A 114,165-nucleotide genomic window follows, 5' to 3' on the forward strand; every position below is an offset into this window, starting at 1 on the left:
CCGCCCCAACCCCCCGCCGCCCCCGCCACGCATCCCGGGAACGCCCCCTCGCCCGGCGGCACACCGTCCCCCGACGCCCTGCTGATCCGTCGCACGCTCGCCGAGATCGAGCCCATCGCCGACAAGGTCACCTCGTACTTCTACGCCCTGCTCTTCGTCCGCCGGCCGGAGCTGCGCGCCCTCTTCCCCGCCGCCATGGACACCCAGCGCGACCGGCTGTTCAAAGCGCTGCTCACCGCCGCGCGCCACGCCGACGACACCGCGATCCTCACCACATACCTGTCCCAACTCGGCCGGGGGCACCGGAAGTACGGCACCGCCCCCACCCACTACCCCGCCGTGGGGGAGTGCCTGATCGACGCGCTCGCCCGCCATGCCTCCCGGACCTGGAACGACGCCGCGCAGGCCGCGTGGGTGCGGGTCTACACCGCCATCTCCCAGATCATGATCGACGCGGCCGCCGAGGACGAGCGGAGCTCCCCGCCCTGGTGGCAGGCCGAGATCGTCGGCCATGAGCCGCGCACCTCGGACGTCGCCATCGTGACCGTACGGCCCGACCAGCCCTATCCCTTTCTCGCCGGCCAGTACGCGAGCGTGGAGACGCCCTGGTGGCCGCGCGTGTGGCGGCACTACTCCTTCTCCTGTGCCCCGCGCGAGGACGGCCTGCTCTCCTTCCACATCAAGGCCGTACCGGCCGGCTGGGTCTCCGGTGCCCTGGTCCACCGCGCCCGTCCGGGCGACGTCATCCGGCTCGGCCCTCCGGCCGGCTCGATGACCGTCGACCACGGCAGCGACAACGGACTGCTGTGTCTCGGCGGCGGTACCGGAATCGCTCCGATCAAGGCATTGGTCGAGGATGTCGCCAGGCATGGGCGAAGTCGTCCCGTCGAGGTCTTCTACGGTGCCCGTCATGATGATGACCTCTACGACATAGACACCATGCTGCGACTACAGAAGTCGCACCGCTGGCTCTCCGTGCGTCCAGTGATCTCCGACGGCCCCACACTCGGCCTGAGCGGGCAACTCCCCCAGGTCGTCCGTAAGTACGGCCCCTGGAACGCCTACGACGCCTACCTCTCCGGGCCGCCCGGAATGGTCCGCAGTGGGGTGGACACCCTGGTCGGCATAGGGGTCCCGGCGCACCGGATCCGCCATGACTCGCTAGACGAGCTGATGGCCTCGGCGGCGGGCTGAGGAAGCGCCGACCGGGGCCGTATCAGGGGGAGTATCAGGCCAGGTCGTGCGCGAGCAGGGCCTGTACGCCCTCGATGTTCGCGCGCAGGAACACCCGGAGGGAGGGCGGCACGACCTCCACCGAGTCGATGCCCGCCCGGGTGAAGGGGACGCGTACCACCTCGTACGTCCCGCACGGTTCGTCGACCTCGGGGCCGTGCCGTCGGGACAGGTCCATCGAGGCCAGCCGGCAGACGAAGAAGTGCTGCACCTTCACACCGTGGGCGGCGTGGTGGAGGGAGTGGGAGACGGTGTCGACGAAGGCGGGGACCACATCGACGACCTTGGCGCCGAGCTCCTCGTCCACCTCGCGGTGGAGGGCTGCGACGACAGTGCTGTCCTCGGGCTCGACCCCGCCGCCGGGGGTGATCCAGTACGGCGCCTGGCCGGGCTTGGTGCGTTTGATCAGGACGAGCCGGAGCGCCTCGGAGCCGGGTTCGCCGTCGAGCAGGATGGCGCGGGCGGTGCGCTTGACCACGGGCCGTTCGGTCATAGGGGACATCTGCCGCGCGAGCCCCCTGGTGAAACCCCTTCTCACCAGGAAACGGCAGCGCGCAGCAGCCACTCGTGCGCCCGCGCGAGATGGGGATGCGCCAGCGTGCCGGCCCTGACGACCAGGAAATAGGTGCGCAGCGGTGGTATCGGCGGATCCAGGAGCGCCACGATCTCGCCGGTGTCCAGGGCCTCTCCGCACAGATAGCGCGGCAATACGCCGATGCCGGCCCCCGCGGCGACGCAGGAGAGCACCGCGCGCAGGTCGGGGACGATGACGGTGCCGGTGGCCAGCGGTTTGGAGTCGAAGACGGCCGACCAGTAGCGGGAGACGAAGGGCAGGCTCTCGTGGACCTCGACCACGGGCAGGTGTTCCAGGGCCTGGAGGCCCTTGTCGCGGACGACGGCCGGGCCGCCGAGCCGGGCCGCCCAGCGCGGGGCGGCGACGAGGACGTGTTCCTCGTCGCAGAGCGGTGTGGTGGTCAGCAGTCGGCCGCGTGGCCGGGAGGTGGCGATGGCGAGGTCGTGGTGCCCATCGGCCAGGCCCTCGAAGAGCTCCTCGGCCATGCCGTGGGTGGCACGTACGGTCAGGCCCCGGCCGATCAGGGGGACGAGCGCGGGCAGGGCGCGCAGGGAGGTGAACTCGGGAGGGCCGGCGAGGTGGAGGGTGCGGCTGGCCCACTGGTCGTCGAGGTCGGCCTCGGCTATCTCCAGCAGTGCGTCGACATGCGGGGCGATCTTGTGGGCGAGTTCGTCGCCGATGGCGGTGGGACGGACCCCACGCGCCTGGCGGAGGAAGAGCGGCCGGCCCAGTTGTCGCTCCAGCGTCCGGATCTGGCTGGTGACGGCGGGCTGGGAGAGGCCGAGGAGCGCGGCGGCCCGGGTGAAGGAGCCGGCCCTGTGCACCATGACGAATGTGCGCAAAAGGGCCAGATCCATGTCGTCTCCCTGAGATGCCGCCACCGATCGTGAAGGAACTATAAATAAGTCGATAGGGCTGTGCCGCTAGGGTGATTGGACACTGACGCAGAGTCAACTAGCCTGGGTCGCGCGGTTCTTCGCGCGTGGAGCCGTGGCGGCTCGAGCCAAGAGGGGGGAGACTCGAGCCGTGGACCCTACCCGTACCGTCTGACCTGCGGGTTTGTGGTGCGGGTAGGGCTTCCAGATGTGCTCTGGGGAGAATCTGGGGAGTTTCAGCGCCGGGGGAGCAGTGGGCGGCACGGGCGGGACGTAGCCCATCATGCGGTCGACGGCGTCAGCCCCCTTCTTACCGGACTGCGGCATGAAGTGCGCGTAGTGCTCGAACGTGATCGTGGGCGTCTCGTGGCCGAGCCAGTGAGACAGCGTGACGATGTCCTCGCCGCCCTGGAGCACGGTGGAGGCGTACGTGTGGCGGGTGACGTGGAAGCCGTACTTGCGCGGCATCTTGAACGTCCCGCGCCGCGCTCCCGGGAGCGGAGCGGGGATCACGCCGGCTTTGACGAGGGCGGGTTTCCAGGTCCGGATGTTCCAGGTGTTGAAGTTGTTCGCCGCACCGTGGACCGTGGTCATCACCAACGCGTGGGCCTGCGTCTCCTCCGCCGTCGACTCGCCCCACGGAAGCTCCACCACGACGGGCGGAAACTTCGCCATGTGGTCAAGCACCTCCGCTTCGACCGAGGGAGCCATGGGTACAACGCGGGTCTTGTTCCCCTTGGGGAGCTTGTAGAAGATCCGGTTGTTGATCATCTGCACCTGTCGGCGCACATGGATCACATGCCGTTCGAAGTCGAAGTCACCTTCCGCGAGCCCGAACACCTCACCCTGCCGCAGGCCGCACCCGGTGCCGAGCACGACTGACAGGCGGTGGCGGGGGGAGATGGCTGCTAGGACACGCCGGACGACCGCTGCCGCCCACGCTTCCCGCTGCTCCTTGATCTTCTTCGACGGGAAGACGACTGACTTGGACCGGGTGGGGTTCTTCGCGAGCCGCTTGTCGTCCACCGCAACGTCGAGAATGTTGCGGAGGGTAGAACAGATGCTGTGCGCATAGGTGTTGGCGAGCTTGGCCTTCTTCTCCAACTGGACGATGAACTTGCGCACGGCCGCGGCATCGATGTTAATCAGCGGCAGGTGCCCGAGGAAGTTGTGTATGTGGTTGAGCTGGTGGCGGATGTTCCGCTCGCTCTTCTCCGTGCCGCCCTTCCCCTCCAACCACACGGTGGTGATGTATTCGGAGAGGGTGATCAGGCCGTCGCGCGGGTCGGCGAAGGTGCCGCGGCTTACGTCCGTCTGAGAGCTGGAGAGCCACGTCTTAGCGTCGCTCTCCAGCGCGAACGAACAGTCCGCGACACCGGGTATGCCGGCGACCCGGTAGCGCTTGCCTTTGCCGTAGCGGCTGGTCCGCCGACGCTTGCCGGTGACCGGGTCTTTCTTCTTGGTCAGCCAGCGATCCTCAATGTATCCGGGCATTCAAGGTCGTTTCTGTAAAGGCGGAGCCGCACACGGAGCATGTGTTCCGTGACTTGCAACTCCTGCGCCGCTTCTTCGTGGGAATGCGCCCAGCGCATCGCGGCCTCAAGGGCGGCGGTGGAGATCAGCCGGCGGGCCGCGGCCTCGTCGGCGCGGCTCTCCTGTCGACGTCCCCATGTGCGGGCGGTCGGGTGCTCAATCACGCGGCAGTCGACGTCTCCGCGCTGGGCGTGCTCCAGCTCGTGGGCGAGCGCGCAACGCTCCTGGACTGCCGTAAGGCCATTGGAGAGGATGATTAGGCGTCGGGACGGGACCCACCATGCCCATGAGTCGGCAAGCGTCGCGTACCGAACATGCAAGCCGAGTTCCTGCGCCCGCTCCAGTGGAGCGTAGGGCTTACCGGAAGCCTCCGGCACTCGGGCGCACACAGGGTCGATCAGCGAGAGCCGCGTGGTGCGGTCTTTCCGATCGAAGGCATGGTTCATCGCTTCGTCCCCCCAATTCAAGCTGAGTAGCAGTCACCAGATGATGAAACGTACACACAAGTATGTGCAAGTGGCATTCATAGTGGTATTCGCTTGAAACGGGGTATCCCGGCGGGGACGAAGTCGTTACAGGTTTTCCTGATCAAACCGGCGGATGGTCTCGTCCACCACGCGACGGTCGCTCTCGGGCCCCCCGTCACCTGCGGGTGAGTGGGCGACTGCTTCGAAGTGATCCTGGGTCAGCCTCGGTCGTCCCGACCGGGCTTGAACGGTGGATGCAAACAGCCTTTGCGTGGCTGCCTCGAAATCAGCCAGGGCGTGCGCCGGGGCCCCGTTCTGCTGACAGGCCATTTGGAACTTGAGAGCGCCGTACATGGCCGTGGTCAACTCGTCCAGCTTCGGCTCCACTTCCACGACCGTGACCGCTGGGGCTGAAGCCGGGGCGGCCTGGCCGGAAAGGATGTCGTCGATGCAGCTGGGTGCCCAGTTCAGGGCGACCGCGATATTCGTCAGCGTGTACGGGCGGCGGCCTTTCGGGGCCACGCCCTTCTCGGCGTTCTTCACGCTGCCCACGGACACGCCGGCCCGGTGGGCGAGCTGCAGCTGACTCAGGCCCTTGCGTTCCCGTTCCTGCCGCAGGGCGGTGCCGAGCCGCTGCCAGCGCTCTTCTGACACGTTCACGATCCTTGCCCCGTCGTTGGCTGCTGGGTTGCCTGCTCATAGTCAAGGTACGTCCCCCCTTTCTTGATCTGCAACGCGCTGGAACGCGGTGCAACGCCATGGAACGACATGAGACCAACGATGTCAATCGAATGGCATTTACGCTTGTTTCGTTGTCCCTCGTTGTCTAAGTTGATGGCACGGGGGCAACAAGATGCCCCGCTGAACCCAGGGGGGTTTTGTGATCACTGGTGCCGTCATCGGCTCATCCGCGGCCCAGAGGGACGTCATCCGGCCTGCCGTCCTGCGCACCGCGCAGGCCGCCGCTTACCTTGGCGTTGCTGTCCCCACGCTGCGCACCTGGCGCCACCGCCGCCGCGGACCCAAGTCCTTCCGCATGGAAGGCCACGTGGTCTACCGGCTTGCCGAGCTGGACGCCTACCTGAACGCCTGCGAGGCCGCCGACTCCCGGTCGAACCCGGAGCTGGACCCCATCAACCAGGCGCGGCCGAAGCGTGACCGGTCCGGCCGCCGCGTGGGTGAGCGGTGGGCGGCATGAGTGCCTGGATCATCATCGGAGCCCTGATCGTCGGCGGGGCGACCGTGACGTGGCTCATGCACACGGAGGGCCTGCACGGCCGTCGACGCGGCCGACACCGCGGGGGTGACGCCCGATGACCACACCTCGCATCCCCGCCGCCCGTTTCCTCGGCGCCCTCGTACCCGGAACGGCTGAGTGGGACCGCGCCCGGTCGGGCCTCGTCATCACGGCTACCGAAGTCGCCGCCGTCATGGGGCTATCGCCCTGGCAGACACCTTCTTCCCTGTGGCACCGGAAGGCCGGAACCGCACCGCGAAGGAAGACCGCACCCACGGCCGCCATGAAGTGGGGCATCCGCCTGGAGCCAGTGATCGCGGAGGTCTTCGCGGAAGCCCACCCGGACCTCGCCGTCCACACCACGGGCACGTGGGCCTCCAGGACAAGGGGATGGCAGCGCGCCACCCCAGACCGCATCATCACTCCTGCCGATGGTGGGCCGGCGGCCCTGCTGGAGATCAAGACCAGCCGCGATGCCGAGGACTGGGGGGCGGGGGTGCCCTCCTATTACCGCTGTCAGGTCTTGTGGCAGCTCGACACCCTCGGCCTCGACCGGGGTCACGTGGCGGTCCTGGTAGGAGGTCAGGACTACCGGGAGTACACCGTCACCTACGACGCCACCGAGGCGGAGGAGATGCGGGAGACGGCAGCCGAATTCCTGCGCAGCATCGCCGCGGGCGAGCCGCCGTCGGACGAGTCCCTGGCCGTGTCCCCCAGTGACCGGCACCTGCCGGACCCGGTGGGCAATGTCGACATCGAACCGGACCTCGCCGAGGCGTACCGCTCGGCGGTCCTTGCCTCCCACCGCGCCGCCGCCCGGAAGACGGACATCGCCGCCACCGTCCTAGCGGCGATGGGCGATGCCCGCCACTGCCGCTCGGCTGGACAGACCGTCGCCACCCGGTCGGTGCGTCCCGACGGCACCACCCGTTCTCTCATCCCCAACCGCACCTACATGAAGGCATCATGACCAGCTCGACGCAGGCCGCCGCCGTTCACACCGTTCGGGACGACGCCGCGATTACGGCCGGGAAAGCCGCCGGCGCAGTGCAGCTTGACCAGTTCCGTGCCGAGCGACGCGCCAACCGCATGCTCGCCCGCATCCGCGCGGCGGCCGGACGCGATCAACTCTCCCTGGTGCAGGCGCTCATCTGCGACCACGGCCTGACGGTCGGGGAGTTCTCCGCGAACGACTTCCGCCTTCAGCTTCCGGACCTGCCCCACGGACTTCTCGGCGCCGCGGTGCGCGGACTGGCCGCGTCCGGCGCGATCACCGCCACCGGCCGGACGGTGCCGAGCACGTCGCCAGCCACGCACGGCCACCGCATCAGCGTCTACCGCGTCACCGCAGCGCCAGGGGAGACAGCGCCCGCGGCGTGAACACGCCCGTCCAGCGACTGGGCTGGGCCGCGTGCAGTCAGTCAGTACCAGGGGAGGGAAAAGAATCATGTGGGCGCGGCTGGACGATGGCTTCCACTCACACCCCAAGATCATCCGGGCGGGCAACGCTGCTGCCGGTCTGCTCGTGCGAGTGATCTCGTATGCCGGGCAGCACCTGACGGACGGCGTGGTCCCGGGGGCGGTCGTGCGTGAGTACGGCACCGCGGTTCAGGTCCGGAAGCTGTCCGCCGTCGGGCTGCTGCATGCCGCAGGGCACGACTGCACACGCTGCCCACAGCCGGACGCCGGCGACTACCTCGTCCACGACTTCCTCGACTCCAACCCCTCCCGGTCCCGCGTCAATGCCGATCGTGAGCGGGCCGCGGAGCGCCAGCGACAAGTGCGGGCGGCGAAGACCGCCGTGGCTCCGGACGCGAACAGTCCGCGATCTGCAACCGGATCCCGCCCGAAGCGCCCGCGAAACGACCCTGATTCGGCCCCCCATTTTCCCGCGGAACCGCAGGTCAAAGCGGTACGTCACGCCGGACGCCTCGCGGGCGCGCACGTAGACCCGACCCGTCCCGACCCGAGTTCTATCCCTGACGGGATAGAACAGTCCCCCCTTCACCCCCCGCAGCGGACAGGGACCGGACCGGAAGCCGCCGGCGTCCCCGCCTTCGCGCAGGCCCTTGCCGACCAGCTCACCGCGGCCGGATGTCACGTCGGGTGGCGGACCGACGGCGCCGACCGCGAGGCACTCCACCGGCACCTCGACCGCATCCCCACCGATCGGCTCGTGGACGCCGCACGCCGCGCGTGGAACCCGCACAACCCGCCGAGGACCATCCGCTACCTGCTGAAGGTCTGGGATGCCCTCCCCGACACCCCCGCGGACGCACCCGCCGCACCTTTGCCAGGCCCCTTCGTGGAACGGCACCAAGCAGCTAGCGACGACCAGTTCGCCCGCGCCATGGAACGCGCCCGCGCCCGCATGGCTGCCGAAGGCGCCACCGAGACCAACGCACAGAAAGCCCTGCTGTGACACCTGAAGAAACGGTTGCCCTGACCCGGTACGTCCGCGCCATCTGCCCCGGCCAGCGATTTGACGAGTACACCCCCGACGCCTGGCACGACGTCCTCGCCCCCTACAGCCTCGCCGATGCCCGCGGCGCCGTCATCGCCCTCGTGGACAGCGGCAAAGCCTTCGTGGCCGTCGGGGAGATCACGGCCAAGGTGCGCGAGCTGCGCGCCGGCCGGTCCCGCCACATCCACGGCCCCGGGCAGCCCCCGGAGGTTCCTGACGCGGACCCCGACGACGTCGCCGCCTACCTACTTGCCGTCCGTGCCCAGCGCATCCGAGCCGCCGACCCCACCGCCCGCCGCCGCCCCCTGGCCGAACTCCTCGCCGCCACCGGCCGACACGTCACCAAGGAACTCCGCCCCTGACCGCCGCAACACCATCCGCTTTCGCCCCCCACCTCTCCAACCCCGACCGCCCCAGTGCCTTCACCAAGGCCACCAACAGCCACAACAGCCCCTCTCGCCGCACGACACGACGTGCCCGCCCTCTTCCCGCCGGGCATCCGCGAACGTCTCCCACGGGCCCGTCCGGCCGTTCGAAGCGTCTCGCCCGCCCCTACCTGCCGACCGACCCGAAAGCGCCCACGTGTCCCTGATCCAGATCACCCCACCGCCCTACGTCCCCCGCAGCGACGAATACCGCGTCCCCTGCACAGACGCACCCGAACACTTCTTCCCCCCGGACCGACAGGAGCAGCCGGACGAAACGACGGCGCGCGTGGCCGCCGCCCAGGCCATTTGCTTCCGCTGCGCCATCCGCATCACCTGTGCCACCTGGGCCCGAGATCACCGAGAGTGGGGAATCTGGGGCGGGCGCACCGAGGCGGAGCAGAACTACCGACCCACCACCCGCCGACTCACCACCCGCACGAGAGCCGCCGCATGAACCGGGACACCGCGACCACCATCACTGACGAACGCCTGGACGACCTTTACGAGCGGCTCGCCACCGCCGCCCACATCGCCGACACCCTCCTGACCGCCACCCGCCGACACGGGGACATCGTGATGGCGCTCCGCGCCCTCTGCGTCGGCGACATCACCCCCGAAGACGCCATAGCCCAGTCCGCCGGCTGACCCCGTCCGCAGCGAGGAGAAGCGCCAATGACGCACACCGACCGCCCCACCTGCACCGTCTGCACCCGCCCCTTGTGGGACGCCGAGCGGCACCGGTACGCCTGCCGTCCCTGCGAACGACGGATCGCAGATCACCTTGACCAGCTCCCGGACCTGATACACGACCTGCATGGTCTGCTCGCCCCCGGTTCCGGCCGCGCACTCGACGGCCCCCGCACCCGCGCCAGCAGCGAACCCCAGGCGCCGATCCGCCTCCACATCCTCGACCGCATCGCCGCCGCCACGGCCACACTCGACAGCTGGCTCGCCGACTGGCACGACCACCTCGAATGGACACCCCCGACGTACCGTGCAGACCCGTTCACCGAGGCCGCCACCGCACTGCGCGCCAACCTCCCCTGGGCCGTCGAACAGCACGCTGCCGTGGACGATTTCGCCCGGGAGATCGCCGAGTTGCACAGCGACGCAACGGGCCTCCTCGACCCAGCCCGGCGCGCCCGCCGTATCGGCCACTGCCCCGCCCCCGCGGCCGACGACCCCACGCAGGCGTGCGGCGCCGTCCTGCGCTACGTCCCCGGAGCCACCACAGTCACGTGCCGGTGGTGCCGAACGGTCTGGGACGCCATCGACCTGGGCGTCGCCCTGGCCCTAGCTGTCTGACCAGCACGGGTGTTTGGGGTTTCCCTCCGGCCGTGTCACACTCAATCGCAGCACCCCCCGTATGTCCGCATACCGGTGCGAAAGCCAGAAAGCCCCTTCGGCCCCTCCCCCCCGGGCCGGAGGGGCTTTCGCGTATCGAGGCGGTGGCAGACGCACGTGTCCCCAACTACCCCCGTCATCTGCGACACCGTCGCCGCCGCCACCTACGTCAAGGTCACACCCGCAACAGTCCGGCAGTGGATACGCCGCGGCCACATCCAGCGAACTGGATACGACACCGCCGGCCGGGCCCTGGTCGACCTTCGCGACGTCCGCGCCTACCTCACCCAGCGGAGCACCACGGCAGCGTGAGCGCCCGCACGAAAGGTCGCGCTGTGTCCCAACTGGCCCTGATAGACGCCGCACCGGTGACCACCGGGCGCGGCCTGCCGGGCATACAGCCCTTCTCCGTCCTCCGGACAGACCTAGGCCCATGGCGTGACCGCCGTCGCGCCTGGGAAGACCTCGGTCTCCACAGCCGACGGGGGCGCGAGCACGTCACCACCTACAAGACGGCGGACGCCTTCGGCCGGAAGATGGCAGCGGTCAACGCTGGGCTCTCCACCTTCGACCCGGTCCTCGCCGAAGCCTCCTACTCCTGGTACTGCCCGGAAGGCGGGCGGGTCCTTGACCCCTTCGCCGGCGGCTCCGTGCGCGGCCTCGTCGCTGCCAACGGCGGTTACCAGTACACCGGTGTCGACCTGTCCCCCTTCCAGGTCGACGCCAACGAGGAAGCCGCCGCCGACTGGCGCGCCCGTGACCTACTCGCCGCCGAACCCCGTTGGATTCACGGCGACGCACTCGAAGAACTCCCCGCCCTCCCGGCGGGACACGCGGACTACGTCTTCACCTGCCCGCCGTATCACGACCTGGAGCGGTACAGCGATCACCCGGCGGACCTGTCCGCCATGAGGTGGCGCGAGTTCGCCGCGGCGTACAGCGCGATCATCGCGGAGACCGTCCGATGCCTGGCGCCGGACCGATTCGCCACCTGGGTCGTGGGGGAGGTCCGCGGCAGCACCGGATACCTGCGCGGCCTGGTCCCGCTCACCATCGCCGCCCACGACGCCGCAGGCGCCCGCCTGTATAACGACGCCATCCTCGTCAACACGCTCGGCACCGTCCCCATGCGGCTTGGCGCCCAGTGGCGCGCGTCCCGCAAGCACGGCCGCCACCACCAATACGTTCTGACCTTCGTCAAGGGCGACCCCCGGAAGGCCACGGCCGCACTCGCGTCCCTGTAACCCCGCCGCCGCCCCCACGTGGGGATGGCCAGGTCCCGCCATGGAAGTCCCCTGCCCGGGGGCGAGTCGGTTCGACTCCGGCCGGGATCACCAGGAGTCCGCACCGCCCACTAGTAACCGGTCCTCGGCCCGCCGTCGAGGACGAGCCGAACGGGGTCGCAAGCCCGTGCGGACTCCCCACACGCCCGCCTGACCCAAGGGAGAGGTGCGCGGCCACTGCGCGGCCACTGCGCTGCGGTTATGCCGCAGAGATCCCGGTTCGAACCCGGGGGCGGGCACCACCTTCACCGTCACTGACCTGCCCGGAGGTGACGGCCCCTGCCCTGGAACACCAGCAACCGGGCCGCCCGCCTGCCGGGGAACTGGTCGGTGATCCGCACCCGCGTTCTCACCCGCGACCCGGTGTGCCGCATCTGCGGCGTCCGTCCCTCGACGCAGGTCGACCACATCAAGGCCATGACCGACGACCACCGTGACCGGGCTCTACAGGGCGTTTGTGGCCCCTGCCACGCCCAGAAGAGCGCGGCAGAGGGTGCCGCCGGCCGCGCACGTCGGCCCGGCCGGCGCCGCCCCGACGACCCCCACCCCGGCCGACTGGGGTAACTCTGTGTGACTACCCCTGGGGGGTGGCCCCCCTCCCCGGTTCCGACCCAGGGCGATGGGCAATGCACTTGTCTGTCTGTACGGGTTTCCGAGCCCGTGAACCGGGGTCCTTCGACTCGTTGCCCGTGCATCACGCACCCCGCCGTTACTCGGAGTGGTCTGCCGAGGTCGTGAGGCAACGCGCGGGAACCGCCCGCCCGAGACGAGTAACCCGCCACCACAGCGGCCGACAGGGGCGTCCGGCGGGCGGTCTCCCGCTCCCTTTCACCAGCACACAGCAGTACCCGGAGGTGATCGTGTGGGTGCCCGCGGACCTGTACCGAAGCGTTCCGCAGAGCGGCGCCGGCGCAATAAGGACGGCGCTGAACTGGTACACGCCACGTCCGCTCCCGGTCTGGTCGAGTGGCCCGACCCTGACGCGAGTTGGCACGCCATCGCCTGTGACTGGTACCGCAGCCTGGCCGCCTCGGGGCAGGCCCAGTTCTACGAGCCGTCCGACGTGGCCACCGCCCGTTACGTCGCCGAGGCCATGAGCCGCAACCTTGCGGCCGGACAGCGGTTCTCCGCGCAGCTCTTCGCCGCTGTCTCCTCCGCCATGACGGAACTCCTCACCACAGAGGGCGCCCGCCGTCGGGTTCGGATCGAGCTGGAGCGGGCCCCGGCCGAACAGGAGACTCCGGCCGGCGTAACCGCCATCGCGGCCTATCGGGCCGCCCTCGGCGCCTGACGAAGGGGGTGGTCCCCGTGACCGCCCCTGCTCCCGAGGACGATCTTCCGCCGGACGTCATCGAGCCCGTGACCATCGGGCCGACGTGGCGCCGGGATGGCGAAGGCCGGTTCGTCCTCCCCGAATCGTCGCTGGGGTGGCACGTCCTGTCGTGGACCGCTGAGTATCTCCAGCACTCCGCCGGTACGCCTTGGACGTACACCCCGGAGCAGGCTCGTTTCACGCTCTGGTATTACGCGATCGACCCTGTGACGGATCGATTCCTCTACCGGGACGCCGTCTTCCAGCGGCTGAAGGGCCACGGGAAAGACCCGCTCGCAGCGACCTACGCCGCCGTGGAGTTCGTGGGCCCGTGTCGGCCGTCAGGTCGGGTCGCAGGCCCCAATGACCCCTCGGGTGTTCCGGAGGGGCAGCCACTTGGGCAACCGCATCCGGAGCCCTGGGTGATGCTCGCTGCGGTCACACAGGCGCAGACCCGCAACACCATGATGATCTTCCCTGGGCTCTTCACTCAGAGGGCCATTGAGGAGTACTCCATCGACCTCGGCAAAGAGGTCATTTACGCCCACAGGGGCCGGGCCCGGATCGAGGCCGTCACCAGCTCACCGCGTGCTTTGGAGGGCTCCAGGGCATCTTGGAGCTTGATCAACGAGCCGCATCACTGGCTGTCGACCAACGGGGGCCATGAGATGGCGGCTGTCCTGGAAAGGAACGCCACCAAGAGCGCCGACGGGTCCGCGCGCAGTCTGGCGATCACGAATGCGTTCGAGCCGGGGGAGGACAGCGTCGCGGAGCGGACCCGTGAGGCTTGGGAGGACGCGCAGGCCGGCCGTGCCGTGGACACCGGTCTTCTCTACGACTCCTTGGAGGCCCCGCCCGGCGCGAAGCTGAATGCGGCGTGGGCACCGAAGGTCATCGAAGCGGTCCGCGGGGATGCCACCTGGCTGGACATCGACCGCATCGTGGCGTCCATCCTCGACGTCCGGAACCCCGCTTCCCGGTCACGGCGCTTTTGGTACAACCAAGTCACGGCCGCCGAGGACGCGTGGTGCGCGCCCTACGAGTGGGATGCCTGCGCCCGCCCCGACCTGGTCCTGTCTGACGGCGACGAGGTCGTGTTGTTCCTCGACTGCTCCAAGAGCGACGACGCCACCGGCTTGGTGGCCTGCCGCATGTCCGACGGCCACGTCACCACCCTTGGGGTGTGGCAGCGCCCGCCGCAGGTCGACGTGTGGAACGTCCCGCGTGAGGACGTCGACGGAGTGGTGGACAACGCGTTCGCCCGGTTTCGGGTGCTCGCGTTCTTCGCCGACCCGGGCACCGGTGAGGACCAGTCCGACGGCGGTCGTTACTGGGACCGGTTCATCGACATGTGGGCGGACCGCTACGGCGCCCGGCTCCTGGTCCACGCCGCGACCACCGGCAGCCGTCGGCATGCCGTGGAGTGGGACATGGGCGGCGACCGGCGCCGCCAGGAGGAGTTCACCCACGCTGTGGAACGCGCCCACATCGACATCTTCGAACGGCAGTTGACGCACGACGGACACAAGATCATGCGCACCCACGTCCGCAACGCGCGGCGGCGTACCAACGCTTTCGGGATCACGATCGGCAAGGAACACCGAGCGTCCTCGCGCAAGATTGATCTTGCCGTGTGCATGGTCGGCGCGCGCATGCTGCGCCGCCTAGTGATCACCAGCAGCAAATACGGCAAGCGCCCCCGGGCGCGCGGTAAAGGACGCGTGATCGTCCTCGGCTAGGTGCGAGGGGGGGAATCCCCTTGCTCATCCCTGCCCTGCCCTCCCTGTCCCTGTCCGATGCCGAGCGCGACGCCGTCGCCTTGCTGTCCGCGACGGCCACTGAGGACACGTGGCGTTTGCGGACCCTGGACTCGTACTACGAGGGCCAGTCGCGGGTGGCAAATCTGGGCATCGCCGTCCCGCCGGCGCTTCAGGCCGTCCGCACGGTCACGGGCTGGCCCCGCCTTGTCGTGGACGCCCTGGACGAGCGCCTTGACGTCGACGCCCTCCGTTGCCCGGACGACGACGGGACGGAAGGCGACCTATCGGCGATCTGGGCCGCTAACGACCTGGACAATGAATCCCAGTTGGCCCACGTGGACGCCCTGATCTACGGCAGGTCCTACCTGGCGGTGGGCGTGGGCGATGACGGGGCCCCGCTGCTGTCGGTGGAATCGCCGCAGCACATGAGCGTGGACTACGACGTCCGTACCCGCACCCTGCGCGCAGCCTTGCGCTTGGTGTCCGCTGGTTCCCAGCGATCGGCGACGCTCTACCTGCCCGACCAGACCGTCTACCTGGAAGGCTCCGGGACCGGCTGGTCGGTGACCGACCGCCGACCGCATCAGCTCGGCGTCGTCCCGGTCGTCCGCCTCGCCAACCGCCAGAGGACTGCCGACCGCGCAGGCTCCTCCGAGATCACCGAGGAGGTGCGCGCCCTCACCGACGCCGCGTGCCGAACTCTCCTCGGCCAAGAGGTCGCTAGAGAATTCTTTGCCGCCCCGCAACGCTACGTACTGGGCGCGTCGGAAGGCTCGTTCCAGGGGCCGGACGGCACCCAGCGGAGCGCGTGGGAGACCTACATAGGCCGCTACCTCGCGCTGGAGCGCGACGAGGACGGCGCGGTCCCCGAGGTCGGGCAGTTCCCCGCCTACGACCCGGCCGTCTACGGCCGCATCATCGACACGTACGCCCGCCTCATGGCTGGGGCGACCGCGCTACCCGCGCACATGCTCGGCTATACCACCGACAACCCCGCGTCGGCGGAGGCCATCCGCTCCTCGGAGGCCCGGTTGATCAAGAAGGCCGAGCGTCGGCAGCGGGCTTTCTCCGCCCCCTGGTCGCAGGCTATGCGCCTGGCCCTACGGCTGACCGGCGCCGAGCAGGTGCCGGTGGTCGAGGTGCAGTGGCGCGACGCCGCTACCCCCACGGTGGCCGCGCAGGCGGACGCCACGACGAAGCTGGTGTCCGCGGGCATCCTGCCGGCGGAGTCCGAGGTCACCCTTGAACGTGCCGGGATCGACCGTGCCCAGCGCCTGCGGATCGTCCACGACCGCCGCCGCGCCGCCGGGAACGCCGTACTTGAGGACCTGGCCCGCACCTTCACCACCGATGGCCCCCGGCCGGACCAGGCGGAGGCAGCGTGACGAAGGTCCGCGCCCTGGCCCTGATCCACCGGCGCCAGCAAACCGCGCTCCTACGGCTGATGCGGACCGAGTTCGACGCCGCGCGGCGACGCTACGACGCCGCACCGGCCGGCGCCCGGACCGAGCAGGCGTGGACAGCCACCCTCGCCCACCTGGTCCACCGGTTCGGCACTGCCTCCGCCTCGCTGGCCGCCGAGTCCTATGAACAGATGCGCCGCGCCGCAGGCCACCGGACCCCGTTCACCGTGCCGGTTGCCGACCCCCCGCCGCTGGCCCAGATCGCCGCCGCCCGCCGGTGGGCAGCGAACGAGGCCCGGAGGGCCGCCGACCGGGCAGAGGCGGCAGAGCGGAAGGCCGGGGCCGACGAAGCCACGGCCGCCGCCGCCCGCACCGCTCCCGACCTGCTCCGCAAAGCCCACGACCGCGAGGCCGCCGCGATGCAACGCCTAGCCGCACTGCCCGGCCGCCGCACCATCGAAAAGGCCACCCGCATGGACCCGGCCGCCCTCGGCTGGGCCCGGATCACCGAGGGCCCGTGCTGCTCGTTCTGCGCCGTCCTGATCCTGCGCGGCCCGGTCTACGCCAACCGGCAAAGCGCGGAGACCACGGTCGGCGGCGACCCGTACCACGACCGGTGCGACTGCACGGCCGAACCGGTCTTCAAAGGCCAGAGGTGGACGCCCACGCCCGAGGCCGGCGAGTGGGAAGCCCTCTACAACTCCGCCACGCGCGGCGTCTACGGCGCCGACATCCTCCGCGCCTTCCGCCGTGCCTTCGACGCCGAACACCGCCAGCGCGAGCCGGCGGACGTCACCGCCGCGCCCACGTCCACCTAACGCCGGCCGCTCCTTCTTCCCCCTGCCCGCCAGCCCCGTCACCGCTGTGGCGGGTCTCTCGCATGCCCAGAGGTACCCCCGCGATGACTCACCCCGACCCGCCCGCCGCGGCAGAGATCACCGACCCGCAGGAACGTTCCGCCCAGCCGTGGGAGGACCCGGCCGCCGCCCGCACGGAGATCGAACGGCTTACCGCCGAACTCGCCGCCCGCGCCGCCAAGGTCGCCGAGCTGGAACCGGCCGCCGCCGAACTGCACCAGATGCGCGAGGCGGGCAAGTCCGACTCCCAGCGACTGACCGAACGGGCCGAGGCCGCCGAACGGCTCGCCGACCAGGCCCGCGCGGAACTGGTCCGCGCGCAGGTCGCCCACGCCAAGGGCCTGACCCCCGGGCAGGCCGCACGGCTGATCGGCACGACCCGCGAAGAGCTGGAGGCGGACGCCGACGCCTTCCTGTCCGACCTAACGCCCGCCGCCGATGCGAACCCCGGCCGGCCCCTGATGCAGCCGGACCCCACTCAGGGTTCCTCCGGCCAGCGGGCAGCAGCCGACCCGGCACAGATGTTCGCCGGAATCCTCCACAACTCCCTGCACCACTAAGGACGTCCGCTCATCTCTACCGCCGTCGCCCCCATCCAGACCGGAAGCATCCCCGCCCAGCTCCTCCCCCCGGAGATCACCGGGCCGATCTTCACCAAGGCGGTGGAGAACTCGGCCGTCATGCAGCTCGCCCGTAAGGTCCCTCTGCCCCTCAATTCCTCGACCGCCATCCCCGTTCCTGGCGACGTCCCCATGGCCGACTGGGTGGACGAAGGCGGCGCGAAGCCGCTGGGTACCAGCGGTATCGGCATGCGCAAGATGCGGGGCAAGAAGGTCGCCGTCCTCGTTGCCGTGTCGCATGAGGTCGCCATGACCAACGCGGCCGGCTTGTACGAACAGCTCCAGCACGATCTACCCACCGCGCTGGGCCGCGCCTTCGACCGCGCGGCCATCCACGGCAAGACCATGAGCGGCGCACGGGGCCCGTTCGAGGACTACCTGACCGCCACCCCGAACACCATGGCCCTGGGGACAACTGCCCAGGCCAAGGGCGGCATTTACGCCGACGTGGTCACCGGCACCAAGCTTGTCGCCGCCGCCGGCCATGACACCACCGGTTTCATCGCAGACCCGCTGCTGAAGCCCGAAATGCAGCTCGCCACCGACACCACCGGCAGGCCCATCTTCGTACAGGACCCGGCCGGCCCGGGAACCGTCTCACGCGGCACCCTTATCGGCTACCCCATCGCCTACAACCGGGGCGTGGGCGGCAAGCTGGCCCGGCAGTCCACGACCACTGATACCGGCCTCCGCGCGATCGCTGGTGACTGGGACCAGGCCATTTACGGCTCGGGTATGGACATCACGATCAAGACCACCGACGTGGGCACCTACGTCGACGCGGACGGGCACGTCCATTCGGCCTTCCAGGAGAACTTGATCCTTCTGCTGGCCGAGGCACATTTCGGTTTCGCGATCGGCGATACGAGCGCTTTCGTGACCTACACCGCCCCCGGCAGCACCCCCACGCCGCCCAAGAGCTAGCGCGCGGAGCAGGCGAAAGGCGGTGATCCGTCATCGCCACCGTCACACCGCAAGACCTCGCCGACATCCTCGGCCAAGACGTGCAGGACGACCGCGCCCGGCTGATCATCGCCCAGGCCGATGCCCTGTGCCGGGCGGTCGTCACTCCGCTGCCGGAAGGCGCCGGAGCCGTCGTTCTCTCCGTCGCCGCCCGCACCTACGCAAATCCCATGGGGCTCAGCGCGGAGACGATCGGCCCGTACCAGGTGCAGCGACCTGCCAGTCAGGCCGGCCTCTTCCTGACACGCGACGAACGCCGTTCCCTGCGGCTCATGGCGGGGCGGGGTGGCGCGTTCACCGTGAACCCCACTCCGGCCGACGCCGGCCCCCCACCGGGCTACCCCGGCTCCTGGGGCATGCCGTGGTGGTACGAGTGATCGCCCTACCGCCACCAGCGTTCGGCGAGGTCGTCACCGTGCTGCGGCCCGGCCCTGCCGTGCTCGACATCTACGGCAACGACACCCCCGGCAGCGACCACGAGCACCCCCTTCACGGGTGCGTCGTCGCCCCCGCGCCCGGGACCGAAACGCTCGGCGGACAGAACACGGTCACCGACCGCGTCGTGATCTACGCCCCCGCTGGCTCCGACGTCCGCCCCACCGACCGACTCCGTGTCCGCGGCGTCGTGTTCACCGTCCACGGACCAGCGGAGGTCTTCCGGTCCCCACTGACCGGCACCCACGCAGGCGTGCAGATCGCCGCCCAGTGCGTCACTGGCTGAACCCCACCCGGGCGGCCCGACGAAAGTAGAGGTGACGTGGCTGCACCGAAGGTGAAGATCAACCGGTCAGGTATCCGCCAGCTCCTCAACTCCTCAATGATCACGGCCGCATTGGTGTCGCACGCGGAGGAGATCAAGGCGGTGGCCGAAGCTACCGCCCCGGTGGATTCCGGCACCTACAAGGCGTCGTTCGAGGTGTGGGCCCGGCGCCGGATGGGCGTGCGCAAAGACCGCACGGGCGCCGTGGTGCTGAACACCGCGCGCCACGCCCGGTTCGTGGAGTATGGAGGTGACGGCGCCCCGGCACATCACATCCTTCTACGGGCCGCAACCAGCCGCCGGGACATGTGATGTGGCCGGATGCCGAAGCCGCGTTGATCGCCTGGCTCACACCACGCCTGGGCGTCCGGGTGTGCACCGACGCCCCCGCCGACCTGGACCACGCCGTCCCCCTCCTGCGCCTCCAGCGGATCGGGGGCGGCGACGACGGGTTCCGCGTCGACCTGGCCGTGGTCGATATCGACGCCTTCGCCGCAACCAGGGCCCAGGCCGTCGACTTGGCCGCCCGTACCCGTGACGCGCTCCTGGGCAACCTGCCCGGGGCTATCGCGCCGATGGCCGCCGCGGTGTTCACCGCCGCCTCTACCGTCTCCGCCCCGGCTTGGCGCGCGTGGGAGAACCCGGCCGTGACGCGGATCGGCGCCACCTACGCGATCCGCCTGCACCGGCACCCCTGAACTACCGCTGCGCCCCGCCTCCCCACCTTGGCGGCGGCCTGCCCTTTCGAAGGAAGACCCCTCTTGATTCAGATCACCCGTGCGGCCGACCTGGCCATGGTCGGCGCGAACGGCGGCGGTTGGGTCGCGCCGGAAGGCACCGCCGGCCCGATCGCCCTCGGCGTCCCCGCCGCCCCCTGGGCGGGCCTGGGCGCCATCTCCGACGACGGACTCAAGTACGGCATCGACGAGGACTCGAAGGAGTTCACCCCATGGGGCGTGACCTCCGCTTTCCGTACCCAGGTCACCAAGTCGGTGCGGACTTTCGGAGTGACGATGTGGGAAACGAAGAGCCCTGTCGTCAAGAGTTTGATGTTCCGCATCCCCGCCGCTGACCTCGCCCCCGGCCCTGACGGTGTGGCCAAGTTCGCGGAGACCGCATCCCCGTCGCCCGACCGTCGGTCGTTCTACTTCATCGTGGCCGACGGCGACTCGCTCGAAGGTTTCTACGTGCCGTCGGGCGAGGTCACCGACCGGTCGGATGTCCAGTACAAAGGCGAGGACATGGTGGGCTACGAGGTGAAGATCACCGCTTACCCGGACGCGGCGAACAACACCGTGTACCACCAGTTCACGGCGAAGGCCCCGGTCGTGCCGAAGGATCTGCCGACCACCAAGAGCTGACCCGCCCCGGCGGTCCGCGCCCGCTTCTCCTTCTCACACCACTCTGGCTCAGCCGGCTGAACCTCTAAGGACCCATGACCGTGACCACGACCGCCCCGTCCACGACCAACCGCGCCACGACGGGGCAGGAGACCGACGCCACCACCGACTACGTGCCGGTGGAGCTGGCCGGCTACCCCGTGCGCGCCCTGCCCTCGCAGCGCTGGCGCGCCTCCCACCTGCGCGCCCTGAATTCCGGTGACCTCGACCGCTTCGCCGAAGGCGTGCTTCACCCTGACGACGTCGACGCCTGGTACGAGGGCGACCCGACGCAGGACGAGATCGGCGAGTGGGTCGCGCAGGTCGCCGAGACCAGCGGCGAGGCGCTGGGAAAGTCCAGTGGACGCACCAGGTCCTCGAAGAGCACGCGGAAGCGGTAGAAGCGGATCTTCGCCGCTACTACCCCGGTACGGACCTGTTGGACCTGCACAGGGGCCGTCTCACCTGGCGGCAGGTACGCGTGATGATCGAGCACCTGCCACCCGAGGCAGCGACCATGACCGCCCTGCGCAACAACGCGGCGCTGGCCGACCTCGACGCGCAGACCGAGGGCGCCGATCCGTCGCGGGGCCGCTGGTCACAGACTGATCTGCTCCTCGCGCAGACCATCGACGCGGTCAATCGCCTCACGCACTACTACGCCCTGGTCAACACCAGCGGCGGCAAGCGGCCAGACCCGCCCTCACCGGTCCCGCGTCCCGGCGTTCCCCGCACCCGAGAACACCGCCCGCGCATGAGTGATGCGGCGGCGCAGACGCTGTTGCAGATCATCAACGGCACCCCCGACCCCGCGTAACGCCCGCCTGATCGGCGGCCACTCCCGAACGTAAGGAGGGCCGCCGTGGCGATCGTCGTCGGCTCCGTCGAGGTCCAGGTCATCCCCAACACTCGGGGAATCGGCCAGCGTCTGCGGACCGCACTTGCCGAACCGGCCACGAGTGCCGGGCAGGAAGCCGGACGCCTAGCTGGCCGCGCCTTCACGCAGGCCATGACCGCCGGGGTCGGCGGCGGCGCACAGATCGGCACCACCCTCGGCCGCGACATCGCCGCCGCGCTCGTTCCCGCGATCCGCAACGCCATCCCCGACGCCGTCCGGCAGGGCGGCACCCGGGCCCGCCGCGACGCCACCCGCGAAGGCAGCGAGACCGGCGGGGCGTTCGCCCGGTCGCTGAAGACCCGGCTCGAAGCCGCGTTCCGGACGCTGCCGAAGATCACCATCGGCGCGGACACCGACGAGGCCGATGCCGATCTCCAGGCCCTGCGGGTGCGCATGGAGGCCCTGGCCGGCAAGACGGTCGGAGTCGATATCGACGCGACGGCGGCCCGTGCAGAGGCGGAGGCCCTGGAAGCCGAGCTTCTGCGCCTGGGCGCCGCACACCCGGACGTCACGGTCCGCGCGGACACCGCCGCTGCCCGTGCCCACCTTGCCGCGGTCCGCGAGGAGATCGACCGCATCACCGCCCGGCCTGGCGTCATCCGCCTGGAGACCGACGGCGGTTTCGGCGGGCGTCTGCGGGCCCAGGTCCAGGCCGCGCAGGCCGCGTTGCCCGAGATCAACATCAGCGCGGACACCGCCCCTGCCCGCGCCGAGCTGGCCGCACTGCGCGCCCAGCTCACCACGCTTGCCACGGCCCGGATCGGCATCGATGTCGACGCCGGCGCGGCCATGGCGCAGATCGACACGGTCCAGGCCCGGCTGGCCGCCCTGTCCGCGTCGGATGCGGACATCGACGTCAGGGTCGACGCCGCGCAGGCATCCGCCGCCCTCGCCGCCGTCCGCGCGCAGGCCGACGCCCTCGACGGCAAGCGCATCGACTTCGATTTCTCCCCGGCCCTCCTGGGGACGCTGGGCCTGACCCTCGCCCTGGCCGGTCTCGCCGCCGTCCCGGGCGCGGAGATCCTCGCCGGGCAGGTCGCCGGCCTCGCCGCCGCAACCGTCGTCGCCGCCTCCGGCTTCGCTGTCCTTGGTGCCGTCGCGGCTCCGGCGATCATCGGCATTGCCCAGGCCCTCCAGGCCAAGAAAGCGGCGGAGGACGCGGCTACGCAGGCCAGCGACAACGGCGCTCGAGCCGCCACCGCGGCCACCCAGCGCGCCGCCCAGCAGGAGAGTGCCGTTCGCGCGCTGGCCGCGGCCCAGCGCAACGCCGCCGACCAGATCGCCGCCGCACACCGGCAGGTCGCCCAGGCCGAAGACGGCGTCCGCCGCGCCGAACAGCAGCTCACCCGCGCCCAGGACGACGAGCGCCGCGCACAGCAGGCCCTGACCAGCGCCCGCGCGGACGCCGTCCGGCAGCTGGAGGACCTGACCGACCAGCTCGCCGACTCCGCCCTGAACGAGCGGGCGGCCACCCTGCGCTTGACGCAGGCCAAGCAGGACCTCGCCAAGGTCCGCGCCGACCCGGCTGCCTCGCAACTGGAGCGGGATCAGGCCCAACTCACCTACGACCAGGCCGTGCAGGGCCTGAAGGAACAGTCCCTCGCGCACAAGCGCCTGGAGGCCGACACCCGCAAGGCGAACGCCGCCGGCGTCGACGGCGCGGACGGGGTCCGGCGCGCACAGGACGCCGCAGCCCAGGCCCACGAACGGGTTGCCGATCAGGCCCGCGCCGTTGCTGACGCACAGGCCGGGGTCGGCGACGCCGTCCGGAATGTGGCCAAGGCCCAGGCCGCAGCGGCGGACGCCATTGCGAACGCCGAGCGGCAGGTGGCCGCCGCGCAGATGCAGACCGCCGACGCCACGTCGGCAGCCGACACTGCCGCACAGAAGTACCGCCGTGCGCTCGATGCCCTGTCGCCCTCGGCCCGCGACACCTTCGATGCCTTCGTTGCGCTGAAGAGCGCGTTCAAGGACTGGTCCGCCGCCCTTCAGCCGGAGGTGATGCCGCTTTTCACCCGCGGCCTCAACGGCGCGCGCGCATCCCTGCCCGCGTTCACGCCGCTGGTGCGGGAAGCGGCAGCCGGTACCCGGGAGCTGATGGACGCCACTGCGGCGGACTTCAAAACCCCTTTCTGGAACCGCTTTCGCGATGACCTGACGCACGCCATCCGGCCTGCCATCCGCAACACCGGGATCGCCCTCGGGTACTTCTTCAAGGGCTTTGCCGGCGCCCTGGACGCGGCCCTTCCCCACACGGAAAGCTTCACTCAGCGCCTGGTCGATCAGGCGAAACGGTTCTCTGAATGGGGAGACCGCCTCCGCGACTCACCCGGCTTCGCCGCCTTCCTCGCGCGAATTCGCGAGAACGGGCCGATAGTTGGCGGAATCCTCCGGGATATCGGCACGACGCTGGGCAACGTCTGGACGGCGATGGCGCCGATGTCCGGCGTCACGCTGCTGTTCGTCGGTGACCTTGCCCGCCTCGTCTCCCTGGTCCCGCCGGGAGTCCTGGAGGCCATCGGGGTTGCGTTGATCACTGTCAGCCTCGGCCTGCGAGCCGTCGCGCTGGCGGAATGGCTGGTCAACGGGGCTACGGCCGCGCTGGCGCTCCTCGTGCAGGCCACGCCCATCGGCTGGACGATGGACGTGATCCTGCTGGTGATCGGCGCCCTCGTCGCCTTGGGTCTGGCCGTCGTCTACCTCTGGCAGCGGTTCGGCTGGTTCCGCGACGGGGTGATGGCGGTCTGGGACGCCATCAAGGCGGCCTGCCTGGTCGCCTGGGCGACGGTCATTCAGCCGGTGTTCGGCTGGATCGCCGGCATCGTGATGGGGCAGGTGGTCCCGGCCTTCATGTGGCTGTGGAACTCCACGCTGTCCCCTTTTTTTGCCTGGATATCGGTCCAGTTTTCAACTATCTGGGCGACGGTCATTCAGCCGGCGTTCTCCTGGCTCGCCGACGTCATCATGGTCCGCGTCGCGCCGGCCGTCCTGTGGCTTTGGCAAAACGCGTTCCTTCCTGCGTTTCAGATGATCGGGCAGGTTGTGTCCGCCGTCTGGTTCGGGGTGCTTCAGCCGGTCCTTCTGGCTTTGTGGTCGGTGATCGCGAACACCTTGTTCCCGATCGTTCGCGACTTCGCCATGGTCGTTGTCTGGCCGATGTTCCAGTTGATCGGCCAGGTCATAAAAACCGTCTGGCTGGACGTGATTTGGCCGACGCTTCAGTTGTTCTGGTCCTTCATTAAGAACATCCTGTGGCCGGTCATCGTGCTTCTCTACGACGCCGTAGTGAAGCCCACCTTCGACCTGATCGGCGCCGCGATCGTCGTCGCCTGGTCCTACGTCATCAGGCCCGCGGTGGATGCCTTCGCCTGGTTCCTGAAGAACGTGCTCGGGCCCACGATTTCGTGGCTTTACAACAGCATTGTGAAACCGGTTTGGCGGTGGATTTCTGACGCCATCGTGTGGGGCTGGGAAAACGCCATCCAGCCTGCTTTCAGTGCACTGAAGGACGGAATCAGCAGCATTTCCAGCGCCTTTGCTCATGCCAAGGACGGAATTGCTGTTGCTTGGAAGAAGATCGAAGGCGCCACGAAAGATCCGATCAATTTCGTGATCGGGACCGTCTGGAACTCCGGCGTCCTCGACATCTGGAACACGCTGACCGGCTGGATTCCCGGCATCGGTGACAAGCTGAAAATGGAGAAACTCCCTCTCCTTGCTGCCGGCGGTCCGCTCCCTGTCCGCCCCGGCGTTTTCAATCAGCCGACGGCGATCGTCGGCGAGGGCAACCCTCGCTATCCGGAATACGTCATCCCGACCGATCCGCGATACCGGGCGCGCGCCCTGGGCCTCCTCCAAGCCGCAGGCACGCAGATGCTCGCCAAGGGTGGCGTTCTCGGGTCCGCCCTCGACTGGGGCAAGGAAAGCGCCGGTAAGGCGTGGGACTGGACGAGCGACAAGGCCACCAAGGCGTGGCGCGGGGTCAAGGGCGCCGCGGACATGCTGGCCAACCCCGGCCAAGCCATGGATGCCCTGCTGAAGCCGGTGCTCGGAGACCTGGACAGCCTGGACGCGGCGAAGTGGTCGCAGATGATCGGCGAGGTGTTCCGGACGCCGGTCACGGGCTTGAAGGACACCGTCACCGACTTCGTGAAGGGCTTCTTCTCCGCAGGCGGAAGCCCGCAGATGGGAGGTGACACCGGCGGTAGCGGGGTCACCCGCTGGACGCCTCAAGTGCTCCAGGCCCTGAGCATGCTCGGGCAGCCGGCCTCTTGGCTCGACACCGTCCTCCGCCGCATGAATGATGAATCGGGCGGAAATCCAGATATTGTCAATACCTGGGATATCAATTGGCAGGACGGTACCCCGTCGGTCGGATTGATGCAGGTAATTGGGCCGACCTTCGATGCGTATGCGGGGCCCTTCCGGGATGTTGGTCCGTTCTTGTATGGAACCTCCGTTAATCCCCTTGCCAATATCTATTCTGGCTTGAATTACGCGCTGCATAGATACGGGTCGCTATCCGCCCTGGATAGGCCAGGCGGCTACGACTCCGGCGGCTATCTGCCCCCGGGTCTGTCCCTCGTTTACAACGGGCTCGGCCGCCCCGAGCCCGTTTTCACCCCCGCCCAGTGGGACCTGATCGCCGACTCCAAGGGGCTCGCCCCCTCGACTGAGACCGGCCCAACCACCGGGGCGGCGCCGGTCATTCACCTGCACGCCGTCCCCGGCATCCCCACCGAGCAGCAGATCGTGTCCGCCCTGAAATTCGCGGACGCCCTGTACGCCTGACCAGTACGGCCCACGCGCCAACTACCCATGACTGAAAGGGGGTTGGTGCGTGAGCTTACTGGCCGCGCTGAATTCCCCGTCCGCGGTCGTCTCCACCGGCGTCCTCCCCGGACCGGAGCACGCCGCAGCCGACGCCCCACCCCGCGTCACTCTGACCACCGGCAACGGCCAAGAGTTCCTTCTGACTGCGGACCTGTCCCACCAAGGGGCCTGCATCGCGATCCTCCCCGGCCCCACCGGCATGGACGCCCCGCCGGTCCAGGCCACCGTCACGGAGTACGCGGGGATGGACGGCGGCCGTGTGGTGAAGACCCGCGCCGCCTCCCGCCGCCTCCAACTGCCGCTCCTGCTGTGGGCGCCCACCCGCCCGGAGCTGCTGGCGCTGAAGCGGCGATTCGTCGCCGCCCTCGTCGCCGAGCGGGGCCCGTGCGTGCTGCGGGTGGCGGAGGCCGACGGCACGGCGCGCAGCATCCGCGTCCACTACACCGGCGGCATGGAAGGAGATGAGGGCAGCGACGGCGCCGGCCTGACCTACGTCCGGTACGGGCTCCAGCTCACCGCCCCCGACCCCTATTGGCACGGAGACGAGCGGGCCGAGACCTTCCGTGTGCACGGCGCGCCTGCGTTCCTCTCCCACCCCGCCGGGTCCTGGACAGTGCTGCTGTCCGACACCATGAACAACCCCTCCGCCTGGACCGGCGGGGCCGGAACGGTCCTCAAAGACCCCCGGGTTACGGACGGCCAGTACACCCGCCTTGCCGCCGGTATCCGGGCGGAGGCGACGACCGCGGTCCCCTATGACGGGACGAGCCTGTACCGGCTGACCGCTCGGGTCCGTCGCAGCAGTGCGGCTGCCGCCGACGCACAGACATCCGTGTCGGTCGGCCTGGTCGGCCTCACCACCGCCGGAGCGCCGGTGCCCGGCGGGGCCCGCTTCATCAGCGCCGCCGACCGTCCACTCGTGGACGCCGACGGGTGGGTGGACGTCATCGGCTACGCCCGGGGACGAGGCCACGGCAACGCCTCCCCGGTGGGCAGCGGGGCCCACCCAATGGAGTTTGACCCCGGGACGGTGCCCGGCGGCACGGCCACCGTGCGAGCGGTCATCCAGGCCGACGGCGCCCCGCTGGATGTCGACCACCTCACCCTGTCCCGCCTCGACCTCGCCACCACCGGTGAGCCGCACATCAGTCCGTTCTTTCCGATGCGGATCGCGCCGAGCGTCATCGGTGACGAGGGTCTGCCGGTTCAAGCCACCACCGACGTGGACGCGTGGCCGGTATGGCGGATCACTGGTCCCCTCGGCCAGCAGGACGCAGGCCAGCCCGTCATCCCCCTACGGCTGGCCAACCGCAGCACCGGCACGGAACTGACCTTGGCCTACGGCATCCCCGCCGGCCGAACGGTCGTGATCGACACCCGCCCCGGCATCAAGGCCGTCTACCTGGAGAACCCCGACGGCACCCGAGGCGAAAACCTCTGGCCCCACCTCGTCGGCCCGGCCTCCCTGTGGCAGCTCGTCCCCGGGGAGAACGTCATCTCCCTCACCGCCACCGGCGCGTCGGAAGAGTCCGCGGTCACCCTGACCTATCAGCCACGACACCTCGGAGCCTGACCCTGCGGCGCTACCGCGTCGACGTCCGCGACGCGGCCCTCCGCCGTGTCGGACAGATCGACTCCTACACCTCCCTGGACGTGATCGTCCGCCACCTCGACGTCGGCGCCTGGACCCTCGTCCTCCCCGCCGACCACCCCCACGCCCACCTGTTCGCCACCGGCGGCCACGGGGTGATGATCTGGTCCGACGACGCTACCGAACCCCTGCTGACCGGACCCCTCACCAGCATCCGCGACAACTGGTCGGCCACCGGCGGAACGCTGACCTTCTCCGGCGTCTGCGACAACGCCGCACTTGCCACCCGCCTCGCCTTCCCCGACCCCACCCGCGCCCCCGACACCGGCAACGGCCGCTACGCCGTCGACTACTGGTCGTCCGCGGGCCCGGCCGGCGACATCATCACCCGCCTCGTCGCCGCCAACGCCGGGCCGACTGCATTGCCGGGCCGACGCGTCCCGGGCCTGGACCCCGGCCCCACCACCGGCCTCGGCGCCCCCACGAAGATCTCTCTGCGCTTCGACACCCTGTTGTCCGCGATACAGACACTCGCCTCCACCGCCGGCCTGACCGTGCGGGTCACCCAGCCCGACCCCACCACTCCCCGGCTCGCCCTCCAGATCGGCACCACCCGCGACCTGCGCGGCATGATCCGCTTCTCACCCGGGCTGGGGAACCTGTCCTCTTACTCGTACCAGCTCACCGCGCCCCGCACGACGCGCGCCATCATCGCCGCCCAAGGGCAGGGCAAGGACCGCTTCTTCTGGCAATGGGACACCCCCGACGCCGAAGCCGAGTGGGCCCGGGTGGGGGAGACGTTCGTGGACCAGCGCGACACCGCCATCCCGGCGCGACTGGACGCCAGCGACGACCAGTTCCGGTCTCTGCGTACCTCGGCCGCCAACGCCCTCCAGCAGGGCGGAGCGCAAGCCGACCTGTCCCTCGCGCCGATCGACACCGAGCAGTGCCAGTACGGCCGCGACTACCGGACGGGCGACACGGTCACCGTCACCACCACCGCCGGCACTGACCTCGTGTACCCCGTGCGCGAGGTGCACCTGACGGACGCCGCGGACGCCAGCTCCGTACAGGCCACCGTCGGCACCGAGGCCGCCACCCAAACGCCGGCCCTCTACGCCCAGGTGCGGCGACTGTGGCAAGCCGTGCACCAGCTCAACACCCGCTACTGATCATGGAGTCCGCTTGGCCGAGTACTACTTTCCCTTCGACAGCGGCGCCGGCACCACCGTGACGAGCGAGCAGTGGTCGCAGATGACGTCCATGTGGCAGACCGACGGCATCCGCGCCCCGCGTACCAGCGACCCCGCCGACCCCCTCGCCACCACGGCCACCGGTCAGGACATGACCGTCAACATCGCCCCCGGTCACGCCACGGTCCAGGGCTTCCACTACTACTCCGACGCCGAACGCCACGTGGTGATCGCCGCCAACACCGGCACTCAGCCGCGCGTCGACCGGATCACCATCCGCCTGACCCGCACCGGACAGCGCATCTCCGTCGCCTACCTCCAGGGCACCCCGGCAGCCCAGCCTCAGCCCCCCGCCCTCAGCCAAGGACAGGACGGCGTCTTCGACGTCCCCCTGTGCCGGGTAACCGTGGCCCCGCAGGCCGGCGCCATCGCCCCCCGGGACATCGTTGACGAACGGATGTACGCCCTGACGCAGACGGTGTACGCCACCGCCGCCGCCCGCGCGGCGTCACCGGAACGACCGGTGCCCGGAAAGCTCGCCTACCTCCAGGCCGAAGACCGCATGGAGATCTACACCAACGGCACCTGGACGCCCTTGTCACCCGGCCCCTGGCAGCCCCTGCCCCTGCCCTCCGACGTCGCCGCGCACGGCGGCAACCCCCGATGGCGTCTGGTGAACGGCACGCTTGAGTTGAGCGGGTCCGTGGAGCGCAAGGACGGCAAGGACTTCAACGTCGCGGACAGCTGGCTGTTGGCCGTCCTGCCACCCGAGGCGCGGCCGAAGTACATGCGGTCCTTCATCTGTGCCACCAGCTTCAACGCGGTCAAGAACTCCAGCATCCGCATCGACGTCACGTCCGGCACCGACCCCTACCCGGGCCAGCTACAGGCCCAGGTGCAGTCACCGGTGAAGTGGATCTATTTGGACAGCATCAGGTTCGCCATCGACGCCTGAATCACCGCCCGGCCGTCGTGAATGGCCGCCACCACCTTTATTCCTCCACGCCCCGCGCCATCCCGGCCGGGGCCTCTTCATGCCCCAACAGGAGCCATTTGTATGACCGTTGCACTTGATGTGATCAATACAGCCCGCGAGGAAGTCGGGTACCACGAAGGCCGCGAAGACGGCGACTGGAACAACATCCAGAAGTACGCGCCGGCCGTGCCCGGACTTGAGTGGGCCCAGGGCGAAGCCTGGTGCCACACGTTCGTGAGCTGGTGCTTCCAGGAGGCCGGAGCCGTCGACCTCGCCCCTGTCACGGCCTCCTGCTGGGAGGGGGTCCAGTGGTTCCAGGACCGCGACCGCTACACCGACTACCCCGTCATCGGCGGCATCGTCTACTTCGGCGCAGGCGGCGGCTCCCACACAGGCATCGTCGTCGCGTACACGGACGACGAAATCACCACCGTGGAAGGCAACACGAACTCGAACGGGTCTGCTGAGGGCGACGGCGTTTACCTGAAGACCCGCCCCCGCCACAGCTCTTACATCCACGGGTACGGCATCCCGGACTACCCCGAAGGCGTCGTCCTGGCCGACCCGGAATGGCGGGGTCGGTCCGGCATTACGTTCTTCGGCCACGAGGCCAGTACGGACGACATCCCGGCCGGCGACGAAGGGGCCGATCACGGGCGGGACCGCGGGAACAGTGGGTTCGAGCCGTTCCCCGGCGAGGCTTGGTTCCGGGATGCGCCCAACTCGCCGATCATCACGGCCATGGGCCGACGCCTGGTCGAGGAGGGCTGCTCCGCCTACCGCGAGGGCCCCGGGCCGCAGTGGACGTCCGCCGACCGTGAGAGCTTCCGGAAGTGGCAGCGCAAGATCGGCGACGCGCCGCACGAGTGCGACGGCTGGCCCGGCCCCCTCCAGTGGGCCGCGCTGAAGGTCCCGCGCACTACCGCGTGACCACCGGCGTTCTGACCCAGCCCCTTCCCGGCTCCCCGCGCCGAAACTGGGGCCCCGCGGAGACGGAGGCTGACGGGCAGGCGTTGCGGATCGGCTCCCTGTGCTCCGGATACGGCGGCCTCGACATGGCCGTGCAGGCCGTATTCGGCGGCACCGTCACGTGGGTTGCAGACCCCGACCCGGGCCCCACCCGCATCCTCGCTCACCACTACCCCGACGTTCCCAACCTCGGCGACATCACGGCTACTGACTGGACCGGTGCCGAACCGGTCGACGTGCTCACAGGCGGCTACCCCTGCCAGCCCTTCAGCACTGCCGGCCAGCGGAAAGGAGTGAATGATCCCCGGCACATCTGGCCCCACATCGCCGCCGCCCTTGGCGTTCTACGACCCCGACTCGGGGTCTTTGAAAACGTCGCAGCTCACGTTGGCATGGGCTTCGGCGACGTCCTCGCCGATCTTGCCCGCATCGGGTTCGATGCGGAGTGGACTTGTCTACGTGCGTCCGACGTGGGCGCCCCCCACCAGAGAAACCGCCTCTTCCTCCTCACCTGGCCGACCGACCCAGGCCACCCGCCACGGCACGGCCACAGGTCAGACCACACCCGGCCGTCTGCCCTCCGCCGGCGGCACGCTGACCGTTCCGGCTGCTCCGATCCGGCCGGGCGGACGTCAGCCACGCTGTCCGACCGCTGCCGCCCTTCTCCTGCCCACCCCATCAGCCTCCGAAGCGGCCGGGGCGGGACACCAGGGACGGGCCGGTGGCATGAACCTGCGCACCGCCGTCGACCTGCTCCCCACCCCCAGAGCGTCACCGAACGAGGACCGGCAGACGCGCCGCACCCCGTCACAGGAAGCCGGCACACACGGCCGGTCCCTGGCCGCGGAGGTCTGCACCGTGGCCGGCCCTGCCACACCGCCCCACACCAGGAACCCCACCACCACCTCGTCGGGCACACGGATCGGCAGGCGGCACGCGGCACAGATGCGCCAGACCCCGCCTCCGTGCTCGCGCCGGAAGAAATCTGGGGACCGTATGCCGGGGCCGTGGCCCGATGGGCCCCTGTCATCGGCCGTACCGCTCCCCGCCCAACCGACGCTATGGGACGACTGAACCCCGGCCTAGTGGAATGGATGATGGGCCTACCTCCAGGCCACGTCACCGCCGTTCCCGGCCTCTCCCGGGCCGCCCAGCTCAAAGCCCTGGGCAACGGCATCGTGCCGCTTCAGGCCGCGACGGCCGTCGAACACCTTGCCCAACGCGCCCGCGCCCGCGGCGCACCCATTCCCGCGCTGATCGACATCGACCCCTGACCCCAGAGAAGGAACCACGACGCGTGACCGACGCTACCCGTCGCACTATCCGCACGACCGTTCAGACCGCGATCACCCTTGCTGCGCTTCTCCCGGTGATCGTTGACGCCGCAGGTATCCCTGCGACCCTGCCGTGGGCGGCCGGCGCCCTTGCTGTCGCCGCCGGCCTTACCCGCATCATGGCCATCCCCGGGGTGCAGGCACTCCTGCCCCGATGGCTGCGCACCGAATCGGCCGTTCTGTCGGCCCCCGTGGACAAGGGGACCGTGTGACCGACCCGACCCCGTCGGATGTCGCCCTGGAACTGGAGCGGCTCCGGGGAGTCATGGAGGTGGGATTCGCGCGCGCCGATGGCGCCCTCGCCCTTCTGGTTCAGAGGGGCGACCAGACCGACCAGCGCCTGACCGACCTCGACACCCGCCTCGACGCCGTCGAACGCGGCCGATGGCCCCTGCCATCCCTCGCCGCCTTGGTCAGCATCGCCGCGGTGATCGTGTCCATCTGGCAGGCGACCACCACCCACTGAACAGCGCCCCCGGTACCGGCTTCCTGCCGGTACCGGGGGCCTTTTGCCGTTGACGCTCGGGCCATGAACTCACAGGCGTGGGCCTACCATCGGAATTGACGCCGCAGAGTTCTAGCTGACTCCCCGAGGTGACCGTGAGCAACTGGGCTGACCTGACAAACGGTAAGCGAATCAAGCACCTTCGGGGCTCTGATCTGACTCAACAGGGCCTAGCTGAGGCAGCAGGCGTATCTCTTGCCCTCGTGCAGAAGGCGGAACAGGATCGCGGCGAGCTGTCCGTCGGCTCGCTCCTCAAGCTTGCCAGCGCACTGAACACCGATGTTGGCGTGATCCTCGGGCAACAAGCCCCCCGCCGCGGCATGAACGGCAGCGATCGCGCGGCACTGCGCCAATTGTCCGATGCGGTGCATGACAGTGCCCTCGGTGAGTGGGACGGCATCGATGACCCGAGCTCGGTCGAAGAACTGGGCAGGGCTCGTGACCTCGCCTGGTCCGCCTTTTGGAAGAGCGACACCGCAGCACTTAGCAACCTTGCCTCGAAGGTGCTTATGGAGGGGCACGTCAGGTACGACAGCGCAACGGGCAGGGAACGCGAGCAGGTCGGCCTCATCCTGGCCAGCACGTACCGCGTAGCCGCATCCTGCGCTAACGGATTCGGGCAGAGGGACCTCGCGTTGAGCGCACTTACGTCGGCGAAGCTGCGCGCCCGGGAGGTAGACGACCCCATCATGATGGCGCTCCTTGAATCCACGCTGTCTTGGATCTACTTGCGCGGGGCCAAAACGCCCCGAGCGGTCGCCGTGGCGGAACGCGCCGCGCTGGCGATCGAGCCGTCCTTCAGGAAGGCGTCCCGCCCCCAACTACTTGCCTATGGGCGCCTGATGATCTCGGCGGCCGTGGCGGCATCGCGTCGGGAGGACGAGGCGGCAGCCGACGACTACATTTCGCAGGCTCACGCGGCAGCCGCCCGACTCGGCCGTGACGAGAAGCTGTACGGAACCGCATTCGGGCCGACCGCGGCGAAGACAGAGGCCGTTGGAATTCACGTGGCCCTCAAGAACTACGGGCGCGCCCTCAAGCTGGCGAACGAGAAGGACATGGCCGACATCCCCCGGCAGATGTCCACGGTTGCACGGAACAGGTACAAGCTCGACGTTGCCCTCGCCCAGTGCGCTGCTGGCCTCCACGACCAGGCGGCCAGCACCTTGATCGAGGTGGGTCTCGACGCCCCCGAGTGGGTTCGGCACCAGGCTTTGCCTGGCGTCATCGGCCAGCGCATCGCGAAGGTCTCCACGGCCAAGGTTCGCCACATCAGCGAGGTTATTGGGGTTCCCTTGATCACGTGAGTCATACGGAGCGTACGAGTCGTCACCCACGATCTAGCAGGGTCGTACGCTCCGTCACTTCAGCTCGGCCCCGCGAGCTAGCACCATGCCTGCATGGTCAGTAACCAGAGGGCCGAACGTCAGCAGCACCCGCCGTCCGCGCGCCGGACGGAAGGCGACCGCCAACGACGGCGCACACTGGCAGACACGGCAGCCGGCCTTACGGCGAAGGTCAAACGCTTCCGGTGCGTCATCTACCTCTCGGGTGTCGAGGGTGTCGACGTCGACCTACATCGTCAGGGGTGCCAGGAAACCGCCGAGGTCCTCGGATGGGACGTTGCCGCGGTGATCGTGGAGAACGATCGTCGCGCCGTCCCGCCGTGGGAGCGCGAAGGGTTGACCTCCGCCCTTGGCCTCCTCCGCCGCGGTGAAGCCGGCGCGATCCTGACCGCCTGGCGTTCGATGATCTCGCCGTCGATTGACGAGTACAAGCGGACCCTCCGTGAGATCGACGAGGACGGCGGGTTCGTGTACGCGAAGCGGCTCACCGGCCCCGGGGAAACGAACGGGGCGACACCGTGACCCCTGGACCGAGCAGGGCACGGGCCGCCCTCGTCCGCGTCGCTACCCGCGGTGCTGACGGCGTCCTTGTGGTGCGTAGAGACATGGGGGAGCCGACGGACGGCCCGAAGGTGATCTCTCTGCCGCACTCGTCAGGCCCGCCCGTGACCACTGTTGGCAAGGAAGTGGATGAGTGCACGGAGTGCGCCCGCTTGATCGCTGATCGAGAGGCGGCGCATCGTGGCCAGAGGTAGACCACGCGCCATCAGGGACACGGCCGCCGGGTGCCACACCTGCGGTGAGATCCGCGCTGTTCAGCACGAGGCCGCCCTTCAAGGGGACGTGGCCAAGATCCAGATGGCCACTGCCGTTCGCACCTACCACGAGAGGCAGGTGCACCATGGGTGAGGAGCGTCCCACGTTTGTGGTGTCCCGGAGCGGGACCGTGAAGTGGTCCCCGAAGATCGGCGACTTGGTGACCGACACGTCGCGCGACCGCGTAGGTAAGGTCGTCGGCTCGGACGGCGACACCGTCAGCATTGCTCCGCTGGACGGCGGGGAGACGTGGCGCACCACCACCTACCGCCCCGCTAACGGGAACGACCGACTCAGAGCCCGCGTCGCACTGATCAATCGAGAGCGCCGGGGGCACCTGTGGTAACCCGCGCCAGAATCCGGCATGTCCAGTACAAGATCACTACGCGCCCCACCACCGTGACGTATGGCGCTGACTGCCTCGGCTGCGCATGGAAGATCAAGGGGCAAGGGTCGGCTGAGCCCATGCACGAGGCGTGCGTGGAGCATGGCGGCGGCAAGTCCGGGCACGTGCAGTTCCGCATCCGTGCCCAGGGCATTTCCTACGTGCTTCGCCAGCCCCCGGGCGCCCGCGAGTGGCCGAAGCCGCTGAAGGTTGAGGTTCCCTCGGACGCCAGTGACCGGAACGACCTCGGCGTCGGTCGCCACGATCCCGTGGTGACGGACAGCAACGCGCACCAAGCCGCCCACACGATCACCGTGCATCCGGAGACGGTGACGTACAGCGCGGACTGCCTGGGCTGCGCGTGGAAGGTCAGGGGCGAGGAGGCGCCTGAACCCGTGCAGGATGCCTGCATGGCGCACGCCGCCCGGGACTGGCACATGGAGTTCCGCACGGTCGGGGAGGGCTTCGCCTATGTGCTCTCGAACGGCAGCGATGTCCCCAAGGAAGCCGCCCAGGACAGGGCCAGGAACACCTAGAGCCGCCTGCCCCTCCACCGGATGCCGGGCGACGCCGATGCGTCCGCCTGGTGAAGGGGCGGGCTCCAAGACGCCCGTCCGGCCGATCCTGGGGAGTTTCGGCCGGGCGGGTGCACCACCCGCACCACCGCACGACGGTATGGGGACGTTCCCCGTACCGCATCGCGTAGGAGGAGCACAGTGGACGAATTCCTGCCCCCGCCGAAGCGGGTGCGACACGCCGAAAAGCTCTTCACGACCAAGGTGCAGCGGCGGGTCCAGTCACCGGCCGAGACCCACGAGTACAAGAAGGAATCCGGCTCGTCCGACGGCGCCATGACCTACGACACCACCAAGGTGTGACCACCACACCCTGATCACCCCGGGGCACGGCCCGCGCGGTCGTGCCCCGGACCATCTGGAGGCATCGTGATCAAGCTGCGTCTTACCCCCTACGCCGCCGACACCGGCTGGTCCTGGAACGGGAGCAGGTACACCACCGCCGACCTTTCCAGCGAGGTCACCCCCTACGCCCACCCCATGGTGGAACAGCTCGCTGTCAGCGACGGCCACCGCACCCTGCTCGTCGTCCGGGAGAGGGTGGCGGGCCGTCCCCCCTGCACCCCCGCGCCCCGCGCTGTCAGCCCCAGCGAGTACGACACGTTACGGTGCCTGACCGAGCAGTGGCCGACGGACTACGTGCTGGTGGAGACCACGCCGCAGGAGCCGGTACGGGTCACGGCCGGCGCGTGCCGGACGACACCGCTCTACCTGGCTCACGACGACACCAGCCTTCACGGGTCCTGGGACATGGCCGACCTGCGAGCCCACATCACCGGACTGAACTCCCGCGAGGTGGCGCGGCTGCTGATCTACCGGCCGCGCTACAGCAGCGACACCCCGTTCCGCGGAATCCACCGGCTCACCGAACGGGCCACCGCCCACTACGGCGGCCACCTCGTTCTGCGCTACCCCGCGCCCGCCCTGCACAGCGGACCACGCGAACTTGCCCCGGACGCCGACGTCCTGGCCGCCTTCGTCGCGACCATGGACGACGCCATGGACTTGCGCCCGCTGGACCCCGCCAAGACCGTCTTCCACCTGACGGGGGGATTCGACTCCGGCACGCTGGCGACCCGAGCCGCCGAACGCTTCCCCGGACAACTGAACACGTCAGCGCTCCTGATCGGCGGCCCCGGTCGCGCCCAGCAGATTCGCCGGCGCAAGGAGATGCGCGCCGCTGTTCCCTTCGCCGCCCGGGACGACCTGATCGACGCCATGAGGGACACCCCCCTCCATCCCGACTGTGATCGGGTCCGCGGTGCCCTCATCAGTCCCTACGAGGAGCCGCTTCACTACCCGTTCACCCGCATGACCAAGATCCTGGCCGCGGCCGGCGCCCACACCGTGGTCACCGGACTCTGCGGGGACGAAATGGTGGCCCTGTCGCAGGAGGAGTACCCGCACAAGGCCATGGGCGACCTTAAGGACGTCCACCTTCTCCCGTGGATCGGCGAGCACGCGGCGGCGGCCCTGGAGTTCTCGGATGATGGAATCGCCCCGCCGGCCGTCGTCAACTCCATGAGCCTTCTATCTCTGGAGACCACTGCCCCGGTTCTCCTGCGCGAAGGAATCTGGCCCGTACACCCGTTCGCCGACCCCGACATGGTCCAGCTCGGCGAGTGGCTACCGATGGACTGGCGCGAACTCAAACAGCTCCAACGGCGCCGACTCACCGCACTGGGACTCAGCGAAGACGTCACCCATCCCGCGGAGCGCGAGTCCTTCGCGGAAGTCGTCCAGCACGCCCTGAAGACCCACGGCCGGCCCCTCTTCGCCCGCATGCTGCACGAGGGATCGCCGCTCTTCGACCACGGACTCGTCAAGCCCGACGGCCTCCGAAAGGCCGTGCGCCGTCTCAGCGAGGGGACGTATCGAGAGGACGGTGACGCGCAGCTTCTCCAGGTCATCGACCTCCACCTCGCCACCCGCGCGTACCTGTAATCCCCACGGGGGTTCCGCTGTCCTCCCGGACCGGAACCCCCCGCACGCAGCCCCTGACCGTGGGAGGCTGCCACAGCCCCTCGACGATGCGGAGGTCACAGATGTTCGCCATGCGCCCGGCCACGGCCGCCGACATTCCCGGAGTCGCGGCCATGATCCGGTCCCGCTCCACGTGGCTGGAAGGCCGCGATATGCCCTCCTGGCGTGAGAGCGCCGACAACTTGGCCGCCCAGGCCGAGAACTCCCACGGCGGCATGTGGGTGCTGGAGGAGGACGCCTCCCGGATCGTCGGCTGCACCACCGTGCAGGACCAGACCCCGCCCTGGGGATGGACGCCCGAAGAGCTCGCTGAGCCCGCCCACTACCTCTTCACCACGGTGACCGATCCGGCCTACCGTGATCAAAAGCCCGGAACCCTGATCGCCCTGTGGGCAGTGGACCACGCTGCCCGCGAGGGCAAGGAGTGGGTCCGGCGCGGCTGCATGTTCCCGGGGCTGGTCCGCTACTACGAGACCCAAGGGTTCACCCTGCTGCACGAGGTGCAGCGCACCCGCAACCGCGTCTACCTCATGGCACGCCGCGCCGAACGACTGCCCGATCTGAGCGCCCTGTTCAGCGGCCATGAGGCCAGCACGCCCACCGGCCGCCCCTGACCCAGCGGACCCGGCCACTAAGCCGCGCCCGTTGCATTTCCGCTGATCCCGTCCGCGCCCGCAAGGCGTGCGCGGACGCGGTCTTCGCCATACCCACCGAGGGCTGACGGATCACCCCTCGCCGTCGTCGGCGCGCTTAACGAACGTGCCCTTGCCCCACTCGGTCTCGACAAGCCCGCGTTCCCGAAGCTCACGCAGCGCACGGCGGGCAGTCATCCGCGCCACTCCAAAGCGCTCGGTCAGTTCCGGTTCGGACGGAAGCTTGGCGCCCGGCCCGTACTTGCCCGCCTCGATCTCTGCGAGGAGCGCATCAAGCACCCGCATGTAAGGGGCGCGCGGGCTGTGGGGATCACTTGGACGCTCAGGCATAGGCAGAGCGTAGACAAACCGGCCATTGTTCGAACACTTAGACAGGTAGACAGCGCATAACGGTGGACAGGTTAGACAAGTAGGAATAGCGTCCCCCTGAAAACGAAAAGCGCCCCGAAGGACCGTTGCGACCGGTCCGACGGGGCTTAGCCGACCAGCTATGTAGGAGCTGACCAACTCAATGCGCGATCCTATCGCCCGCGCCTTCCAATGGGTGCTTCGATTCCTGCTGCCCACCGCCGGGAAACACCGGGCCGTCGGCGGCAGGGCCACCAGGACCACCGCCTCGCCCGTGCTCGCGAAGGGCGCCCCGCCCCTGCCGCCGAGCCGTCCTGTCATCTGCGCTCCCCGGACCCCCATCCCTGTCCACGTCCTCGCCAGGACCATGCCCATCCCGCCGGGCACCCGCCCGCTCGTCCCGCTCTACATGCAGCATTGGCAAAAGGAGCTGGAGAAGCGGGAGCGACAGCGGCGACGATGCGTGGCCCTCGTGCCCGGCGCCATGGGCTATGACTACGAGTACACCTACGACGGAGCCCACGCGTACGCGGCGGTGGTGACCGCATGAACTACGACGAACTGTTCCCCGAGGTCCCAGCGAATCGCCCGGCTCACTGCTGCAACTGCAATAGAGAGACAGTGGCCCCGGTGACCATCGCCTACATCCCGAGCGCAAGTGGACCCGGGTACGCCCGAGTTGCGTGCCCCGACTGCGCCCCGAGGATCGCGCCCATGGGTGCCCACAGGTCCACGCTGATCTGATCGCAGGGCAGGAATCCGCCCCGTCCGGCCGTCGGCCGGACGGGGCTCTGTCTTGTTCGCCCACAAGCCGGGGGCAGTTGAGTTCGAGGGGCCGTCGCCCCGTCCGTCCGCTGGCGCCCGGCCATCATGCAGTGGAGGCCGGATAGCAGGACGCCCCCCGGCTCGGACGTGCGGAGCGGGGGGCGAAGCGGGCCCTCCCCGTGGGGAGAATCTGGGGAGAACGGGGGAGCGTTTGGGGGGCGCGAGCCCCCAAAACACAGCGATGCGGGAAACGCTCTGAAACGCATAAAGATGCAGGTCAGAGGCCCTAAGAGCGGCATCTTCCCAGGTCAGTCAGGGGGAGCTAGGTTCTTGAGGGGGGAGGCTCGAGCCGTCCTCCTGTCGTGGCCCCGACGGGTCGGCCGAGGCGCCGGTGCGGGGCCCGGCGCCGGCGGCTCGCAGCGGTTCAGTCGTTCTCGTCGGGCAGGATGATGTGCATCGCCCAGGCCACGATCGAGATGATCACGCCGCCGACCAGCGCGGACCAGAAGCCGTCCACATGGAAGGCAAGGTCGAGCTTGTCCGCCAGCCAGGAGGTCAGCAGCAGCATCAGGGCGTTGATCACCAGGGTGATCAGGCCGAGGGTCAGGATGAAGAGCGGGAACGACAGCAGCTTCACGACCGGCTTGACGATGAAGTTGACCGCGCCGAAGACGAGCGCGACGAGGAAGAGCGTGACCACCTTGCGAGCGGTGTTCTCGCCGGACAGCGTGATTCCCTTGAGCAGCCAGATGGCCACCGCCAGGGCCGCCGCGTTGGCGATCGTCTTGACTACGAAATTCTTCATGGTGAGATCGTTGCAGACGGGCGCGGCCGACGGGGATGCGCGCGAGGACCACGACCGGCCCGGCAGGGCCGGGCGGCGAGGAATGGACGGCGGATGAAGGCGTTCCGGCTGGACGAGCTGGAAGTGGAGCGCGCTGCCAACGACGGCGCGTATTTGCAGTTCCTGCGGGAGCGGAACATGTCCGTGGGGCTCTACGCGCTGGACGCCGGTGCCGCCGATCCCCAGGGGCCGCACGCTCAGGACGAGGTCTATGTGGTGGTGAGCGGCCGGGCGTCGATCACGGTGGGCACGGAGACCACCACCGTCGGGCGCGGCAGCGTGGTCTATGTACCGGCCGGGACGCCCCACAAGTTCCACCACATCAGTGAGGATCTCCGGGTTCTCGTCGTCTTCTCTCCACCGGAGAGCTGACCCCCGCCCCCGGAATCCCGTAGGGGGCCGTTCAGGGGTCTACGGGGGCTGTCGGGCCCCCGTCGGGCCCCTCCCCGGGCCTAGCATCGAGAACAGGCCGGGGCATTCCGCTCCGGGCGGCCGGTGAATCACGGCGGGGCATTCAATCCCGCCGACGCGGCGGCCATGACGTGACAACAGCGTGTGAATCCACGCTTGAAGCGGAGATCAGGAGTCGAGATGGCTGAGAAGGGGATATTCGCGGGACTGCCCTGGTGGGTGACCTGGGTCGCGGTGCCGGTTCTCGTGCTGGTGGTGTTCGGCAGCCTGATCATGAGCCTGCTCGGCTTTGTCATCGGCCTGCTCTTCAAGGCGCTGCTGCTGGTGGCGCTGGTCGCCGGCCTGGTCTTCGTCGTCAAGAAGTTCACGTCGTCCTCCTCGTCGAAGGGCGACTGGTAGGAGCCGGCCGTCCCGGGCGAGGGGGACGCCCGGGCAGCGCCCACCGGTCGGGCGACGTCGCCCACGCCACCTTCCGGTGCCCGCTGGTCAACTCAACGAAGCGGAAGGCGAGGAGTTATCTCTCCCGTCAACATTCCTCCGTCAACGTGAACGCCCCGGGCGCCGCCCCTACGGTAATCCGTGCGCCCTAGGGCCACTTTGGCCAGTTCTCGGCCGGTCCGTGCCAGCAAATCCCCCGTTACGACTCCGCCCCGTAGTCGAGTCGCTACGCTCCAGAGTCGGCGAGCTCGTATGCTCACCCTCGGTCTCCATGGGTAACTGGAAAATCACTCCTTGTGATCCACCGGGCGTTCTTGTCAGACTATGGCGTCATTGGGGCCATCAGGCTTCAATCCCTGCCAAACCGACGAAGACGGGGCATTGGGCGATGCGCGACACAGTTCAGGCAGAAGTGGTCATGACCTTCCTCGTCTCCGAGGAGCTGTCCTTCCGGATCCCGGTGGAGCTGGGCTACGACAGCAGCGACCCCTACGCGGTGAAGTTCACCTTCCACCTCCCCGGCGACGCGCCCGTGACTTGGGCCTTCGCCAGGGAGCTGCTCCTCGACGGGCTGAGCCAGCCCTCCGGCGAGGGCGATGTGCACATCGCCCCCGCCTCCTCCCAGCATCTGTCGGACGTCTTCATCCGGCTGCAAGTGGGCGGCGAAGGCGCCCTGTTCCGGGCCGGGGCGGCGCCGCTGGTGGCCTTCCTGGACCGGACCGACCGCGTCGCCCCGCTCGGCGAGGAGCACACGGTCGCCGACTTCGACTACGAACTCGCCGCGGCGCTCGACAGCATCCTCGCCGGTAACCCCGAGGGACAGAACGCGGGTTAGCCGGCCTCGGGAGCCGGTGTGCCGCCGCCCGTCACGGGCGTATCGCCGTCCTCCTCGATCGGCACCCGCTCGGCGCGCGGTGCCGCCTCCCGACCCTGCGGAACGAATGCCGGGACCCGCGCTCGCGGCCCCCTGCCGCCGTCGGCCACCGTGTCCGCGGCCACGCCGGCCGTACCGCCGTGCGCGTCCGCGCCGGCGACCGTTCCCCCGACTGCTCCACCGGCACCACCCGCAGCACCGGACGTCCCGGCGCCGCCGATCAGGCCACCGTTCCCCACCGTGCCCGCGCTCGCGCTCGTACCCGCTCCGTCGGTCGTGCCCATGGCCGAGAGCAGCTGCCGGGCGAGCCCCAGACCCGTACCTCCCATCGTCAGCGCCTTGGCGAACAGGTCGGACATGCCGTCCGCCCCGTTCAGCAGCACCATGTGATCCACATTTCCGAACGCCTGAGCGCCCGCCTGGACGATCTCGGGCCACTTCTCGGCGAGTTGCTGTGCGACCACCGCGTCCTGGTTCTCCGCGAGGGCCGTCGCCCGGGCCTTGAGGGCCTCGGCCTCGGCGAGCCCCTGGGCCCTGGCCGCCTCGGCCGCCGCCAGACCCTTGGCCTGCGCGGCAGCGGCCTCGGCCTCACCGGTGGCACGGGTCGCCGCGGCGGCGGCGTCACCGCGCGTCCTGGTGGCCTCGGCCTCGGCACCCGCCGCCGTCTTCACACGCGTCGCCTCGGCCGCCGCGGCGAGCTCCGTCTCCTTGGCCTTCGCCTCGGCCGCCGAGATCCGGGCGTCGCGCTCGGCCTCCGCCAGCGTCCGCTTCTCGTACGCCGTCGCGTCCGCGGGCTTGCGGACGTCGGCCTGGAGCTGCTGCTCCCGGCGCATGGCGTCCAGCTCCGCGACCCGGGTCTCCTGGACGACGACCTCCTGGCGCGCGGCGGCCTCCGCCAGCGGGCCGGCCTGCCGTGCCTTGGCGGCGGCGCTGTCCCGCTCGGCCTGATAGCCGGCCTGAAGGATCTCGCTGTCGCGCTGGGCCTCCGACATCCGTGCCGCGGCCTGCTGCTCCGCCTCGGTGGCCAGCCGGTCCGCCTCCGCCTGGGCGATCCGGGCGTCCCGGCGCACGGCGGCGGCGTGCGGCGCGGAGAGGTTCTGGATGTAACCCGAGGGGTCCTGGATCTCATGGATCTGGAGGGAGTCGATGATCAGACCCAGCTTCTCCATCTCCGTGCCCGAGGCGGCCCGGGTCTCACCCGTCAGCCGCTCCCGGTCGCGGATCATGTCCTCCACGGTCAACCCGCCGACGATCGACCGCAGATGACCGGCGAAGACGTTGTGCACCCGCTCGGGCATGTGTTTCTGCTGGTCGAGGAAGCGGCGGGCGGCGTTGGCGATCGAGACGAAGTCATCGCCCACCTTGAAGATCACTACGCCGTGCACCTTCAGTGGAATGCCCTGCTTGGTGACGCAATCCACGTTGAGATCCGCCTCGTTGAGGTCGAGGGACAACTTGCGCACCGCCTGTACCCCCGGCAGCACGAACGTCCCCCGCCCCGTGACTATCCGGAACCCAAGCCCGTCCCCCAAGCCCTCCGTACGGTGCTTGGAACCGGAGATGATCAGGGCCTCGTTGGGCTCCGCGACCCGCCACATGAGCTTGAACAGCCCGACCAGAATGATGACCGCGACGAGGACCGCCCCCGCCACGACGCCGACGACCATGCGTCTCTCCCCCCTTTACGGCCCGCTGCGAGGCCGTCCGTTCACGAGATGTGCGACCCGGCGAGGCCGGGTGAAGACGCTGATACCCCGCCCGCGACTGCGGAATCAGGTGTAGGCGGACGTCACATAGACGGTGCGCGGCGGTTGATATTCCGTGACCATCACGACCGTTCCCCGCTCGAGGCGCTCGCCCGGCTCGGCGGCGTAGGCCAGGAAGGCCTCGGCGCCGCCCCGGACCCGTACGATCACCTCGCCGACCAGCCCGGGACCGACCGTCCCCGTCACTCTTCCCAGCTCACCGACCACCGGAAGCCCCCCGTCTCCCCGCTACTTCGCGCGACGGCGCCTGCCGCCCCGGGCCTTCGCCCTCCCCTTGCCTCCATCATGCCGGTCGGCACTGACAACGAGCGCGGCGAGGAGGGTCGTCACCGGCACCGAGGCCACCAGGCCGATGCTGCCCACCAGCGTCCGGACGATCTCCTCCGCGACGATCTCGCTGGTCGCCACCGTGCCCACACCGCTGTCCGCGATCGAGAACAGCAGCAACAGCGGCAGGGACGCACCCGCGTACGCCATGACCAGCGTATTCACGACCGAGGCGATATGGTCCCGCCCGATGCGCATCGCGGAACCGTAGAGTTTCCGCCAATTCGCCGACGGGTTCGCCTCCTTCAGCTCCCACACCGCCGAGGTCTGGGTGACCGTGACGTCGTCGAGCACGCCCAGCGAGCCGATGATGATGCCCGCGAGCAGCAGGCCCCGGATCTCGATCTGCGGATAGAGGCCGTGCACGAGCCCCGTCTGGTCGTCCGTGTTGCCCGTCAGATGGGCCCAGTCGATGAACAGCGACCCGAGCAGCCCGATGACCAGCAGGGACGTCAGCGTGCCCAGCACCGCCACCGAGGTGCGCGCGTTGAGGCCGTGGCACATGTAGAGCGCGATCAGCATGATCGCGCTGCCGCCGATCACGGCGACCAGCAGGGGATTGGAGCCCTGGAGGATCGCCGGGAGGATGAACAGCGTCAGGATCCCGAAGCTGATCACCAGGGCCACCAGCGCGAAGCCCCCGCGCAGCCGGCCCACGACCACGACCGCGAGCGCGAACACCCCCGCGAGCAGGGCCATCGGAAAGTCACGGTCCACGTCCGTGACCGAATAGCGCAGATTCTCGGGAGCCTTCGGCGCGTAGGCGAGGATCACCTTCTGGCCCACGTCGTAGCGACGCGACGCGCTCGGCTGGACGATCTCGGTGAAGGTCCTGCCCTTGTCCGGGCCCTCGGTCACCTCGATGGTGGCCTTCTCGCAGGTCCCCTGGGCTGCGGCCGGGGCGGGCGACGGGCTCTGCTGGGGCCCGCCCGGCAGCCCGCCGGACTTCGGGCAGTCGAATTTCTCGATCTTCGTCACCTGCCCCGACCGCAACTGCTGGTCGAGGCCGACACCGGTGTGCTGGTGTGGTGGCGCGCCGCCCGGCCAGAGGACTATCAGGCCGGCCAGCACCGCCACGGTGAAGGGCACGAGCACCGCCGCGATCACCTTGCGGAGGTGTGACGAGACGGGCGTCGCGGGGCCATGGCTGTGGGAGTGTCCGTGCGAATGGCCGTGCGCGTGGTGGTGGGGAGCTGGGGGGGTGGAGTCGGTGCGGGTCACCGCCGCATCATCGCAAGCCCCACTGGCCCTCCGGCGGACGGAGGCGCTAGCGTGGTGGCACCTTTGCAATCGCGGGAGCTCGGAGCACCGGGCTGAGAGGGCGCTGACCTTCGTACGACCGCACGTACGAACGCCGCTGCGTCGACCGCCGAACCTGTTACCGGGTAATGCCGGCGTAGGGAGTTTGGTCTGATGACCACGCAGGATGCACGCACGTCCGCGACCGGCCGGGAGATCGGCTGGCACAAGGACTACGTGACCGGCTCGCGGCCGGACCTCAGGGTTCCGGTGCGGCGGGTCCACCTCACCAACGGGCAGGACGTGCGGCTGTACGACACCTCCGGCCCGTACACCGACCCGGCCGTCGAGACGGACGTCCGGCGCGGCCTCGCCCCGCTGCGGGAGAACTGGATCATCGCCCGCGGCGACACCGAGGAGTACGCGGGGCGCCCCATGCGCCCGGAGGACGACGGCGTCAAGCACACGTCCCCCCGAGGGGGCCTGAAGAACCTCGACGCGGTCTTCCCGGGCCGCCCCCGCCAGCCCCGCCGGGGCCGCGACGGCATGGCGGTCACCCAGCTCGCGTATGCCCGCCGGGGCGAGATCACCGCGGAGATGGAGTACGTCGCCCTCCGCGAGAACGTCTCCCCCGAGACGGTCCGCGAGGAGATCGCGGCGGGCCGGGCCGTCCTCCCGGCGAATGTGAACCACCCGGAGATCGAGCCGATGATCATCGGCAAGAAGTTCCTGGTGAAGGTGAACGCCAACATCGGCAACTCCGCCGTCACCTCCTCCATCGAGGAGGAGGTGGAGAAGATGACCTGGGCGACCCGCTGGGGCGCCGACACGGTCATGGACCTCTCCACCGGCCGCAACATTCACACCACCCGTGAGTGGGTGCTGCGCAACTCCCCCGTGCCGATCGGCACCGTGCCGCTCTACCAGGCCCTGGAGAAGGTCGACGGCAAGGCCGAGGAGCTCACCTGGGAGATCTACAAGGACACGGTCATCGAACAGGCCGAGCAGGGCGTCGACTACATGACCGTCCACGCCGGCGTGCTGCTGCGCCACGTCCCGCTGACCGCCCGCCGCAAGACCGGGATCGTCTCGCGCGGCGGCTCGATCATGGCCGCGTGGTGCCTGGCGCACCACAAGGAGTCGTTCCTCTACGAGAACTTCGAGGAACTCTGCGAGATCCTCGCCGCGTACGACGTCACCTACTCCCTCGGTGACGGGCTGCGCCCCGGTTCGATCGCGGATGCGAACGACGAGGCCCAGTTCGCCGAGCTCAAGACCCTCGGCGAGCTCAACCGGATCGCCAAGCGGCACAACGTCCAGACGATGATCGAGGGCCCGGGCCATGTCCCGATGCACAAGATCAAGGAGAACATCGACCTCCAGCAGGAGATCTGCGAGGAGGCTCCGTTCTACACGCTCGGCCCCCTGACCACGGATGTCGCGCCCGCGTACGACCACATCACCTCGGGGATCGGCGCGGCGATGATCGCCTGGTGGGGCACGGCGATGCTCTGCTACGTCACGCCCAAGGAGCACCTGGGCCTGCCGGACCGCGACGATGTCAAGACCGGTGTGATCACCTACAAGATCGCCGCGCATGCGGCGGATCTGGCCAAGGGCCACCCGGGCGCCCAGGAGTGGGACGACGCGCTCTCCGACGCGCGTTTCGAATTCCGCTGGGAGGACCAGTTCAATCTGGCCCTCGACCCGGACACCGCCCGCGCCTTCCACGACGAGACGCTTCCGGCGGAGCCGGCGAAGACCGCACACTTCTGCTCGATGTGCGGCCCGAAATTCTGTTCGATGAAGATCTCGCAAGACATTCGCCGTGAGCACGGCGGGGATCTCGGCGGGGATCCCGCTGTGGACGCCGAGGCCGGAATGGCGCAGAAGTCCCGCGAATTCGCCGCCTCCGGCAACCGGGTGTATCTCCCGATCGCCGAGTAGCCGGCGGAGCCGCCTCCGGAGGGCCTTCCGGAGGCGGTTTCACGGTGGTGCGCGACGTCCGGTCGCGCGCCGGCCCGGTCAGTCCTTCCCGGGGCCCGGGCCGCCGAACTCGGGGCCGGTGTAGTCCGGGCTGGTGAAGCCCGCGCGGCTGGGGGAGGAACGGCCGTCGTCGGGGCTCGAGAAGCCGGGCCGGGAGTAGCCGAGCTGGGGGGTACGGCCGGGCCCGGTGTGGTTTCTGGGGGCTGGCGGGCGACGTTGTCCGGCCGGGGTGTTGGCCAGCGACTCCCGGAGGAAGGGCAGGATGCCCCGGTCCAGCAGCGCCTGCCGCCAGGCCTCACGGGCCCGCTCGGTCTCCTGGGAGAGCTGGTCGTAGCCGTCGGGGAGTCCGTCGTGCCGCGGCGTCTCCTCGGTCTGCCTGCCGTTGCGCACGGCCGTGACCAGCATGCCGGAGCTGGCGATGAGCACCGCGGCGACGGTGAAACCGCCGAACCACCAGCCGATCTTGATGATCGGGTCGGCGACGGCCCCGTTCGACCCGACCGTCCGCAGGACGTAGCCGATGAGCAGGAAGATGAAGGCGGCGATCCCCGCCAGGACGGGGGCGAGCACGACGACGACCGCGCCGGCGCCCGCTCCCTGGTCCTCGGGGACGTCCGCGGGGGAGAGGGAGGGGGACGGCGCGCCCGTACGGCCGTCGTCGTGCTCGCCCGCCGGCGGCCTGGCGGTGGCCGACCAGGCGCGTTGCTCCTCCCGCGCCCTGATGAAGTCCTGATATTCCGTCATCGCGCAGGCGGAGATGGCCGTCATGGCGCTGAGGGCCATACTGCGCAACTGTTCGGTATTGAGGCGCTGTCCTATCGCGGCGGCCAGGGCGCTGATCTGTGGGTCATGGTTCGCGGTACGCAACGCCTGGTCGAGAACTCGCTCGAATTCCGGGCGGTCCTCGGTCAGCAGGTGCGGAGCGCTGTTCATGTGCATCCCCCGATGCTCCGTAGGGCCCTCTTGCCGGCCGGTGCCGACGGTGGGCGGAAACGGAGGAGAGCCTGCTACGGATAAGCCGATGGTAGAGCCGCACCGCCGCGTGGTGACAGTCGGTTTCCCGAATTGCCCCGCGTCGGTGGAACTCCTCACCTGCCCGTGCGGCGGCCCGCCGAACCCTCAGCCCGCCAGGGGGAGTTGTACGACCAGCAGTTTTCCGGCCATGGTGACGCCGCCGTCCATGGCGAGCGCGAGCCCGTCGGCGTACAGGTGCGGGCCCTCCACACGGGGCGCGCCCTCATCACCGTCCGCGTCCTCGGTACCTACCTCGCCCAGAAGGTAGGGGATGGGGCTGTGGCCGTGCACGATACGGCTGCCGCCGTACGTGTGCAGCAGCTCCCGTACGGCCACGGGGCCCGCTTCCTCGTCGCGGAAGGCGAAGCGCTTGGTGAATTTGCGGAAGAGATCCCAGCACTCGTCGGGGTCGTTCCGCTGGAGGGCCTCGGTGATCGTGTCGTTGACGGCCGCGATGGAGTCGCCGTACTCCAGATAGGCGGTCGTGTCGGAGTGGACGAGCAGGTGCCCGTCCTCCTCGGCGATCGCGTCCAGGCGCGACATCCACTGGAGGTGGTGGTCCTCCAGGCGCTCCATGTCGGTGCGCTGGCCGCCGTTGAGCAGCCAGGCGGCCTGGAAGGAGGCGGTGCCGGCGCCGGAGTTCACCGGGGTGTCGGCGAACCGCTTGGCGCCGATCAGCAGCAGCTCGTGGTTGCCCATGAGGGCCTTGCAGTAGCCGCCGGCGGCGGCCGCCTCGGCGGACAGCCGCATGACCAGGTCGATGACGCCGATGCCGTCCGGCCCCCGGTCGGTGAAGTCGCCGAGGAACCACAGCCGGGCGTTGCCCGCGGCCCAGTGGCCGTGCTCGTCGATGAGGCCCTGCTCGAAGAGGGCCCGGTGGAGCTCGTCGAGATAGCCGTGGACGTCGCCGACGACGTACAGCGGGCCGGGCCCGGAGGGCAGGGGCTGCTGCTGCGGCTGCTGCTGCGGGGCGGAGAGCGGGGTCAGCTCCACGGTGGGCACGTCCTGGGGCGTGGCGGGCCCGCCGATGACCGGGAGGTCACGGGCGGTCGGGGTGTAGCCCTCGGGGTACTCCGGGTACTCGTGGGCGGGCTGTACGGGCGGGGGAGCGGCATGGGCGTAGCCGGGCGCGGGTGTGGCGTACCCGGGGAAGGGCGGCATCGCCGCCGTGGTCCGTGCCGCTCCCTGACCGGCCCCCTGAGTCATCGACCCCTCCACCATCGCGCCGCCGTGCACCTTGTGGACCTTGCCTGGTCGACGGCGGTCCGTGGTGTCGTGCGCCCATCATAGGAATGACCGTCGCGCCTTGTGACGCACCAGGGGCCGTGAATCGGGGCGGGAGGCCGGGATCGCCGGTCATTTCTCCCCAAATGAGCCGTTAAATGTGCCGTAAGCGCCGGTCAGGCGGCTCCCGGACGGCTCCCCGGGGCGGATGACCCACTGCCCTCGCGCCGGACACGGGGTCCACTTCCGGTTGACGCGCGTCGGGCGGGGTGCGGAGGGTCAGGGGGTGGCGGGGCCGCGGGGCGCGCTGATGGTGGTGCGCGGCGGGCGGCGTTCGGAGGAGGTCCGGACGATCAGTTCGGTGGGTATCACCTGTTCCACCGGCCGGCCGGTGTCGAGGCCCTCGATCGCGTCGATGAGCAGTTGGACGACGGCGGTGCCGATGCGCCGGGGCTTGAGCGAGAGCGTGGTGATGGGCGGCTCGGTGGTCGCGTAGACCGTGGACTCGCTGCAGCAGACGAGCAGCAGGTCGTCCGGGACGCGCAGGCCGTAGCGGCGGGCGGCGGCGAGGAGGTCGGTGCCGTTGGGGTCGAACAGCCCGTAGACGGCGTCCGGCCGGTCGGGCCGGGCCAGCAGCCGGTCGGCGGCCACGGCGCCCGCGCACGGGTCGTGGGCGGGGTACTCCTCGTAGACCGGGTCCTGGCCGACCCGCTCGCACCAGCGCAGGTAGGCGGTGGTGGAGAGCCGGGTGTAGGTGTCCGTGGTGGTGCCGGTGAGCAGGCCGATCCGGCGTGCCCCGGCGGCGGCCAGGTGGTCGAGGATGCCGAGCACGGCCGCCTCGTGGTCGTTGTCGACCCAGGCGGTCACCGGCAGGGAGCCCGCGGGGCGGCCGTCGGAGACCACGGGGATGCCCTGGCGGACCAGGTCGGAGACCACGGGGTCGTGGTCGGAGGGGTCCACCACGACCGTGCCGTCCAGGGCGACGTTGGACCACACGTCGTGCCGGGAGGTGGCGGGGAGGATGACCAGGGCGTAGCCGCGGGCGAGCGCGGCGGAGGTGGCGGCTCTGGCCATTTCGGCGAAGTAGGCGAACTCGGTGAAGGTGAAAGGTTCATCCCCGTAGGTGGTCACGGTCAGGCCGATCAGCCCCGACTTGCCGGTACGGAGGGTGCGGGCCGCCGCCGACGGGCGGTAGCCCAGCCGGTCGGCGACTTCGCGGACATGGCGGCGGGTCGCGTCCGGGAGCCGGCCCTTGCCGTTGAGCGCGTCGGAGACGGTCGTGATCGAGACGCCGGCGGCGGCGGCCACGTCCCGGATGCCCGCCCGCCCTTGCCGACTGGCCCGGCGGGATGACTCGGCCCGGCTCACCTGGTGCTTCCCTGCTGCTGTCATGGCGAGCCGATAGTAGGGCTCGGTTGGTCCTTTGGCAGGGCACGGCATTTGACTGTTGACAGGCACGTTTCTGCTCTGGCGATTTCCTTCAATGATCATGGAAACGCAGGCTGTTGAGCGCTTTTGTAGTGGGCCATCGGGCTGTGGCATATCCACGCCTCATGAATGGTCCAGGTCTCGGTGAGGTCTCAACTCACCTTCACGAGGGATGCGCGCCAGGGCGCCCGCCACGGCGCGTGGCAGGCAGAGGAGCGCTCCGACAACTATGGACGCCGCCCGGGGCAATCCTCATAAGGTGTGCAGTATTCCGATCAGGATTCCCATGGGATTCCCATCCGGGGTGTCCCGAACGGGGGTGTCCCGGCAGAGGTGTCCCGTCAGAGGTGGAGGAGGACCCGCGGTGAACGAGAAGACCCCGAAGCTGCGCGCCGCGCTCGAGGCCGTGCCGACCTATAAGCCGGGCAAGCCGGCGGCCCCCGGTGGCCCCGTCGCCTACAAGCTCTCCTCCAACGAGAACCCCTATCCGCCGCTCCCGGGGGTGCTGGAAAGCGCTGTCGAAGCGGCCTCCACCCTCAACCGTTACCCCGACATGGCCTGCGCCGGGCTGATGGCCGAGCTCGCCGAGCGCTTCGGCGTACCGCTGTCGCACCTGGCGACCGGCACCGGCTCGGTGGGAGTGGCTCAGCAACTGGTCCAGTCGACGGCTGGCCCTGGTGATGAGGTCATCTACGCCTGGCGCTCCTTCGAGGCGTACCCGATCATCACCCGGATCGCCGGGGCCACCCCGGTCGAGGTGCCGCTGACCGAGGACGCGGCGCACGACCTGGAGGCGATGCTCGCCGCGATCACCGAGCGGACCCGGCTGATCTTCGTCTGCAACCCCAACAACCCCACCGGCACGGTGGTGGGCCGGGCCGAGCTGGAGTCGTTCCTGGACCGGGTCCCCGGCGATGTGCTGATCGTCCTGGACGAGGCCTATATCGAGTTCATCCGGGACGAGAACGTCCCCAACGGCATCGACCTCTACCGGGACCGGCCGAACGTCTGTGTGCTGCGGACCTTCTCCAAGGCGTACGGGCTCGCCGGGCTCCGCATCGGCTTCGCGATCGCGCACGAGCCGGTGGCGGCGGCGCTCCGTAAGACGGCGGTGCCCTTCGGCGTGAGCCAGGTGGCCCAGGACGCGGCCGTGGCATCGCTGCGCAGCGAGGACGCGCTGCGCGAGCGCGTGGACGCGCTGGTGGCCGAGCGGGCCCGGGTGGTCGAGGCGCTGGCCGGGCAGGGCTGGACGCTGCCGGTCTCACAGGCCAACTTCGTCTGGCTGCCGCTGAAGGAGCGGGCTCTGGACTTCGCCGCCGCGTGCGACCGGGCGGGCGTGGTCGTCCGGCCGTTCCAGGGGGACGGGGTGCGCGTGACGATCGGCGAGACCGAGGCGAACGACATCTTCCTGCGGGTGGCCGAGGAGTTCCGCAAGGAGCTGTAGCCGCCGGCGGGCCGGTTGGCTGGCCCGACCGACCGTACGGAACCGGGGTATCCCCTTCGCACCAGGGCCGAAGGGGGTACCCCCCTTGTTTGTCCGAAAAGCGGGTGCGCCATAATGCTTGTGAATGTGAACGCGTTCACAATCTCTGTCTTTATGTCCTGCTTTAACTGGGACATACAAGGGCATAACGTCGGCTGCACGCGCTGCCGACGATGCAAGAGGCAAGGAGAGACCCCGGTGAATCTGGCTCTGGCTCCCGAGACACTCGCGCGATGGCAGTTCGGCATCACGACCGTCTACCACTTCCTCTTCGTACCGCTCACGATCAGCCTTGCCGCGATCACGGCCGGCCTCCAGACGGCCTGGGTCCGTACGGACAAGGAGAAGTACTTCCACGCCACGAAGTTCTGGGGCAAGCTCTTCCTGATCAACATCGCGATGGGTGTGGTCACCGGGCTCGTCCAGGAGTTCCAGTTCGGGATGAACTGGTCGGACTACTCGCGCTTCGTCGGGGACATCTTCGGGGCGCCGCTCGCGATGGAGGCCCTGCTGGCCTTCTTCTTCGAGTCCACCTTCATCGGCCTGTGGATCTTCGGCTGGGACAAGCTGCCCAAGAAGATCCACTGTGCGTGCATCTGGATCGTCGCCGTCGGCACGATCCTCTCCTCGTACTTCATCCTGGCCGCCAACTCCTGGATGCAGCACCCGGTCGGCTACAGCATCGAAAAGGCGACCGGCAAGGCCCGGCTCACCGACATCTGGGCCGTGCTCACGCAGAACACCACGCTGGTCGTCGTCTTCCACACCCTCACCGCCGCCTTCCTCACCGGCGCGGCGTTCGTCGTCGGTGTGGCCTCCTTCCACCTCTGGCGCGCCAAGCGCAAGCAGCTCAAGGGCGAGGAGCTCGGCGAGAAGCAGCGCAAGCAGCTGCCGGCGATGCTGGCCTCGCTGCGCGTCGGCCTGGTGATCGCGGTGATCGCCGGAATGGGCACGGCGCTCAGCGGTGACTCGCTGGGCAAGGTGATGTTCGAGCAGCAGCCGATGAAGATGGCCGCCGCCGAGGCCCTGTGGGACACCCGGTCGCCGGCGCCCTTCTCGGTCTTCGCGGTCGGCGACGTCAGCAAGGGGCACAACAGCGTCGAGATAGAGATCCCCGGTCTGCTGTCCTTCCTCGCCCACAGCAACTTCTCCGACCCCGTCCCCGGCATCAACGACATCGCCGCGCGGGAGGCCGCGCGCTACGGCGGGCAGCCGAAGGACTACATCCCCAGCATCTTCATGACCTTCTGGGGCTTCCGCCTCATGATCGGCTTCGGGATGACCTCCTTCGTGGCCGCGCTCATCGGACTGTGGACGACCCGCCGAAAGCTCTGGCTCGCGCCCGAGTACCGGGTCGGGGAGGACGAGATCCCGCGTCTGATGCTCACGCGGACGCGCGAGATGAGCCCCTTCTTCACCAAGTGGTCCTGGCGCATCGGCATCCTCACCATGGGCTTCCCGCTGATCGCCAACTCCTTCGGCTGGATCTTCACCGAGATGGGCCGCCAGCCCTGGGCCGTCTACGGGCTGATGAAGACCGGCAACGGCGTCTCGCCGGGGGCGAGCCAGGGCGAGGTGATCACCTCGATGACCGTCTTCACCGCCCTCTACGCGATCCTCGCCGTGGTCGAGGTCAAACTGCTGGTGAAGTACGGCTCGGCCGGGCCCGACACGGACGAGAAGCCGCCGGCGAAGGACCCCCGGCTGCGGATGCCGGGCGGTGACCGGGGCGCGGAGCTGCCCGAGGACGCCGACAAGCCGATGACCTTCGCGTACTGACACGTGACCTTCTGACGCGTGACCTCGCGCACCGACGCGTGACCTTCGCGCGCTGACGCTCGCGGTGGAACGGAGAACCCGCCATGCACCTCCACGACTTCTGGTTCCTGCTGATCGCCGTCCTGTGGACCGGCTACTTCTTCCTCGAAGGCTTCGACTTCGGCATCGGCGTCCTCACCAAGACGCTGGCCAAGGACCGCACCGAACGCCGGGTACTGATCAATACGATCGGCCCCGTCTGGGACGGCAACGAGGTCTGGCTGATCACCGCGGCCGGCGCGACCTTCGCCGCCTTCCCCGACTGGTACGCCACCCTCTTCAGCGGCTTCTACCTGCCGCTGCTGGCCGTGCTCGTCTGCCTGATCGTGCGCGGCGTCGCCTTCGAGTACCGCCACAAGCGCAGCGAGGAGCGCTGGCAGCGCAACTGGGAGAACGCGATCTTCTGGTGCTCGCTGCTGCCCGCCTTCCTCTGGGGCGTCGCCTTCGCCAACATCGTGCGCGGGGTGCCGATCGGCCCGGACAAGAACTACACCGGTGACGTGCTCGACCTGCTGAACCCGTACGCCCTGCTGGGCGGCCTGTTCACGCTGGTGCTGTTCACCTTCCACGGGGCGGTCTTCGCCGCGCTCAAGACCGTCGGCGACATCCGGGACCGGGCCCGGGCCCACGCGGTCCGTTACGGCCTGGCCGCCGTGGCGCTCGCCGCGGCCTTCCTGGCCTGGACGCAGGCGGAGTCCGGCAACGGACGCAGCCTGCCCGCGGCCGTCGTCGCGGTGGTGGCGTTGCTCGCGGCCCTGGTCCTCAACCGGGCGGGCCGGGAGGGCTGGGCGTTCGCCCTGTCCGGTGTCACGGTCGTGGCCGTCTTCGCGATGGTCTTCCTCGCGCTCTTCCCGGACGTCATGCCCTCCTCGTCCGACCCGGCGTGGAGCCTGACCGTGAGCGACTCCTCCAGCCCGTACACGCTGAAGATCATGACGTGGGTCGCGGGCTTCATGACCCCCGTGATCGTGGGCTACCAGGCCTGGACGTACTGGGTGTTCCGCAAGCGGATCGGCACCCAGCACATCCCGGCCGCGCACTGAGGCGGGGCGTGTCGTGAAGCCCGTCGACCCCCGACTGCTGCGGCACGCCGCCGCGACCCGTTTCTTCCTGGCCGCCTCGGTCGTGCTCGGGCTGGCCGGGGCGGGCCTGGTCATCGCCCAGGCGATGCTCGTCGCCGAGGTGGTGACCGGGGCCTTCCAACGCGGGCTCACCGCCCGCGACCTGGTGCTGCCCCTGGCGCTGCTGGCCGCCGTCGCCCTCGGCCGGGCGACGGCGGCCTGGCTCACCGAACTGGCCGCGCACCGCGCGAGCGCGGCGGTCAAGTCCGCCCTGCGGACCCGACTGCTCGAACACGCGACCAGGCTCGGCCCCGGCACCCGGAACACCGGCGAGCTGACCACCCTCGCCACGCGCGGAATCGACGCGCTGGACGACTACTTCGCCCGCTACCTCCCCCAGCTGGGTCTCGCGGCCGTGGTGCCCGTGGCCGTCCTCGCCCGGATCGTCTCCGCCGACTGGGTGTCGGCGCTCGTCATCGTCCTCACGCTTCCCCTCATCCCCCTCTTCATGGCCCTGATCGGCTGGGCCACCCAGGGCCGGATGGACAAGCAGTGGCGGCTGCTGTCCCGGCTGTCCGGCCACTTCCTGGACGTCGTCGCGGGGCTGCCCACCCTCAAGGTGTTCGGCCGGGCCAAGGCGCAGGCCGAGTCCATCCGCGCGATCACCGCCGACTACCGGCGGGCCACCCTGCGCACCCTGCGGCTCGCCTTCCTCTCCTCCTTCGCGCTGGAGCTGCTGTCCACCCTGTCGGTCGCGCTCGTCGCGGTCGGCATCGGCATGCGGCTCGTCCACGGCGAACTCGACCTCTACACCGGGCTGATGGTGCTGGTCCTGGCCCCGGAGGCCTATCTGCCGCTACGGCAGGTGGGCGCGCAGTACCACGCGGCGGCGGAAGGGCTGGCGGCCGCGGATGAGGTCTTCGCGGTGCTGGAGACCGAGCCGGTGCCCGCCGGCACCCTCCCGGCCCCCGACGCTCGTGGCGCGGCGCTCACCGTGGACCGGCTCGTGGTGCGGCACGCCGGGCGCACCACGCCTTCGCTGGCCGAGACCTCGTTCGAGGTCCGGCCCGGGGAGACGGTCGCGGTGACCGGACCCAGCGGAGTCGGCAAGTCCACTCTGCTGAACGTGTTGCTGGGCCTCGAACGGCCCACGAGCGGGCGGGTGTTCCTCGGTGACTCGGATCTGACATCGCTCTCCCCCGAAAGCTGGCGGGACCAGGTGGCCTGGGTCCCGCAACGACCCCATCTCTTCGCCGGGACGATCGCCGAGAACGTCCGGCTGGCCCGGCCCGGCGCCACGGACGCGCAGGTGCGGGAGGCACTGCGCGCGGCCGGAGCGCTCGAGTTCGTCTCCATGTTGCCGCAGGGCACTGACACTCGCCTCGGCGAGGACGGGAGCGGGCTGTCCGCCGGGCAGCGGCAACGCCTCGCGCTGGCCCGGGCGTTCCTGGCCGACCGGCCGGTACTCCTGCTCGACGAGCCCACGGCCGCGCTGGACGGCGAGACCGAGGCGGCGGTGGTCGAGGCGGTACGACGGCTGTCCGCCGGACGCACGGTCGTCCTGGTCGTACACCGCCCGGCGTTGCTGGCGGTGGCGGACCGGGTGGTGGGCTTGGAGGCATCACAGCCCGTTGCCGGTCGGCCAGTTCGCAGGGGGCCGGACCGCATGCCGGCGAGTCCCGTGGCTGCCGACCCGGTTCCGGGTGACGGGCGGGCGGGTGGGCATGCCCCCGCGCGAAGCGCGGGAATCCTGGCCCGAGTCCGGGCCGCAGCCACCCCGTACCGGGGCCGCTTCGCCCTCGCCACGCTGCTGGGCGCCCTGGCCCTGGGCAGTGCCGTAGGCCTGATGGCCGTCTCCGGATGGCTGATCTCCCGCGCCTCGGAGCACCCCCCCGTGCTGTACCTGATGGTGGCCGTCACGGCGACGCGGGCCTTCGGCATCGGCCGTTCCGTGTTCCGCTACGCCGAGCGGCTGGTCTCGCACGACGCCGCCCTGCGCGTGCTCGCGGAGCTGCGCGTATCGGTCTACCGGCGGCTGGAACGGCTGGCTCCGTCGGGGCTGCGGGACACCCGGCGCGGTGACCTGCTCTCGCGGCTGGTCGCCGATGTGGACGCGTTGCAGGACTACTTCCTGCGCTGGCTGCTGCCGCTCGGCGCGGCCGTGCTCGTCGGTGCCGTGTCGGTCGGTTTCACGGCGTGGCTGCTGCCGGAGGCCGGTGCGGCGCTGGCGGTGGGGCTGCTGGTCGCCGGACCGGTCGCGGCCGCGATGTCCGGAGCGGTCGCCCGGCGTGCGGAGCGCAGACTGGCGCCCGCGCGCGGGGAGTTGTCCACGCATGTGGTCGAGGTGCTGAACGGCACCGCCGAGCTGACGGTCGCCGGTGCCCTGCCCGGCCGGCTGGAGCGGCTGCGGGGCGCCGACGCCGCGCTCACCCGGATCGCCCGGCGGGCCTCCGCCGCGACGGCCCTCGGCTCCGGCCTGTCGGCCCTGGCCTGTGGGCTGACCGTGGCCGTCTCGGCATGGGTGGGAGCGAACGCCGTGCACGACGGCCGACTGGGTGGGGTGTGGCTGGCCGTGGTGGTGCTCACCCCGCTGGCCGCGTTCGAGGCGGTCGCGGGGCTGCCGCTCGCGGTGCAGTACCGCCAGCGCGTCCGGCGCTCGGCGGAGCGGGTGTACGAGGTGCTGGACGCGCCCGTGCCCGTACGGGACGGGTCGGGGGCGGCGCCGGAGTCGCCGTTCCCGCTGCGTGTGACAGGGCTGACGGCACGCCATCCGGGGCAGTCCGTCCCGGCCCTGGACGGCTTCGCGCTGGAGCTCACGGCGGGCCGCCGGGTCGCCGTGGTGGGGGAGTCCGGTTCGGGCAAGACCACGCTCGCGCGGGTGCTGCTGCGGTTCCTGGACGCGGAGGCCGGTTCGTACACCCTCGGCGGGCGGGACGCGGCGGAGATGGACGGGGACGCGGTGCGGCGGCTGGTGGGCATGTGCGAGCAGGACGCCCACATCTTCGACAGCTCGGTCCGCGAGAACCTGCGGCTCGCGCGGCCCGGCGCGGACGACAGGAAGCTCCGTGAGGCGCTGCGGGCGGCGCGGCTGCTGGAGTGGGTGGACGGCCTTCCCCAGGGGCTGGACACGCTGGTGGGCGAGCACGGCGCGCGGATGTCCGGAGGCCAGCGGCAGCGGCTGGCTCTGGCCCGGGCCCTGCTGGCGGACTTCCCGGTCCTGGTGCTGGACGAGCCCGCCGAGCACCTCGACCTGGCGACGGCCGATGCCCTGACGGCCGATCTGCTGACGGCGACGGAAGGCCGTACGACGGTGCTGATCACGCACCGGCTCGCGGGGTTGGCGGCCGTCGACGAGATACTCGTGCTGGAACGGGGGCGCGTGGTGCAGCGAGGGGCGTACGAAGAGCTCGCGGAGGCGCCCGGGCCCTTCCGCCGGGCGCTGGCACGGGAAGCGGCGGCGGACACCAGCCTCATGGCGCTTTCCCCGGCAAATGGTGCTTACTAGGCTCGGCCCCATGGCAGCGACGGCGCACCCCTCCGACCCGCAGGACCGGGATCCTCGGGGGGCTGTGCCCGACCGGGGGCCGATGGACTCGCTGGACGTCGCCACGGAGGCCACCCGCAGCCTCCAAGGCCTGTCCACGGAGCTCACCGGGCGTGTTCCGCAACTGCTGGAGGCCATGCGCTCGGTCGGCACCGGCATGGAGCTCCACACCACGCTCGACCGGATCTGCCGGACCGCCGCCGAACTCGCCGACGCCCGGTGCGCCGCCATCGGCGTGCTCGACGCCGGTGGCGAGGGGATGTCGGACTTCGTCACCCACGGGGTCACCGAGGACGAGTACGAGCGCGTCGCGGCCTTTCCCGACGGCCGCCACGCCCTGGGTGTGCCTATCCGGGTCGGGGGCGAGATCTTCGGCAACCTCTACCTCACCGAGAAGCGCGGCGGCGGCGAGTTCGGCGTCGCCGACCTGCACATGGTGAAGATCCTCGCGACCGAGGCGGGCATCGCGATCGGCAACGCGCGCGTGCACGAGGAACGCGGGCAGCGCATGCGCTGGATCGACGGTTCGGTCGCGGTGACGACGGCCCTGCTCTCGGGCAGTGACGCCGAGGACGCGCTCGCGGTCGTCGCGGAACAGGCGCGTCGCCTCGCGGACTCGTCCGCCGGCATCGTGCTGCTGCCGGACGGCGAGGGCGGGCTGGAGATGGTCGTCGTCTCCGCCGAGGACCCCGCCGGCCTCATGGGGACGGTGATACCGCCGCACAGCCCCGTCGTCGCCCAGCTCCTCGCCGGGGAGCCGGTGTTCGTCGACGACTCGGCCACCGACCCGCGCATGATCACGGAGGTCGCCCCGCGGTTCGGCCCGAGCATGCTGCTGCCGCTCAAGAGCGGTGACCGGGTGCTCGGCACGCTCGCCATCCCCCGGCGGCGCGGCGCCCGCAAGTACACGGCCACCGAGCGCGTCCTGGCCACCCAGTTCGCGGCGCAGGCCGCCCTCGCGCTCGTCCTGGCCGAGGCCCAGCGCGACCGGGAACGGCTGGCCGTCTACGAGGACCGCGACCGGATCGCCCGCGACCTGCACGACCTCGTCATCCAGCGGCTGTTCGCCACCGGGCTGCTGCTGGAGGGCGCCCAGCGGCTCGCCGCCGAGACCGAGGTGCGGACGAAGGTCGGACAGGCCGTCGATGAGCTGGACGTGACCATCCAGGAGATCCGCACGGCCATCTTCGCGTTGCAGCAGGAGCCCACGGAGGCGCCCGCAGGGCTGCGGACGCGCGTGCTGCGCGAGCTGGGCACGGCGGCCGTGCCGCTCGGCTTCCAGCCCTCCGCGAACTTCGTCGGCCCGGTCGACGCGAAGGTCGGCGAGCTCACCGGCAAGAACCTCATCGCCGCGCTGCGGGAGGCGCTCTCCAACGCCTTCCGGCACGCCCGGGCGTCCCGTATCGAGGTGCTGGTCGACGCCACGATCACCTTGCCGGACGGCCGGGAAGGAGTCCGGCTGGCCGTCTCCGACGACGGGGTGGGCATCCCGGAGGGCGGCCGCCGCAGCGGGCTGCGCAACCTCGCCAAGCGCGCCGAGTCGCTGGGCGGGTCCAGCTCGTACGGGCCGGGTCTGGGCGAGGACGGGGGCGGCACGAGGGTGGTGTGGGAAGCGCCCCTGTAGGCCCTGACTACGGCCCTGTGGGTGGCTGAGTTCCTCCGAACGGTCTTCCGCGGGCGCGCCCGGCCGGTACGCCAGTGAAGATCGCGAACATGCTGCTGCGTTCAAATCGCACATGTCGCATTCACCGTTCTCGACGTTTGAGACGTTCGAGCGGTTCGTACGGGCGGGCGCACAAGGGCGCGGCGCTGTGCGCGCTCTGCGTGCTGACCCTCCCGCTTGTCGCCGCCGAACCGTCCTCCGCCGTCCACGCCCCCGAGCGGCTGGTGCGCGTCGGCACGGAGGTGGTCCGGCTGGCACGGGAGGCCGGGCGGCTCCGGCAGCGCTACGAGCTCCGGGTACGCGCGGCGAAGGACCAGAGGGCCCGGGGCGAGTGGCTCACCCGGCAGTGGGCGGGCCAGCGGTTCGCCACCGTCACCCTGCGCCGTGACGCGGGAGCCGTGGCCCGGGCGCAGTACCGGACCGGGGGCTTCACCGCCCCCGGCAGTACCGCGCTCGCCGACGAGCCCCTGGAACTACTGGAGCTTCAGTACCAGGAGACCGACCGGCGGGAGAGGCTCGCCCGGATACTGATCGAGGCCGACGGCAGGAGCCGCACGCTGGCGGCGGACCGGCTGTCGACGACGACCTCCTTGCAGGCGCTCACCGAGGACGCCGCCCGGCTGCGGGTGGAGAAGGCCGCCCTGGAGGAGCGGCTGGCGAAGGCGCGGGGCGAGCTGAACACCATGGCGGACATGGCAATCCGCAGCGGCCGCTGCATGCCGGTCGACCTCGACGGGCTCCAGAGCGAGCAGGAGGACACCCAGGACGCCGCCAACCGCCCGCCGGAGGTCTCACGGAGCGGCTGGACGCGCCCCTTGGTGGCCTACGAGCTCACGGCGGGTTTCGGCGGCACCAGTGCCCACTGGGCCAACGGCCACACCGGGCAGGACTTCGCCGTCCCCACCGGCACCCCTGTCCGGGCGGTGGGCGCCGGGACGGTCGTCGCCACCGGGTGCGGCGGGCCGTTCGGGATGAGCGTGGTCATCCGGCACGAGGGCGGCTGGTACTCGCAGTACGCGCATCTGTCGGCGCCGCTCATGACCCCGGGACGGCAGGTCCGCGCGGGCGAGTGGATCGGGCTGACCGGGACCACGGGGAACTCCACGGGTCCGCATCTGCACTTCGAGGTCCGTACGACGGCGGACTTCGGTTCGGCCGTCGACCCGGTGCGGTGGCTGCGGGCACGCGGGGTCGTCCTGTAGGCCGCGGGCCGGGGTTCAAACCCGCCGTCCGGGTGAGACCCGCCGTCCGGGACCGGAACCGGGTGCCGAGAGGGCTACGGCAGGCCGTGGAGGATCTGCTCGATGACCGCGGCCACGCCGTCCTCGGTGTTGGCGGCGGTGCGGAGCGTGGTGGCGGCGAGGACCTCGGGATGGGCGTTGGCCATGGCGTAGGCGGTGCCGGCCCAGCCGAGCATCTCCAGGTCGTTCGGCATGTCACCGAACGCCACGACCTCCTCGGGGGATATGCCGCGCTCCGCGCAGCACTGGGCCAGCGTGCTGGCCTTGCTCACGCCGGGGCCGCTGATCTCCAGCAGGGCCGTCGGGCTGGAGCGGGTGAACACGCCGTGCTCACCGGCCACGGCCCGGGCCAGCTCCAGGAACTCGTCCGGGGCCAGCTCGGGGTGGAAGGCGAGCAGCTTCACGACGGGGCCGTGGCCGTCGCCGCCGTTCAGCAGTTCTTCCGCCGGGGCGATCGACGCGTACGGGTCGGTCTGGAAGGGCGGGTAGTGCGGCTCGTAGTGGATGCCCGAGGTGCGCTCGACCGCGAACGAGGCACCGGGGGCCGCGGCGCGCACCGCGCGGACGATCGCGAGGGCGGCGCCGGACTCCAGCGGGCGGACCTTGACGAACCGGCCGCCGTCGTGGAAATCGACGACCACCGCGCCGTTGGCGCAGATCGCCAGGCCGTGACCGTGCACATGGTCCCGGACGACGTCCATCCAGCGGGCCGGGCGCCCGGTGACGAAGAAGACCTCGATGCCCGCCTCCTCGGCGGCCGCCAGGGCCGCCACCGTGCGATCGGAGACCGTCCTGTCGTCCCGCAGCAGGGTGCCGTCCAGATCGGTGGCGATCAGCCGGGTGGTCGCGGCGGCGCGGCGCGTGGCCGGGGTCTCGGGCTGCTCGGTAGCGGAAGTCACATTTCTTATTCTCGGGCACGTGCCGCGGACATGCGTACGAGCGTGCGTACGAGGCGCGGTCTTGAGCCGGGAGCCGCCGGCCGGTCTCCCCCGTGGCCCGGTTGTCGCACCCAGCGCCTACGCTCGGGGTCATGCGACTGAGCACCGTGATCCTTCCCGACCGCCGCTGGTCCGAGGGCGGCCGTGAATCCTGGCAGCGAGCCGAGGAACTGGGGTTCCACACGGCGTACACCTACGACCACCTGTCGTGGCGGACCTTCCGCGACGGACCGTGGTTCGGCGCGATACCGACCCTGACGGCGGCGGCCGGCGTCACGTCCAGGATGCGCCTGGGGACCCTCGTCACCTCCCCCAACTTCCGGCACCCGGTCACGCTCGCCAAGGAGCTCATCTCCCTGGACGACATCTCGGGCGGGCGGATCACCCTCGGCGTCGGCGCGGGCGGCTCCGGCTTCGACGCCACGGCGCTGCTGCGGGACGGACAGGCGCCGTGGACGCCGCGCGAGCGCGCCGACCGTTTCGCCGAGTTCGTGCCGCTGCTGGACCGGCTGCTCACCGAGGACGTGGTCACCTCCGACGGTGAGCACTACTCGGCGCACGAGGTCCGCAACATCCCGGGCTGTGTGCAGCGTCCCCGTCTGCCCTTCGCGGTCGCCGCGACCGGCCCGCGCGGGATGCGGCTCGCCGCGCGCCACGGTCAGGCCTGGGTGACCACGGGCGACCCGAAGATCTACGAGACGGGCACCCCGGAGCAGTCCCGGGCGGCCATCGCCGGGCAGATCGAGCGGCTCGGCGCGATCTGCGCCGATGCCGGGCGGGACGTCGCCGAACTGCCCAAGGTGATGCTCACCGGCTTCACCCCGGACCGGCCGCTGGAGTCCTTCGACGCCTTCGTCGACTTCGCGGGTTCGCACGCGGAGCTGGGCATCGACGAGATCGTGGTGCACTGGCCGATCGCCGATTCGATCTTCGCGGCGGACGTCGCCGTCTTCGAGAAGATCGCCACGGAGGGCCTCGCACAGCTCTCCTGACCGGGGAGTCCATCCACGGGCGGGCGGGGAGCCCGCCCAAAAGGCGCGGTGGAGAGGGAGAATCGGGTCAGAGGCACCTACCGGGGGGCATGCTCCACTACGGGGGCGTGCTCGCGGAGCCTTGGAGGTCTGCCGTGCAAGGGACCCGATTCGCCCCCGACCGGGGGCTGACCACCCGCATGGTCGCCACGATGTTCCTCATCGGGCTGCTCTACGTGGTCTTCGTGGGTGTGCTGGTGGCGCTGCTGCGCGGGGCCTGGCCGTTCGTCCTGGTCCTCGCGGGCGGCCTGTTCGTCGCCCAGTTCTGGTTCAGCGACCGGATCGCCGCCTTCGGCATGGGCGCCCGGGAGGTCTCCCCGGAGGAGGCGCCCGAGCTGCACGGCGCCGTCGACCGGCTCTGCGCGCTTGCCGACATGCCCAAGCCGCGCGTGGCGATAGCGGACAGCGACGTGCCCAACGCCTTCGCCACCGGACGCGATCAGCGCAACGCCCTGGTCTGCGCGACGACGGGGCTGCTGCGGCGGCTGGAGCCGGAGGAGCTGGAAGGTGTCCTGGCCCATGAGCTCTCCCACGTCGCGCACCGCGATGTGGCCGTGATGACCATCGCGTCCTTCCTGGGCGTTCTGGCCGGGATCATCACCCGGATCGGGCTGTGGGGCGGCCTGCGCCGGGTGGGCGGCCGGGACGCCAACACGGCTCTGATCATGGTGCTGGTGCCGCTGGTCAGCGCCGTCGTCTACGCGATCAGCTTCCTCCTCACCCGGATGCTGTCGCGCTACCGAGAGCTCTCCGCCGACCGGGCGGGCGCCCTGCTCACGGGCCGGCCCTCGGCGCTGGCGTCCGCGCTGACCAAGGTCACCGGGCAGATGGCCCGCATTCCGACGCGCGATCTGCGGCAGGCCGAGCCCTTCAACGCCTTCTACTTCGCGCCCGCTCTCAGCAGGGACAGCCTGAGCCAACTGCTGTCCTCGCACCCGACGCTGGAACAGCGGCTGGACCAGCTGGGGCGGATCTCGGCCCAGCTCGGCCGCCCGTGACAGGTGACCGACCGACGCGGAGGAGACGTGGCCCGTGGGCTTCCTTGATGTGATCCTCGGCCGCAGCAAGCCGGTCCGGCCCGATCTCGACCAGTTGTTCGCCCTGCCCTCCGCCGCCGTGACGCTGCGGGCCGGTGCCGGGTTCACCCCGACCGGGCTGGGCTCGGTGTGCTTCGCGAGTGTGGAGGGAGGGGCGTTCGACCGGATCCGGCGGGACGTCGGGGAACTGCTGGACGCCGACGCCGAACGGGGCGGCGAGCCCGTGGAGTTCAGCCGGGACTCCTACGGATACACCTGGCTGCTGGCGCGTCGGCCCGCGGACGACACGGCCGCCCTGGTCAACGACCTGCACGCGGTGAACACCCTGCTCCAGGAAGGCGGTTTCGGGCCCCAGCTGCTCTGCTCGCTGATGGGCTTCCGCGACGAGGGACGGCGCCCGCTCGCCCTCGTCTACCTCTACAAGCGAGGCACCTTCTACCCCTTCGCGCCGGTGGCCGACGGGGACGGGGCGGTCGTGGCGGACAAGCGGGACAACGAGCTGGAACTACAGGTCAGGGCTCTGCTCGCCGACGATCTGCGAATCGAGGAGGACCTGGGGCGCTGGTTCCCGGTCTGGGGCGCCCCCGGTCTCTGAGGATGCCAGTCGCTGCCCGGAGCGGGCCTCGATCTGCGCCGCCGCCCAGCGGGCCCACTCCTCGTACATGGCGGTGAAGCGCAGGCCGTACTCCAGGGCGAGGCGGCCGTTGACCGACAGCGGCTCGTCGTCCCACTCGACGGACTTGTTCAGCCCCTCCAGGGCCTCGTGCCGGCCCGCGGCCCGCTCGGCCTCGGTGGAGAGGTAGGTGAAGGCTTCCAGCGGGGTGAGCTGGTCGAGGAAGAAGACCCGCAGCATCGCCTCGCTGCGGCGCATCCGCTCCGGCTGGGTCTCGGTGAGCCAGCGGTGCAGCTCGGCGAGGCCCTCCTCGGTGATGGCGTACTCCTTGCGCCCACGTGGGCCCTCCGCCGCGACTTCGAGGAATCCGCCCTTCGCGAGCTTGCCCAGCTCGCCGTAGACCTGGCTCTGGGTGGCCGGCCATACGTTGGAGAGCGAGGTCTCGAAGCGCCTCATCAGGTCGTATCCGCTGGCGGGGTGGTCGGACAGCAGACCCAGCAGCGCGTGTCTCAGGCTCATGAGCCCACCCTACATTCCACTCTTGACACGTCAAGGCAGGACCTTCTAGCTTTGACATGTCGAAATTGGAATGTCGGTCGACGAGGCCGACGCACGGGTGGGCCGGTCAAGGGTCTGGCCGGATCGTCTGAGGGAGATCTCCATGAACTATCTGCGCGGCTTCACCCCCTGGATCGCCTTCGCGGCCGTCTCCTCCCTCGGCTGGCAGTGGGGGGCGGCGACCGCTCTGGCGGTGGCCGTGGCGCTGCTGGCGACAGAGCGCCGGGCGGGCGCCACCGCCGACTCGCTGATCCTCGAGATCAGCACGGTCGTCTTCTTCGTCGCCCTCGCCGCCGTGGCCTTCGCCCTCCCGCACAGTGAGCTGCGGCACTACGGCGGTGCCCTCTCGCTGGGCTGGCTCGCCGTGACCGCGTGGGCCACCCTGGCCGTCGGGCGCCCCTTCACCACGGGCATCGCCAAGCGCCAGACCCCGCCGGAGGTATGGCGTACCGCGATCTTCCGCCGGATCAATGTGGTGATCACCGCCGTCTGGGCCGTGGCGTTCACACTGACGGCCGCCGCGCTGACCGCCGTCTACGCCGAGGGCCTCGGCGCCGGGGTGTCCGTCCCGCTCCAGGTCGCCGGATTCGTGCTGCCCGCGGTGTTCACCGCCCGCTACCCCGAGCGGGTCCGGGCCCGGATGGCCCCGCGCGGCGCCGCCTGACGCGGAAAGGGCCCGGACGTGGAAAGGGTCCGGACGCGCCCCATGAGCGGGTCCGGGCCGCTGAAGAGAACCACGACGAGAACCCCGACGGGAACCCCTCGACGAGAGCCTCAAAGGAGACCGCACGATGACGACCGCACCCGCCCATCTCGCCGGCAACTTCGCGCCGGTGACCGAGGAACTCACCGCCCACGACCTTCCGATCACCGGGACGATCCCGCCCGAGCTCAGCGGCTGGTACCTGCGCAACGGCCCCAATCCCCACGACGCCGCTTCCGGCCACTGGTTCCTCGGCGACGGCATGATCCACGGGGTGCGCCTGGAAGGCGGCAGGGCCACCTCCTACCGCAACCGCTGGGTCCGTACCTCGACCTTTACGCACGGCGCGGTCCGCTGGCTGCCGATCGAGCCCTGCTATGTCTTCCACGCGCTCAACGCGTCCGACGAGAGCCACGCCGACGGCGAGCGGATCGTGTTCCACGTCATCCGCTACCCGCGACTCTTCGCCGACGAGAACAGTGGACCGGCCCGGCCCGTGCTGTGGCGCTGGACCGTCGATCTGACCCGGGGCACGGTCAGTGAGGAGCAACTCGACGACCAGCCCTGCGAGTTCCCCCGGATCGACGAACGGCTGGCCGGGCACTCCGCCCGGTACGGGCATGTGACCGTCGGCGAGAGCCCGGGGGCCGGCCGGGCCGCCGGTGAGCTGCTCCGCTACGACCTGCGCACCGGATCCGTCGCCCGGCACACCTTCGGGCCCGGGCGCGTCCCGGCCGAGGCGGCCTTCGCGCCGGCGGACAACCGCTCGGGCGGGCCGGGCTGGCTGCTCACCTATGTGTACGACGCCGCCACCGACCGGAGCGACCTGGTCGTACTCGACGCCGACGATCTCGCCGCGCCACCCGTCGCCGCGATACATCTGCCCCGGCGAGTGCCCTACGGCTTCCACGACAACTGGCTCGCCGACCGCTGAGGGCACAGGCTCCGGGCGGCCCGCCTAGGCCTCAGGGGCGGGGAAGAAGGCCGTCCATGACGCGGGCCTGTACCTCCCGCTCGGCGGCGGCGGTGATGAAGGCCGCGACGTTCCCGGACCCGACGAGCGCCCGGACGGACCCTACGGTCGCGGCGGGCAAGGTCACCTGCTCCATGGCGGGCTGCTGGTTCTCGGTGGGCGGTGTCATCCGCTCCGTGGTGGGCTCGCGGCCGACCTCGGTGGAGTCGCTCGGGGCGGCCTCCGGTGCCCACGTTTCCAGGTGCTGGTGAAGGTGGCGGGTGGCCAAGGTGCGCATCGCGCGGGCGAGTTCGGCGTCGACGGTCTGCTGGGCCAGGGGACGCAGACGGCGGACGAGGGAGGCGGCCTCGGTGGCTTCCTCGTCGGTGGGGGGATGACCGAGGAACTGCTGGAAGACGTGCTCGGTGGTGAAGTCGAGGAAACGGGAGGCGATGTGTTCGACCTGGGTACGCAGTTCACGCAGATGCCCGGAGATGGCGCGCAGGGGGACGCCGGCCGCGTGGAGCTCGGCGGCGACGGCCAGCTCCCGGGGGCTGGGCACCAGGAACCCCCCGGGCGAGGAGGGCAGCGGGACCAGGATGCCGAGGCCGACGGCGTCCGCGACGGCCTCGTCGTCCTGGGTCCCGCCGAATCGCTCGTCCAGTTCGGCCCGGGTGATCCGGCCGGGTTCCTCGTCGGACCACGGGCCGTCGATCTCGGCGACCAGCCCGAGCACCCCGCCAAGACCGCGGCCGGTGGCCCAGGCGTCCAGCAGTTCCTTGATGCTGGCGAGGGTGTAGCCGCGGTCGAGGAGTCCGCCGATCTGGCGGAGCCGGGCGAGGTGGGTGTCCCGGTAGACGTTGGCCCGGCCGCGCCGCTCAGGCTTGGGCAGCAGTCCGCGGTCCTGGTAGGCGCGGATGGTGCGGACGGTCGTTCCGCTGTGGTGGGCCAGGTCCTCGATCCGGTACTCCGCTTCCGGCACAGGGGTGCTCCTTACAGAAGGCCGCCGTCGGGGGACGGCTTACGAGAGGGCCGCCCGGCCTACCGCGCCCGCCGCGGCGCGGGCCGCGGGCGAGGTCGCCAGGTAGTCGAGGGCCTTGCGCAGCGACCCTTCCTGGGAGGGGTGGTACGAGCGCCGCGCGTAGCGGGGGACGGCCGAGCCCAGCTCTCGCCAGGAGGGCAGCAGGCCCTTGGTGACGGCCCGGTTGTGCTCGCGCAGCGAGTAGCGCAGTCGGCCCGCCAGCCAGGGGTCGTGGCGGATCAGATAGCCCGCGCCCCAGCCCCACAGATAGAAGAGCACCGGCGCCGTGATCGCCATGCCGAGCAGCCGGCGGGCGTAGCGCGCGGGATCCGGGCCGCCGCAGTGCTGGTACATGTCGAATGCCACGGACCGGTGTTCGACCTCTTCGGCGCCGTGCCAGCGCAGCAGGTCCAGCATCACCGGGTCGGGTTCGGCCTCGTCGAGGGAGTCGGCCCGGAGCACCCAGTCGCCGAGCACCGCGGTGAACTGTTCGACGGCGGCGATCACGGAGAGCCGGAAGCGCAGCCACTCCTGTTCGGGGATCCGCAGGCCGAACGGCGGACGGTCGCCGAGCAGGACGTCGAACAGGAAGTCGACGCGCTGTGTGTACGGGCCGGTGTCCAGACCCTGTTCGGCGAGGTGTCGCAGCACATAGGCGTGCTGAACGCTGTGGGTGGATTCCTGCCCCATGAAGCCCTTCACGTCCTTGAGCAGCGCCTCGTCACTCACCAGGGGGAGGGCTTCCTTGAAGACCTTGACGAACCACCGCTCACCGGCGGGCAGCAGGAGGTGGAGGACGTTGATGACATGGGTGGCCGTGGGCTCGTCCGGGATCCAGTGGAGGGGCGTGTCCCGCCAGTCGAACGACACACGCCGAGGGGCTATTCGGTATCGGTCTCTCATGAAGGCGCTCCTATGGAACGGGAGATCACTCTTGGTGGGGGCGGTGGTCGCACGCTACGGGGATCCGCCCGGAGCGGGGACTCGCTCACAGGGGCGGGTCGAAACGCGCGATGCGGCGGCCCAGCCGTGGTGCGAAGCGGGAGATGAAGCGCATGCCGTGCGCCTCGGGAGCCACGGGCACCACGGCACGGTCCTCGGCCACGGCCCGGAGGATCGCCTCGGCGACCTTCTCCGGCGGGTAGTTGCGCTTGCCGTAGAGGCGGGCGGTCTTCTCCTGGAGGCGTCGCTGTTCCTCTTCCGGGACGCCCGCGAAGCCCGCGCTCGTCGTTATGGCGGTGTTGACGATGCCGGGGCAGATCGCACTGACCCCGATACCCTGTCCGGCCAGCTCGGCCCGCAGGCACTCGCTGAGCATCAGCACGCCCGCCTTGGACGTGGCGTACGCGGCGAGGGCCTTGGTCGGCTGGAAGGCGGCCGCCGAGGCGGTGTTGACGATGTGGCCGCCCTGTCCGCGCTCGGCCATCTGCCTGCCGAAGGTCCGGCAGCCGTGGATGACGCCCCACAGATTGACGTCGAGGACCTTGCGCCAGTCGTCGGTGGAGGTGTCCATGAAGGAGCCGGAGAAGCCGATGCCGGCATTGTTGACCAGCACGTCCACCACGCCGTACTCGGCGGCGACCTTGGCGGCCAGCTTTTCCATGGCCTGCTCGTCCGAGACGTCGCAGCACTCGGCCCACGCGTCCCGGGCCCCGGTCAGCCGGGCCAGCTCGGCGGTGCGGACGGCGCCCTCCGCGTCCCGGTCGACCGCGACGATGCGCGCCCCGGCCTCCGCGAAGGCGAACGCGGTGGCCCGCCCGATGCCGCTCGCCGCCCCTGTGACCAGCACCAGCCGCCCGCCGAACCGGTCGGCGTACGGGCCCTTGCCCGTGGGCACCCGTGCGGGCAGGCCCTCGTGGCGGGCGGTCTCTTGGGAAGTGATGAACTCGCCGATCCAGGCGGCCAGTTGGTCCGGGCGGGTGCGGGGCACCCAGTGCCCGGCGGTGAGGGTGCGCCGCACCAGCCGGGGGGCCCAGCGCTCCAGGTCGTCGTAGAGGCGCTCGGAGAGATAGGGGTCGCCGGTCGGGGTGATCAGCTGGACGGGCACATGCGCGTGGGCGTCCGTCCGGGGGCGGCGCAGCCGGGCCCGGACGTTGTCGCGGTAGAGCCAGGCGCCGTGGGCGGCGTCGTTGGGGAGGGAGGCCGTCGGGTAGCCGGCCGGGGTCTGCGGCGGCAGGGTCTCCAGCCGCTCCAGCAGCTTGGGCCAGCGCTTGCCGAGGGGGCCGCGCCAGGCCGCCTCCGGCAGGACGGGGGTGTGGAGGGCGTAGACGTACCAGGAGCGGGCCCCCTGGCCGAGGAGCTGGAGGGCGCGGCGCGGGGTGGGCCGTGCGGCCCGTTCCTTGAGCCAGTGCCCGAAGTGGTCCAGGGACGGTCCCGAGACGGAGGTGAAGGAGACGACACGGCCCTCGGTGCGCTCGACGGTGACGAACTCCCAGCCCTGCACCGATCCCCAGTCGTGCCCGACCAGGTGCACGGGCGCGTCGGGGCTCACGGCGTCCACGACGGCCAGGAAGTCGTCGGTGAGCTTCTCCAGGGTGAAACCGCCGCGCAGCGGTCTCGGCACGGTGGAGCGGCCGTGGCCCCGCACGTCGTAGAGCACCACGTGGAAGCGGTCCCTCAGCCGCCGGGCGACCTCGGACCAGATCTCCTTGCTGTCGGGGTAGCCGTGCAGCAGCACCACCGTGGGGTCGGCGGGGTCGCCCAGTTCCTGGACGCACAGCTCGATCCCGCCCGTGGTGATCCGGCGCTCTCGTGCGCCCTCGCTCTCCAGGCTCATACGGCCGTCCTCTCCTCCTGCCGGCGCCGCACATGCGGCAGATCGTCGTCCAGCCAGAACGCGCTCTCCTCGGGATCCCGTGAGTCGGTGACCACCAGGAGTTCCTCGAACTTCACCCCCGTGCCCCGGAAGCCCAGGTGGGGCTCCACCGCCCACAGACCGGGGCGTGGCGGGTGGTCGGAGCGGCGATTGGGGCTCCACAGCGGTGACCAGCCCTCCCGGTGGCCGCGCAGGGCGTCGGAGGCGAGGCCCTTGAGGGCCTGGGTGCCGAAGCCGAACAGCCGTGGGGACCAGCGGCGCTCCCGCAGCCGGTCCACCTTGTGCGCGATCACCCCGAAGGGATAGGCGCGATGGCGGTTGACGTAGCCCTGGCGCGCCATGAGGCGCTCCACGTCCTCGTAGATCTCCCGGAGCGGGCGGCGCTCGCGCACCTCGCGGAGGATCAGCTCGCGATGGGCGGCGAGATCGGTGAGCAGCCGGTCGTGCAACGGGTTCGCGCCCAGGCAGCCGGAGTAGCCGACGTCCGCCGTGAAGCCGCCGTACACCGGTGCCAGGTCGAGGATGAACGGCATCCCCGGCTCCAGCCGCCGAGCGGTGGGAAAGAACTCCAGCGGCACCCGGAAGCCCGTGAAGGCCGTACGGTCGCCGAACCAGGCGAAGGGCAGATGGAACCAGTCGCGGACGCCGCGCTCGCGCAGCCACTCCCGCTGCATCCGGGCCGCCTCGCGCTCGGTCACCCCCGGGGCGAGCCGTGCGGCCACCGCCTCCGCGCAGTCGTACGCGAGCCGCTGGGTCTCCCGGAATCCGCGCAGTTCAGCGCTGCTCACCGAGCTCGTCATACCGACCGCCACCCTCCGACCAGTTCCGTCTCCGGTATCCGATTCCGGTATCCGAAGTGCGAAGCCACATACGAAAGTTGCCAGTGATGAATGTGACAATGACTGGCGGCTGCGTCAAGGGATCCGGCCGATCCCGGCGGCCCCGGTGCCCCCTCCGCCCGAACGGTCACGTCAGACCCGAGGAGTACGGACAACCAGCCGTCTGGTCTGACGACTGCCGCGATTTTCGCTACTACGGTCGAAGAGTGACTGTGATCGCTACCGAAAGCCTCAGCAAGCGGTACCCCCGGGTGACCGCCCTGGACCGGCTCACCGTCGACATCAATCCGGGAGTCACCGGTCTGGTGGGTGCCAACGGGGCCGGCAAGTCCACGCTGATCAAGATCTTGCTGGGTCTCTCGCCCGCCACCGAGGGCAACGCCCGCGTGCTCGGCATGGACGTGGCCACCCAGGGCGCCCGGATCCGTGAGCGGGTCGGCTATATGCCCGAGCACGACTGCCTGCCGCCCGATGTGTCGGCCACCGAGTTCGTCGTCCACATGGCGCGGATGTCGGGCCTGCCGCCCACCGCCGCCCGTGAGCGGACCGCGGACACTCTGCGCCACGTCGGGCTCTACGAGGAGCGGTACCGCCCCATGGGCGGCTACTCCACCGGTATGAAGCAGCGGGTCAAGCTCGCCCAGGCGCTGGTCCACGACCCCAAGCTGGTGCTGCTGGACGAGCCGACCAACGGTCTCGACCCGGTCGGCCGGGACGAGATGCTGGGCCTGATCCGCCGCATCCACACCGACTTCGGCATCTCGGTCCTGGTCACCTCGCATCTGCTCGGCGAACTGGAGCGCACCTGCGACCACGTCGTCGTCATCGACGGCGGCACACTGCTGCGCTCCTCGTCCACGGACGAGTTCACCCAGGCCACGGGCTCCCTCGCGGTGGAGGTCACCGACACCGACGCCTGCCCGGACGGCACCGGCGCGCTGCTGGCGGCCCTCGCCGGGGCGGGCCTGACGACCCGGCCCGCGGGCCGGACGGCCGACGGCTCGCCCATGTCCGGCCGGGTGCTCCTTGTCGACGTCGTCGACGAGGAGACGTACGACATCGTCCGGGACGCCGTCGCCGGGCTCGGCCTCGGCCTGGTCCGCATGGAGCAGCGCCGCCACCGCATCGCGGAGCTCTTCCGGGACGACGAGGCCGCCGCTCCGAACCCCGCCGCCCCCGGAACCCCGGGCACCCCCGGCGCGCCGGCCCAGGCGCCCGTGTGGGGCGCCGGCTGGCAGCAGAAGCAGAAGAAGAGCGACAAGCGCGCGCAGCAGAACGGAGGGACCGTCGATGCCGCCTGAGACCACGACGGCACCGGGGCGCGACCGGCGCTCCCAGGACGTCATCCACAACATCGGCTACCGCGACTACAGCGGCCCCCGCCTCGGCCGTGCCTACGCCCGTCGCTCGCTGTTCTCCCAGAGCCTGCGCGGCGCCTACGGCCTCGGCCGGTCGGCGAAGTCCAAGGTGCTGCCGATGACGCTCTTCGGCGTGATGTGCCTCCCGGCCGCGATCGTGGTCGCCGTCGCCGTCACCACGAAGATGAACCGGCTGCCCATGGAGTACACGCGCTACGCGATCTACCTCCAGGCGGTCATCGGCCTCTACCTGGCCGCGCAGGCCCCCCAGTCGGTCTCGCGGGACCTGCGGTTCAAGACCGTGCCGCTGTACTTCTCCCGCCCGATCGAGCGCGTCGACTACGTCGTCGCCAAGTTCGCGGCGATGGCCTCGGCCCTGTTCGTCCTGACGGCCACCCCGCTGCTGATCCTCTACGCGGGTGCCCTGCTCGCCAAGCTGGACTTCGCCGAACAGACGAAGGGCTTCGCCCAGGGACTGGCCTCCGTGACCCTGCTCTCGCTCCTCTTCGCCGGCATCGGCCTGGTCGTCGCCGCGCTCACCCCGCGCCGGGGCTTCGGCGTCGCGGGCGTCATCGCCGCGCTGACGATCTCCTACGGTGCGGTCAGCACCGTCCAGGGCATCGCCCTGAACGGCGACAACACCTCGCTCATCGGCTGGCTCGGCCTCTTCTCCCCGGTCACCCTCATCGACGGCGTCCAGACGGCGTTCCTCGGCGCCACCAGCGCCTTCCCCGGCGGCCACGGCCCCGGCACGGGCGCGGGCGTCGTCTACCTCGCCGTGCTCCTCGGCGTGATCGCCGGCTCCTACGGCCTCCTGATGAGCCGCTACCGAAAGGCCGGGCTGTGACAACCATCCACATCGACAACGTCTCCCGCTGGTTCGGGAACGTCGTCGCCGTCAACGACGTGTCCATGACCGTCGGCCCCGGCGTCACCGGGCTCCTCGGCCCCAACGGAGCGGGCAAGTCCACTCTCATCAACATGATGGGTGGTTTCCTCGCGCCCTCCACCGGAACGGTCACGCTCGACGGCGAGCCGATCTGGCGCAACGAGCAGATCTACCGCCACATCGGCGTCGTCCCCGAGCGCGAGGCGATGTACGACTTCCTGACCGGCAAGGAGTTCGTCCTCGCCAACGCCGAGCTGCACGGGCTGGGCGCGAAGGAGGCCCAGCGCGCCCTCGCCACCGTCGAGATGGAGTACGCGCAGGACCGCAAGATCGCCACCTACAGCAAGGGCATGCGGCAGCGCGTGAAGATGGCCTCCGCGCTCGTCCACGAGCCGACCGTGCTCCTCCTCGACGAGCCCTTCAACGGCATGGACCCGCGCCAGCGGATGCAGCTGATGGATCTGCTGCGGTCCATGGGCGACGAGGGCCGGACCGTGCTGTTCTCCTCCCACATCCTGGAGGAGGTCGAGCAGCTCGCCGCCCATATCGAGGTCGTGGTCGCCGGCCGGCACGCCGCGTCCGGCGACTTCCGCAAGATCCGCCGACTGATGACGGACCGCCCGCACCGCTATCTCGTACGGTCCGGCGACGACCGCGCCCTGGCCGCCGCGCTCATCGCCGACCCGTCGACCGCGGGCATCGAGGTCGACGTCCAGGAGGGCGCCCTGCGCGTCCAAGCAGTCGACTTCACCCGCTTCACCGAACTCCTGCCGCGCGTGGCCCACGCGAACGGCATCCGGCTCCTGACGGTCTCGCCCTCCGACGAGTCCCTGGAATCGGTCTTCTCCTACCTCGTCACGGCCTGAAAGGAGGCTCACGATGTCGCTCCACCAGATCTACCACCCGACCGTCGCCCGGCTGACCTACCGGGGCCTCCTCGGCCGCCGCCGCGCCGCCGTCCTCTTCGCCCTGCCCGCCCTGATGCTGGCCATCTCGATCGCCATCCGGGCGCTGAGCGGCGCGGACGACGAGACCGCCGCCAGCGTCCTGGGCGGCTTCGCGCTGGCCACGATGGTGCCGCTGATCGGTGTGATCGCCGGTACGGGCGCGATCGGCCCAGAGATCGACGACGGGTCCGTCGTCTACCTCCTGGCCAAGCCCGTCAAGCGGCACGTCATCATCGTCACCAAGCTGATCGTCGCGATCGGCGTCGCCGTGGCCTTCTCGGCGGTCCCCACGCTCATCGCCGGGTTCGTGCTAAACGGCAACAGCCAGCAGATCGCCGTGGCCTACGCGGTGGCCGCCGCGGCCGCCTCCGTGGCCTACAGCGCGGTCTTCCTCTTCCTGGGGACGGTCACCCGGCACGCGGTCATCGTCGGCCTCGTCTACGCCCTCGTCTGGGAGTCGCTGTTCGGCAGCCTCATCCCGGGGGCGCGCACGCTCAGCGTGCAGCAGTGGGCTCTGGCGCTGGCCCAGCGGATCGGCGCGGACGGGGCGATCAACGCCCAGGTGTCGCTGCCCCTGGGGCTGACGCTGCTGGTCGTCGCGACGGTGGCCGGTACGTATTTCGCCGCGCGCAAGCTCCGGGCGCTGACGCTGGCCGGGGAGGAGTAGCGGGGGCCGGGGCGAGCCCCAGGCCCCCTCACACCCGCAGGGCCTTCGCGATGGCGATCTGTTCCGGCTGGAGGCGGGTCTCGCCGTCCTCGACGTCCCACAGGGAGTTCTGGAGGGCCCGGGCGAGCGTCCAGCGGGCCGCCCGTTCGCGGTCCAGGCCCAGCAGGTCCGTCATGAGGTCGAAGCGCCGGCGCACCGCCCGGGTCACGTCGCCGGTGGCGACGATGTCCTCCCAGCGGTTGCCCAGAGCCGGCATCAGGTCGAAGCCCGGGTCGCCCACCAGCGGCTTGGGGTCGATCGCCAGCCACGCGCCCCTGTCCGTACCGGGCAGGGGCGCGAGCACGTTCTCGTAGTGGAGGTCCCAGTGCAGCAGCCGGCCGCCCGGCTCGCCGGCGACCTCGCGGACGGCGGCCGCGCAGTCCAGCAGCAGGGCGCGTTCGGCAGCGTCGGCAAGGGCGGGCAGCGCCTTCGGCACGTCCTCCAGCATGGCCTCCGCCACCCCGCCCAGCGTCCGCAGCCCGGCCGGTACGGGCGCCTTCAGCAGCCGTCCCAGCAGCTCGGTCAGCGACAGCAGCGCCGCCTCCGCGTCGGGGACGTCCTGGAGCGAGCGGCCGGCGTCCAGCCGCTCCAGCAGCATCGTGCCGGACTCCCGGTCGTGGTCGAGGAGTTCCACCGCTCCCTCGCCGGCCCAGGCCCGCAGCGCCGGTGCCTCGCCGACGCTCTCCTCGGTGACCGGCTGGAGCTTCAGCGCGGCGGGGGAGCCGTCCGCACGCCGTACCGGCAGGACGAGCGCCACCATGCCGTGCGCGGCGGGGCCGTCGACGCGCAGCCGCCAGCGGTCGAGGAAGTCCGCCGCCAGGTCCGGCAGCGCGGCGATCCACTCGGGGCCGCCCTCGCCCTCGGACGCGTCCTCGTGGTTCTCGACGAGGCGGGCCGGGACGGTGATCCGGGATGCTGCGCGCATGATGGCGGATTCCTCCTGCGAACTACGCGAACGGTGGAGTGGAGGGGCGGCGCGGGCCGTCCCTCCACTCCACCAACGCCTCAGATCTTCCGATCGCGCCCGGCGCCCAGCCCGAGAAAGAGCAGCGCCGTGCAGGCGACGAGCAGCAGCGAGACCGGCAGCGTCCAGCTGTCCGTCACCCCGTACACCCAGCCGATCGCGAACGGGCCGACGGAAGCGAGCAGATAGCCCCACGTCTGGGCCATGCCCGACAGCCGGGAGGCCGTATGCGCGTCGCGGGTGCGCAGCACCATGAACGTCAGGGCCAGGCCCAGCAGACCGCCCTGGGCCACGCCCATGAGCGTCGCCCACACCCACGCGCCCGCCGCGGGGGCGATCAGCAGACCGGTGACGCCCGCCGCCATCAGGGCCACCACGACGACCACCGGTACGCGCTGGTCGCGCATCCGGCCCGCGAGCAGCGGCACGACGAACGAACCGGCCATCTGCACCAGGGTGTAGAACGCGTAGACCAGACCGGCCTCGCCCTTGCTCATCCCGTGGTCGGTGAAGATCGTCGGCATCCAGGCGATGCACACGTAGGCGATCAGTGACTGGGTGCCCATCATCAGCGTGACCTGCCAGGCCAGCGGCGACCGGGTGAGCCGGGGACCGTCCTGCGCGGCCGAGGGACCCGCGGCGGGAGCGTTCGCCCCGGCGGCGTCGCGCCGGGCGAGGGCCGCCTGCGGCAGCCAGACGACGGCCGCCACGGCGGCGAGCAGCGCCCAGGCGGCGAGCGAGCCCCGCCAGCCGCCCAGGGCGTTCTCCAGCGGCACGGACAGCGCGGCGGAGCCCGTGGCGCCGAGGATCAGCGTGGTGGAGTAGAGCGCGGTCATGCTCGCGGCGCGGTCCGGGAAGTCCCGCTTGACCAGGCCCGGCATCAGCACGTTGAGCAGGGCGATCGCCGTGCCGACGAGCGCGCAGCCCACGAACAGCGCCACCACGGGCGGCGCGACGCGCAGCAGGATGCCCCCGCACAGCAGCACGAGCGCGCCGCACAGCACGGCCTCCGTGCCGAAGCGCCGGGCGAGCCGGGGCGCGACGATCGAGCCGAGGCCCATGAAGACCAGCGGGATCGTGGTCACCAGGCTGCTCATGGCCGCCGAGAGGTGGAAGTGGCCGCCTATCTCGCTCATGAGCGGCGAGACCCCGGCGAGCGCCGCCCGCATGTTCAGCGAGGCGAGCACGATGCCGAGCATCGCGAACGCGGGGTGGGCGAGGACGCTCCGCTTGGCGGGCACGCCGGCCGACGCGGCGGCGGTCGGCGAAGCATCGGCCGATGACGTATCGGTCGGCATCGTGCCGACCGGCGCTATATCGGGGGTGTCGGACCTCGTTTCGGACAAGGGGGTGCCTCCAGGGGCGGTGCGAAGGGTGCCGGGGGCGGATCGGCCGCCGGTGGGAGTGGGGACCGGCCCGTGGGAACGAGCCGGTGGTGCGCGGTCGGCTTCCGGCGAGCGTCGGCTCGCCGCGCGGTCAGCCGTCGCCGAGCAGGGACTCGACGGCCTGTTTGGGGCGTTCGAGCAGCGCCCGGGCGGCGCGGGTGGCCGCGTCCGGGTCGCCGGAGGCGATGGCCTCCATAAGGGCGTGGTGGTCGCCGTGGATGATGCGCGGCATGTCGTGGTCGCCGAGCGCGGTGACCAGCGCCTCGCGCACCGAGCTGCTGAACCAGGCGTACGTCGCCGTCAGCGCGCTGTTGTGCGCGGCCTCCACGACGGCCCGGTGGAACTCCACGTCGTGGTCCGCGTAGAGCTCCAGGCTGCCGGAGTCGGGCTGGCCGTCGGGGTCCTCGAAGGCCGTCTGGGCGTCGAGCGCGGCCCGCATCCGCTCCAGGTCGGCGGGTTCGTGACGGAGCGCCGCGAGCCGGGCGGCCTCGGCCTCCAGCGCGATGCGCAGCTCCAGGACGTCGCGCACTCCGGCGCGCCGCAGTCCGCGCATGACCTCGGCGGGGTCGGCCGTGGACACCACGAAGGTGCCCTCGCCCTGCCGGGAGCGCAGCATTCCGGCGTGCACGAGGACGCGGACGGCCTCGCGGACCGTGTTGCGGCCGACCTTCAGCTGCTCGGCGAGGGCGTGCTCGGTGGGGATGCGCTCCCCGACCCGCCACTCGCCGGCGGCCACCTGGGCGCGCAGCTGTTCCACGACGGTGTCCACGAGGGACTGTCGTCCCGCCGCTCGCAGGGCCATGTGTCCTCCGGACAGGTTCCTTGAAGCCCTGACGCGGAAGCCGTGCCGCGCCGGTTGCTTTCCCGATGCACTGGTCGTCCATTCAACCGGTTGCCCAGTCATCCTACAACTGCGCTCACGGGTCCGCCGGGCTACCGTCTAAGGGTGGTAGTCGACGGGATTCGCTCCTGGGTCCGTTCCTCGCCCGGTACCCACATCTGGTTGCTGATCATCGGCATCACCAGCCTCGTCGTCGCGTCGGCGAGCGAGGGCCTGGAGGCCTTTCTCCTCCACCGCAACAGCAGCAACATCCACGAGCTCAACAAGCATCCGCTGGAGTCCCTGCTGATCAGCGGCTTCTGGATCGAGACCCCGTCGTCGTTCGCCCTCTACGCCGTGCTCTTCGAGCTCTTCCACGCCAACGTCGAGCGCTGGATCGGCACCCTGCGCTGGCTGTGCGTGGTGGCGGTCGCCCATGTCGCGGCGACGCTGATCAGCCAGGAGATCCTGCTGCACGCGATCGAGAGCCATTCGGCGCCGCGCTCGATGAAGCACGTCGTCGACATAGGCGTCTCCTACGGGCTCGCCGGGGCCGTCGGCGTCCTCACCTATCGCGTTCCGAGGCCGTGGCGCTGGCTCTACCTGATGGGAGCGGTGGCCTTCTTCGCCGTGCCGATGCTGACCGGCGGCACGTTCACCGACATCGGTCACGCGATCGCGCTCGGGCTGGGCCTGGCCTGCTGGTCGCTGACCCGGGGCCGGCCGCCCTGGCGGTGGGACGCGGGCCGGGCACGCCGGGCCGCGCTGGAGGCGGCCGGAGCGGCCCGGCAGGTGGCCGGAGCGGCGAGGCAAGCCCCCCGGGGGGCCCGGGGGACGGCGCTCAGCCGAAGAGACGCTCCAGGACGACCGCGATCCCGTCCTCCTCGTTCGAGGCGGTGACCTCGTCCGCCACGGCCTTGAGCTCCTCGTGGGCGTTGGCCATGGCGACGCCGTGAGCGGCCCAGCCGAACATCGGGACGTCGTTGGGCATGTCGCCGAACGCGATCGTGTCGACGGCCTTGACGCCCAGCCGGCGCGCGGCGAGCGACAGACCCGTGGCCTTGCTCAGGCCCAGCGGCAGCAGCTCGACTATCCCCGAGCCGGCCATCGTCACACCGACGAAGCCGCCCGCGACCGACCGCGCGACCTCCGCCAGGGAGTCGTCGTCGAGCGTGGGGTGCTGGAGGTAGACCTTGTTGAGCGGGGCGGCCCACAGCTCGCTCGCCTCGTTGATCGGAACGACCGGGAGCGGCCCCTCCTGGAGGCGGTAGCCGGGACCGACCAGGACGTCGCCGTCCATGCCGTCACGGCTGGCGGCCAGCCGCAGCGGACCGACCTCGGCCTCGATCTTGGCGAGCGCCAGCGCGGCGAGACGCCGGTCGAGCGTCACGGACGTCAGCAGTCTGTGCTCGCCCGCGTGATAAACCTGCGCGCCCTGACCGCAGACCGCCAGGCCCCGGTAGTCCAGCGCGTCCAGGATGTGCTTGGTCCAGGCGACGGTGCGCCCGGTGACGACGATGTGCGCGGCGCCCGCCGCCGTGGCCGACGCGAGGGCGGCGCGGGTGCGCTCCGAGACGGTGTCGTCGGAGCGCAGCAGCGTGCCGTCGAGGTCGGTCGCGATCAGACGGAACGGCGGCGGGACCGGGGGCGTCACTTGGCGGTGGGCTCCAGGACCTCACGGCCGCCCAGGTACGGGCGGAGGACCTCGGGCACGCGCACCGAGCCGTCGGCCTGCTGGTGGTTCTCCAGCAGCGCCACGATCGTGCGCGGCACGGCGCACAGGGTGCCGTTGAGCGTCGCCAGCGGGCGGACGTTCTTGCCCTCGCGCATCCGGACGGACAGGCGGCGGGCCTGGAACTCGTCGCAGTTGGACGTGGACGTCAGCTCGCGGTACTTGCCCTGGGTCGGGATCCAGGCCTCGCAGTCGAACTTGCGGGAGGCCGAGGAGCCGAGGTCACCGGTGGCCGTGTCGATCACCTGGAAGGGCAGCTCCAGGCTGGTCAGCCACTGCTTCTCCCACTCCAGCAGGCGCGCGTGCTCGGCCTCGGCCTCCTCCGGCGCGATGTACGAGAACATCTCGACCTTGTCGAACTGGTGGACGCGGAAGATGCCCCGGGTGTCCTTGCCGTACGTACCGGCCTCGCGGCGGAAGCACGGCGAGAAGCCCGCGTAGCGCAGCGGCAGCTGCTCCGCGTCGAGGATCTCGTCCATGTGGTACGCGGCGAGCGGGACCTCGGAGGTGCCCACCAGGTAGAAGTCGTCCTTCTCCAGGTGGTAGACGTCCTGCGCGGCCTGGCCGAGGAAGCCGGTGCCCTCCATGGCGCGCGGCTTGACCAGCGCGGGCGTGAGCATCGGCGTGAAGCCGGCGGCGGTGGCCTGGGCGATGGCGGCGTTGACGAGGGCGAGCTCCAGCAGCGCGCCGACACCCGTCAGGTAGTAGAAGCGGGAGCCGGACACCTTGGCGCCGCGCTCGACGTCGATGGCGCCCAGCGTCTGGCCGAGCTCCAGGTGGTCCTTGGGCTCGAAGCCCTCGGCGGCGAAGTCGCGGGGGGTGCCGACGGTCTCCAGGACGACGAAGTCGTCCTCGCCGCCGCGCGGGATGTCGGGGTGGACGATGTTGCCGATCCGGAGCAGCAGGCGCTGCGCCTCGGCGGCGGCCTCGTCCTGCTCGGCGTCGGCGGCCTTGACGGCGGCGGAGAGCTCGCCGGCCTTCTTCAGCAGCTCGGCCTTCTCGTCGCCGGTGGCCTTGGGGATGAGCTTGCCGAGCGACTTCTGCTCGGAGCGGAGCTCGTCGAAGCGGACGCTCGACGACCTGCGCCGCTCGTCGGCGGAGAGCAGCGCGTCGACGATGTCGACGTCCTCTCCACGGGCGCGCTGGGACGCGCGCACACGGTCGGGGTCCTCACGGAGCAGGCGAAGGTCAATCACCCCTCCAGGCTACCGTTGTGCGCTGCGGTTGCTCGACGCGATATTCCCTTTGATTGTGATTTGTCCCACTCCGGGAATTTCGGAAAAGGGCGCGCGGGGGGATCCGGCGGCGATCCGGCCGGGCCGGCGGGACGGCTCGGGGCCCGTGCCGCCTTGTGGAAGACGGTAGTTGAGGATGGCGGTGAGGGGCGCCGTTGTCCACAGGAGTGAGTGGTTCCGCTTCTTTGTCCACAGGGTGTGCGGGAAATCTGTGGATGTCGGAATCAGAGATTCCGTTTGGTCCGTCATTCGTCAGAGTTTCATGAGGCAAACCTCTTACGGCCACTCTTTGGGGTGGCACTCAATCCCCCTAAAGGGTTGTTCGAGGCATTTCGACTGACGGATGGGTAGCGGCCACGGGAATCGGTGGCTGTGGACGGTCATGACGGGCCGGCGGAGAGATATGTCGACCATTGCCCGTTTCGTACAGCTTCTCGGCGTCTCGCTCTATCGACTTATCCCCAGGTCGAGAACGGCCTGTGGATAAGTCTGTGGGTAACCCTGTGGGAAACGCCGGGCCGGCTTGGGGCCGACCTGGTGCCGGCCTGGGGGCGACCGCTCAGGCCCGGCCGTCCTGGCAGCGTGCCAGCCAGTCCGCCGCCGCCACGAAGTCGCCGTCCGTCGTCCCCGGCCGCGCGTCCCCCGCACCGTTCGGCCGCACATCCGGCCGTTCACCCGAGGCGGCACCCGGGGCGATGCCCGAGGCGACACCCGCACGCGGGTACGAACCGAGGAACCGTACCTCGGCGCACGTCCGCTTCAGCCCCATCAGCGCCTCGGCCACCCGGCGGTCCGTGATGTGCCCCTCGCAGTCGACGGAGAAGCAGTAGCGGCCCATGCCCTCGCCGGTCGGCCGCGACTCGATCCGCATGAGGTTCACGCCCCGCACCGCGAACTCCTGGAGGTACTCCAGCAGCGCGCCCGGGTGGTCGTCCCGCTGCCACATCACCAGCGACGTCCGGTCCGCCCCCGTCCGCGCCGCCGGTCGCGCCGGGCGGCCGACCAGGACGAAGCGGGTCTGGGCGTTCTCCGCGTCGTGGATTCCGGTGACCAGCGGCTCCAGCTCGTACGTCGCCGCCGCGAACTCCCCGGCGAACGCCGCGTCGTAGCGGCCGTCGCGGACCAGCCGCGCGCCGTCCGCGTTGGACGCGGACGACTCCCACACCGCTTCCGGCAGGTTCGCCGCCAGCCACTTGCGCACCTGCGGCTGCGCGACCGGGTGGCCGGTCACCGTCTTGATGTCCTCCATCCGGGTGCCCGGACGGACGAGGAGCGCGAAGGCGATCTCCAGCAGCACCTCGCGATAGATCATCAGAGGTTCGCCGGTGGCGAGTTCGTCGAGGGTCGCGGTGACGCCGCCCTCGACCGAGTTCTCGATCGGCACGAGCGCGGCCGCGGCCTCGCCGCAGCGCACGGCGTCGAGGGCGGCGGGCACCGAGACCATGGGGACCAGTTCGCGGGTGGCCGCCTCGGGGAGGGTGCGCAGGGCGGCCTCGGTGAACGTGCCCTCGGGCCCGAGGTAGGTGTAGCGGGTTGCCGACCTCATGTTGTCCTCCGGAAGGGCACGGAACGCTCGGCCGTCCACCCTACCGATCCCGGCTCCGAGGGCGTCCCCCGGAGCCGGACGCTCACCCCTCCAGCAGGCGCTGGCCCACGTAGCTTCCCTCTTCGCAGCCGCCCGGGACGGCGAAGAGGGCGCTGGCCTCGTGGCGGAGGAAGCGGGAGAGGCCGTCGCCGCGGTCCAGCTTCCGCTGGACCGGGACGAAGCCCTTCAGCGGGTCCGCCTGCCAGGCGATGAACAGCAGGCCCGCGTCCGGGGCGCCGTCGTCGAGGAAACCGTCGTGGTACGAGAACGCGCGCCGCAGCATCGCCGCGCCGCGGTTGTTGGCCGGCGCCGCCACCCGGATGTGGGCGTCGCCCGGGACGGCCAGGGCGCCGTCCGAGCCGACCTTGTCCAGGTCCACGCGGGTGGTCTCCGTACCGCCGGACAGCGGGGAGCCGTCGGACTTGCGGCGGCCGATCACGCGCTCCTGACGTTCCAGCGACAGGTTGTCCCAGCTGTCCAGCAGCATCCGGATGCGCCGCACGACCGCGTACGAGCCGCCCGCCATCCAGGACTCGGCGCCCTGCTGGTCGTCCGGCACGAAGATCTTCCGGGCGAAGTCGGCACTCGACGGCTTCGGGTTGTTCGTCCCGTCGATCTGGCCCATCAGATTGCGGCCGGTCATCGGCTGCGCGGTCGCGCCCGGCGTGCGGTTGAAACCGGTCATCTGCCAGCGCACCCGGGCCGCGCCCGCCGCCTCCTTCTGGAGCAGCCGCAGGGCGTGGAAGGCGACCAGCGCGTCGTCGGCGCCGATCTGCACCCACAGGTCGCCGTTGCTCCGCTTGCCGTCGAGGGCGTCGGCGGTGAAGGGGGGCAGGGGCTCCAGCGCGCCGGGCCGCCGGTCCGTCAGCCCGACGCGGTCGAAGAACGTACGGCCGAAGCCGAAGGTGACCGTCAGCGACGACGGGCCCGCGTCCAGCGCGACGCCCAGCTCGTCGCCCTGGGGCGGCCGGCCGGCCATCATCTCCGCCGCCGCGGCGGACCAGCGGCGCATCAGCGCGGCCGCGCCCTTGCGGTCGGTCCCGGCGGTGAGATCGAAGGCGATCAGATGGCCGTGCGCCTGCGCGGCCTGGACGATGCCCGACTGGTGGGTGCCGTGGAAGGGCACGACGCCCGAGCCGACGTCGGACAGCGGCGTGGGCTTGCCGCGCACCGCCTCGGCCCCGGTGGCCCCCGCGACCCCGCCCACGATCAGCGCCGCCGCGCCGGCGGCGCCCGCCGTGCCCAGCAGCCGGCGGCGCGAGACGGTGTCGGCCGGTGCGGCGGGGCCGGCGGCCTTCCGGGCCGCGTCGCCGCCCCCGCCCCGGGTGACGGGGCCGTCCTTGGCGGGACTGCCGGTGCTCTTGTCGGGCCGCGTACGGCCCTTCGACGAGCCGCCCGGTCCGGTGCCGGGGCGGGCCCCGGCGCTCTTCCCGGCGCGCTTGCCGCCCGCCTTGCCGCTGATCGGGCGTGTCTCGTCCCCGGCGACTCCGCCGGCCGTGGTGTCAGTCGTGTCAGCCATCAGATGATCTTCACGTTTTCGATCTCGGTGACCTGGTCGATGTCCGAGGTCCGTACGGTCAGGGACAGCTGCCAGTCGCCGGCCATGGGAAGCCGGAAGTCCTTGGCTTTCCACAGTCCGGCCGACTGACGCTCCAGCGCGGCCCGCAGGGGACCGATCTGTTTTTCCTTCTCGGTCATGGACAGTGTCAGCTCCGGTACGTCCACCGGGCGCCCGGACGGGTCCGTCAGAGTGACGGCGAGGGTGTTGGCGCCCGTACGGGCGGGGTCGACGGTGACGCGGGCCGTGCCCCGGCCGTTCGCGCCGCCCGTGTCGTAGGCGATCCGCACCTCGGCGGGCCGGGGCACCGACGGCGCGGCCGTCCGGCCCGCCGCCCGGCGCTGCTCGGTCTCGGCCCGGCCGGGCTGGGTGCCGGTGAGCGCCGTGGTGACGGCGAGCACGACGACGGCGACGGCCGCCTCGGCGAGGACGGACCGGCGCAGCCCGGTACGGCCGCTGTCCGCGTCCCGTTCGCGCCGCCCGGCGGCCTTCTCACGCGCTACCCGCTGCCGGGCGAGCTGCGCGGCCCGCACGGGGTCGCCGGCCGGCGGCTCCGGGGTCTTGGCGGCGGCCGCCGCGTCCTTCGCGCCGGATGCCGGCTTGGCACCGGCGACGGGTTCGGCGCCCGCGGCGGACGCCGGTCGGGCGCCCACGCTTGACGCGGACTTCTTCCGGCCCGTCACCCGCCGCGACTCGGACGCGTCCACGAGTTGCCCCGTCCAGCGGCGGGAGAGGAACGCGATGCCCACCATGACGGCCACCAGCCCGGCCTTCACCAGCAGCCAGCGCCCGTACTCGGTGCCCGTCAGCGCGTCCCACGAACCGACCTGCCGCCAGGACTGATAGAGCCCGGTCGCCACCAGCACGCAGACCGAGACGAACGCCATCCGGGAGAAGCGGGCGACCGCCGTCCGCCGGATCCGTTCGCCCGACCACAGCGCGGCCAGCAGCGCCGCCAGCCCGCCCAGCCACACCGCGACGCCCAGCAGGTGCGCCACGTCCACCGGCATCGCCAGCCACGGCTGGAGGCCCGCCGACGCGTGCTCGGCCAGCGCCCAGGTCGCCGCGAGGCCGCCCGCGACGAGGGTGCCCCCGACGCCGAGCCCCCAGGCGATGTCCCGGCGGCGGCCGAGCGTACGGCCCCCACCGGTGCCTGTGCCGACGCCCGTGCCGGTGCGCGTACCGTCCCCGGCGCGGCCGGGGGCGTACGTGCCGAACAGCACCGCCAGGAACACCGCCGCCGCGCTCAGCAACAGCAGCCGCGACAGCAGCGCCGCCCCCGGCTTGGTGGACAACACGCCGCCCAGCAGCGACAGGTCGAGGACGGAGCCCATCCCCTTGCCGCTCGTGAAGGCGCCCCGCAGCAGCAACAGCGCCACCGTCGAGACGAACAGCGTGATCCAGCCGCTCACCGCGACCCGCTGCACCGCCCGCGACGCACGGCACACCCCGGCGAAGACACAGCCGCCGACGAGCAGGACGAAGCCCGCGTACGCCGCGTACCGGCCGATCGCGTAGAAGGCCGCGACGGCCGGATCGGTGCGTGTGGCCGCCGAGTCGACGGCCACGGTCGTCTTCGACGGCGCGCCGACCGAGAAGGTGAAGGCCCCGGCCACCGGGTGGCTGTCCGCCGAGACCGCCTGCCACGCCACCGTGTACGTGCCGTCGGCGATACCGGCGCGCAGCGCGACGGTCGCGGTCCCGGACCGTCCGCCGTCGTGCTGCGGCCTGCCCTGGTCGACGCGTTCGCCGCGCGGGTCGAGCACCCGCACCGAGTCGGGGCTGAGCAGCACCCCCTCGGAGAAGGTGAGCGTGACGCGCGCCGGCGCGGCGGGCACCACCGACCCGTCGGCGGGGTCGGTGGCGGTGAGCGCCGCGTGCGCGGACGCGGTGCCCGCGCCGAGGGTCAGCACGCACAACAGCGCGACGACGAAGGTGCCGAGGAAGGTGCCGAGAAGCGACACCCCGCGAAACGTCCCGCGTCGTACGGCGGTCGGGGTCCTCATCGCGTCGTCAGTCCTTGGGGCGGTACGACGCGCTCTCGACCGGCACCTGGATCTTGATCGGTGCCGAGGTGGCGAAGCGCAGGGTGAACTCGACCTTCTCGCCGGCCTGCGGCTTGTGGTCGAGCTTGCCCAGCATCAGGTGCGTACCGCCGCGCGACAGCGACAGCTTGCCCTTGGCGGGCACCTCCAGCTTCGCCGCGTGCTTCATCTGCGAGCCCTCGGTGGTGTGCATCGTGACGTCCGACGAGAGCGGGCTGGTGACCTCGACGAGCTGGTCGGCCTTGCCGCCGTCGTTCTCGACGGTGAAGTACGCGGCGGCCATGTCGGCCATCGCGGGCTGCGGCAGATAGGCGCCGCTGACGGACAGTTCGGGCTTGTCCGAGGAGACCGACAGCCGGTCCTTCTCCGACTGGCAGCCGGTGATCAGCAGCAGCCCGCCGGCGAGGACGAGCGGCAGGGCGGTGGCGGTGGCGACGGTGGTCTTGTTCATCTTCTTCGGGCGCATCACGGGTTCTCCCCCTTGACGATCTTCGGGAGATCCTGGGCGTACTGGTCGGACGTGGTGGAAGCGGTGTAGATCCAGTGGCCGCCGTCGTCCTTCGGCGAGAAGCCGACGACCTCGGCGCCGTGGCTGACGGTCACGGAACCGTCCTTCTCCTTCTTGGCGGGCTCCACGAGGATGCCCAGCGGCTTGGCGGCCGCCTGGATCGTGGCGAAGTCGCCGGTCAGGCCGACTATGTCCTGGCCGCCCTGGGCGTCGAGCCACTCACGGATCCGCTTGGGGGTGTCCCGCTCGGGGTCGGTGGTGACGAAGACGACCTGGAGCTTCTCCTGGTCGGCCTTGGGCAGCTTCTTCTCGGCGGCGGCGATGTCGGAGACGACCGTCGAGCAGACGTCGGGGCAGTAGGTGTAGCCGAAGTAGAGCAGGACGGGACGGCCCTTTGTCTCCTTGACCAGCTCGTACTTCTTCTCGGACGTGTCCGTCAGGACCAGGTCCGGCTTGGCCTTGGGGGCGTCGAGGACGATCGCCCCGGCCTTCTTCGGCTCGGCGGAGACATCGGCGGCGGGCTTGTCGCCGCCGTCGCCCGAGCCGCCGCAGGCCGTCAGGGCGAGCGCGGCGGTCGCGGCGAGGACCGCGCCGAGGATCTTGGTGCGCATGGAGTGCTTCTCCAGAGGTGGTCGGTGTCGCCGGGCCACGGGCGTCACGCCCCGGGGCCCGGCCTTCCGTGCTTCTCGCTGCTCGTACGCGCTGCTCGTGCTCGTACGCGCTGTTCGCGGTACGGCCGTCAGGCGGCGGTGTCGCGGCGACGGCGCCCGGCGAGCACGCCGAAGGCTGCGCCCACCACGCCGACGACGATGCCGGCGATGCCGAGGGCGCGGGCGGTGGTGTCGCTGCCGCCGTCGCTCTTCTCCTCGACGGTGGCGGTCACCTTGTCGTTCTTGTCGTTCTTGTCGCTCTTCGCGTCGTCGTGGTGATCGCCCGCGCCGCCCGCCGCGCCCTTCGCGACGAGCTTGAGGACGGGAGCCGGGTGCTCGGGCTCCTCACCGCCCGGCTTGGAGGGGTCGATCCAGCGGACGACGTCGTCGTCGGAGTAGGTCTGGAGCGCCTTGAAGACCAGCTCGTCGGCGTCGGTCGGCAGCTGGCCGACGGACAGCGGGAACTGCTGGAACTGACCGGGCTCGATCTTGCCGCCGGTCCAGGTGACCTTGCTGACGGCCTCGTCGATCGACTTGCCGTGCATCTGCACCGGCTTGTCGAGCTTGGTCTTCTCGACCTTCACGTCCCACCCCGGCACGGCCTGCGGCATCACCGAGACCAGCGGGTGCTTGGGGTCGAGGGTGAGCTCCAGCTTCACCGTCGAGGCGTTGTCCTTCTCGTTGGGCACCTTGAGGGCGATGGTGCTGTAACCGCCCTTCTCGGCGGTACCGGGCTGCACGCTCACGTGCGCGAAGGCCGGGCCGGCGAACAGCAGCAGACCACCGGCGGTGACACCGGCGACGAGGGAGGCACGGGCGGTGCGGATACGACGGGACGAGATCATGGGAAAACTCTCCACTGGCAGGAGTGAACGGAAGGGGATGGCGCGCATGCGGTGACAGCGCGAAACACCCTTCCCCGCCCTGCCGGGTGGTGGAAAGCGATGCGTCGTGCTCGTCAGGCCGCGAGGGCGAGGCGCGGCGGACCCCGCCTGATCACGACGTGCCGCCACTCGGCCTTCCGCGCCGGACGCTCGTCCCGCGCGGCCGCCCGCCACCGGGGCACCGCGAGCGGCTCCGCGCCCAGCGCCCGGACGAACGGCAGCAGCGCGACGGCCAGCGCCCGGACCAGCGCGGACTCCACGACATCGCGCGCCGACTCGGCAGACAGCCGCACCAGACGCCACAGCGCGGCCTCGCCGCGCCGCAGCAGCCAGCCCAGGGCCAGGGCCGCGAGGAGATGACCCAGCACCATGGCCGGGGAGGGCAGCAGGGCGTGGACGAACGAACCGGCGCCGCCACCACCGCTCGGCGCGGACGCGCCGGGGACGTGGACGGCCGGGTCGAGCCCGGCACCCGTGATCACTTCACGGGCCCGGTCGGCGGACATCGGCCGCTGGTCGCAGAGCAGCTGCCCCGCGAAGTCGATCAAGTGGCCGTCGCCGCCCGCCCGGTGGGCGGCCGCGGCGTCCGCGCCCCGCGCCCCGTGCTGTCCGAGCTGCCCGAGCGCGAAGAGCGAGTGCAGCGCGAGCTGGCCCACGGCCAGCGCGGCCGCGATGCCCGGCAACGAGCGCTCCCGCCCGGCCAGCGGCACGGCCACGGCGAAGACCGCCGCGCCCGCCGCGACCAGGGTCCACAGCGGCACCTTCGCGCAGGACGCCAGCACATGCCCGCCCGCGGACAGCACGACACAGACCGCGGTGAACACCGCGGCCCGGATCAGTCGCAGATCGGCGCCGGCGCGCGCGACGGGGAGAGGCATGACCGCGCCATCATCCCACCGGCCTCACGGAATCCCTACGGCAGGGTGTCCGGCTCGTCCCCCCTGCCACGGCCGTCCACCACCGCCCCGTCCCATACACGCCCCCACCCGCGCGGCGCGTCGGCCGAATGAGCGGTCTCACACAACCGGCAGGCTTATGCGGCGCGCCTCGTGGCTATAGGTAACGGTATGTCGAGCCGCAGCCAGGAGGCTGAGCATGAGCATTTGGTGGTCACTCCACTTGCGGCGCGAGGCCGCGAGCGTTCCGCTCGCCCGACGGTTGCTGATCGGTGCCATGGAGACGGCCGGTGTCGACCCCGAGACCTCGTACGACCTGGCCGTGGCGCTCAGCGAAGCGTGTGCGAACGCCGTCGAGCACGGCGGTGACGCCTCCACCGGCTATCGCGTGACGGCCCTCATCGACGGCGACACCTGTCGCATTGAGGTGACCGATTCCGGCCCCGGATTCGCCGAACGCCCCCGGTCCCCGCGCCGTCACCCGGCCCGCGCGCACACCAGGACCCCGGCCGCCGTCCATGACGAGCACGGCCGGGGTCTTTTCCTGATCGCGTCCCTCACCGACCACGTCCGCGTCCGCAACCGCCCGGGCCGGGCCGGGGCGGTCGTCAGCTTCGACAAGATCCTCAAGTGGCGGGAAGGCGGCCCCGCCGCCGCGGCCCTCCTCAAGGCGTCCTGAAGACGTCCTGAAGACGCCCTGAAGACCTCGGCCTCAAGGCCTCCCGGTCTCAAGGCGTCGGGCAAGATCATCGGCGTCAGGTCCTCCGTACGGACGCCGGTGCTCATCCGGGCCTGACCACGGCCTCGACGGGAGGCGGTCCGGCGTCCGACCCCAGGAGAGGCTGGTCGTGCGCCGATGGAACTGCGTCAGCTCCGCTACTTCGTCACCGTGGCCGAGGAGCTGCACTTCGGCCGGGCGGCCGAGCGGCTGCACATCGTGCAGTCCGCCGTGAGCCAGCAGGTCCGCCGCCTGGAGCGCGAGCTGGGCGCCGAGTTCCTCGACCGGTCACCGCGCCACGTACGCCTGACCGCCGCGGGCGAACGCTTCCTGCCCGAGGCGCGGGCCGTGCTCGCCGCTGCCGAGCGCGCCCGGGCCGTGGCCGCCGGCCTCGGCGAGGCCCGCGCCGCCACCCTCCGCCTGGGCACCAGCGCCGGACTCGGCGACCACCTGGACCGGGTGCTGGAGGCCCTCGGCCGGCTCGCGCCCCGGCTGGCCGTGGAACTGGTCTCGGCGCCCGCGCGGAGCCGGCTGGAACAGGTCGCCACGGGCACCCTCGACGCCGCGTTCGTCCGGGGCGCCGAGGAACACCCCGGCGTCCGGCTGATACCCGTGTGGCAGGACCAGCTCGTCGTCGCCCTGCCCGCGCGGCACCCCCTCGCCGCCGCGCCCGACGTCGACCTCGCCGACCTGGCCGCGCTGCCCCTGCGCCTCACCGACCGGCGCAACAACCCGCCCCTGGTCGACCTCGTCGTCTCCGCCTGCCAGGACGCCGGGTTCACTCCGGTGCCCGGACCGGCGGGCTCCCTCCAGGACACCCTCGCCGCCATCGGGGCCGCCACGCCCCTGTGGACCGTGATCTACGCCTCGCACGCCCGGCAGTTGCGCACCGGCAGGGTGGTCTTCCTGCCCGTTCGCGGCCGGGGCCTGTCCCTCCCGGCGGCGCTCGCGGTGCACCCGGCCGCCCCGCCCCCCTGCCTCGACGATCTGCTGGAGGCATGCTCCGGCGCCGGCGATCACGATTCGTGATCGCTGCGGGCTCCGAGTGCTTCTGGTTCGGCGGACGGCCGCGCGATGGACTGTTCCCACGCCGGTGAACGACCCGGAACCGCCGGGAACCACCGCGATTCGAGGAGGCACCCCATGCCCATCGTGACCGTTCAGCAGGGCCCCCGCTCCATCGAGCTCAAGCGCGATCTGGTCCAGCGCATCACCGACGCGTTCGTCGACGCCTACCAGATCCCCGCCGAGGCCGTGCAGGTGTGGATCCAGGAGACCCCGGCGGAGAGCTGGGGCCAGGCCGGCGTGCTGACCGCCGACAAGTAGGTGGACAAGCAGTCCGACGCGAAAGAGCCGCGGCCCCTCGGGGGAGGCCGCGGCTCTCCGGCCGTTCCGGTTCCGGCTCAGCCCTTCAGGCCGGCCATCCACGCCTCGACGTCGGCGGACGTGCGCGGCAGGGCGGCGGAGAGGTTCCGGTTGCCGTCCTCGGTGACGAGGATGTCGTCCTCGATGCGGACGCCGATGCCCCGGTACTCCTCGGGCACGGTCAGGTCGTCGGCCTGGAAGTACAGACCGGGCTCCACGGTCAGCACCATGCCGGGCTCCAGGACGCCGTCGACGTAGGTCTCCGTGCGGGCGACCGCGCAGTCGTGGACGTCCAGGCCGAGCATGTGGCCGGTGCCGTGGAGGGTCCAGCGGCGCTGGAGGCCGAGCTCCAGGACGCGCTCGACCGGGCCCTCGACCAGGCCCCACTCGACGAGCTTCTCGGCGAGGACGCGCTGGGCGGCGTCATGGAAGTCGCGGTACTTGGCGCCCGGCTTCACCGCCGCGATGCCGGCTTCCTGGGCCTCGTACACCGCGTCGTAGATCTTGCGCTGGAGCTCGGTGTACGCGCCGTTGATGGGCAGCGTGCGGGTGACGTCGGCGGTGTAGAGGGTGTGGGTCTCCACGCCGGCGTCGAGCAGCAGCAGGTCGCCGGAGCGGACCGGGCCGTCGTTGCGCACCCAGTGGAGGGTGGTGGCGTGCGGGCCGGCGGCGCAGATGGAGCCGTAGCCGATGTCGTTGCCCTCGACGCGGGCGCGCAGGAAGAACGTTCCTTCGATGTAGCGCTCGCTGGTGGCCTCGGCCTTGTCGAGGACCTTCACGACGTCCTCGAAGCCGCGGACGGTGGAGTCGACGGCCTTCTGGAGCTCGGCTATCTCGAAGCCGTCCTTCACCAGGCGCTGCTCGCTGATGAAGACGCGCAGTTCCTCGTCGCGCTCGGCGGTGACCTTGTCGGTGAGGGCCGTCTCGACGCCGGCGTCGTGGCCGCGGACGACCCGGACCGGGCCGGTGGCCCCGGCGAGGGTGCCGGTCAGCTCGCGGACGTCGTCGGCGGGCACGCCCAGCAGCCGCTCGGCCTCGGTCAGGCTGTGGCGACGGCCGACCCAGAGCTCGCCCTGGCCGTCCAGCCAGAACTCGCCGTTCTCGCGGTCGGAGCGGGGCAGGAGGTGGATCGTCGCCTCGTGGCCCTGCTCGCCGGTGGGCTCCAGGACGAGGACGCCGTCCTGGGTCTGGTCGCCGGTGAGGTACACGTACTCGGTCGAGGCGCGGAAGCCGTACTCGGTGTCGTTCGAGCGGGTCTTCAGATTGCCCGCCGGGATCACCAGACGCTCGCCCGGGAAACGGGCCGAGAGCTCGGCACGGCGTCGCGCGGTCTCGGCGGCCTGGGGTATCGGCCGCAGATCGTGGAGCTCGGTGTCGGCCCAGCCGGACTTCATGTTGTCTGCGAGCTCGGCGGAAACGGCGGGGTAGAGACCGTTCTTCCGCTGCTTGATGGGCTCGTCACCTTCAGGGTTTTCGGGTGCGGGCTGCTCAGTCACTGGCTTTCCTCCTCGAACGGGGCCGCTTTCCATCGTATGTGTGGGGGAATGCCCTCGAGAAGGTTGTGCGGACCGTCACTCGAAGTGGGCCACCAGGAGGACGACGTCCTCCGCCGGGTCCGCCGGGTCGCCGTCCTCCGGCAGGACCGTGCGCAGCACGTGGTCCGCGATGGCCTCCGGGTCGCGCCGGTCGGACCGGGGTACGGTCGCCGCCGCCGAGCGCAGCCGGGCGAAGGCCCGGTCCATGCTGTCGCCGGTGCGGTGGAGCAGACCGTCGCTGTAGAAGAGGAGCGTTTCTCCGGGTTCCGGCTCGATTTCCACGCTGGGCGCCTCCCAGCAGGCCAGCATGCCGAGCGGAGCCGACAGCGAGGTCTCCACGTACTCGACCCGGCCGGGGCCGACGATCAGCGGTGAGCAGTGGCCCGCCCCGGCGACGACGACCTTCCGGCCCCGGCCCCCGCCCTCGCCCGGGAGGGTCCCGGGGGGCTCGCAGTAGGCGAAGAGGGCCGTCGCCGTGCGGGTGGGCTCGGTCAGTCTGAGCAGCAGTTCCAGGTCGGAGAGGACGGCGACCGGATCCTCGCCCTCCATCACGGCGTACGCGCGCAGGGAGGCCCGCAGCCGGCCCGTCGCGGCGATCGCCCCCGGGCCGGAATCGGTGATCCCGCCGATGGCGAGCCCCAGCGCGCCCTCGGGCAGCGGCAGCGCGTCGAACCAGTTCCCGCCGCCCCGGGGCCCGGTGCGGTGGCGGACGGCGAGGCGGATGCCGGGAACCCGGGGGAGCCTGCTGGGCAGCAGCTCCTCGCGGAGGGTGGCCACGGTGTCGCGGGCGCCGGTCAGCTCGATGAGCCGGGCCAGGTGCTCGGTGGCGTAGCCGCAGTAGAGACCGGCCAGGTGGCGCTGGCGCTCGCTGGGCTCGGCGGGCTCGTCGTAGAGCCATACGGCCGCGCCGATGCGGCCCGCGCCGGGCGGCGCCTCCGTGTCAGGGCCGGACGGCCCCGCCGCCGACTCCAGGGGGAGGGCGTAGCTGGCGGCGTAGCCGAGGCGGGCGGCCACCTCGCGGTGGCGGGGATCGAGGTCGTCCTCGCCCGGGATGTCGGGATGGATCCTGCCGCTCCGGTCGCCCTCGGGCGGGAGGTCGTCGAGGAGCCGTACGTACGGACCGGTGTGCGGGCCGGTGAACGGGCCGGGGGTCCGTGGGTCGTGGGTCGGCGGGATGGTCTCGATGTGGCCGATGTCGGCGTGGCCGAGGCCCAGGCCGACGGTGACCGGGTGGCCGGTGCCGGAGTCGGGGTGGAGGGTGACGAGGCCGCGTCCGGCGCCCACCAGGGAGGCCCCGGCACGGAGCAGCTCGCGCAGGGCGGCGTCCAGGTCGGCGGTGCGGTTGAGCCGCTCGGTCAGCTCGTGGAGCGTGGTCAGGTCGGAGACCCAGCCGGCGAGGCGGTCCTGGAAGAGGGCGCCCGAAGCGGGGGAGGACGGCTCGGGAGCGGTGGGGGGAGTGGGAACCGCAGGGGCCGAAGTGTGCGCGGGAGCGGGGACCGGTGGATTGATTCCGGCCACTTTCGGCGGATGGGGGGAGGTCATGGCGATCCGCCCGGGCGGGGGTGTGCGCGGCCGCCGCCGGGACCTGTCCGGGAGGCGGCCCGCGGTGGCCCGCCGGGCCCGCACGACCAGTGGGTTGGCCTGGGTGTTCCACGCAATAGCACCGCAAACCCCCTGTCGTGTTGCGCGCTATCAGTGCTCCACATGTACACGCCCGGGTAAGGGGATGTCCAGCATTGGACCAGTGGGATTCATGGTGTCTGATGAGGCTTCCGCGCTCCTCGAAGTCCCCTGAAGTTTGGCCGGAAAATAGTGCCGTGGCCCTGGAATTGCGATCGACTGGCCTCGCTCCAGCAGCGCGTCACATCCACCGCGGTGGGTACGTACTCGGAGAAGGGCAGCGGCAGTTGGGGCCGCCCCGCAACCCGGCGGCGGGCCCGAGCGTCTTATCGGTCAACGGCCACGCCCATCCCCGAGCGGCGTGGGGCAACCCATGCCGCAGGCGAGGGGCGCACCGGCTCAGCACGAAGCGCCATACGCGCGCCACCCCCCGCCAGGTTTCACGCTCGGCCCGCGGCGTGATGCGCTGCGACGTACGCGCAGTGACTTTGATCCACGGCTTTGATCCACGTGGTGTGCCGGTCCGGGAGCCACGGCGCGCCATGCACCGCGCCGAGCAGTGCCCGTAGTGCCATGTAGTCCCCTCGGTTCGCGGGGGCTACGCGCAATTCCCGCAGTTCCAGCAGCACCGCCCAGCGTCATGTACCTGCAGTACGGCCCCTGCCGACGGCAAGGGCCCACCTTCGGCGTTCACGGAAAGGAACGAGCGCTCATGCGCGAGATCCTCGGAAGGCGACGCAAGCTCTCCCTCCGGCGGGCCGGCCGGTCCGCCGTACTCACCGCGGCCCTGACCTACGCGACGGAATGGCAGTGGCCCGTGCTCCCCGGTGTCGGCCTGCGGCCCGGCATCGGCCGCGTCCGCGAGTGCGGCTGCCCCGACCCCGACTGCGCGGTCCCCGGCGCCCACCCCTTCGACCCGGGCCTGCTGGCGGCCACCACCGACGCCAGGATGGTCCGCTGGTGGTGGACCAACCGCCCGGAGGCGCCCGTGGTCCTCGCCACCGGCGGCCGGGCACCCTGCGTGGTGAGCCTCCCGGCGGTGGCCGGTGCCCGCGCGCTGGCCGCGTTCGACCGGGCGGGCGTCCGCCTCGGCCCGGTGGTGGCCACGCCCACCCGCTGGTCCCTGCTGGTGGCCCCCTACTCCCTCGAAGTCCTCGGTGAACTCCTCCACAGCCAGGACTGGGTCCCCGGGGCGCTGCGCTTCCACGGGGAGGGCGGCTACGCGGTGCTGCCGCCCTCGCCCACGGGTGCGGGCCGGGTGCGCTGGGAGCGGGCCCCGAGGCCGGCGGGCGCCACCGCCGGGCGAGGCGGACGCTCCGCTTCCAAGCGGCGGCTCGACGGTCTGGCCCGGCCCTGGCTGCCCGACGTGGCCACGGTCATCGACGTCCTGGTCGAGCAGACCGTCGGCGCCACCGGCAGCCAGGGCGGCGGCACCCGGCTCGCCCACTGAGCCCGTCCCGGGGCACACCCGGGGCACCCCAGGGCCCGGCAGGGGCCTGGCCGGCCACAGGAGCGCGTACGGACGGGAGACGCACGCGCTCGCACTCCTCGTTGTCACTCCTCGCTCTCACTCTTTCGGGTGTAAGCCGGGGAGAGAACCACAGGAAACGGCCGCGCGAGGCCCCGAAGAGCCGTGTCGTGCCCGTATGTTCGGGATCCGGGTCGTGCCGGGCGCCGCGGCAAGGGCGCCGTCGGCCCGGCGGGGCGAGGGTTCGCGCGGGTCCGTACCGGGGGCAACGGTGCGGGGCTCTTGAGGCGTCCCGCGCCGCGAAATCCGTTCCGTGTCCCACGATCGCGCGCTTCAGCGCCCGTGGAGAGTTGCAGGTGGTCCCATGGTGCGTGCGTCCAGTGTTCCCGGCACGGCCGGGCAGCGCGCGGCGAATTTCCGGATGATCGCGCTCGCGAGCGCGGTGGTGCTGGCGGTGGTGCTGCCGCTGGCCGTCGCCGCGGCGGGCCCGGCGGGGGTGGCGGGCCGGGAGAGGGCCCGGACGAAGCCGGATTCCGGAGCGGACCCCAGGGCCGGTTCCGGGATGGATTCCGGGGCGGGATCCGGAAAGGGCGCCGGCCGGGAACGCGACGGCGGGGACGCCGCGCGGGCCGGGGCCCGGGGCGCGGCGGGCGGTCCCCGCCCGGCCGGATTCGGTGCGCCGGGACCCGCGCACGGCCCCCTCGGGCAGGGTGCCGCCGATGCGAGCGACCCTGCGGACCCGTCGGCTCCGGCCCTGGGCACCGGTCTCGCGGGCGCCACCCGGTGCGGTCCCGAACTCGGCTCGCCGGAGGGCGTGGAGGCCCAGACCTGCGTCCTCGAACGGGACCGGGACACCTGGGCCCGTACGTACTACCGCAACGCGACGGGCGCGCCCCTGGTCGGCGTGCTGACCCTGATGGCCCCCGACGGCCGGACCGTGCAGGTGAACTGCGACCTCGCCGCAACCGATGATCCGGACATGTGCGAGACCCCGCACGAACGGACCGTGCGCGGACATGGCTCGTATGCGGCGGTCTCGGAGATCGCTTCACCGGATGGGAAGCTCCTCCTCCGCTCCGGGAGCAACTCTTCGGCGCCCGAGGAGGGTTAGCGCGGGCTCGCGCGCCGGGCGCGTACGGGGGTGCTTGCCCTGAGGTCTCGCGGGGTGCCCCGGGGCTTGCGACAGGTCGCTGTGGGCGCCCCCTGAGTCGGCTGTGAGCCCGTACGCGCGCTGCCGCGCCCTGACGTACGGGGTGTGGGCGGCCGGGGCTGTGGGCGGCTGTTCAGGGGCCGGGCCGGGGGCGGGGAGTACCGCGCGGATGCCGGCGGAGCGCCGGGAGTGGGCCCGGGGCCGGGGCGGAGGGGCGCCGGAGAGGTGCCGGAGGCGCCGGACGGGTGTCCGATCGGCATCCGATCGGCATCCGATCGGCGTCCGATCGGCGTCCCATCGAGGTCCAGGCATGGAAACGCCCGGTCGCTGGCGACGGGGGATGCACCAGCGACCGGGCTCCTAGAACGGTAACAAGAGATCTGCGGTTCGCAAATTCGATCGTGGATTTCCGGACGCCGATTTCCGGTCTGACAGCGGGAGTTGTGACAGGAGTCACGCGGCTTGACCGGTCGTTTACCGTTCCGGGGTGCCGGAAGTGCCCCATCCGGCCCTGTTCGACGGTGCGGCCGATTCCGGGTGGGTGCCCGGGGCCTGTCCGGATGACGATCACGGGAGTTCCGCGTGATCGTCATCCAGCCGCCCTCAGTTCAGGGTGACCTGACGGCTCGTGAGACCGCCGCGGGCGCGGCGCTCGTCGGCCGTCAGCGGGGTCTCGTCCGCCAGCGCCGCCGCCAGCCGCTCCGCGAAGGCCTCCGCGGGCTTCTGTACGTCCTCGGCGCGCATCGTGGTCGGCAGGTCCCACACCGGCACGGTCAGCCCGTGCGCGCGGAACGAGCCGACGAGGCGGGTGCCCTCGCCGAGCGAGCTCGTGCCGGCCGCGTGGAGGCGGGCGAGGGCGTCCAGCAGCCGCTCCTCCGGCTCGGTCATCGCCCAGCGCAGGTGGTTCTTCTCCGGCGTCTCGCACCAGTAGGCGGAGCCGACGCCGGAGAGCCGGACGGTCGGGATCGCGGCGGCATTGGCCCGCTCCAGCGAGGCGGCGACCTCACCGGTGGCGTTCTCCGCGTCCTCCACCCAGAACTCGAAGCCCGTGTGGACGACGGGCTCGAAGGGGGCGGCCGGGTCCAGCAGGTCCTGGAGGCGCGGGCCCTCGGCGCCGGTCCGCTCGGCCGCGATCGGGGTGCCGGGCTCGGCCTTCAGGGCGCGCAGCAGGGTGTCGGCGAGGTCGCGGCTGAGGTCGCCGGTCGCGGTGTCGTTCTGGAGCCCCAGCAGCACGGCGCCGTTGTCGCGGCGCAGGGCGGGCCAGGCCATCGGCAGCACCGTCGCCAGGGTCACCGACGGCACGCCCTCCGGCAGCCCGTCCTTCAGCTTCAGTTCCACCGTCGCGGCGGGCACCAGCTCGCGCAGGGCGACCCAGTCGGCCTCGCCGGGCAGCCCCTCGAAGGGCCGCTGCACCAGCTCGACGGCGGCGTGCGTGGCGGCCCGGCCGTGGCAGGCCTTGTAGCGGCGGCCCGAGCCGCAGGGGCAGGGCTCGCGGGCGCCGACGACGGGGACCACCACGTCACCGGCGTGCGGCTGGGCGGCCTTGGTCTGGGGGCGGCGCTTCTTGGCCATGGTGTGGGTGTCTCCCGATCGGTGCGTCCGGCCCGTCCGTCCGCGGCCGGTGCGGCGCGGGCCCGGGGCCGGTCGATTTCTCGATTTCCGAGGCAGGCCGTTTACCTGCGGGCGCGAGCCTAGCGCCCGGCTGTGACGGCACGGCCGGGCGCGCGGGAGAGGTCGCGCGGGCGGGCGCGTACACGGGGGTGGCCGTGCGGCGCCCGTCGCGCGGCGGGAGGACGGGCCGGGGCGGGAGGCGACACGTGGGGACAGCCGCCACCGCCCGCCGGCCCCTGTCGACACATGCGTCTACGCGCGTCGACGCGCCGAGCGCGCTGCCGGGTCGACCAGGTGCAGGCCGACCAGATGCAGGCCGAGCTAGGTCAGGTCGTCGAAGTCGGTGAGTCCGGGGAAGCCCAGGACGCTCATGTCGGGATCGACGCGCGTAGCGAAACCGGTGCGCGCGGAGAGCGCCGCCCAGACCGTCACCTCACCGGCGGCGTCACGGACGCCCCAGTCCTGGGAGAGCGCGTTGATGATGTTCAGTCCGCGGCCGCCGCGCGCGGTGACCGAGGGAGTGGCCGGAAAGGGACGGGTCGGCCCGCCGCCGTCGGTCACCTCGACCGTGAGCCTGCCGCGCCCGTCCACCCGCCAGGCGGCCCGGACGAGGCCGGGGTCGTCCGGGCCCCGGTCGCCGCTCTCACGGCTCAGCGGGCGCCCATGGCGGTACGCGTTGCTGAGCAGCTCGGAAAGGATCAGTACCGCGTCGTCGATGACCGAATCCGGTACCCCGCCGGAGCGCAAGTCCTTGCGCATCCGGTGTCTCGCCTCACCCACGCCGGCTGGACCATGGGGTACGGCCATGATCGACGACGTGGGCACCTCCTGTGCCACCACCAACGCCACCCCCGAGACCTCCTTTGCCCCACGTCAGGGGATGGATGCCCCAATGGACTGGACCGGAAACCGGCCAACCTCCGCCCGGTGGGGCACTCGCGACGGCCGAATACGTACCGAACGCGCCGGTGCACTCCTTGTAATGGCGCCGGAGCCTCCGGATCAGCCGAATGGCCGATCAAGGTCCGGGCCGGCCGGCGACTACTTCCGGCCGAGCTGGGCCAGGACGGCCTTGGGCCGGTTGGTGATGATGGCGTCCACGCCGAGGCGGACGCACAGCTCGACGTCCTCCGGTTCGTTCACCGTCCAGACATGCACGGCGTTGCCCGCGCGGCGCAGTCGCGCCACGTAGTCCGGGTTGTTGCGGATGATGCGGATGCTGGGACCGGCGATCCGTACGCCCTGGGGCAGCCGGCCGTCGCGGTAGCGGGGGACGACGAACTGCATCAGATAGACGGTGGGCAGCGCGGGCGCCGCCGCCCGCACCCGCTGCAGGGACCGGGCCGAGAAGCTCATCACCCGTACGGGCGAGGGCTCGCCCGGCGGCGGCTGGTCCAGGCCGAAGCGCTCCAGCAGGGCCAGCAGCCGCTCCTCCACCTGGCCCGCCCAGCGGGTGGGGTGCTTGGTCTCGATGGCCAGCTCGACCCGGCGCCCGGAGTCGGCGACCAGCTCCAGCAGCCGCTCCAGGGTGAGCACGGAGGTGCTCTCGCGGTCGGCGTCGAGGCCGCTCACCCGCGCCGGATCGGGGTCGGTGTCGCGGTCCGGCGCCTCGGGCTCGCCCGCCGCGGCCTTCCACGAGCCGAAGTCCAGGGCCGCGAGGTCGGCCAGCTCCAGGGTGGACACGGCACCCCGCCCGTTGGACGTGCGGTTGACCCGGCGGTCGTGGACGCAGACGAGATGCCCGTCGGCGGTCAGCCGCACATCGCACTCCAGGGCGTCCGCGCCGTCCTCGATCGCCTTGCGGTAGGCGGCCAGGGTGTGTTCCGGAGCGTCCTCGGAGGCTCCGCGGTGGGCGACGACGTCGAGGAGGTGGTGCTCTTGGGTCACCGCGTTATGGTGCCACTGGCTGGCACAATCGCGCATGGGGGACGATTTGTCGGTAGTAGGGACCGCCGGTGAGGACCGGCGGCGGCAGAGGTCACAGGCTCCGCTTACGGTGGCCTGACGTGCCATGGGAAAGGCTGGACTCGGACCCTGGTGATCGTGGCCGGGCATGAAGCGTTTCTTGTAGAGGAGACAACAGTGAGCACCGAGAACGAGGGCGCCTCCGTTCCGTCCGCGGCGGAGCCGCGGCCGGGGTCTCTGACGTCACCGCCGGCCGAGGCCCCCGCCCCGGCCGACGCGCAGGTCGAGGAGCGGACGGCGCAGCTGCCTGCTGTCGACTCTGCTGTTCCGGTCGCTCCCGCCACCTCTGCCGCTCCTGCCGCCCCTGTCGCGTTGGAGAAGGAGGCGCCGGTCTCCTCCGGCTCCGCCGCGCCGGCCGAACCCGCTGCCGCGCCCGTCGGCCCCGCCCCGGTGGATCCCGCCGCCGCGTACGGCGCGTACGGGCAGACGCCCCCGCCCGCGCCCGAGGCGCAGACCGCGCAGTTCCCGGCTGGTCCGCCGCAGCCCGCGTACAACGCCACCGGCGTCCCCATGCACGGTGCCCCCGACGCCGGCCAGTGGTACGGCGGTGCGGCGGCGCCCCCGCCGTACGGTGCCGCTCCCTGGGGCGCACCGACCCCGCCGCCGCGGCGCGGCCGGTCGGGCGGCCTGGTGGCGGCCGTGCTCGCCGCGGCCCTCGTCGCGGGCGGCGTCGGCGGCGGCATCGGCTTCTGGGCGGCGAAGGGGAGCGACGACAGCTCCACCACCGTCTCCTCCTCCGGTGACCCGAAGGTCGAGAGCCGTACGCCGGGCTCGGTCGCGGACATCGCGAGCAAGGCGCTGCCCAGCGTCGTGACCATCGAGGCGCAGAGCAGCAACGGCGAGGGCGGTACGGGCACGGGCTTCGTCTACGACACCCAGGGCCACATCCTCACCAACAACCACGTGGTCGCCTCGGCCGCCGACAGCGGCAAGCTCTCGGTGACGTTCTCCGACGGCAAGAGCTACGACGCGGAGGTGCTGGGCCGCGCCCAGGGCTACGACGTCGCCGTCATCAAGCTGAAGAACCCTTCCGGCGCCAAGCTCAACCCGCTTCCGCTCGGCGACTCCGACAAGGCGGCGGTCGGCGACGCGACGGTCGCCATCGGCGCGCCCTTCGGGCTGTCCGGTACGGTCACGACCGGCATCGTCAGCGCCAAGAAGCGCCCGGTCGCCTCCAGCGACGGCGGCAGCGGCGGCCAGGCCTCGTACATGAGCGCCCTCCAGACGGACGCCTCGATCAACCCGGGCAACTCCGGCGGCCCGCTGCTCAACGCCCAGGGCGCGGTCATCGGCATCAACTCCGCCATCCAGTCCGCGGGCAACGGCGGCGGAGGGTTCGGCGGCGGACAGGGCCAGTCCGGCAGCATCGGCCTGGGCTTCGCCATCCCGATCAACCAGGCGAAGAACGTCGCCCAGCAGCTGATGAAGGACCACACGCCGATCTACCCGGTCATCTCGGCGACGGTCAACATGAAGGACAACGTCAGCGGTGCCCGGATCGCCTCGGGCAGCGACGGCGGCAGCTCGTCCGTCACCCCGGGCGGCCCGGCCGACAAGGCCGGCCTCAAGCCGGGCGATGTGATCATCAAGCTCGACGACACCACGATCGACAGCGGCCCCACGCTCATCAGCGAGATCTGGACCCACAAGCCGGGCGACAAGGTCACCGTCACCTACGTCCGCGACGGCAAGCAGGCGACGACGGAGATCACGCTGGGCGAGCGCCGCGGCGACAAGGCGAGCTGACGCCGAGCTGACGCCAGCTGACGCCCGCTCCGCCTGCGACATCTCGCTTTCCTGACAAAAGTCGCATACTGGCCATGTAGCACTCGTTCAGAGCTCTCCCCCTGTCGCTGTTTCCGGGGAGGGCTCGCCGACCTCCACCAGGAGGTGTGCTCATGGCCAGTGGTGATTTCTACACACACGACAGGCCGGAGAATCCACGGCTGCCGGAGGACCGGCCACGCGGAGGCAGGCCGGGAGACGCCGCGCTGGCGCATCACCCCATGCGGATCGGCGTCGTCATCCTCATCGCCTTCCTCGTGGTGCTGGCCTTCGGGATCATGCTGTTCCCGTAGGAGTGACCCGCCGTCGTCTCGGTCCGAGGAACTGGATCAGGCGGTGGCCAGTTTGCCGAGGCCGTGGAGCAGGGTGTCGACGACGCGCGTGGCGAGAGCGTCCACGGCGGCGTCGGTGTCCGGCGCCTCGGCCGCGGCCTCGTGGATGAGCGCGTAGTAGACGCGTCGCGCCCAGTCCAGATCCGTATCGGGCCCGAGCAGACCGGCGTCGCGGGCGCGCGTGAACAGCCGCTCGCACTGGTCCAGTACATCGGCGTGCGCCCGCGCGACCTCGGGGGCGTCGGTGGGGAGGGCACCCATGGCGAAGCCCCATCCGATCTTCACGCGGAGCACGTTCGCGGTGACCTGGTAGAGCGCGACGGCGGGCGGGGCGGTGTCGGGCCGGGCGGCTTCGACGGCCTCGTGGAACCGCTGGGTCGCCCATGCGGCCAGCGCCGTGATCAGCGCCTCCCGTGAGGCGAACCGCCGGTGGACGGTGGTCCGCGCGACCCCGGCGGCCTCGGCGATCTGCTCCATCGTCGCCGCCGGATTTGCGGACAGCACCCGCTCGGCGGCTTCGAGGATCGCGCGTACCGTCCGCTCGGCGTCGGCGCGCAGCGGTTTCGTGGAGGCGGGCAGCGCCATGGGGATGCGGGTTCCTTCCAGGTCTACGAGCGACCCCTTAAGAGTACGACTCAAGAGTACGGCGGTGTGGCGACTCCTCAATGACTTGCAACATCAGTGATGCATGTTCTAGCTTCTGTGCATCACAAGCGATGCAGTTATGTGTGGAGGGAACACCATGGACCTGCGCTTGACCGGCAAGACCGCCCTGGTCACGGGCGCCAGTCGGGGCATCGGGCTGGCCGCCGTCCGGGCCCTGGCCGCCGAGGGCGTTCGCGTCGTCGGGGCCGCCCGTACCCCCAGCCGGGAGATGGCGGCGGCGGGCGCGATACCCGTGGCCGTGGACCTGTCCGAGCCCGCCGGCGCCGAGCGCCTCGTCACCGAAGCCGTGGCAGCGCTGGGCGGCATCGACATCCTGGTCAACAACGTCGGTGGCGGTGACGGCGGCCTGAGTGGCGGCTTCCTCGACCTGACCGACGCGCAGTGGGCGGAGATGATGGACCTGAACTTCTTCGCCACCGTCCGCGTCACGCGCGCCGCCCTCCCCGCGCTGCTGACCGCCCGGGGCGCGATCGTCAACGTGTCCTCCATGGGCGCCCGCGTCCCGCACGGCGGGCCTGTCGCCTATACGACGGCCAAGGCCGCGATCACCGCGTTCGGCAAGGCCCTCGCGCACGAGTTCGGCCCTCGGGGCGTCCGGGTGAACACCGTCTCGCCCGGACCGGTCCGCACCGCCATGTGGGAGAGCCCGACCGGCTACGGCGCGGAACTTGCCGCGTCCATGGGTGTTCCGCACGCCGATCTCCTGGCCGGTCTGCCGGCGGCGATGGGCATGCTCATCGACCGGCTCGTCGAACCGGACGAGGTCGCGGCGCTCGTCGCCTACCTCGCCTCACCGCTCGCCGCCGCGACCACCGGCGCCGACCACCTCATCGACGGCGGAGCGGTCAAGACCGCCTAGCCCCCGTAAGGGCTTCGGCTTCGGCCGGACCGAGCCCCCACCGCCAGGACCGTGAGCACCGCGGTGCAGCCGCCGAGCACCATCACCATGGACGGAGAGGTGCGGTCCAGGACGGCTCCGCCCAGGAGCGCGCCGATCGAGATCGTCGCCTGGAAGGAGGCGGTGAACAGCACGGACGCCGCTTCCGGGGCGTCCGGCGCCGCCTTGGCGAACCAGGTCTGCGAGGCGACCGGCACGGCGCCGTAGCCGATGCCCCACACGATCAGCAGGGCCAGTGCGCCGGCCGGCCGGTGGCCCAGCACCGGAAGCAGGAGCGTCGCCGCGGCGATCAGACCGGCCGCGAACCCGAGGACGGCCCGCGGCCACCGGGTCACCCAGGTGCCGCCGAGGAACGTGCCGAGGATGCCGGCACCGCCGTAGACCAGCAGAAACGCGGTGATCGCACCGTCGCCGACGTGGGTGACCCGCTGGAGGAACGGCGTCACGTACGTGTACGTGCCGAAGTGCGCCAGCACGGCCAGGAACGTCAGCAGCAGTGCGAAGCGGGTGCCCGCGCCACGGATCAGGCCGCGCAGGACGCTCAGCCGGGTGGCCTCGATCGGCGGAAGCGGCGGTACGAGCAGGAGCAGCATGACCAGCACGCCGACGGTCAGGGCTCCCATGGCGAGGAAGGCCGTGCGCCATCCGGCGAGGTCGCCGATGAGGGTGCCGGCCGGTACGCCCAGGACGGATCCCAGCGGGACGGCGGAGAAGACGACGGCGGTCGCCCGGCCGACGGAGGCGGGCGGTACGAGTCGCTGCACCAGGCCCGTCGCGATCGGCCAGAATCCGCCGATCGTGATCCCTACGAGAACGCGGGACGTCAGGACGAGCCAGTAGGAGGGTGCCGCGGCGGCGAGGAGGTTCGCCAGGGCCAGCAGGGCCGTGAAGACGCACAGCATCAGCCGGCGGTCGACGCGTGCCGTGGCCGCGGTGACCAGGGGAGCGGAGGCCGCCGCCAGGAGGCCCGGCATCGTCATCGTCAGACCGGCCGTGCCGTCCGAGACGGTGAAGTCGGCTCCGATCGAGGTCAGCAGGCCGATGGGCAGGATCTCGGTCGTGACGATCGCGAAGATGCCCAGCATGACCGCGACCACGGCCGACCAGCCGATCACGGGGGAGCGTGTGGGTAAGGGAGTGGTGGCGGGGGTGGTGGCGGGGGTGGTGGTCGCGGGCATGGGCTTCCGTCCTGGGAAGGCGATGGGTTCCGCGATCACTCCAACAGGCTCCCGGGGGTGGTGGCTGGCGGAGTTACGACATCACCCGCGCCCGGGCGGGGGTGATGTCGCGGAACCGCTACCGCTACCGCTACCGCTACCGCTGCCCGTGCTCGCCGGATCAGGCGCGGCCGGGTGGCCGGATCTGAGCCTCGATGCCGTCACAGAGCAGCCGCACGCTCTGTATGAACTTCTCGTCCAGGTCGTGGGCCGAGGTCGATGCCGCGGCCACCGTCATCGGGAAGCGGTCGTGAATGTCGGCGACGGCCTGGGGCGTGACGGGCACGGCGGGCGGATCGCCCTGCTCCTGGAGTACGAATCCGGTGACGTGGCTGAGCAGCGCGTCGGCGGCGACGCCGCGCTGTCCCTCGGGCACCCCGGCGTCCAGCAGGGTCTGCAACAGCCGTTCCATCAACGACAGTGCTCCGGTGCTGAGGACCTTCGGGCTGTCGGCGAACAGGGCGGCACCACCCGGGTGTTGCCGGACGCTGTGGCGCAGTGCGACGGCCTGGGCCTCCAACTGGTCCTTCCAGTCGGCCTGTTCGGGGAGAGCGGTCAGTGCGTCCGTGCCGGCCTCGTAGGCCTGGCGGGCCAGCCGGTCCGCCATCAGCTGGAGCAGGGCGCTCTTGCTGGGCACGTGGTAGTAGAGGCTCCCGGCGTGCGCGCCGAGTCGCTCTGCCACCTTTCGCATGGACAGTCCGTGATAGCCCGATTCGGCGAACACGATCATGCCCGCGTCGATGATCCGGTCCGCGGTCAGCTTCATGGGGGCAAGTCTATCCACAATTTTCAAACAGTGTTTGAATCTGGCCGCCGCTGCCGCTAAGGTCACTGTCATCGCAGGTCAAACAGGGGGATGGAGGCGGCGATGGACGCGATCGTGTTCAACGTGACCACGGCGGGGCTGATGGTGCTGATGTTCAAGGCCGGTATGGCCCTGATCGGGCCGGACACCGTGAGCCGGCGCCGCCTGCCCTGGGCCACGGTCGGGCTGGCCGTGATCGCGATCGGTGCGGTGGTGACCCAGCTCTGCTGGTCGGGGGCGATGGACACCTTCGACGACGATCCGAGCAAGTCGGGCTGGTGGCGCGTGGTCACCGCGGTCTTCATGCAGAACGGCGGCGTCTTCGGGGCCGCGTGGAACATCGCCACCCTTGTGGTCGTCGCCGCGCTCGCGGAGTGGTTCTGGGGCGCCCCCCTGATGGCGGGCCTGTTCGCCGCGGGCATCCTCCTGCCGCAGCACATCGACGCCCTCTTCGGGGAGTCCGACCGGGCCACCACCGATCCCCGGAACTTCGCCGGGAGCTCGGGTGCCACCTACTTCCTCGCCGCGACCCTGGCCGCCGCCCTTCTGCTGCGGGCCGGCTCTCGTGACGGCGCTCGTGACGGCGCCGCGAAGGAGCGGCTGCTCGCGCTCGCCGTGCCCGTCGCCGGCTTGATCCTTTGGTTCGCCCAGTCCAACGGGCACGGCCTGGTGGCGGCGTACGGGTTTGTCCTCGGCGCTGTGGTCCGGGTCCTGGCCCGCCCGGTCATCCGTCCCGACCGGGACCTCCGGCGTCCCCCGCGGATGACCATGGCCTCGCTGACGGCCCTCGTCGGCCGGCGGCCCCGTCAGGCCGGTTAGAGCCGGCCGGAGAAGAACGGCACCGCCTGTTCCACTCCCACCTTTCGTACCGCCAATCGCCGAAGAGGATGTCATGTCGAAGCATGCGTACGGAGAGTTCTCGAAGCGCGTGGACGAGGAGGTCGCCAAGCTCGTGGACCGCGCCAACCGGGAAGCGGCCCAGGCCGTCGACCGGGCGCTGGGCAGGACCGCCGAGCCGGGAGCGTTCGACCACGACCACTGGCAGGCCCGGCTCGACGAGCTGATCACCGAGCACCGCATCCCCGGCGCGGTGCTGGCCGTCCTCGCCGACGGCGAGATCCACGAGATGGCGAGCGGCATCCTGCACACCCGGACCGGCGTCGAGACGACCACGGACTCGGTGTTCCAGATCGGCTCGGTCAGCAAGGGCTACACGGCCGCGCTGGTGATGTGCCTCGCCGACGCCGGAAAGCTGGACTTGGACGCGCCCGTCGTGGACGTCCTCCCCGGCTTCGCCGTCGCCGACGCCGAGGCCACCCGGACCGTCACCCCGCGCCAGCTGCTCAACCACACCAGCGGGATCGAGGGCGACTACGTCAACGACACGGGCCGCGGCGACGACTGCCTGGCCCGCTACGTCGAAGCCGCCGGGAACGTCGGCCTCACCAACCCGCCCGGCGCCACCATGTCGTACTCCGGCACCGCCTACAACGTCCTCGGCCGCATCGTCGAGGTGATCACCGGCCGGACCTGGGACGAGGCGCTCAAGGAGCTGATCTGCGAGCCGCTCGGGCTTGAGCAGACGATGACGCTGCCCGAGGAAGTGCTGCGCTTCCGCGCCGCGATGGGACACATGGGCGACCCCGGCGAGGACCCGGTCCCCACCCCGCTGTGGAACATGCTGCCCCGCTCGGCCGGACCGTACGGCGGCATCAGCGCCACCGCCGCCGACGTGGTCCGCTTCGCCCGGCTCTTCATCGACGGAGGCAAGGCTCCGGACGGCACCCGGGTGCTCTCGGCCGCGGCCGTGGAGGCCATGCTCGCTCCCGAGGTGGAGATGCCCGACCAGTGGTTCCTCGGCGCCCACTGGGGCCTGGGCTGGGGCCTGTTCGACTGGGACGGCGTACACGGCTTCGGCCACGACGGCAGCACCTTCGGCCAGCTCGCCTACCTGCGCGCCATCCCGGAGAAGGGCCTCGCCATCGCCCTGCTCACCAACGGCGGAGGCGCCGCCCCCAAGGTCTACGACGCTCTCTGCCGCGAACTGACCGCCGAGTTCGCCGGAGTCACCATGCCCCGGTTCGAACCCGCTGAGAACCACCCGGCCGTCGACACCGAGCCGTTCATCGGCGCGTACAAGCGTGAGGGCTTCCTCATGACCATCACCGGTGCCACGACCGGCGAAGGCGTGCTCCAGCTGCGATACGAGGGAGCCGACGGACTCGCGGGCACCTTCGAACCGCTCGTCTGGCACCTCACCCCGGTCTCGGACACCCCGTCCAAGACGGTCTTCGCCGGCCGCCGCAACGACAAGGACGCCTGGATACCCGTCGTCTTCTACGCCCTCCCGGACGGCAGCCGCTACGTCCACTTCGGCGTACGGGCCACAGCCAAGTCCGGCTGACCGGAGGGGCCGGCCCGGCGGCCCCCGGACGGGACCGCTGATCACCAGCCCACCCCGAGCCCCCCGCGGCCAGCCCTCTCAACCGTGAGCCACCACCCGGTAGGCTGTCCCCCGTGCCGGTGCGGTCGTACCGACACGGGGAGACTTGCCCGAGCGGCCTAAGGGAACGGTCTTGAAAACCGTCGTGGCAGCGATGTCACCGTGGGTTCAAATCCCACAGTCTCCGCCAGGTCTGCGTTGACGCAGGTCAGAAGGGGTGTCCCGAGCCGGGGCACCCCTTTCGCGTTGAAGGGCTGTCTCGCCTCGTACCGCTGGTTTCCCGCTGTTGACCAGCGTGCGTGGACCAGGCGTGGACCAGGGTTTGCTGTAGGCCCCCGCCTTCGGCAACCGATCGCAACAAGAAACACATGGTCAGTTGGTTTTCGTAGAGCCTGTGATCTGCTCAATCGACTTCTGAGCGCGTCCGCTTGACGAGTGATCGAGTCCATATTCGTCAGACAATTGCTGAGGTCGAGCGGGGTCTGGTCTTTTATTTTCTTCGCCCGCCGAGGCGATGGTTGCTACTAGATATGGGCCGTTCCAGGACTTTTGTGGATCTTCGAGAACCCACCAGAGAGTCACATTTCTAGGGCTTCGTGTGTGTTGGAGTTCTGCGTTGCTATGAACAATTGGTGATTGGTATTTGAAGGTCTCGACCCCTTTGTGCGCGACCCATCCTGGCGCCTCCATTTCCGGTGAGTGGCTCTTGTCTTTGTGCCATGAGCTGCGCCCTGAGGTTTCGTATTCTTCGCTAGTCAGTACTGCCCTGTCCGTTCGCAAGTACACGACGTCGCCAGTCGCGTTCAGAACATCGTAGTGATTGCCTACTGGGAATTGAATGATCTTGTCTGATGCGACCTCTGCGCCAGGGTCAAGTTTGCGCCCCTGGCGCATGAAGCGCCCTTGAGCCAGCAGTTGGTACCCTCGATTTCCCTCGTTCTGGTACTTCAGTAGATCGATTTGGCCGTTATTGATGTCCTGCAGCCAATCCCGACCGGTTCGAGCCGCGTCGGAGTAGACAGCCTTGCCAGCTGTCACTTGGTATAGGGAGCCAAGGATGTACACGCCCACGCTGCCTGTATTTTTTGAAGCCAGATGAATTGGTACGGACACGGTGCCGTGATCGATATGGGCCATCCCGATTTCCACGGTCGTGGAGATTTGTGCGGGTGTGGCGTATGGTTGATAGATTTGCGTATATCCGAAATTGACTAGCGCGATAAGGGCGGCTGCAATCGCCCCGGCTTTGAATACTTGGAGGTTTGGGATTGAGAAATTCCCAGCCTCGTGCTCTCTGTGAATAATCACGAGGGCGATGAGTGACCAGGCAGTCAGGGAAGGCCAGACTAGTAGGCCCATGCTGAGGCTCAGGTTTTCAATCTGCAGTACGAGCAATGCGAGGTTAGCGAAAAAGGAAGCGAACACGCCCAGGGCTACGGCGGCTGCAGGGTAGCCTGAAATTTTCCCCGGTGTGCTGGGCCTGCCTGCGAGGAGGGTGCCTGATGCAAACAGCTCCAACAGGGCTGCGGCGAGGAATGTAACGCCGGTGAGGCGCCCGGCGTAAGTCAATGCTCCATTAACGTCCTCGGAGCCCAGCCAGGTAAATTCAATCGTAGTCGCGAGCAGGCATGCCGCGATCAACAGTCGGCACTTCAGTGACATGGTTCTAACAGTGCATGAAGGTTGAGACATCCACGCCTTGGATTGCGCCACTTGGTCCTTGAATCATCCAAGTTGCTGAAGTACTGCTTATCCGGCCTAGTCTTCGCTAGCCTCTGTCAGGGCTCGCTCGATCTGCTCGTTCGCCTGCTGCTGGAGGCCGTGGATCACCTTGGCGTAGAAGCGGAAGAGGACGGCGATGCTGTGGCCCGCGCGCCGGGCGACCTCGGCGGGGGCGACACCGGACATGAGCCACAGGGAGACGCCCGCGTGCCGGAGGGAGTAGGGCTTCTCGGCGAGGGGCGTTGCCGCTTCGCCCTCCGTCAGCACGGTGAGCCGGGCAGCCCTCCAGATGTCGCCGTACTCCTTGGAGAGTAGGTGACCGCCCTGGGCTGCGCGAAAGAGCCGGCCGTCCTCGGCGACGCCGAACTCCGCGGTGTGCTCGCGGAGCATGCGGACCAGGACGGGCGGGATCGGCACGGAGCGAGTGGCGTTCCGGGCCCGTCGCTTCAAGCCACGGGAGTCGAAGGACTTGCCGGTGTCAGTCCACGCCGAGCCGACCCGGGGAGTGCTCCGCGCGAGGACGAGTTCGCCCCAGCCGGTCTCGGGGAGCGTGCAGTCGGACAGCATGAGGGCGGTCGCCTCGGCGGGCCGTGCGGCGGCATAGTAGAGGCAGCCGAAGAATCCCTTCAGATGACGTCCACGGTTGCCCTGCTCGGCGACGCCGACGACGAGCCGCTTCGCCAGGGCTGCCCCGGGGACGTAGCGGAAATCGATCTCGTCATCGACCTCCGGGGCCTTCCAGTCCACCTTGTCCAGAGGAACCTTCACCAACAACTCCCGCTCGACCGCGTACCGGAGAGCGTTGCTGAAGACTGGCACCTTCCGGTTGACGGTGTTCGCGGCGGCGGCCTTGCCGTCGAGCTTCAGCGACAGCGCTTGCAGGGCGGAGCGGACGAACGAGGGCTTGTCGAGGTCGGTCACCTTGACCGACTTCCGCGCGATCCAGTCCAGCGCTGCTTGGATGTCCTCCGAAGGCGTCTCTATTTCCAGGCGGGGGCGCCACTGTTCTTCGGTGCCCAGGTGGAGACGGAAGGCCCATGCGTACAAGGCAGTTCGGAGGACCCGGGGCTTCGGGGCGCCGCGAGTGTCGGTCACGAGGGCGGGCGTGACGGTCGCCAGGGCATCGGCGATGCTCGCGCGGTGCTTCGCCGAAGCCGTCGGCCACTTCATGGTGACGTAGGCGCGGGCGTGCTCGTACCAGCTAGGGGACTGGAGTTCGTGGAGTTCGGAGCTGGGCAGACCAGTGGCGGTGTCGAACTGTTCGCGGTTCCGGAGGGCAGCGAGTAGTTCGGCCCGTCGGCCATCGGCCTGAGCCTTGAGGGCGTAGCTCTTCGAGTGGGGCTGTGTCCCCACCCGCCAGCGGAGCATGTACGGCTTGGGGCGGTCCGGGCGCTTGCGGATGCCCCATATCTGGACGTCGTACGTCAGCACGCCGGGACCTCGCAGGCGTCGAACCAGGCGGTGAGGTCGGCGCGGCGAACGCGGATCTGTCCGTTGGGGAGCTTGAGGCACTTGGGCGCCTTGCCGCGTGCCCGCATGCGGTAGAAGGCGGCGCGGGACATCCGTATCTCGGCCAGCACCTCGGGCAAGGTCAGGGTCTCGTGTCGGGTGCGGCTCACTGCCAGGGCTTCCCTTCTGTCTTGGCACGGTCGGCTTGGGCGATCTCGTGGCGGACCTGGGCGGCGATGAACTGTTCACCGGGGCGGTAGCCGGTGGTCAGGTAGGTCCAGTGGGAGACGACGAGCGTCGTGTTCTCCTCCGGGGCCGGAAGGCCGGCACGGGTGCGGGCTTGCTCCACGCGCCAGGCGCGGCGCACGCCGCGGAGGGCGCCGAGGGTGGTGGAGTAACGGCGGGACTTGGTGGAGAAGTGGCCTCGGAAGCCGAGCATGTGGGCCCACTTCCAGAGCTTGAGATCAGCGAACTCCGGCAGGTGGCCGAGGGCCCAGGCGGTGCGGATCATCTGTCGGACGTGCTGCTGCACCTTGAGGTCCACGATGGGTTCGGACTGCCCGGTGCCGTCGCAGTCGGCGCACAGGACACGGAAGCCATCCGGGGCGCGGGTGTATCCGCGTCCGCCACAGGGGCGGCAGAGCAAGGTCCGATCCACGGTGCCGGTGCCTTCCGCGCTCTTGGTCGCGTACTTGGCGACGTAGGAGGCAACCCTCTGGTCGGT

General features: G+C 70.8%; 112 protein-coding genes, 2 tRNA genes and 2 pseudogenes (1 of these 116 only partly in view). 73 read left to right on the top strand and 43 right to left on the bottom strand.

Going from position 1 to position 114,165, the window contains the following annotated elements:
- A partial coding sequence (locus RM609_RS22565; RefSeq protein WP_311613333.1) for a globin domain-containing protein occupies positions 1-1,194 on the top strand: 1,194 nt, incomplete at its 5' end.
- 34 nt (positions 1,195-1,228) lie between these two features.
- On the opposite strand, the gene RM609_RS22570 is transcribed toward RM609_RS22565, so the two are convergent.
- From RM609_RS22570 to RM609_RS22590, 5 genes are all read right to left on the bottom strand, one after another.
- Entirely contained in the window at positions 1,229-1,726 is a 498-nt protein-coding gene (locus RM609_RS22570) for an NUDIX hydrolase (protein WP_311613334.1), read from the bottom strand.
- A gap of 41 nt (positions 1,727-1,767) precedes the next feature.
- Positions 1,768-2,664, bottom strand: coding sequence for a LysR family transcriptional regulator (locus RM609_RS22575; RefSeq protein ID WP_311613335.1), 897 nt, complete (start codon positions 2,662-2,664; stop codon positions 1,768-1,770).
- 93 nt (positions 2,665-2,757) lie between these two features.
- Complete coding sequence (locus RM609_RS22580) at positions 2,758-4,176, bottom strand: tyrosine-type recombinase/integrase (protein ID WP_311613336.1); 1,419 nt, start codon at positions 4,174-4,176, stop codon at positions 2,758-2,760.
- Positions 4,146-4,661, bottom strand: coding sequence for an ImmA/IrrE family metallo-endopeptidase (locus RM609_RS22585; RefSeq protein ID WP_311613337.1), 516 nt, complete (start codon positions 4,659-4,661; stop codon positions 4,146-4,148). The genes RM609_RS22580 and RM609_RS22585 overlap by 31 nt, the downstream gene beginning before the upstream one ends.
- 126 nt (positions 4,662-4,787) lie before the next feature.
- On the bottom strand, positions 4,788-5,336 hold the full coding sequence (locus tag RM609_RS22590; protein ID WP_311613338.1) for a helix-turn-helix domain-containing protein: 549 nt from the start codon (positions 5,334-5,336) through the stop codon (positions 4,788-4,790).
- Positions 5,337-5,562: 226 nt separating this feature from the next.
- Here RM609_RS22590 and RM609_RS22595 point away from each other — a divergent pair, with 226 nt between their 5' ends.
- From RM609_RS22595 to RM609_RS22785, 40 genes and pseudogenes are all read left to right on the top strand, one after another.
- Positions 5,563-5,880: a helix-turn-helix transcriptional regulator gene (locus tag RM609_RS22595; RefSeq protein WP_311613339.1), complete on the top strand. Its 318-nt coding sequence runs from the start codon at positions 5,563-5,565 to the stop codon at positions 5,878-5,880.
- Positions 5,881-5,995: 115 nt separating this feature from the next.
- Positions 5,996-6,889 carry a YqaJ viral recombinase family nuclease gene (locus RM609_RS22600; protein ID WP_311613340.1) on the top strand — a complete coding sequence of 298 codons (894 nt, stop codon included), beginning with the start codon at positions 5,996-5,998 and terminating at the stop codon, positions 6,887-6,889.
- Entirely contained in the window at positions 6,886-7,299 is a 414-nt protein-coding gene (locus RM609_RS22605) for a hypothetical protein (RefSeq protein ID WP_311613341.1), read from the top strand. The genes RM609_RS22600 and RM609_RS22605 overlap by 4 nt, the downstream gene beginning before the upstream one ends.
- Before the next feature lie 67 nt (positions 7,300-7,366).
- Positions 7,367-8,341, top strand: a complete 975-nt coding sequence (locus RM609_RS22610) for an RAD23 family protein (RefSeq protein ID WP_311613342.1) — start codon at positions 7,367-7,369, stop codon at positions 8,339-8,341.
- Complete coding sequence (locus tag RM609_RS22615; RefSeq protein WP_311613343.1) at positions 8,338-8,745, top strand: hypothetical protein; 408 nt, start codon at positions 8,338-8,340, stop codon at positions 8,743-8,745. The genes RM609_RS22610 and RM609_RS22615 overlap by 4 nt, the downstream gene beginning before the upstream one ends.
- 220 nt (positions 8,746-8,965) lie before the next feature.
- Entirely contained in the window at positions 8,966-9,265 is a 300-nt protein-coding gene (locus RM609_RS34545; RefSeq protein ID WP_369016246.1) for a WhiB family transcriptional regulator, read from the top strand.
- Positions 9,262-9,456, top strand: a complete 195-nt coding sequence (locus RM609_RS22620) for a hypothetical protein (protein ID WP_311613344.1) — start codon at positions 9,262-9,264, stop codon at positions 9,454-9,456. Before RM609_RS34545 ends, RM609_RS22620 begins: the two co-directional genes overlap by 4 nt.
- Before the next feature lie 27 nt (positions 9,457-9,483).
- On the top strand, positions 9,484-10,116 hold the full coding sequence (locus RM609_RS22625; protein ID WP_311613345.1) for a hypothetical protein: 633 nt from the start codon (positions 9,484-9,486) through the stop codon (positions 10,114-10,116).
- A gap of 156 nt (positions 10,117-10,272) precedes the next feature.
- The gene (locus tag RM609_RS22630) at positions 10,273-10,467 is read left to right on the top strand and encodes a helix-turn-helix domain-containing protein (protein WP_311613346.1); all 195 of its coding nucleotides are present in this window, start codon (positions 10,273-10,275) and stop codon (positions 10,465-10,467) included.
- A gap of 23 nt (positions 10,468-10,490) precedes the next feature.
- Complete coding sequence (locus RM609_RS22635) at positions 10,491-11,399, top strand: class I SAM-dependent methyltransferase (protein ID WP_311613347.1); 909 nt, start codon at positions 10,491-10,493, stop codon at positions 11,397-11,399.
- A 183-nt stretch (positions 11,400-11,582) separates the two neighbouring features.
- Positions 11,583-11,680 (top strand) — tRNA-OTHER (locus tag RM609_RS22640).
- A 620-nt stretch (positions 11,681-12,300) separates the two neighbouring features.
- Positions 12,301-12,729, top strand: a complete 429-nt coding sequence (locus RM609_RS22645) for a phage terminase small subunit (RefSeq protein ID WP_311613348.1) — start codon at positions 12,301-12,303, stop codon at positions 12,727-12,729.
- A gap of 68 nt (positions 12,730-12,797) precedes the next feature.
- Positions 12,798-14,489: a terminase large subunit domain-containing protein gene (locus RM609_RS22650; RefSeq protein WP_311613349.1), complete on the top strand. Its 1,692-nt coding sequence runs from the start codon at positions 12,798-12,800 to the stop codon at positions 14,487-14,489.
- 20 nt (positions 14,490-14,509) lie between these two features.
- The gene (locus RM609_RS22655; protein WP_311613350.1) at positions 14,510-15,895 is read left to right on the top strand and encodes a phage portal protein; all 1,386 of its coding nucleotides are present in this window, start codon (positions 14,510-14,512) and stop codon (positions 15,893-15,895) included.
- Complete coding sequence (locus RM609_RS22660; protein ID WP_311613351.1) at positions 15,892-16,731, top strand: VG15 protein; 840 nt, start codon at positions 15,892-15,894, stop codon at positions 16,729-16,731. Before RM609_RS22655 ends, RM609_RS22660 begins: the two co-directional genes overlap by 4 nt.
- 83 nt (positions 16,732-16,814) lie before the next feature.
- Complete coding sequence (locus RM609_RS22665) at positions 16,815-17,330, top strand: hypothetical protein (protein ID WP_311613352.1); 516 nt, start codon at positions 16,815-16,817, stop codon at positions 17,328-17,330.
- 48 nt (positions 17,331-17,378) lie between these two features.
- Positions 17,379-18,314 carry a phage major capsid protein gene (locus tag RM609_RS22670; RefSeq protein ID WP_311613475.1) on the top strand — a complete coding sequence of 312 codons (936 nt, stop codon included), beginning with the start codon at positions 17,379-17,381 and terminating at the stop codon, positions 18,312-18,314.
- Between the two features lie 80 nt (positions 18,315-18,394).
- On the top strand, positions 18,395-18,730 hold the full coding sequence (locus RM609_RS22675) for a hypothetical protein (protein WP_311613353.1): 336 nt from the start codon (positions 18,395-18,397) through the stop codon (positions 18,728-18,730).
- A complete protein-coding gene (locus RM609_RS22680; RefSeq protein ID WP_311613354.1) occupies positions 18,727-19,074 on the top strand; it encodes a hypothetical protein in 348 nt (115 codons plus the stop codon). Before RM609_RS22675 ends, RM609_RS22680 begins: the two co-directional genes overlap by 4 nt.
- A 36-nt stretch (positions 19,075-19,110) precedes the next feature.
- A complete protein-coding gene (locus RM609_RS22685) occupies positions 19,111-19,425 on the top strand; it encodes an HK97 gp10 family phage protein (protein WP_311613355.1) in 315 nt (104 codons plus the stop codon).
- On the top strand, positions 19,425-19,811 hold the full coding sequence (locus tag RM609_RS22690) for a phage tail termination protein (RefSeq protein ID WP_438828504.1): 387 nt from the start codon (positions 19,425-19,427) through the stop codon (positions 19,809-19,811). The genes RM609_RS22685 and RM609_RS22690 overlap by 1 nt, the downstream gene beginning before the upstream one ends.
- Positions 19,812-19,874: 63 nt before the next feature.
- The gene (locus RM609_RS22695; protein ID WP_311613357.1) at positions 19,875-20,474 is read left to right on the top strand and encodes a phage tail tube protein; all 600 of its coding nucleotides are present in this window, start codon (positions 19,875-19,877) and stop codon (positions 20,472-20,474) included.
- Positions 20,475-20,548: 74 nt separating this feature from the next.
- Entirely contained in the window at positions 20,549-20,893 is a 345-nt protein-coding gene (locus RM609_RS22700) for a hypothetical protein (RefSeq protein WP_311613358.1), read from the top strand.
- An 83-nt stretch (positions 20,894-20,976) separates the two neighbouring features.
- Positions 20,977-21,309 carry a hypothetical protein gene (locus RM609_RS22705; RefSeq protein WP_311613359.1) on the top strand — a complete coding sequence of 111 codons (333 nt, stop codon included), beginning with the start codon at positions 20,977-20,979 and terminating at the stop codon, positions 21,307-21,309.
- A 45-nt stretch (positions 21,310-21,354) separates the two neighbouring features.
- Positions 21,355-26,181, top strand: a complete 4,827-nt coding sequence (locus RM609_RS22710) for a hypothetical protein (RefSeq protein ID WP_311613360.1) — start codon at positions 21,355-21,357, stop codon at positions 26,179-26,181.
- A gap of 49 nt (positions 26,182-26,230) precedes the next feature.
- The gene (locus RM609_RS22715) at positions 26,231-27,796 is read left to right on the top strand and encodes a phage tail family protein (RefSeq protein WP_311613361.1); all 1,566 of its coding nucleotides are present in this window, start codon (positions 26,231-26,233) and stop codon (positions 27,794-27,796) included.
- Positions 27,691-28,986 carry a siphovirus ReqiPepy6 Gp37-like family protein gene (locus tag RM609_RS22720; RefSeq protein ID WP_311613362.1) on the top strand — a complete coding sequence of 432 codons (1,296 nt, stop codon included), beginning with the start codon at positions 27,691-27,693 and terminating at the stop codon, positions 28,984-28,986. The genes RM609_RS22715 and RM609_RS22720 overlap by 106 nt, the downstream gene beginning before the upstream one ends.
- Before the next feature lie 13 nt (positions 28,987-28,999).
- Positions 29,000-29,962, top strand: coding sequence for a hypothetical protein (locus RM609_RS22725; protein ID WP_311613363.1), 963 nt, complete (start codon positions 29,000-29,002; stop codon positions 29,960-29,962).
- A 102-nt stretch (positions 29,963-30,064) separates the two neighbouring features.
- Positions 30,065-30,913 (top strand): peptidoglycan-binding protein, encoded by an 849-nt coding sequence (locus RM609_RS22730; protein WP_311613364.1) that lies wholly within the window; start codon positions 30,065-30,067, stop codon positions 30,911-30,913.
- Between the two features lie 125 nt (positions 30,914-31,038).
- Positions 31,039-31,404: pseudogene (locus tag RM609_RS22735) on the top strand (DNA cytosine methyltransferase); the annotation flags it as partial.
- Positions 31,405-32,049: 645 nt separating this feature from the next.
- Complete coding sequence (locus RM609_RS22740) at positions 32,050-32,226, top strand: hypothetical protein (RefSeq protein WP_311613483.1); 177 nt, start codon at positions 32,050-32,052, stop codon at positions 32,224-32,226.
- 23 nt (positions 32,227-32,249) lie between these two features.
- Positions 32,250-32,498, top strand: a complete 249-nt coding sequence (locus RM609_RS22745; RefSeq protein ID WP_311613365.1) for a hypothetical protein — start codon at positions 32,250-32,252, stop codon at positions 32,496-32,498.
- A complete protein-coding gene (locus tag RM609_RS22750) occupies positions 32,495-32,752 on the top strand; it encodes a hypothetical protein (RefSeq protein ID WP_311613366.1) in 258 nt (85 codons plus the stop codon). Before RM609_RS22745 ends, RM609_RS22750 begins: the two co-directional genes overlap by 4 nt.
- 134 nt (positions 32,753-32,886) lie before the next feature.
- Complete coding sequence (locus RM609_RS22755) at positions 32,887-34,098, top strand: helix-turn-helix domain-containing protein (RefSeq protein ID WP_311613476.1); 1,212 nt, start codon at positions 32,887-32,889, stop codon at positions 34,096-34,098.
- A 93-nt stretch (positions 34,099-34,191) separates the two neighbouring features.
- Positions 34,192-34,659: a serine integrase family protein gene (locus RM609_RS22760; protein ID WP_311613367.1), complete on the top strand. Its 468-nt coding sequence runs from the start codon at positions 34,192-34,194 to the stop codon at positions 34,657-34,659.
- Between the two features lie 424 nt (positions 34,660-35,083).
- A complete protein-coding gene (locus RM609_RS22765; RefSeq protein WP_311613368.1) occupies positions 35,084-35,299 on the top strand; it encodes a hypothetical protein in 216 nt (71 codons plus the stop codon).
- Positions 35,293-35,874, top strand: a complete 582-nt coding sequence (locus tag RM609_RS22770; protein ID WP_438828505.1) for a DUF7848 domain-containing protein — start codon at positions 35,293-35,295, stop codon at positions 35,872-35,874. Before RM609_RS22765 ends, RM609_RS22770 begins: the two co-directional genes overlap by 7 nt.
- A gap of 180 nt (positions 35,875-36,054) precedes the next feature.
- Positions 36,055-36,216, top strand: a complete 162-nt coding sequence (locus RM609_RS22775; protein ID WP_311613370.1) for a hypothetical protein — start codon at positions 36,055-36,057, stop codon at positions 36,214-36,216.
- A 66-nt stretch (positions 36,217-36,282) separates the two neighbouring features.
- Positions 36,283-37,857, top strand: coding sequence for an asparagine synthetase B family protein (locus tag RM609_RS22780; RefSeq protein ID WP_311613371.1), 1,575 nt, complete (start codon positions 36,283-36,285; stop codon positions 37,855-37,857).
- Positions 37,858-37,958: 101 nt separating this feature from the next.
- The gene (locus RM609_RS22785) at positions 37,959-38,510 is read left to right on the top strand and encodes a GNAT family N-acetyltransferase (protein ID WP_311613372.1); all 552 of its coding nucleotides are present in this window, start codon (positions 37,959-37,961) and stop codon (positions 38,508-38,510) included.
- A 111-nt stretch (positions 38,511-38,621) separates the two neighbouring features.
- On the opposite strand, the gene RM609_RS22790 is transcribed toward RM609_RS22785, so the two are convergent.
- Complete coding sequence (locus RM609_RS22790; protein ID WP_311613373.1) at positions 38,622-38,879, bottom strand: GntR family transcriptional regulator; 258 nt, start codon at positions 38,877-38,879, stop codon at positions 38,622-38,624.
- Between the two features lie 181 nt (positions 38,880-39,060).
- On the opposite strand from RM609_RS22790, the gene RM609_RS22795 reads away from it, so the two are divergent.
- A complete protein-coding gene (locus tag RM609_RS22795) occupies positions 39,061-39,447 on the top strand; it encodes a hypothetical protein (RefSeq protein WP_311613374.1) in 387 nt (128 codons plus the stop codon).
- Between the two features lie 639 nt (positions 39,448-40,086).
- On the opposite strand, the gene RM609_RS22800 is transcribed toward RM609_RS22795, so the two are convergent.
- A complete protein-coding gene (locus RM609_RS22800; protein ID WP_311613375.1) occupies positions 40,087-40,467 on the bottom strand; it encodes a phage holin family protein in 381 nt (126 codons plus the stop codon).
- A 93-nt stretch (positions 40,468-40,560) separates the two neighbouring features.
- Here RM609_RS22800 and RM609_RS22805 point away from each other — a divergent pair, with 93 nt between their 5' ends.
- The 3 genes from RM609_RS22805 (at position 40,561) to RM609_RS22815 (ending at position 42,190) form a co-directional block, all read left to right on the top strand.
- Positions 40,561-40,878: a cupin domain-containing protein gene (locus RM609_RS22805; RefSeq protein ID WP_311613376.1), complete on the top strand. Its 318-nt coding sequence runs from the start codon at positions 40,561-40,563 to the stop codon at positions 40,876-40,878.
- Between the two features lie 219 nt (positions 40,879-41,097).
- Complete coding sequence (locus RM609_RS22810) at positions 41,098-41,316, top strand: DUF5326 family protein (RefSeq protein WP_311613377.1); 219 nt, start codon at positions 41,098-41,100, stop codon at positions 41,314-41,316.
- Positions 41,317-41,743: 427 nt separating this feature from the next.
- Complete coding sequence (locus RM609_RS22815) at positions 41,744-42,190, top strand: SsgA family sporulation/cell division regulator (protein WP_126915073.1); 447 nt, start codon at positions 41,744-41,746, stop codon at positions 42,188-42,190.
- Here RM609_RS22815 and RM609_RS22820 read toward each other — a convergent pair.
- The 3 genes from RM609_RS22820 to RM609_RS22830 all read right to left on the bottom strand — a co-directional run bounded on the left by RM609_RS22820 (position 42,187) and on the right by RM609_RS22830 (position 45,543).
- The gene (locus RM609_RS22820; protein WP_311613378.1) at positions 42,187-43,896 is read right to left on the bottom strand and encodes a flotillin family protein; all 1,710 of its coding nucleotides are present in this window, start codon (positions 43,894-43,896) and stop codon (positions 42,187-42,189) included. The genes RM609_RS22815 and RM609_RS22820 overlap by 4 nt on opposite strands.
- A gap of 105 nt (positions 43,897-44,001) precedes the next feature.
- A complete protein-coding gene (locus RM609_RS22825; RefSeq protein ID WP_311613379.1) occupies positions 44,002-44,202 on the bottom strand; it encodes an NfeD C-terminal domain-containing protein in 201 nt (66 codons plus the stop codon).
- A gap of 21 nt (positions 44,203-44,223) precedes the next feature.
- Positions 44,224-45,543 carry a YibE/F family protein gene (locus RM609_RS22830; RefSeq protein ID WP_311613380.1) on the bottom strand — a complete coding sequence of 440 codons (1,320 nt, stop codon included), beginning with the start codon at positions 45,541-45,543 and terminating at the stop codon, positions 44,224-44,226.
- A gap of 192 nt (positions 45,544-45,735) precedes the next feature.
- Here RM609_RS22830 and thiC point away from each other — a divergent pair, with 192 nt between their 5' ends.
- Positions 45,736-47,508 carry a phosphomethylpyrimidine synthase ThiC gene (gene thiC / locus RM609_RS22835; RefSeq protein ID WP_311613381.1) on the top strand — a complete coding sequence of 591 codons (1,773 nt, stop codon included), beginning with the start codon at positions 45,736-45,738 and terminating at the stop codon, positions 47,506-47,508.
- Between the two features lie 78 nt (positions 47,509-47,586).
- Here the strand turns inward: thiC and RM609_RS22840 are convergent, their stop codons facing one another.
- The 3 genes from RM609_RS22840 to RM609_RS22850 all read right to left on the bottom strand — a co-directional run bounded on the left by RM609_RS22840 (position 47,587) and on the right by RM609_RS22850 (position 51,177).
- On the bottom strand, positions 47,587-48,486 hold the full coding sequence (locus RM609_RS22840) for a hypothetical protein (protein WP_311613382.1): 900 nt from the start codon (positions 48,484-48,486) through the stop codon (positions 47,587-47,589).
- Positions 48,487-48,666: 180 nt separating this feature from the next.
- Positions 48,667-49,782 (bottom strand): metallophosphoesterase, encoded by a 1,116-nt coding sequence (locus RM609_RS22845; protein WP_311613477.1) that lies wholly within the window; start codon positions 49,780-49,782, stop codon positions 48,667-48,669.
- Between the two features lie 282 nt (positions 49,783-50,064).
- Complete coding sequence (locus RM609_RS22850) at positions 50,065-51,177, bottom strand: LacI family DNA-binding transcriptional regulator (protein WP_311613383.1); 1,113 nt, start codon at positions 51,175-51,177, stop codon at positions 50,065-50,067.
- A gap of 400 nt (positions 51,178-51,577) precedes the next feature.
- Here RM609_RS22850 and hisC point away from each other — a divergent pair, with 400 nt between their 5' ends.
- The 6 genes from hisC to RM609_RS22880 all read left to right on the top strand — a co-directional run bounded on the left by hisC (position 51,578) and on the right by RM609_RS22880 (position 61,984).
- Complete coding sequence (gene hisC / locus RM609_RS22855; RefSeq protein ID WP_311613384.1) at positions 51,578-52,657, top strand: histidinol-phosphate transaminase; 1,080 nt, start codon at positions 51,578-51,580, stop codon at positions 52,655-52,657.
- A 237-nt stretch (positions 52,658-52,894) separates the two neighbouring features.
- Positions 52,895-54,475, top strand: a complete 1,581-nt coding sequence (locus RM609_RS22860) for a cytochrome ubiquinol oxidase subunit I (RefSeq protein WP_311613385.1) — start codon at positions 52,895-52,897, stop codon at positions 54,473-54,475.
- A gap of 83 nt (positions 54,476-54,558) precedes the next feature.
- Positions 54,559-55,557 (top strand): cytochrome d ubiquinol oxidase subunit II, encoded by a 999-nt coding sequence (gene cydB / locus RM609_RS22865; RefSeq protein ID WP_311613386.1) that lies wholly within the window; start codon positions 54,559-54,561, stop codon positions 55,555-55,557.
- Between the two features lie 13 nt (positions 55,558-55,570).
- Positions 55,571-59,080: a thiol reductant ABC exporter subunit CydD gene (gene cydD, locus RM609_RS22870; RefSeq protein WP_311613387.1), complete on the top strand. Its 3,510-nt coding sequence runs from the start codon at positions 55,571-55,573 to the stop codon at positions 59,078-59,080.
- Positions 59,081-59,162: 82 nt separating this feature from the next.
- Positions 59,163-60,743, top strand: coding sequence for a GAF domain-containing protein (locus RM609_RS22875; RefSeq protein WP_311613478.1), 1,581 nt, complete (start codon positions 59,163-59,165; stop codon positions 60,741-60,743).
- Positions 60,744-60,880: 137 nt separating this feature from the next.
- Positions 60,881-61,984 carry a M23 family metallopeptidase gene (locus tag RM609_RS22880; RefSeq protein ID WP_311613388.1) on the top strand — a complete coding sequence of 368 codons (1,104 nt, stop codon included), beginning with the start codon at positions 60,881-60,883 and terminating at the stop codon, positions 61,982-61,984.
- A gap of 74 nt (positions 61,985-62,058) precedes the next feature.
- Here RM609_RS22880 and RM609_RS22885 read toward each other — a convergent pair whose 3' ends face one another.
- Positions 62,059-62,922, bottom strand: coding sequence for an HAD family hydrolase (locus RM609_RS22885; protein ID WP_311613389.1), 864 nt, complete (start codon positions 62,920-62,922; stop codon positions 62,059-62,061).
- Positions 62,923-63,053: 131 nt separating this feature from the next.
- On the opposite strand from RM609_RS22885, the gene RM609_RS22890 reads away from it, so the two are divergent.
- The 3 genes from RM609_RS22890 to pspAB all read left to right on the top strand — a co-directional run bounded on the left by RM609_RS22890 (position 63,054) and on the right by pspAB (position 65,624).
- Positions 63,054-63,953 (top strand): LLM class flavin-dependent oxidoreductase, encoded by a 900-nt coding sequence (locus RM609_RS22890; RefSeq protein WP_311613390.1) that lies wholly within the window; start codon positions 63,054-63,056, stop codon positions 63,951-63,953.
- Positions 63,954-64,087: 134 nt separating this feature from the next.
- A complete protein-coding gene (gene htpX / locus RM609_RS22895) occupies positions 64,088-64,990 on the top strand; it encodes a zinc metalloprotease HtpX (RefSeq protein ID WP_311613391.1) in 903 nt (300 codons plus the stop codon).
- A 34-nt stretch (positions 64,991-65,024) separates the two neighbouring features.
- Positions 65,025-65,624 carry a PspA-associated protein PspAB gene (pspAB, locus tag RM609_RS22900; protein ID WP_311613392.1) on the top strand — a complete coding sequence of 200 codons (600 nt, stop codon included), beginning with the start codon at positions 65,025-65,027 and terminating at the stop codon, positions 65,622-65,624.
- Here the strand turns inward: pspAB and RM609_RS22905 are convergent.
- Entirely contained in the window at positions 65,535-66,161 is a 627-nt protein-coding gene (locus tag RM609_RS22905; RefSeq protein WP_311613393.1) for a PadR family transcriptional regulator, read from the bottom strand. The genes pspAB and RM609_RS22905 overlap by 90 nt on opposite strands.
- A 142-nt stretch (positions 66,162-66,303) precedes the next feature.
- Between RM609_RS22905 and RM609_RS22910 the strand changes: the two genes are divergently transcribed.
- Both RM609_RS22910 and RM609_RS22915 read left to right on the top strand, forming a co-directional pair.
- Positions 66,304-66,864 carry a hypothetical protein gene (locus RM609_RS22910; RefSeq protein WP_311613394.1) on the top strand — a complete coding sequence of 187 codons (561 nt, stop codon included), beginning with the start codon at positions 66,304-66,306 and terminating at the stop codon, positions 66,862-66,864.
- 127 nt (positions 66,865-66,991) lie between these two features.
- On the top strand, positions 66,992-67,837 hold the full coding sequence (locus RM609_RS22915; RefSeq protein WP_311613395.1) for a carotenoid oxygenase family protein: 846 nt from the start codon (positions 66,992-66,994) through the stop codon (positions 67,835-67,837).
- Between the two features lie 31 nt (positions 67,838-67,868).
- Here RM609_RS22915 and RM609_RS22920 read toward each other — a convergent pair whose 3' ends face one another.
- The 4 genes from RM609_RS22920 to RM609_RS22935 form a co-directional block, all read right to left on the bottom strand.
- A complete protein-coding gene (locus RM609_RS22920) occupies positions 67,869-68,837 on the bottom strand; it encodes a MerR family transcriptional regulator (protein WP_311613396.1) in 969 nt (322 codons plus the stop codon).
- A 39-nt stretch (positions 68,838-68,876) separates the two neighbouring features.
- A complete protein-coding gene (locus tag RM609_RS22925; protein WP_311613397.1) occupies positions 68,877-69,779 on the bottom strand; it encodes a metal-dependent hydrolase in 903 nt (300 codons plus the stop codon).
- 85 nt (positions 69,780-69,864) lie between these two features.
- On the bottom strand, positions 69,865-71,652 hold the full coding sequence (locus RM609_RS22930; RefSeq protein ID WP_311613398.1) for an SDR family oxidoreductase: 1,788 nt from the start codon (positions 71,650-71,652) through the stop codon (positions 69,865-69,867).
- Positions 71,649-72,491: a M24 family metallopeptidase gene (locus RM609_RS22935; protein WP_311613399.1), complete on the bottom strand. Its 843-nt coding sequence runs from the start codon at positions 72,489-72,491 to the stop codon at positions 71,649-71,651. The genes RM609_RS22930 and RM609_RS22935 overlap by 4 nt, the downstream gene beginning before the upstream one ends.
- A 251-nt stretch (positions 72,492-72,742) precedes the next feature.
- On the opposite strand from RM609_RS22935, the gene RM609_RS22940 reads away from it, so the two are divergent.
- The 4 genes from RM609_RS22940 to RM609_RS22955 are packed head-to-tail and all read left to right on the top strand — an operon-like array spanning position 72,743 to position 76,391.
- Positions 72,743-73,831, top strand: coding sequence for an ABC transporter ATP-binding protein (locus RM609_RS22940; protein WP_311613479.1), 1,089 nt, complete (start codon positions 72,743-72,745; stop codon positions 73,829-73,831).
- Positions 73,821-74,735, top strand: a complete 915-nt coding sequence (locus tag RM609_RS22945; RefSeq protein ID WP_311613400.1) for an ABC transporter permease — start codon at positions 73,821-73,823, stop codon at positions 74,733-74,735. Before RM609_RS22940 ends, RM609_RS22945 begins: the two co-directional genes overlap by 11 nt.
- On the top strand, positions 74,732-75,643 hold the full coding sequence (locus tag RM609_RS22950; protein WP_311613401.1) for an ABC transporter ATP-binding protein: 912 nt from the start codon (positions 74,732-74,734) through the stop codon (positions 75,641-75,643). The genes RM609_RS22945 and RM609_RS22950 overlap by 4 nt, the downstream gene beginning before the upstream one ends.
- A gap of 28 nt (positions 75,644-75,671) precedes the next feature.
- Positions 75,672-76,391 (top strand): ABC transporter permease subunit, encoded by a 720-nt coding sequence (locus RM609_RS22955; RefSeq protein WP_311613480.1) that lies wholly within the window; start codon positions 75,672-75,674, stop codon positions 76,389-76,391.
- A gap of 28 nt (positions 76,392-76,419) precedes the next feature.
- Here RM609_RS22955 and RM609_RS22960 read toward each other — a convergent pair whose 3' ends face one another.
- From RM609_RS22960 to RM609_RS22970, 3 genes are all read right to left on the bottom strand, one after another.
- Entirely contained in the window at positions 76,420-77,355 is a 936-nt protein-coding gene (locus tag RM609_RS22960) for an aminoglycoside phosphotransferase family protein (RefSeq protein WP_311613402.1), read from the bottom strand.
- A gap of 80 nt (positions 77,356-77,435) precedes the next feature.
- Positions 77,436-78,740 (bottom strand): CynX/NimT family MFS transporter, encoded by a 1,305-nt coding sequence (locus RM609_RS22965; protein ID WP_438828506.1) that lies wholly within the window; start codon positions 78,738-78,740, stop codon positions 77,436-77,438.
- 130 nt (positions 78,741-78,870) lie between these two features.
- On the bottom strand, positions 78,871-79,581 hold the full coding sequence (locus tag RM609_RS22970) for a FadR/GntR family transcriptional regulator (protein WP_311613403.1): 711 nt from the start codon (positions 79,579-79,581) through the stop codon (positions 78,871-78,873).
- Positions 79,582-79,725: 144 nt separating this feature from the next.
- On the opposite strand from RM609_RS22970, the gene RM609_RS22975 reads away from it, so the two are divergent.
- The gene (locus tag RM609_RS22975) at positions 79,726-80,499 is read left to right on the top strand and encodes a rhomboid-like protein (protein WP_311613404.1); all 774 of its coding nucleotides are present in this window, start codon (positions 79,726-79,728) and stop codon (positions 80,497-80,499) included.
- Here the strand turns inward: RM609_RS22975 and RM609_RS22980 are convergent.
- The 9 genes from RM609_RS22980 to RM609_RS23020 form a co-directional block, all read right to left on the bottom strand.
- Positions 80,441-81,253 carry an HAD family hydrolase gene (locus RM609_RS22980; RefSeq protein ID WP_311613405.1) on the bottom strand — a complete coding sequence of 271 codons (813 nt, stop codon included), beginning with the start codon at positions 81,251-81,253 and terminating at the stop codon, positions 80,441-80,443. The genes RM609_RS22975 and RM609_RS22980 overlap by 59 nt on opposite strands.
- The gene (gene serS, locus RM609_RS22985; RefSeq protein ID WP_311613406.1) at positions 81,250-82,527 is read right to left on the bottom strand and encodes a serine--tRNA ligase; all 1,278 of its coding nucleotides are present in this window, start codon (positions 82,525-82,527) and stop codon (positions 81,250-81,252) included. Before serS ends, RM609_RS22980 begins: the two co-directional genes overlap by 4 nt.
- A 598-nt stretch (positions 82,528-83,125) precedes the next feature.
- Positions 83,126-84,112: a prephenate dehydratase gene (pheA, locus tag RM609_RS22990; protein WP_311613407.1), complete on the bottom strand. Its 987-nt coding sequence runs from the start codon at positions 84,110-84,112 to the stop codon at positions 83,126-83,128.
- Between the two features lie 82 nt (positions 84,113-84,194).
- The gene (gene efeB / locus RM609_RS22995) at positions 84,195-85,670 is read right to left on the bottom strand and encodes an iron uptake transporter deferrochelatase/peroxidase subunit (RefSeq protein ID WP_311613408.1); all 1,476 of its coding nucleotides are present in this window, start codon (positions 85,668-85,670) and stop codon (positions 84,195-84,197) included.
- Positions 85,670-87,715 carry a copper resistance protein CopC gene (locus tag RM609_RS23000; protein WP_311613409.1) on the bottom strand — a complete coding sequence of 682 codons (2,046 nt, stop codon included), beginning with the start codon at positions 87,713-87,715 and terminating at the stop codon, positions 85,670-85,672. Before RM609_RS23000 ends, efeB begins: the two co-directional genes overlap by 1 nt.
- Positions 87,716-87,722: 7 nt before the next feature.
- Positions 87,723-88,220, bottom strand: a complete 498-nt coding sequence (locus tag RM609_RS23005) for a copper chaperone PCu(A)C (protein ID WP_311613410.1) — start codon at positions 88,218-88,220, stop codon at positions 87,723-87,725.
- Entirely contained in the window at positions 88,220-88,873 is a 654-nt protein-coding gene (locus tag RM609_RS23010) for an SCO family protein (protein ID WP_311613411.1), read from the bottom strand. Before RM609_RS23010 ends, RM609_RS23005 begins: the two co-directional genes overlap by 1 nt.
- 128 nt (positions 88,874-89,001) lie before the next feature.
- Positions 89,002-89,757: a YcnI family copper-binding membrane protein gene (locus RM609_RS23015; protein WP_311613412.1), complete on the bottom strand. Its 756-nt coding sequence runs from the start codon at positions 89,755-89,757 to the stop codon at positions 89,002-89,004.
- Positions 89,758-89,870: 113 nt separating this feature from the next.
- Positions 89,871-90,674, bottom strand: coding sequence for a hypothetical protein (locus RM609_RS23020; RefSeq protein ID WP_311613413.1), 804 nt, complete (start codon positions 90,672-90,674; stop codon positions 89,871-89,873).
- 217 nt (positions 90,675-90,891) lie between these two features.
- Here RM609_RS23020 and RM609_RS23025 point away from each other — a divergent pair, with 217 nt between their 5' ends.
- The 3 genes from RM609_RS23025 (at position 90,892) to dmpI (ending at position 92,736) form a co-directional block, all read left to right on the top strand.
- Positions 90,892-91,371 carry an ATP-binding protein gene (locus RM609_RS23025; protein WP_311613414.1) on the top strand — a complete coding sequence of 160 codons (480 nt, stop codon included), beginning with the start codon at positions 90,892-90,894 and terminating at the stop codon, positions 91,369-91,371.
- 177 nt (positions 91,372-91,548) lie between these two features.
- Positions 91,549-92,439 (top strand): LysR family transcriptional regulator, encoded by an 891-nt coding sequence (locus RM609_RS23030; RefSeq protein WP_311613415.1) that lies wholly within the window; start codon positions 91,549-91,551, stop codon positions 92,437-92,439.
- A 114-nt stretch (positions 92,440-92,553) separates the two neighbouring features.
- Entirely contained in the window at positions 92,554-92,736 is a 183-nt protein-coding gene (dmpI, locus tag RM609_RS23035) for a 4-oxalocrotonate tautomerase DmpI (protein ID WP_311613416.1), read from the top strand.
- 77 nt (positions 92,737-92,813) lie between these two features.
- Here the strand turns inward: dmpI and RM609_RS23040 are convergent, their stop codons facing one another.
- On the bottom strand, positions 92,814-94,271 hold the full coding sequence (locus tag RM609_RS23040) for an aminopeptidase P family protein (RefSeq protein ID WP_311613417.1): 1,458 nt from the start codon (positions 94,269-94,271) through the stop codon (positions 92,814-92,816).
- 75 nt (positions 94,272-94,346) lie between these two features.
- Positions 94,347-95,852, bottom strand: coding sequence for a PP2C family protein-serine/threonine phosphatase (locus tag RM609_RS23045; RefSeq protein ID WP_311613418.1), 1,506 nt, complete (start codon positions 95,850-95,852; stop codon positions 94,347-94,349).
- A gap of 790 nt (positions 95,853-96,642) precedes the next feature.
- On the opposite strand from RM609_RS23045, the gene RM609_RS23050 reads away from it, so the two are divergent.
- Positions 96,643-97,380 carry a bifunctional DNA primase/polymerase gene (locus tag RM609_RS23050; RefSeq protein WP_311613419.1) on the top strand — a complete coding sequence of 246 codons (738 nt, stop codon included), beginning with the start codon at positions 96,643-96,645 and terminating at the stop codon, positions 97,378-97,380.
- A 382-nt stretch (positions 97,381-97,762) separates the two neighbouring features.
- Complete coding sequence (locus tag RM609_RS23055) at positions 97,763-98,509, top strand: hypothetical protein (protein ID WP_311613420.1); 747 nt, start codon at positions 97,763-97,765, stop codon at positions 98,507-98,509.
- Positions 98,510-99,151: 642 nt separating this feature from the next.
- On the opposite strand, the gene RM609_RS23060 is transcribed toward RM609_RS23055, so the two are convergent.
- The 3 genes and pseudogenes from RM609_RS23060 to RM609_RS23070 all read right to left on the bottom strand — a co-directional run bounded on the left by RM609_RS23060 (position 99,152) and on the right by RM609_RS23070 (position 102,082).
- Positions 99,152-100,120: a DUF5926 family protein gene (locus RM609_RS23060; RefSeq protein WP_311613421.1), complete on the bottom strand. Its 969-nt coding sequence runs from the start codon at positions 100,118-100,120 to the stop codon at positions 99,152-99,154.
- 360 nt (positions 100,121-100,480) lie between these two features.
- Positions 100,481-101,095: pseudogene (locus tag RM609_RS23065) on the bottom strand (ATP-binding protein).
- A 105-nt stretch (positions 101,096-101,200) separates the two neighbouring features.
- Positions 101,201-102,082 (bottom strand): glycerophosphodiester phosphodiesterase, encoded by an 882-nt coding sequence (locus RM609_RS23070; RefSeq protein ID WP_438828507.1) that lies wholly within the window; start codon positions 102,080-102,082, stop codon positions 101,201-101,203.
- A 159-nt stretch (positions 102,083-102,241) separates the two neighbouring features.
- Here RM609_RS23070 and RM609_RS23075 point away from each other — a divergent pair, with 159 nt between their 5' ends.
- Both RM609_RS23075 and RM609_RS23080 read left to right on the top strand, forming a co-directional pair.
- Positions 102,242-103,870 carry a S1C family serine protease gene (locus tag RM609_RS23075; RefSeq protein WP_311613423.1) on the top strand — a complete coding sequence of 543 codons (1,629 nt, stop codon included), beginning with the start codon at positions 102,242-102,244 and terminating at the stop codon, positions 103,868-103,870.
- Between the two features lie 152 nt (positions 103,871-104,022).
- Positions 104,023-104,202, top strand: coding sequence for a hypothetical protein (locus RM609_RS23080; RefSeq protein ID WP_311613424.1), 180 nt, complete (start codon positions 104,023-104,025; stop codon positions 104,200-104,202).
- Between the two features lie 36 nt (positions 104,203-104,238).
- On the opposite strand, the gene RM609_RS23085 is transcribed toward RM609_RS23080, so the two are convergent.
- Entirely contained in the window at positions 104,239-104,826 is a 588-nt protein-coding gene (locus RM609_RS23085) for a TetR/AcrR family transcriptional regulator (protein WP_311613425.1), read from the bottom strand.
- A 157-nt stretch (positions 104,827-104,983) separates the two neighbouring features.
- Here RM609_RS23085 and RM609_RS23090 point away from each other — a divergent pair, with 157 nt between their 5' ends.
- Positions 104,984-105,766 (top strand): SDR family NAD(P)-dependent oxidoreductase, encoded by a 783-nt coding sequence (locus RM609_RS23090; protein ID WP_311613426.1) that lies wholly within the window; start codon positions 104,984-104,986, stop codon positions 105,764-105,766.
- Here RM609_RS23090 and RM609_RS23095 read toward each other — a convergent pair.
- Entirely contained in the window at positions 105,763-106,983 is a 1,221-nt protein-coding gene (locus tag RM609_RS23095; protein WP_311613427.1) for an MFS transporter, read from the bottom strand. The genes RM609_RS23090 and RM609_RS23095 overlap by 4 nt on opposite strands.
- Positions 106,984-107,143: 160 nt before the next feature.
- The gene (locus RM609_RS23100) at positions 107,144-107,788 is read right to left on the bottom strand and encodes a TetR/AcrR family transcriptional regulator (protein ID WP_311613428.1); all 645 of its coding nucleotides are present in this window, start codon (positions 107,786-107,788) and stop codon (positions 107,144-107,146) included.
- A 102-nt stretch (positions 107,789-107,890) separates the two neighbouring features.
- On the opposite strand from RM609_RS23100, the gene RM609_RS23105 reads away from it, so the two are divergent.
- The 3 genes from RM609_RS23105 to RM609_RS23115 all read left to right on the top strand — a co-directional run bounded on the left by RM609_RS23105 (position 107,891) and on the right by RM609_RS23115 (position 110,460).
- Positions 107,891-108,646: a hypothetical protein gene (locus RM609_RS23105; RefSeq protein WP_311613429.1), complete on the top strand. Its 756-nt coding sequence runs from the start codon at positions 107,891-107,893 to the stop codon at positions 108,644-108,646.
- Between the two features lie 73 nt (positions 108,647-108,719).
- Positions 108,720-110,231: a serine hydrolase domain-containing protein gene (locus RM609_RS23110; RefSeq protein WP_311613430.1), complete on the top strand. Its 1,512-nt coding sequence runs from the start codon at positions 108,720-108,722 to the stop codon at positions 110,229-110,231.
- 139 nt (positions 110,232-110,370) lie between these two features.
- Positions 110,371-110,460, top strand: a tRNA-Ser gene (locus RM609_RS23115).
- Positions 110,461-110,642: 182 nt separating this feature from the next.
- Here the strand turns inward: RM609_RS23115 and RM609_RS23120 are convergent.
- From RM609_RS23120 to RM609_RS23135, 4 genes are all read right to left on the bottom strand, one after another.
- Positions 110,643-111,932, bottom strand: coding sequence for a hypothetical protein (locus RM609_RS23120; RefSeq protein ID WP_311613431.1), 1,290 nt, complete (start codon positions 111,930-111,932; stop codon positions 110,643-110,645).
- Positions 111,933-112,028: 96 nt separating this feature from the next.
- Positions 112,029-113,423 carry a site-specific integrase gene (locus RM609_RS23125; protein WP_311613432.1) on the bottom strand — a complete coding sequence of 465 codons (1,395 nt, stop codon included), beginning with the start codon at positions 113,421-113,423 and terminating at the stop codon, positions 112,029-112,031.
- Positions 113,417-113,611, bottom strand: a complete 195-nt coding sequence (locus tag RM609_RS23130; protein WP_311613433.1) for a helix-turn-helix transcriptional regulator — start codon at positions 113,609-113,611, stop codon at positions 113,417-113,419. The genes RM609_RS23125 and RM609_RS23130 overlap by 7 nt, the downstream gene beginning before the upstream one ends.
- Positions 113,608-114,165: the 3' portion of a replication initiator gene (locus RM609_RS23135; RefSeq protein ID WP_311613434.1), read on the bottom strand. 915 nt of this gene lie beyond the right edge of the window; only the last 558 of its 1,473 coding nucleotides appear in the window; its start codon lies off the right edge, out of view — the gene reads right to left on this strand; the stop codon is at positions 113,608-113,610. The genes RM609_RS23130 and RM609_RS23135 overlap by 4 nt, the downstream gene beginning before the upstream one ends.

Source organism: Streptomyces hesseae (assembly GCF_031845785.1).
Classification (GTDB): Bacteria; Actinomycetota; Actinomycetes; order Streptomycetales; family Streptomycetaceae; genus Streptomyces; species Streptomyces hesseae.

What these genes read in the sequence shown, in the direction of transcription:
- RM609_RS22570 (WP_311613334.1), bottom strand. Translation starts at nt 1,726, where the DNA reads ATGACCGAACGGCCCGTGGTCAAGCGCACCGCCCGCGCCATCCTGCTC.
- RM609_RS22575 (WP_311613335.1), bottom strand. Translation starts at nt 2,664, where the DNA reads ATGGATCTGGCCCTTTTGCGCACATTCGTCATGGTGCACAGGGCCGGC.
- RM609_RS22580 (WP_311613336.1), bottom strand. Translation starts at nt 4,176, where the DNA reads ATGCCCGGATACATTGAGGATCGCTGGCTGACCAAGAAGAAAGACCCG.
- RM609_RS22585 (WP_311613337.1), bottom strand. Translation starts at nt 4,661, where the DNA reads ATGAACCATGCCTTCGATCGGAAAGACCGCACCACGCGGCTCTCGCTG.
- RM609_RS22600 (WP_311613340.1), top strand. Translation starts at nt 5,996, where the DNA reads ATGACCACACCTCGCATCCCCGCCGCCCGTTTCCTCGGCGCCCTCGTA.
- RM609_RS22605 (WP_311613341.1), top strand. Translation starts at nt 6,886, where the DNA reads ATGACCAGCTCGACGCAGGCCGCCGCCGTTCACACCGTTCGGGACGAC.
- RM609_RS22610 (WP_311613342.1), top strand. Translation starts at nt 7,367, where the DNA reads ATGTGGGCGCGGCTGGACGATGGCTTCCACTCACACCCCAAGATCATC.
- RM609_RS22620 (WP_311613344.1), top strand. Translation starts at nt 9,262, where the DNA reads ATGAACCGGGACACCGCGACCACCATCACTGACGAACGCCTGGACGAC.
- RM609_RS22625 (WP_311613345.1), top strand. Translation starts at nt 9,484, where the DNA reads ATGACGCACACCGACCGCCCCACCTGCACCGTCTGCACCCGCCCCTTG.
- RM609_RS22665 (WP_311613352.1), top strand. Translation starts at nt 16,815, where the DNA reads ATGACTCACCCCGACCCGCCCGCCGCGGCAGAGATCACCGACCCGCAG.
- RM609_RS22690 (WP_438828504.1), top strand. Translation starts at nt 19,425, where the DNA reads ATGTGGCCGGATGCCGAAGCCGCGTTGATCGCCTGGCTCACACCACGC.
- RM609_RS22700 (WP_311613358.1), top strand. Translation starts at nt 20,549, where the DNA reads ATGACCGTGACCACGACCGCCCCGTCCACGACCAACCGCGCCACGACG.
- RM609_RS22705 (WP_311613359.1), top strand. Translation starts at nt 20,977, where the DNA reads ATGATCGAGCACCTGCCACCCGAGGCAGCGACCATGACCGCCCTGCGC.
- RM609_RS22730 (WP_311613364.1), top strand. Translation starts at nt 30,065, where the DNA reads ATGACCGTTGCACTTGATGTGATCAATACAGCCCGCGAGGAAGTCGGG.
- RM609_RS22740 (WP_311613483.1), top strand. Translation starts at nt 32,050, where the DNA reads ATGGGCCTACCTCCAGGCCACGTCACCGCCGTTCCCGGCCTCTCCCGG.
- RM609_RS22760 (WP_311613367.1), top strand. Translation starts at nt 34,192, where the DNA reads ATGGTCAGTAACCAGAGGGCCGAACGTCAGCAGCACCCGCCGTCCGCG.
- RM609_RS22785 (WP_311613372.1), top strand. Translation starts at nt 37,959, where the DNA reads ATGTTCGCCATGCGCCCGGCCACGGCCGCCGACATTCCCGGAGTCGCG.
- RM609_RS22790 (WP_311613373.1), bottom strand. Translation starts at nt 38,879, where the DNA reads ATGCCTGAGCGTCCAAGTGATCCCCACAGCCCGCGCGCCCCTTACATG.
- RM609_RS22795 (WP_311613374.1), top strand. Translation starts at nt 39,061, where the DNA reads ATGCGCGATCCTATCGCCCGCGCCTTCCAATGGGTGCTTCGATTCCTG.
- RM609_RS22800 (WP_311613375.1), bottom strand. Translation starts at nt 40,467, where the DNA reads ATGAAGAATTTCGTAGTCAAGACGATCGCCAACGCGGCGGCCCTGGCG.
- RM609_RS22805 (WP_311613376.1), top strand. Translation starts at nt 40,561, where the DNA reads ATGAAGGCGTTCCGGCTGGACGAGCTGGAAGTGGAGCGCGCTGCCAAC.
- RM609_RS22810 (WP_311613377.1), top strand. Translation starts at nt 41,098, where the DNA reads ATGGCTGAGAAGGGGATATTCGCGGGACTGCCCTGGTGGGTGACCTGG.
- RM609_RS22815 (WP_126915073.1), top strand. Translation starts at nt 41,744, where the DNA reads ATGCGCGACACAGTTCAGGCAGAAGTGGTCATGACCTTCCTCGTCTCC.
- RM609_RS22820 (WP_311613378.1), bottom strand. Translation starts at nt 43,896, where the DNA reads ATGGTCGTCGGCGTCGTGGCGGGGGCGGTCCTCGTCGCGGTCATCATT.
- thiC (WP_311613381.1), top strand. Translation starts at nt 45,736, where the DNA reads ATGACCACGCAGGATGCACGCACGTCCGCGACCGGCCGGGAGATCGGC.
- RM609_RS22840 (WP_311613382.1), bottom strand. Translation starts at nt 48,486, where the DNA reads ATGCACATGAACAGCGCTCCGCACCTGCTGACCGAGGACCGCCCGGAA.
- RM609_RS22845 (WP_311613477.1), bottom strand. Translation starts at nt 49,782, where the DNA reads ATGGTGGAGGGGTCGATGACTCAGGGGGCCGGTCAGGGAGCGGCACGG.
- RM609_RS22850 (WP_311613383.1), bottom strand. Translation starts at nt 51,177, where the DNA reads ATGACAGCAGCAGGGAAGCACCAGGTGAGCCGGGCCGAGTCATCCCGC.
- cydB (WP_311613386.1), top strand. Translation starts at nt 54,559, where the DNA reads ATGCACCTCCACGACTTCTGGTTCCTGCTGATCGCCGTCCTGTGGACC.
- RM609_RS22875 (WP_311613478.1), top strand. Translation starts at nt 59,163, where the DNA reads ATGGACTCGCTGGACGTCGCCACGGAGGCCACCCGCAGCCTCCAAGGC.
- RM609_RS22890 (WP_311613390.1), top strand. Translation starts at nt 63,054, where the DNA reads ATGCGACTGAGCACCGTGATCCTTCCCGACCGCCGCTGGTCCGAGGGC.
- RM609_RS22905 (WP_311613393.1), bottom strand. Translation starts at nt 66,161, where the DNA reads ATGAGCCTGAGACACGCGCTGCTGGGTCTGCTGTCCGACCACCCCGCC.
- RM609_RS22910 (WP_311613394.1), top strand. Translation starts at nt 66,304, where the DNA reads ATGAACTATCTGCGCGGCTTCACCCCCTGGATCGCCTTCGCGGCCGTC.
- RM609_RS22915 (WP_311613395.1), top strand. Translation starts at nt 66,992, where the DNA reads ATGACGACCGCACCCGCCCATCTCGCCGGCAACTTCGCGCCGGTGACC.
- RM609_RS22925 (WP_311613397.1), bottom strand. Translation starts at nt 69,779, where the DNA reads ATGAGAGACCGATACCGAATAGCCCCTCGGCGTGTGTCGTTCGACTGG.
- RM609_RS22930 (WP_311613398.1), bottom strand. Translation starts at nt 71,652, where the DNA reads ATGAGCCTGGAGAGCGAGGGCGCACGAGAGCGCCGGATCACCACGGGC.
- RM609_RS22935 (WP_311613399.1), bottom strand. Translation starts at nt 72,491, where the DNA reads ATGACGAGCTCGGTGAGCAGCGCTGAACTGCGCGGATTCCGGGAGACC.
- RM609_RS22945 (WP_311613400.1), top strand. Translation starts at nt 73,821, where the DNA reads ATGCCGCCTGAGACCACGACGGCACCGGGGCGCGACCGGCGCTCCCAG.
- RM609_RS22960 (WP_311613402.1), bottom strand. Translation starts at nt 77,355, where the DNA reads ATGCGCGCAGCATCCCGGATCACCGTCCCGGCCCGCCTCGTCGAGAAC.
- RM609_RS22970 (WP_311613403.1), bottom strand. Translation starts at nt 79,581, where the DNA reads ATGGCCCTGCGAGCGGCGGGACGACAGTCCCTCGTGGACACCGTCGTG.
- pheA (WP_311613407.1), bottom strand. Translation starts at nt 84,112, where the DNA reads ATGAGGTCGGCAACCCGCTACACCTACCTCGGGCCCGAGGGCACGTTC.
- efeB (WP_311613408.1), bottom strand. Translation starts at nt 85,670, where the DNA reads ATGGCTGACACGACTGACACCACGGCCGGCGGAGTCGCCGGGGACGAG.
- RM609_RS23000 (WP_311613409.1), bottom strand. Translation starts at nt 87,715, where the DNA reads ATGAGGACCCCGACCGCCGTACGACGCGGGACGTTTCGCGGGGTGTCG.
- RM609_RS23005 (WP_311613410.1), bottom strand. Translation starts at nt 88,220, where the DNA reads ATGCGCCCGAAGAAGATGAACAAGACCACCGTCGCCACCGCCACCGCC.
- RM609_RS23010 (WP_311613411.1), bottom strand. Translation starts at nt 88,873, where the DNA reads ATGCGCACCAAGATCCTCGGCGCGGTCCTCGCCGCGACCGCCGCGCTC.
- RM609_RS23015 (WP_311613412.1), bottom strand. Translation starts at nt 89,757, where the DNA reads ATGATCTCGTCCCGTCGTATCCGCACCGCCCGTGCCTCCCTCGTCGCC.
- RM609_RS23020 (WP_311613413.1), bottom strand. Translation starts at nt 90,674, where the DNA reads ATGCCTCTCCCCGTCGCGCGCGCCGGCGCCGATCTGCGACTGATCCGG.
- RM609_RS23025 (WP_311613414.1), top strand. Translation starts at nt 90,892, where the DNA reads ATGAGCATTTGGTGGTCACTCCACTTGCGGCGCGAGGCCGCGAGCGTT.
- RM609_RS23030 (WP_311613415.1), top strand. Translation starts at nt 91,549, where the DNA reads ATGGAACTGCGTCAGCTCCGCTACTTCGTCACCGTGGCCGAGGAGCTG.
- dmpI (WP_311613416.1), top strand. Translation starts at nt 92,554, where the DNA reads ATGCCCATCGTGACCGTTCAGCAGGGCCCCCGCTCCATCGAGCTCAAG.
- RM609_RS23045 (WP_311613418.1), bottom strand. Translation starts at nt 95,852, where the DNA reads ATGACCTCCCCCCATCCGCCGAAAGTGGCCGGAATCAATCCACCGGTC.
- RM609_RS23050 (WP_311613419.1), top strand. Translation starts at nt 96,643, where the DNA reads ATGCGCGAGATCCTCGGAAGGCGACGCAAGCTCTCCCTCCGGCGGGCC.
- RM609_RS23055 (WP_311613420.1), top strand. Translation starts at nt 97,763, where the DNA reads ATGGTGCGTGCGTCCAGTGTTCCCGGCACGGCCGGGCAGCGCGCGGCG.
- RM609_RS23060 (WP_311613421.1), bottom strand. Translation starts at nt 100,120, where the DNA reads ATGGCCAAGAAGCGCCGCCCCCAGACCAAGGCCGCCCAGCCGCACGCC.
- RM609_RS23070 (WP_438828507.1), bottom strand. Translation starts at nt 102,082, where the DNA reads ATGCGCGATTGTGCCAGCCAGTGGCACCATAACGCGGTGACCCAAGAG.
- RM609_RS23080 (WP_311613424.1), top strand. Translation starts at nt 104,023, where the DNA reads ATGGCCAGTGGTGATTTCTACACACACGACAGGCCGGAGAATCCACGG.
- RM609_RS23085 (WP_311613425.1), bottom strand. Translation starts at nt 104,826, where the DNA reads ATGGCGCTGCCCGCCTCCACGAAACCGCTGCGCGCCGACGCCGAGCGG.
- RM609_RS23090 (WP_311613426.1), top strand. Translation starts at nt 104,984, where the DNA reads ATGGACCTGCGCTTGACCGGCAAGACCGCCCTGGTCACGGGCGCCAGT.
- RM609_RS23095 (WP_311613427.1), bottom strand. Translation starts at nt 106,983, where the DNA reads ATGCCCGCGACCACCACCCCCGCCACCACCCCCGCCACCACTCCCTTA.
- RM609_RS23100 (WP_311613428.1), bottom strand. Translation starts at nt 107,788, where the DNA reads ATGAAGCTGACCGCGGACCGGATCATCGACGCGGGCATGATCGTGTTC.
- RM609_RS23105 (WP_311613429.1), top strand. Translation starts at nt 107,891, where the DNA reads ATGGACGCGATCGTGTTCAACGTGACCACGGCGGGGCTGATGGTGCTG.
- RM609_RS23110 (WP_311613430.1), top strand. Translation starts at nt 108,720, where the DNA reads ATGTCGAAGCATGCGTACGGAGAGTTCTCGAAGCGCGTGGACGAGGAG.
- RM609_RS23120 (WP_311613431.1), bottom strand. Translation starts at nt 111,932, where the DNA reads ATGTCACTGAAGTGCCGACTGTTGATCGCGGCATGCCTGCTCGCGACT.